74 protein-coding genes and 1 pseudogene are annotated in these 83,729 nt (G+C 66.6%); 22 read left to right on the top strand and 53 right to left on the bottom strand.

The genetic code is table 11. From position 1 onward, the window contains the following. The 10 genes and pseudogenes from AC1DFU_RS26045 to AC1DFU_RS26000 all read right to left on the bottom strand — a co-directional run. A pseudogene (locus tag AC1DFU_RS26045) lies at positions 1 to 831 on the bottom strand (hemagglutinin); the annotation flags it as partial. 213 nt (positions 832 to 1,044) lie between these two features. Then, on the bottom strand, positions 1,045 to 1,791 hold the full coding sequence (locus AC1DFU_RS26040; protein WP_092289323.1) for a hypothetical protein: 747 nt from the start codon (positions 1,789 to 1,791) through the stop codon (positions 1,045 to 1,047). Positions 1,792 to 1,861: 70 nt separating this feature from the next. Then, complete coding sequence (locus tag AC1DFU_RS26035; protein ID WP_441593602.1) at positions 1,862 to 2,689, bottom strand: M55 family metallopeptidase; 828 nt, start codon at positions 2,687 to 2,689, stop codon at positions 1,862 to 1,864. Between the two features lies 1 nt (position 2,690). Further along, entirely contained in the window at positions 2,691 to 3,719 is a 1,029-nt protein-coding gene (locus AC1DFU_RS26030) for a DmpA family aminopeptidase (RefSeq protein ID WP_092289327.1), read from the bottom strand. Positions 3,720 to 3,726: 7 nt separating this feature from the next. Beyond that, positions 3,727 to 4,632 carry a glutathione ABC transporter permease GsiD gene (gsiD, locus tag AC1DFU_RS26025; RefSeq protein ID WP_092289329.1) on the bottom strand — a complete coding sequence of 302 codons (906 nt, stop codon included), beginning with the start codon at positions 4,630 to 4,632 and terminating at the stop codon, positions 3,727 to 3,729. 9 nt (positions 4,633 to 4,641) lie between these two features. Next, the gene (gsiC, locus tag AC1DFU_RS26020) at positions 4,642 to 5,562 is read right to left on the bottom strand and encodes a glutathione ABC transporter permease GsiC (protein ID WP_092289330.1); all 921 of its coding nucleotides are present in this window, start codon (positions 5,560 to 5,562) and stop codon (positions 4,642 to 4,644) included. A gap of 193 nt (positions 5,563 to 5,755) precedes the next feature. Beyond that, entirely contained in the window at positions 5,756 to 7,312 is a 1,557-nt protein-coding gene (gene gsiB, locus AC1DFU_RS26015; RefSeq protein ID WP_092289332.1) for a glutathione ABC transporter substrate-binding protein GsiB, read from the bottom strand. Between the two features lie 66 nt (positions 7,313 to 7,378). Further along, a complete protein-coding gene (locus AC1DFU_RS26010) occupies positions 7,379 to 9,271 on the bottom strand; it encodes a dipeptide ABC transporter ATP-binding protein (protein ID WP_441593601.1) in 1,893 nt (630 codons plus the stop codon). Between the two features lie 89 nt (positions 9,272 to 9,360). Further along, entirely contained in the window at positions 9,361 to 10,335 is a 975-nt protein-coding gene (locus AC1DFU_RS26005; RefSeq protein WP_092289336.1) for an isoaspartyl peptidase/L-asparaginase family protein, read from the bottom strand. An 8-nt stretch (positions 10,336 to 10,343) separates the two neighbouring features. Continuing rightward, positions 10,344 to 11,258, bottom strand: a complete 915-nt coding sequence (locus tag AC1DFU_RS26000) for a MurR/RpiR family transcriptional regulator (RefSeq protein WP_441593600.1) — start codon at positions 11,256 to 11,258, stop codon at positions 10,344 to 10,346. 279 nt (positions 11,259 to 11,537) lie between these two features. On the opposite strand from AC1DFU_RS26000, the gene AC1DFU_RS25995 reads away from it, so the two are divergent. Both AC1DFU_RS25995 and AC1DFU_RS25990 read left to right on the top strand, forming a co-directional pair. Further along, positions 11,538 to 13,472 (top strand): ATP-binding cassette domain-containing protein, encoded by a 1,935-nt coding sequence (locus AC1DFU_RS25995; protein ID WP_092289339.1) that lies wholly within the window; start codon positions 11,538 to 11,540, stop codon positions 13,470 to 13,472. A gap of 151 nt (positions 13,473 to 13,623) precedes the next feature. Continuing rightward, entirely contained in the window at positions 13,624 to 13,983 is a 360-nt protein-coding gene (locus AC1DFU_RS25990) for a Rap1a/Tai family immunity protein (protein ID WP_441593599.1), read from the top strand. A 511-nt stretch (positions 13,984 to 14,494) separates the two neighbouring features. Here the strand turns inward: AC1DFU_RS25990 and AC1DFU_RS25985 are convergent. From AC1DFU_RS25985 to alr, 6 genes are all read right to left on the bottom strand, one after another. Beyond that, entirely contained in the window at positions 14,495 to 14,980 is a 486-nt protein-coding gene (locus AC1DFU_RS25985; protein ID WP_092289341.1) for a disulfide bond formation protein B, read from the bottom strand. A 129-nt stretch (positions 14,981 to 15,109) separates the two neighbouring features. After that, on the bottom strand, positions 15,110 to 16,405 hold the full coding sequence (gene oxlT, locus AC1DFU_RS25980) for an oxalate/formate MFS antiporter (RefSeq protein WP_441593598.1): 1,296 nt from the start codon (positions 16,403 to 16,405) through the stop codon (positions 15,110 to 15,112). Positions 16,406 to 16,508: 103 nt separating this feature from the next. Further along, the gene (locus AC1DFU_RS25975; RefSeq protein WP_441593605.1) at positions 16,509 to 18,077 is read right to left on the bottom strand and encodes a gamma-glutamyltransferase family protein; all 1,569 of its coding nucleotides are present in this window, start codon (positions 18,075 to 18,077) and stop codon (positions 16,509 to 16,511) included. 215 nt (positions 18,078 to 18,292) lie between these two features. Further along, positions 18,293 to 19,072 carry a GntR family transcriptional regulator gene (locus AC1DFU_RS25970; protein WP_092289345.1) on the bottom strand — a complete coding sequence of 260 codons (780 nt, stop codon included), beginning with the start codon at positions 19,070 to 19,072 and terminating at the stop codon, positions 18,293 to 18,295. A gap of 25 nt (positions 19,073 to 19,097) precedes the next feature. Continuing rightward, a complete protein-coding gene (gene radA / locus AC1DFU_RS25965) occupies positions 19,098 to 20,465 on the bottom strand; it encodes a DNA repair protein RadA (RefSeq protein WP_092289347.1) in 1,368 nt (455 codons plus the stop codon). A gap of 46 nt (positions 20,466 to 20,511) precedes the next feature. After that, a complete protein-coding gene (alr, locus tag AC1DFU_RS25960) occupies positions 20,512 to 21,621 on the bottom strand; it encodes an alanine racemase (protein ID WP_092289349.1) in 1,110 nt (369 codons plus the stop codon). Positions 21,622 to 22,106: 485 nt separating this feature from the next. Here alr and lplT point away from each other — a divergent pair, with 485 nt between their 5' ends. After that, positions 22,107 to 23,426, top strand: coding sequence for a lysophospholipid transporter LplT (gene lplT / locus AC1DFU_RS25955; protein ID WP_092289351.1), 1,320 nt, complete (start codon positions 22,107 to 22,109; stop codon positions 23,424 to 23,426). 60 nt (positions 23,427 to 23,486) lie between these two features. On the opposite strand, the gene AC1DFU_RS25950 is transcribed toward lplT, so the two are convergent. The 6 genes from AC1DFU_RS25950 to tsaB form a co-directional block, all read right to left on the bottom strand. Then, positions 23,487 to 26,411, bottom strand: coding sequence for a putative mucin/carbohydrate-binding domain-containing protein (locus tag AC1DFU_RS25950; RefSeq protein WP_477159822.1), 2,925 nt, complete (start codon positions 26,409 to 26,411; stop codon positions 23,487 to 23,489). A 69-nt stretch (positions 26,412 to 26,480) separates the two neighbouring features. Further along, complete coding sequence (locus AC1DFU_RS25945; protein ID WP_092289355.1) at positions 26,481 to 29,435, bottom strand: putative mucin/carbohydrate-binding domain-containing protein; 2,955 nt, start codon at positions 29,433 to 29,435, stop codon at positions 26,481 to 26,483. A gap of 91 nt (positions 29,436 to 29,526) precedes the next feature. Next, positions 29,527 to 30,660: a DUF1853 family protein gene (locus tag AC1DFU_RS25940; protein WP_441593596.1), complete on the bottom strand. Its 1,134-nt coding sequence runs from the start codon at positions 30,658 to 30,660 to the stop codon at positions 29,527 to 29,529. After that, positions 30,641 to 31,480, bottom strand: coding sequence for a uracil-DNA glycosylase (locus tag AC1DFU_RS25935; RefSeq protein ID WP_441593595.1), 840 nt, complete (start codon positions 31,478 to 31,480; stop codon positions 30,641 to 30,643). The genes AC1DFU_RS25940 and AC1DFU_RS25935 overlap by 20 nt, the downstream gene beginning before the upstream one ends. Beyond that, positions 31,477 to 32,013 (bottom strand): ribosomal protein S18-alanine N-acetyltransferase, encoded by a 537-nt coding sequence (gene rimI / locus AC1DFU_RS25930; RefSeq protein ID WP_441593594.1) that lies wholly within the window; start codon positions 32,011 to 32,013, stop codon positions 31,477 to 31,479. Before rimI ends, AC1DFU_RS25935 begins: the two co-directional genes overlap by 4 nt. Continuing rightward, entirely contained in the window at positions 32,010 to 32,789 is a 780-nt protein-coding gene (gene tsaB, locus AC1DFU_RS25925) for a tRNA (adenosine(37)-N6)-threonylcarbamoyltransferase complex dimerization subunit type 1 TsaB (protein ID WP_092289361.1), read from the bottom strand. Before tsaB ends, rimI begins: the two co-directional genes overlap by 4 nt. Before the next feature lie 175 nt (positions 32,790 to 32,964). On the opposite strand from tsaB, the gene AC1DFU_RS25920 reads away from it, so the two are divergent. Further along, complete coding sequence (locus AC1DFU_RS25920; RefSeq protein ID WP_092289362.1) at positions 32,965 to 33,234, top strand: acyl-CoA-binding protein; 270 nt, start codon at positions 32,965 to 32,967, stop codon at positions 33,232 to 33,234. Positions 33,235 to 33,241: 7 nt separating this feature from the next. On the opposite strand, the gene AC1DFU_RS25915 is transcribed toward AC1DFU_RS25920, so the two are convergent. Together AC1DFU_RS25915 and AC1DFU_RS25910 are read right to left on the bottom strand one after the other, a co-directional pair. After that, positions 33,242 to 34,699, bottom strand: coding sequence for a DHA2 family efflux MFS transporter permease subunit (locus AC1DFU_RS25915; protein ID WP_255370646.1), 1,458 nt, complete (start codon positions 34,697 to 34,699; stop codon positions 33,242 to 33,244). Next, positions 34,696 to 35,166 (bottom strand): SRPBCC family protein, encoded by a 471-nt coding sequence (locus tag AC1DFU_RS25910; RefSeq protein ID WP_092289366.1) that lies wholly within the window; start codon positions 35,164 to 35,166, stop codon positions 34,696 to 34,698. The genes AC1DFU_RS25915 and AC1DFU_RS25910 overlap by 4 nt, the downstream gene beginning before the upstream one ends. A 285-nt stretch (positions 35,167 to 35,451) precedes the next feature. On the opposite strand from AC1DFU_RS25910, the gene AC1DFU_RS25905 reads away from it, so the two are divergent. Next, the gene (locus AC1DFU_RS25905) at positions 35,452 to 35,862 is read left to right on the top strand and encodes a VOC family protein (RefSeq protein ID WP_092289367.1); all 411 of its coding nucleotides are present in this window, start codon (positions 35,452 to 35,454) and stop codon (positions 35,860 to 35,862) included. 73 nt (positions 35,863 to 35,935) lie between these two features. Here the strand turns inward: AC1DFU_RS25905 and aceB are convergent, their stop codons facing one another. Both aceB and AC1DFU_RS25895 read right to left on the bottom strand, forming a co-directional pair. Continuing rightward, positions 35,936 to 37,522: a malate synthase A gene (gene aceB, locus AC1DFU_RS25900; protein ID WP_092289369.1), complete on the bottom strand. Its 1,587-nt coding sequence runs from the start codon at positions 37,520 to 37,522 to the stop codon at positions 35,936 to 35,938. Positions 37,523 to 37,571: 49 nt separating this feature from the next. Next, positions 37,572 to 38,273 (bottom strand): haloacid dehalogenase type II, encoded by a 702-nt coding sequence (locus AC1DFU_RS25895; RefSeq protein WP_441593592.1) that lies wholly within the window; start codon positions 38,271 to 38,273, stop codon positions 37,572 to 37,574. 155 nt (positions 38,274 to 38,428) lie between these two features. On the opposite strand from AC1DFU_RS25895, the gene AC1DFU_RS25890 reads away from it, so the two are divergent. From AC1DFU_RS25890 to AC1DFU_RS25875, 4 genes are all read left to right on the top strand, one after another. Beyond that, complete coding sequence (locus tag AC1DFU_RS25890) at positions 38,429 to 39,385, top strand: LysR family transcriptional regulator (RefSeq protein ID WP_092289372.1); 957 nt, start codon at positions 38,429 to 38,431, stop codon at positions 39,383 to 39,385. Positions 39,386 to 39,521: 136 nt separating this feature from the next. Continuing rightward, positions 39,522 to 39,956, top strand: coding sequence for a universal stress protein (locus AC1DFU_RS25885; RefSeq protein ID WP_092289374.1), 435 nt, complete (start codon positions 39,522 to 39,524; stop codon positions 39,954 to 39,956). Between the two features lie 331 nt (positions 39,957 to 40,287). Then, on the top strand, positions 40,288 to 41,793 hold the full coding sequence (locus AC1DFU_RS25880; RefSeq protein ID WP_441593591.1) for a DUF3131 domain-containing protein: 1,506 nt from the start codon (positions 40,288 to 40,290) through the stop codon (positions 41,791 to 41,793). Between the two features lie 42 nt (positions 41,794 to 41,835). Beyond that, positions 41,836 to 42,519: a hypothetical protein gene (locus tag AC1DFU_RS25875; protein ID WP_441593590.1), complete on the top strand. Its 684-nt coding sequence runs from the start codon at positions 41,836 to 41,838 to the stop codon at positions 42,517 to 42,519. A 90-nt stretch (positions 42,520 to 42,609) separates the two neighbouring features. On the opposite strand, the gene aceA is transcribed toward AC1DFU_RS25875, so the two are convergent. The 16 genes from aceA to AC1DFU_RS25795 all read right to left on the bottom strand — a co-directional run bounded on the left by aceA (position 42,610) and on the right by AC1DFU_RS25795 (position 59,025). Beyond that, positions 42,610 to 43,905, bottom strand: coding sequence for an isocitrate lyase (gene aceA / locus AC1DFU_RS25870; RefSeq protein ID WP_092289378.1), 1,296 nt, complete (start codon positions 43,903 to 43,905; stop codon positions 42,610 to 42,612). 299 nt (positions 43,906 to 44,204) lie between these two features. Continuing rightward, complete coding sequence (locus AC1DFU_RS25865; protein ID WP_441593589.1) at positions 44,205 to 45,200, bottom strand: alpha/beta fold hydrolase; 996 nt, start codon at positions 45,198 to 45,200, stop codon at positions 44,205 to 44,207. A 120-nt stretch (positions 45,201 to 45,320) separates the two neighbouring features. Then, positions 45,321 to 45,737, bottom strand: a complete 417-nt coding sequence (locus AC1DFU_RS25860; RefSeq protein ID WP_092289381.1) for a gamma-glutamylcyclotransferase family protein — start codon at positions 45,735 to 45,737, stop codon at positions 45,321 to 45,323. Between the two features lie 80 nt (positions 45,738 to 45,817). Next, the gene (locus AC1DFU_RS25855; RefSeq protein ID WP_441593588.1) at positions 45,818 to 46,633 is read right to left on the bottom strand and encodes a LytR/AlgR family response regulator transcription factor; all 816 of its coding nucleotides are present in this window, start codon (positions 46,631 to 46,633) and stop codon (positions 45,818 to 45,820) included. Between the two features lie 29 nt (positions 46,634 to 46,662). Continuing rightward, positions 46,663 to 47,820 carry a sensor histidine kinase gene (locus AC1DFU_RS25850; RefSeq protein WP_092289385.1) on the bottom strand — a complete coding sequence of 386 codons (1,158 nt, stop codon included), beginning with the start codon at positions 47,818 to 47,820 and terminating at the stop codon, positions 46,663 to 46,665. 324 nt (positions 47,821 to 48,144) lie between these two features. After that, positions 48,145 to 49,092 (bottom strand): CysB family HTH-type transcriptional regulator, encoded by a 948-nt coding sequence (locus AC1DFU_RS25845; RefSeq protein WP_092289387.1) that lies wholly within the window; start codon positions 49,090 to 49,092, stop codon positions 48,145 to 48,147. A gap of 36 nt (positions 49,093 to 49,128) precedes the next feature. Continuing rightward, positions 49,129 to 50,211, bottom strand: coding sequence for a sulfate/molybdate ABC transporter ATP-binding protein (locus tag AC1DFU_RS25840; protein WP_092289389.1), 1,083 nt, complete (start codon positions 50,209 to 50,211; stop codon positions 49,129 to 49,131). Continuing rightward, positions 50,208 to 51,128, bottom strand: a complete 921-nt coding sequence (gene cysW / locus AC1DFU_RS25835; RefSeq protein WP_441593587.1) for a sulfate ABC transporter permease subunit CysW — start codon at positions 51,126 to 51,128, stop codon at positions 50,208 to 50,210. Before cysW ends, AC1DFU_RS25840 begins: the two co-directional genes overlap by 4 nt. 1 nt (position 51,129) lies before the next feature. Then, positions 51,130 to 52,062, bottom strand: a complete 933-nt coding sequence (gene cysT / locus AC1DFU_RS25830) for a sulfate ABC transporter permease subunit CysT (RefSeq protein ID WP_092289392.1) — start codon at positions 52,060 to 52,062, stop codon at positions 51,130 to 51,132. 107 nt (positions 52,063 to 52,169) lie between these two features. Continuing rightward, a complete protein-coding gene (locus AC1DFU_RS25825) occupies positions 52,170 to 52,859 on the bottom strand; it encodes an RBBP9/YdeN family alpha/beta hydrolase (protein ID WP_441593586.1) in 690 nt (229 codons plus the stop codon). After that, entirely contained in the window at positions 52,856 to 53,710 is an 855-nt protein-coding gene (locus tag AC1DFU_RS25820) for an EAL domain-containing protein (protein ID WP_092289396.1), read from the bottom strand. Before AC1DFU_RS25820 ends, AC1DFU_RS25825 begins: the two co-directional genes overlap by 4 nt. A gap of 43 nt (positions 53,711 to 53,753) precedes the next feature. Then, complete coding sequence (locus AC1DFU_RS25815; RefSeq protein WP_454757469.1) at positions 53,754 to 54,659, bottom strand: ATP-binding cassette domain-containing protein; 906 nt, start codon at positions 54,657 to 54,659, stop codon at positions 53,754 to 53,756. Positions 54,660 to 54,690: 31 nt separating this feature from the next. Beyond that, on the bottom strand, positions 54,691 to 55,485 hold the full coding sequence (gene ssuC / locus AC1DFU_RS25810) for an aliphatic sulfonate ABC transporter permease SsuC (protein ID WP_092289399.1): 795 nt from the start codon (positions 55,483 to 55,485) through the stop codon (positions 54,691 to 54,693). 19 nt (positions 55,486 to 55,504) lie between these two features. After that, complete coding sequence (gene ssuD / locus AC1DFU_RS25805) at positions 55,505 to 56,668, bottom strand: FMNH2-dependent alkanesulfonate monooxygenase (RefSeq protein ID WP_092289401.1); 1,164 nt, start codon at positions 56,666 to 56,668, stop codon at positions 55,505 to 55,507. Between the two features lie 39 nt (positions 56,669 to 56,707). Further along, positions 56,708 to 57,748, bottom strand: a complete 1,041-nt coding sequence (locus tag AC1DFU_RS25800) for a sulfonate ABC transporter substrate-binding protein (RefSeq protein ID WP_092289402.1) — start codon at positions 57,746 to 57,748, stop codon at positions 56,708 to 56,710. A gap of 272 nt (positions 57,749 to 58,020) precedes the next feature. Further along, entirely contained in the window at positions 58,021 to 59,025 is a 1,005-nt protein-coding gene (locus AC1DFU_RS25795; protein WP_092289404.1) for a sulfate ABC transporter substrate-binding protein, read from the bottom strand. A gap of 530 nt (positions 59,026 to 59,555) precedes the next feature. On the opposite strand from AC1DFU_RS25795, the gene AC1DFU_RS25790 reads away from it, so the two are divergent. From AC1DFU_RS25790 to AC1DFU_RS25760, 7 genes are all read left to right on the top strand, one after another. Continuing rightward, positions 59,556 to 61,331, top strand: coding sequence for a YadA family autotransporter adhesin (locus AC1DFU_RS25790; protein WP_477140895.1), 1,776 nt, complete (start codon positions 59,556 to 59,558; stop codon positions 61,329 to 61,331). Positions 61,332 to 61,484: 153 nt separating this feature from the next. Next, a complete protein-coding gene (locus tag AC1DFU_RS25785) occupies positions 61,485 to 62,405 on the top strand; it encodes a LysR family transcriptional regulator (RefSeq protein ID WP_441593584.1) in 921 nt (306 codons plus the stop codon). A gap of 82 nt (positions 62,406 to 62,487) precedes the next feature. Then, on the top strand, positions 62,488 to 63,465 hold the full coding sequence (locus AC1DFU_RS25780; RefSeq protein ID WP_092289410.1) for a Bug family tripartite tricarboxylate transporter substrate binding protein: 978 nt from the start codon (positions 62,488 to 62,490) through the stop codon (positions 63,463 to 63,465). Between the two features lie 68 nt (positions 63,466 to 63,533). Further along, positions 63,534 to 64,769 (top strand): CaiB/BaiF CoA transferase family protein, encoded by a 1,236-nt coding sequence (locus AC1DFU_RS25775; protein ID WP_092289412.1) that lies wholly within the window; start codon positions 63,534 to 63,536, stop codon positions 64,767 to 64,769. Next, positions 64,766 to 65,566: an enoyl-CoA hydratase/isomerase family protein gene (locus AC1DFU_RS25770; RefSeq protein ID WP_092289414.1), complete on the top strand. Its 801-nt coding sequence runs from the start codon at positions 64,766 to 64,768 to the stop codon at positions 65,564 to 65,566. The genes AC1DFU_RS25775 and AC1DFU_RS25770 overlap by 4 nt, the downstream gene beginning before the upstream one ends. 82 nt (positions 65,567 to 65,648) lie before the next feature. Beyond that, entirely contained in the window at positions 65,649 to 65,921 is a 273-nt protein-coding gene (locus AC1DFU_RS25765) for a type II toxin-antitoxin system Phd/YefM family antitoxin (RefSeq protein WP_092289416.1), read from the top strand. Further along, the gene (locus tag AC1DFU_RS25760) at positions 65,918 to 66,253 is read left to right on the top strand and encodes a type II toxin-antitoxin system RelE/ParE family toxin (RefSeq protein WP_441593583.1); all 336 of its coding nucleotides are present in this window, start codon (positions 65,918 to 65,920) and stop codon (positions 66,251 to 66,253) included. The genes AC1DFU_RS25765 and AC1DFU_RS25760 overlap by 4 nt, the downstream gene beginning before the upstream one ends. A gap of 69 nt (positions 66,254 to 66,322) precedes the next feature. Here the strand turns inward: AC1DFU_RS25760 and clpB are convergent, their stop codons facing one another. The 11 genes from clpB to AC1DFU_RS25705 form a co-directional block, all read right to left on the bottom strand. After that, positions 66,323 to 68,911, bottom strand: a complete 2,589-nt coding sequence (gene clpB, locus AC1DFU_RS25755; RefSeq protein ID WP_441593582.1) for an ATP-dependent chaperone ClpB — start codon at positions 68,909 to 68,911, stop codon at positions 66,323 to 66,325. A 96-nt stretch (positions 68,912 to 69,007) separates the two neighbouring features. Continuing rightward, positions 69,008 to 69,298 (bottom strand): hypothetical protein, encoded by a 291-nt coding sequence (locus AC1DFU_RS25750; RefSeq protein ID WP_441645731.1) that lies wholly within the window; start codon positions 69,296 to 69,298, stop codon positions 69,008 to 69,010. Between the two features lie 96 nt (positions 69,299 to 69,394). Then, positions 69,395 to 69,649, bottom strand: a complete 255-nt coding sequence (locus AC1DFU_RS25745; RefSeq protein ID WP_441593603.1) for a tlde1 domain-containing protein — start codon at positions 69,647 to 69,649, stop codon at positions 69,395 to 69,397. Between the two features lie 201 nt (positions 69,650 to 69,850). Further along, positions 69,851 to 72,007, bottom strand: coding sequence for a 3-hydroxybutyrate oligomer hydrolase family protein (locus AC1DFU_RS25740; protein WP_477105749.1), 2,157 nt, complete (start codon positions 72,005 to 72,007; stop codon positions 69,851 to 69,853). A 297-nt stretch (positions 72,008 to 72,304) separates the two neighbouring features. Beyond that, entirely contained in the window at positions 72,305 to 72,685 is a 381-nt protein-coding gene (gene crcB / locus AC1DFU_RS25735) for a fluoride efflux transporter CrcB (protein ID WP_092289424.1), read from the bottom strand. Beyond that, on the bottom strand, positions 72,686 to 73,189 hold the full coding sequence (locus AC1DFU_RS25730; RefSeq protein ID WP_441593581.1) for a molybdenum cofactor biosynthesis protein MoaE: 504 nt from the start codon (positions 73,187 to 73,189) through the stop codon (positions 72,686 to 72,688). It abuts the gene before it with no gap. A gap of 1 nt (position 73,190) precedes the next feature. Next, on the bottom strand, positions 73,191 to 73,448 hold the full coding sequence (gene moaD, locus AC1DFU_RS25725; RefSeq protein WP_092289428.1) for a molybdopterin converting factor subunit 1: 258 nt from the start codon (positions 73,446 to 73,448) through the stop codon (positions 73,191 to 73,193). An 18-nt stretch (positions 73,449 to 73,466) separates the two neighbouring features. Beyond that, complete coding sequence (locus AC1DFU_RS25720; protein ID WP_177219841.1) at positions 73,467 to 74,675, bottom strand: molybdopterin molybdotransferase MoeA; 1,209 nt, start codon at positions 74,673 to 74,675, stop codon at positions 73,467 to 73,469. Between the two features lie 173 nt (positions 74,676 to 74,848). Continuing rightward, positions 74,849 to 76,294 carry a threonine synthase gene (thrC, locus tag AC1DFU_RS25715; protein WP_092289432.1) on the bottom strand — a complete coding sequence of 482 codons (1,446 nt, stop codon included), beginning with the start codon at positions 76,292 to 76,294 and terminating at the stop codon, positions 74,849 to 74,851. A gap of 13 nt (positions 76,295 to 76,307) precedes the next feature. After that, entirely contained in the window at positions 76,308 to 77,618 is a 1,311-nt protein-coding gene (locus AC1DFU_RS25710; RefSeq protein ID WP_092289434.1) for a homoserine dehydrogenase, read from the bottom strand. Between the two features lie 54 nt (positions 77,619 to 77,672). Beyond that, on the bottom strand, positions 77,673 to 78,902 hold the full coding sequence (locus tag AC1DFU_RS25705; protein ID WP_092289436.1) for a pyridoxal phosphate-dependent aminotransferase: 1,230 nt from the start codon (positions 78,900 to 78,902) through the stop codon (positions 77,673 to 77,675). Positions 78,903 to 79,146: 244 nt separating this feature from the next. On the opposite strand from AC1DFU_RS25705, the gene AC1DFU_RS25700 reads away from it, so the two are divergent. The 6 genes from AC1DFU_RS25700 to AC1DFU_RS25675 all read left to right on the top strand — a co-directional run. Then, entirely contained in the window at positions 79,147 to 79,533 is a 387-nt protein-coding gene (locus tag AC1DFU_RS25700) for an Mth938-like domain-containing protein (protein WP_441593580.1), read from the top strand. A gap of 179 nt (positions 79,534 to 79,712) precedes the next feature. Beyond that, entirely contained in the window at positions 79,713 to 80,174 is a 462-nt protein-coding gene (locus AC1DFU_RS25695; protein ID WP_092289440.1) for a peroxiredoxin, read from the top strand. A gap of 276 nt (positions 80,175 to 80,450) precedes the next feature. Continuing rightward, positions 80,451 to 82,166 carry a PhoH family protein gene (locus AC1DFU_RS25690; RefSeq protein ID WP_441593579.1) on the top strand — a complete coding sequence of 572 codons (1,716 nt, stop codon included), beginning with the start codon at positions 80,451 to 80,453 and terminating at the stop codon, positions 82,164 to 82,166. Positions 82,167 to 82,341: 175 nt separating this feature from the next. Beyond that, positions 82,342 to 82,824 carry a hypothetical protein gene (locus tag AC1DFU_RS25685; protein ID WP_441593578.1) on the top strand — a complete coding sequence of 161 codons (483 nt, stop codon included), beginning with the start codon at positions 82,342 to 82,344 and terminating at the stop codon, positions 82,822 to 82,824. Positions 82,825 to 82,895: 71 nt separating this feature from the next. Beyond that, positions 82,896 to 83,543, top strand: a complete 648-nt coding sequence (locus AC1DFU_RS25680) for a C40 family peptidase (protein WP_092289444.1) — start codon at positions 82,896 to 82,898, stop codon at positions 83,541 to 83,543. An 82-nt stretch (positions 83,544 to 83,625) separates the two neighbouring features. Then, on the top strand, positions 83,626 to 83,729 hold a 104-nt coding region (locus AC1DFU_RS25675), incomplete at its 3' end, for a transposase (protein ID WP_477109024.1).

The raw sequence follows: 83,729 nt of genomic DNA, 5'->3' as shown, positions 1-83,729 counted from the left end.
GTGGATCGTGCCGGCGTCGATGTCCATGCGCATCGCCGACAGGAACCCGCCCGGCTGCACCACCGTGCCCGTCACCACATTCCAGCCGCCCTGCGCCTTGTACGCATTCGTGCCGATGTCCACCACGTTCGGGCTCAGGTCCAGGCTGCTCGCCTTCACCTGCAACAAGTCACCGGCCGTGATCTGACCGCTGTTGCGCAGTTGCCCGTCGATGTCCAGGCTGACGTTCTGCCCGCTGATCGTGCCGCCGTTGGGCGTCGCCAGCGCCTGGACGTAGCCGTCCGGCAGGTAGACCTGCGGCACCAGCGCGTTCACGCTGCCGCAGGCCGTGCTGGCCACCGTGCAGCGCGGGTCCGGGACGGCCTGCTCCACGTACCAGAGCATCGGCTTGTCCAGCGCGTGCATCTGTTCGTCGGTCAGCGCCGTGCCCAGCGCTATGCTGTGCTCTTTGGCGTAGTCCGCCGCGTTCTTGTACAGCGCCAGCTTCTCCTGGTCATCGACCGAGAGATTGTTCTGGCTGTCCCATGCCAGCCCGCTGACGAAGCTGTCCTGCCCGGTCTGCTGCAACGCGGCCTGATTCAACTTCTGCGATTCGGTGTACGGGTCGTAGTAGAACGTGACGTTGCCCGGCCGCAGTTCCGGCGGCAACTGGCCCAGCAGGCTATCCGGCGTCACGCCGGCCAGCACGCCCGTCGCCGGGTTCGGGTTGACGTATTGGGCACGGCCGCCGGTGTTCGTCGGCGCTGTCAGCGGCGTGCCGTCCGGCTTGGCGTTGAAGTGCCAGTCAACGGTGGCCGGCCCACCCGCCGTGGGCGCGGCAGGCGTCGCCACGATGACTGGGGTGAATTGCCACGGTTCGGTCGGGTCCGGTGTCGGCGTCGCAGGCGGCAGCGAGCCGGCCGGCACCGGCGGCGGGCCGAGTGAAATGACTTGAGTCGGCGCCGATGGCCGCCCGGCCGCCGCCGGTGGCTTGCACGCTGACGTTGCGGCCGCCGCTGATCAACGCGCCGTGGTTGTGGGATTTGCAGAGCCGCGCCTGCCCCCCTAGAACAACTCCCCCTCCCCACCCCCACTCGGCCAGGCCGACCGGAACGCATGGGGATGCATAACGACCCCTGCCGCGTCCAGCTGCGCCGTGGATAGCACGAGGTGGCGCGCCAGCCAGTCGTGGAGGCTGCGCAGGAAGCGGATGTTGTCGAGGTTGTTCGAGGCGGCGATCAGGCGTTCCAGCTTCACGTGGGCCGTGTAGACGTCGAGCAGGTTCAGCATGCGGAGCTTGGCTGGCGTGGCGGCGCTGCGTTCGATGGCCAGCACGCGCGTCACTTGCGCGTTGGAGAGCGCCCCGCCCTGGGCGATCTGCTGGTAGAGGTCTTCCAGCGCCGGGAAGCGCACCGTGGGCTGTACGCGCGGCACGGCGGCCACCTTCTCCATGCGTAGCACCACGTAGCGCGTGGCGGCGTTGCGGCGGGCGAGTTCCTGCTCGGCGGCGGTGGCCTTGCGGCTGCGGCGCGGGGGCGGGATGTCGGTGAAATCGGGGAGGCGCGGCACGGCGTCGCGCTCGGTGTAGTCGGGCACCTGTTCAAGCCAGGCCGGCTCGGGCAGCGCGGCGCGGGCACAGTCGGCGCCGAAGGGGTATTCGTGGCCATCCGGCCCGCGCAGGATATAGGCGTGGCCCTCGGGAAAGCCGTGGTGGCGGCCGCCCTTGGCGCCGCGCGCGTGGCAGCGGGTGTTGGCGGGATCGACGAAATCCTTGCGAACGGGTATCCAGCCGCCGGGCGGGGCCTGCTTCATGGTGACGAGGGGTAAATCCGGGGAACGGGCGCTATTGTCGCACCGCGCGCCCCGCCGCCACCATTTATCGTTACTTCAGCATGAAGGCCATGGCCGAGCAACAGTTCAGCATGCGCACGGCGGCCTGCACGGTGGGCGCCGTAAAGGCCAGCGTCACGCCGTCCACGCGCTCGAAGGTCGGCCACTGGCAGAACAGGTCGGCGTAGGCGGAGGACATGGTTTGCAGCCGGCAGTTGACCGGGCCGGCCAGTTCCAGGCAGCGGGCCTCGGGATGGGCGATGGCATTGCGCGTCACGGCCTCCGCCGCGTGGGCGATGGCATCGCGCGCAGTCGCCGGTGACAGCGTGGTGCCGCTGCCCTGCCCGCCGGCCGTCTTGGTCTGCACGTAGCGCACCCAGGGCATCAGCGGCTGGGTTTCGGCGATGAACACGTCGTCGCCGCTGGCCAGCAGCACGGGCACGTCGAACTCGCCGGCCAGTGCGGCATAGATGCCCGCCTCGCCCAGCTCCAGCCCGTTGAACCAGACCCGTGCGAAGGCGCTGCTGTTGATGGTGTGCGCCAGCACGCCCCGGCCCTGTGCGCGGCTGTGATAGCCGATCATGAACACGCCGTCGCAGTCGTGCTCCACGCCGGCCATCATGCTCAGGTAGCGCGGCTTGCCGAGCACCAGTTGCGCACGCGGGTCGATCTGTTCCGGCAGCAGGTTGCGGAAGCCGCCGTGCGAGTCGTTGACCAGCACCTCGGTGGCGCCGCCCGCGAAGGCGCCCTGCACCGCCGCGTTCGCCTCGGCCGTCATCCAGGCGCGGGCGCGCTCGTACTCGCCGTTGCCAGCGCGCGTCTGCTCGGTGTGGAATACGCCCGCCACGCCTTCGATATCGGCGGAAATCAGAATCTTCATATCAGGTCTCGGAGAGATCCGGCAGCAGCTCGCGCAGCGCCGCGCGGTGGTGGCCGTCGCGGCCGGTCACTGGCTCGGCATGCCAGAGGGCGTGGACGATGGCCTGCTCCACGCTGTCGGCGGCGGCCCGGAACAGCGGGTCGAGCCGCGATTCGTGGACCATCGGCACGGCAGGCATCGGCACATCGGCCAGATGGGGCACGGTGTAGGCCGTGGAAAAGGCCAGCGCGATGTCGCCGGAGCCATGGCCGAAGACCGACCCGGTACGCGCGAGGCCGGTGCCGGCGCGCAGCGCCAGGCGCCGAAGCTGCCGGGCGTCGAGCGGCGCATCGGTGGCCACGACCATGATGATCGAGCCCTTCTCCGTCTCGGTCTTGGCAGCCAGACGCTCGGCCAGCCTGGAACCCACGGCCTGGCCCGCATAGATCAGCGACTCGGCCGTGCCGAAGTTCGACAGCACCATCGCGCCGACGGTATACCCACCCGCCAGACGTGACGCCGTGCCGATGCCACCCTTCACCCCGAACGACGACATCCCACGCCCGGCGCCTACGGCGCCCTGCGCCACCTCGGCCCCGGCAGTCGCCAGCGCCCCGGCGTAGTCGGCTTCCTGCACCGCCATCGCCTGGATATCGTTCAGGTAGCCGTCATTGCATTCGAAAACCAGCGGATTGACCGTGGGCCAGCCGCGCCCGATCTCGGGGTTCTCCGCAATCGCCGCGCGGATCTGCGCCTGCGCCACGGTCCCCACGCTGAACGTGTTGGTCAGCGCGATGGGCGTCTCCAGCACGCCCAGTTCCTCCACCTGCACCAGCCCGATGCTCTTGCCGAAGCCATTGAGCACCACGGCCGCCGCCGGCACCTTGTGGGTGTAGACGTTGCCGGCGTGCGGGCGGATCACGGTCACGCCGGTCTGGCAGGCGCCGTCCGCCAGCGTGCGATGGCCGACGCTCACGCCCGGCACATCGGTGATCGCGTTGCGGGAGCCGGCCGGCAGGTTGCCGACCACGGGGGGCGCGTTGGCGGTCATGCGGGCATCACCGGCGGTCGATCTTCGGATCGAGGGCGTCGCGCAGCCCGTCGCCGAGCAGGTTGAACGCCAGCACGGTCAGGAAGATGGCCAGGCTCGGGAAGATGGCCACGTGCGGCGCGGTGACCATGTCGGCGCGCGCCTCGTTGAGCATCGCGCCCCATTCCGGGGTGGGCGGCTGGGCGCCGAGGCCCAGGAACGACAGCCCGGCGGCCGTGATAATCGACGTGCCGATCCGCATCGAGAAATACACCACGATGGACGACACCGTACCCGGCAGGATGTGCCGCATCAGGATGGTCCAGTCGGACGCCCCGATACTCCTGGCCGCCTCCACATAGGTCAGCCCCTTGAGCATCAGCGTGTTGCCGCGCACCAGCCGCGCGAACGCCGGCACGCTGAACACGGCCACGGCGAAGATCACGTTGGTCATGCCATTGCCGAGGATGGCCACGATGCCGATCGCAAGCAGGATGCCCGGGAACGCGAACAGCACGTCCGACAGGCGCGTCACGATGCGGTCCCACCAGCCCTCGTAGTAGCCCGCCATCAGGCCCAGCACGGTGCCGATGATGGCGCCGATGATGACCGAGAAGAAGCCGGCCGCCAGCGAGATACGCGTGCCGGCCAGGATGCGGCTGAAGATGTCGCGGCCGAGCGAGTCCACCCCCATCCAGTGGGCGGCGGACGGCCCGGCGTTCAGCGCGTCGTAGTCGAAGAAGTTCTCGGGGTCGTAGGGGACGATGTACGGCGCCAACACCGCAATCACCACCAGCATCAGCACGAAGGCGCCGGCCACCAGGGCCAGGTGCTGCTTGCGGAACTTGCGCCAGAACTCGGTCCAGGGCGTGCGGACGGCCTCCGGGGCGGTACTGGGGGATGCTGCCGCGGCGGGCGTGGAAAGCTCAGTCATGCCGGCCTCTTACTTGTAGCGGATGGTGGGATTGATCACGGTGTAGAGCATGTCCACCACCAGGTTGATCAGGATGAATTCGAGCGAGAACAGCAGCACCTCGGCCTGGATGACCGGGTAGTCGCGCATTTCCACGGCGTCCACCAGCAGGCGGCCCAGGCCGGGCCAGTTGAACACCTTCTCGACCAGGATGGAGCCGCCCAGCAGGAAGCCGAACTGCAGGCCCATCATCGTCACGACCGGGATCATCGCGTTGCGCAGCGTGTGCTTGATGACCACCACGGTCTCGCGCACGCCCTTGGCCCGGGCGGTACGCACGAAATCTTCCTGCAGCACCTCGATGAACGAGGCCCGCGTGAAGCGCGCCATCACGGCGGCCACGGCGGCGCCCAGCGTCAGCGAGGGCAGGATGTAGTGCTTCCAGCTATCGGCGCCAATCGACGGCAGCCAGCCCAGTTGCACCGAGAAGACCTCCATCAGCAGCATGCCGAGCGCGAAGGCCGGGAACGAGATGCCCGACACCGCCAGCGTCATGCCGAGCCGGTCCGGCCATTTGTTGCGCCACACCGCCGAGCCAATGCCGATGGCCATGCCGAAGATGACTGCCCAGACCATCGACGAGAGCGTCAGGTACAGCGTGGGCAGGAAGCGCTCGCCAATCTCCTCGGAGACCGGGCGCTTGGTGCGCAGCGAGGTGCCGAATTCCCCCTGCAGCGCGTTGGTGAAGAAGCGCACGAACTGCTCGGGCATCGGGCGATCCAGTCCCAGGTCCTTGCGCACCAGTTCGACGGTGGCCATGTCGGCTTCAGGGCCGGCGGCCAGCCGCGCCGGGTCACCGGGCAGCATGTGGACGAACAGGAACACCAGCACTGCCACGAGCAGCAGTGTCGGGATCACGCCCAGGAATCGTTTGAGGAAGTAATTCAGCATCTGGCTACCAGGAATTGAGACCGCGGGCCACCCGCCCATGCCCCCGCATCTCGGGCGGGCGGCCAACACGGCTTACTGCGTACGACTGTAAGGACGACTTACCGCGACTACAGCTACCACTTCGGCGGCGCTTGGTGGCGCCGTCTTTATATTTGCGCCCCTCCCCCGCAAGCGGGAGAGGGGCGCAAAACGCTTACTGCTTGATGTCGATCTCGTCGAAGTTGAACGAGCCGTCAGGCATCACGTAGGCGCCGCTCAGGCGCTTGGAACGCGCGAACAGCACCTTCTCCGTGATCAGGAACGCCCACGGGGCATCCTTCCAGATCCGTTCCTGGGCGTCCTTGTACAGCCTGGCCTTCTCGGCGCGGTCCGTCGTGCGCAGCGCGCCGGCGATGTCCGCATCGACCTGGTCGTTCTTGTAGTACGCCGTGTTCAGCAGCTTCGGCGGCATCGATTCCGAGGCCAGCAGCGGGCGCAGCGCCCAGTCCGACTCGCCCGTCGACGACGACCAGCCCACGTAGTACAGGCGCACGCCGGCGTCCTCAGGCTTCTGCACCGACTCCACGCGCTCCACGCGCTGGCCGGCTTCCAGGGCCTGCACCTGCGCCTTGATGCCCACCTGTTGCAGCTGCTGCTGCACGAACTGGATCACCTTCTGCGCCGTGGTGTGGTTGTAGGCCGACCACAGCGTGGTCTCGAAGCCGTTCGGGTAGCCGGCTTCCTTCAGCAGCTCGCGCGCCTTGGCCGGGTCATACGGCCACGGGCCCAGCTTCTCGGCGAAGTCCACGCCCGGCGGCACCACGCCCTGGGCCGGCACGGCGTAGCCGGCGAAGGCCACCTTGGCCAGCGCTTCCTTGTTGATGGCGTAGTTGATGGCCTGGCGCACCTTCGGGTCATTGAACGGCTTGACCTGGGTGTTGAACGACACATAGCGCTGGATGATCGACGGACCGTCGATCAGGTCCACCTTCGGGCTGGCCTTCAGCACGGCGGCCTGCTCGAACGGAATGCTGAACGCGAAGTCCGCCTCGCCCGTCTGCATCACGGCCGAGCGGGTGTTGTTGTCCACCACCGGCTTCCAGGTGATGGTGTCGATCTTCGGGTAGCCCGTCTTCCAGTAGCCGGCAAACTTCTTGCCCTTCAGGTAGTCGGTCTGCTTCCATTCGACGAACTCGAACGGACCGGTGCCCACCGGGTGGAAGGCGATTTCCTTGCCGTACTTCTTCAGCGCGGTCGGGCTGATCATCACGGCCGACGGGTGGGCCAGCACGTTGATGAACGGCGAGAACTGCTCCTTCAGCGTGATCTTGACCGTGGCCGGGTCCACCACCTCGGTCTTGGCCACGCGGTTGAACAGCGTGTAGCGCTTGAGCTTGTTGGCCGGATCGGTCACGCGGTCCAGGTTGGCCTTGACGGCGGTGGCGTCGAAGGTGGTGCCGTCGTGGAACTTGATGCCCTTCTTGAGCTTGATCGTGTAGACCAGGCCGTCCTTGGTCACGTCGTAGCTGTCAGCCAGCACGTTGACCAGCTTCAGGTCCTTGTCGAAGCCGAACAGGCCCTGGTAGAACGACTTCACGGCTGCCTGCGACAGCGTGTCGTTGGCATCGTACGGATCGAGCGTGGTGAACGTCGAGTACACGGCCATCACGGCGTCCTTGGCCGCGAACGCCGGGCTGGCGCCCAGCATGCCAATCGCGCTCATCGCCACGGCGCCGGCGATCAGGCGCGGCGAAACCATACGGGTAGACATATTTCTCTTCTCCTGTTGGAAAAAATCAGTACTGCGTGATGACTAGACTCAAGACTTGATAAAGGCTCAATACGCGCCGCCAACCGGGTGCCGGGCCACGAAGTGCCCGTGCGCGCCGCTGCCGGCCACCGCCACCAGTGGCTGCACCACCGGCTCGTCGCCCACTGCACGGATCGGGCTGGGGATTTCATCAGAAAGCGGCTCGCGCTTCACATGGCGGCGCGCCGGATCGGCAATCGGCACCGCCGACATCAGCTTCTTCGTATACGGGTGCTGCGGATTCTCGAAAATCGCGCGGCGCGGGCCGATCTCGACGATCTGGCCCAGATACATCACGGCCACGCGATGGCTCACGCGCTCCACCACGGCCATATCGTGGGAGATGAACAGGAAGGCGACGCCAAGCTCGCGCTGGAGGTCGAGCATCAGGTTCACGATTTGTGCCTGAATCGACACATCGAGGGCGGACACCGATTCGTCGGCCACCACCACCTTGGGGTTCAGCGCCAGCGCCCGTGCAATACAGATGCGCTGGCGTTGGCCGCCCGAGAACTCGTGCGGATAGCGCGAGGCGTGGGCGGGCGTCAGGCCCACCTTTTCGAGCAGCCACGCCACGCGGGCTTCGGCTTCGCGGCCGCTGGCCACCTTGTGCACCAGCAGCGGCTCCATGATCGAGTAACCCACCGGCACGCGCGGATCGAGCGAGGCGAACGGGTCCTGGAAGATGAACTGGATATTGCGGCGCAGCGCCTGCAGCGCCGGGCCCTGCATCTGGCTGATGTTCTGGCCGGCGAACTCGATCGTGCCGCTCTGGGCATCCACCAGACGCAGCAGCGAGCGGCCCGTGGTGGACTTGCCGCAGCCCGATTCGCCCACCAGCGCCAGCGTCTCGCCCGGGTACAGGTCGAAGCTGACCTGCTCCACCGCATGCACGCGGCGCGTGACCCGGCCGAACAGGCCGCCCGGGACGTCGAAGCGGGTGACCAGATCACGCACGCGCAGGATCGGCTCGGCGCCGGCGTGGACGGTGTCCTGCGGCACCTCGGCCTCGGGCGCGGCCACGTCGTTCACCTGCACCAGCGGGAACTTGGCCGGCAGATCCTTGCCGGACATCGCCCCGAGCTTCGGCACGGCGGAGAGCAGCGCGCGCGTGTACGGGTGGGCCGGCGCGTGGAAGACCTCGTCGGAGGTGCCTTCCTCGACCTTCTCGCCCCGATACATCACCAGCACGCGGTCGGCCACCTCGGCCACCACGCCCATGTCATGGGTGATGAAGACCACGCCCATGTCCATCTCGGCCTGGAGGTTGCGGATCAGCTGCAGGATTTCGGCCTGGATGGTCACGTCCAGCGCCGTGGTCGGCTCATCGGCAATCAGCAGCGCCGGCTTGCACGACAGCGCCATGGCGATCATCACGCGCTGGCGCATGCCGCCGGAAAGCTGGTGCGGGAAGCGGTCCAGCACGCGGCGCGCCTCAGGGATGCGTACGAGTTCGAGCATGCGCAGCGCCTCGGCGCGCGCGGCGGCCTTGTTCTTGCCCTGATGCAGCCGGATCGATTCGGCGATCTGCTCGCCCACCGGAAACACCGGGTTCAGCGAGGTCATCGGCTCCTGGAAGATCATCGCCACGTCCGAGCCGCGCACGGAACGCAGGGCGGCATCGGGCGCGCGAGCCAGGTCCAGCACCTCGCCGCCGCGCCGGCGCAGCAGCATGCTGCCGTTGGCGATCTTGCCGCCGCCATGCTCCACCAGCCGCATCAGCGCCAGCGACGTGACCGACTTGCCCGAGCCGGACTCGCCCACCACGGCCAGCGTCTCGCCGCGATCGACGTGGAAAGAGAGGTTGCGCACGGCCTCGACGGTCCGCTCCGAGGTGGCGAAGCGGACGGACAGGTTGTCCACCGCGACGACGCGTTCAGGGGGAAGTACGAGGTTTCGATGCGTAGAGGTGTTGGCCATGCGACTTGTCCGATGTGCTGCGATTGCTGCGTTCTACTGCGATTTGCTACGAAAGACTTCGAATTTGCGGGGCTGCGGGCTGACGACGATCAACCGTAGATCAGCACGCTGACAGGCTCGCCCACGCGCGCCACGCCGCGGTACATGCCCTCGGTGTTGAACGGCAGCGTGACGTTGCCCTGCCGATCCACGGCAATCAGGCCGCCCCGGCCCTGAATGGCGACCAGCTTCTCCATCACCACGCGGCGCGCCGATTCTTCCAGCGACAGCCCGGCGTAGCGCATCTGCGCGGACACATCGTGCGCGGCCACGGTGCGGATGAACATCTCGCCGGTGCCGGTGGCGGACACGGCCGCCACGTCATCGGCATAGCAGCCGGCGCCGAACACGGGCGTATCGCCCACGCGGCCCACCTGCTTGTTGGTCACGCCGCCGGTAGAGGTGGCGGCAGCCAGGTTGCCCTGGGCGTCGCAAGCCACCGCGCCCACCGTGCCGAACTTCTTGTCCGGATCGATCGGATCGGTGCCAGCTTGCGCCGCCTTCGCTGCCAGCGCCGCCGCGTCGTGGTCGAGCAAGGCCATGCCGGTGCTCGCCTGCGCGCGCTGCCACTGGTCGTGGCGGGCCTGCGTGAAGTAATAGTCGGGGGAGACGAGTTCGAGCCCCTGCGCCTCGGCAAACGCCTCGGCGCCGTCGGCGGCGAACAGCACGTGCTCGCTGTGCTCCAGCACGGCCCGCGCGGCCAGCACCGGGTTGCGCACGCGCGTCACGCAGGCCACGGCGCCAGCGTTGCGCGTGGCGCCGTCCATCACGGCGGCGTCCAGCTCGAACGTCCCGGCGTGGGTCAGCACGGCGCCCTTGCCGGCGTTGAACAGCGGGCAGTCCTCAAGCAGGCGCACCGCTTCGGTCACGGCGTCGAGCGCGCTGCCGCCCTCGGCCAGCACGCGTTGGCCGGCCAGCAGCACCTGCTCCAGCGCAGCGATGTATTCGCGTTCACGGTTGGCATCCATGGCGGCACGGGTAATCGTGCCGGCGCCGCCGTGGATGGCAATGACAGCCTGGGTCATGACAGCTTTCACTCAGTAGATTCGGAAGATTTCGAGGTGCCCCGCTCGCGCTGGCCCGCACCGGGTGCGTCGTAGAGCCAGGGGAGCAGGAATTCGGTCATCTCGGCCGCCGCCTTGACGGAGCGCGCCGAGCGATAGGCCACGGCACCGCACAGCGCTTCGATCAGCGCGAGCACCGTGGCATCGGAATTCGCGGAAAGACGATTGCCGGCGTTGGCATACAGCGCGATATCGGCCAGCGGTGCCAGCGGCGAGGTCGGGCCATCCGTCAGCGCCAGCAGCCTGCCGCGATGGGCCTTCACGCGCTTGGCCAGCACCATGCTGTCCGTCACATATCGGGGAAAGGCGATGGCGATGACCAGGTCTTGCGGCTGGAGCTTGAACAGTTGCCGCGCCGCGTGCGACGCGCCGCCCACCGTCGACACCGACGTCACCATGCGGCAGTGCATCTCCAGCCCGTGCTGGAGCAGGCCGGCCAGGAAGCCGCTCGCCCCGAAGCCCATCACATAGACGCGCTCGGCGGCGAGGATGGCATCGACGGCCCGCTCGCAGGCCTCGGCATCGAGCGCGCGGCGCGTGGCTTCGAGGTTGCGCGCGCCGTCGTCCAGCGCGGCGGCGAAGACCTCGGCCACCGTCGTCGGGCGGGCCAGTTCGTCGCGCAGGCGCTCCACCGGGGCCAGCGTGGCCTCGAAGCCGCGCACGAGTTCGGCGCGGAACTGCGGATAGCCTTCGAAGCCGAGCGCCCGGGCAAAGCGGTTGGCCGTGGCCACGGACACATCCACGGCCGTCGCGAATTCGTCGATGCGCATGGTCGCCGCGCGGAACAGGTTGTCCAGCACGTACTGCGCCATGCGCTGGTGCGCGGGCGTCAGCGTGGGCAGGCTGCGGGCGATGCGTTCGGAAATCGACTGGCCTTCGGGCATGTCTGGGGAAAGAACCGGTTCAGGGCGCCGCGCGCACCATCCCGGAAAGTCCTTTGATGAAAAGGCACTTTCCCGGTGCGGCGGTCTATGTAAATAAATTTACACGCAAACCCCGTACCAGGAGAACCTGGAAGTGACGAATTAGGGGAAATCCCTGAATACATGGATGCGGACATGGGGCCCGGGGCCGGCTGGCGCCCGCAAGACCGGCCACCGGGCGCGCTACAATGCCGGCCTGCCCGCCTCCTGGCGTGTTCTTCGCCTTATCTCCCAGTCCTCGTGATCCGAATCGACCAGCTAGTCCTCCAGCGCGGCACCAAGGTGCTGTTCGACCACACCAGCGTGACGCTCAACCCAGCCGAGCGCGTCGGCCTTGTCGGCGCCAACGGCAGCGGCAAGTCCACGCTGTTCGGCATGCTGCGGGGCGAGCTGCACCCGGATGGCGGCGATGTCTTCGTGCCCGCGCAGTGGCGTATCGCGCACGTGGCGCAGGAAACCCCGGCGGTTGACCGCTCCGCGGTGGACTATGTGATCGATGGCGACACCCGGCTGCGCGAGATCGAAGCGCGCATCGCCGCCGCCCAGGCCAGCGGCGACGGCAGCGCCGAGGGCGAGGCCCACGCCGCCTTCGCCGATGCCGACGGCTACACCGCGCCGGCCCGCGCCGAAGCGCTGCTGCTGGGCCTGGGCTTCACGTTGCCGCAGGTGACGCAGCCCGTGGCGTCGTTCTCGGGCGGCTGGCGCATGCGCCTGAACCTGGCCCAGGCGCTGATGTGCCCGTCCGACCTGCTGCTGCTCGACGAACCGACCAACCACCTGGATCTGGACGCCATCGTCTGGCTGGAAGACTGGCTGGCGCGCTACCCGGGCACGCTGGTGATGATTTCCCACGATCGCGAGTTCCTCGACGCGATCTGCAACGTCACGGTCCATATCGAGAACCAGCAGTTGCGCCGTTATGGCGGCAATTACACCCAGTTCGAGACCCTGCGGCTCCAGCAGATGGCGCTGCAGTCGTCAGCCTACGCGCGCCAGCAGAAAGAAATCGCGCATCTGGAATCGTTCATCAACCGCTTCAAGGCTAAGGCGACCAAAGCGCGCCAGGCGCAGAGCCGCGTCAAGGCGCTCGAGAAGATGGAGCGGCTGGCGCCGGTGCACGTGGCGGCCGGCTTTGCCTTCGAGTTCCGCGAGCCCGATTCGGCGCCGAACCCGATGATGGTGCTCGAGGGGGTGGATTGCGGGTACGCCGAGGCCGAGCCGCCCGTGACCATCCTGCACAACCTGGCGATGTCGATCCAGAACGGCCAGCGCATCGGCCTGCTTGGCGCCAACGGTCAAGGCAAGTCCACGCTGGTCAAGACGCTGGCCGGCACGCAGGCGCCGATGAACGGCACGCTGCGGCTGGGCAAGGGGCTGGTGATCGGCTATTTCGCCCAGCATCAGCTCGAAACCCTGCGCGACCACGATTCCCCGCTCCAGCATCTGGCGCGGCTGGCGCCGGACGTGCGCGAGCAGGAGCTGCGCGACTTCCTGGGCAGCTTCAACTTCCGGGGCGACATGGCGACCGCGCCGATCGAACCGTTCTCGGGTGGCGAAAAGGCCCGGCTGGCGCTGTCGCTGATCGTCTGGCAGAAGCCCAACTTCCTGCTGCTGGACGAGCCGACCAACCACCTGGACCTCGACACCCGCGAGGCCCTGACCATGGCGCTGGCCCAGTTCGAAGGCACCCTGATCCTGGTCTCCCACGACCGGCACCTGCTGCGCGCCACCTCGGACCAGTTCATGCTGGTGGCGGACGGCACCATCCGTCCATTCGATGGCGACCTGGACGACTACCGTGACTGGCTGCTCCAGCAAGCCGCCGCCAAGCGCAACGCCGCCACGGCCGCGCACGCCTCCGAAGCCGCGGCGGACGCCGGCGCCAACGTCAACCGCAAGGACCAGCGCCGCGCCGACGCCGACGAGCGCCAGCGTCTCTCCGTCCTGCGCAAGCCGCTGACCAAGGAACTCGAAAAAGTCGAAAAGCGCATGGCCGCGCTCCACACCGACAAGACCGCCATCGACGCCTTCATGGCCGACGAGACCAGCTACGCCGAAACCAACAAGGCCAGGCTGATGGAAATGCTGAAGCGCCAGGGCGAAGTCACCAGCGAACTGGAACAGCTGGAGGAGCGCTGGCTGGAACTGCAGGAACAGATCGAACAGATCGCGTGACGACTCGGAAATTGGCGAATCGAAGTGCCGTTTGACCGGCGTCAGCCGCGCTCATCGCCAATTGCCACACGCTTCCTCCTCCGCTTCTCATCGATTTGGGCGGCGGCTGCTCGATCCCACTTCGGGAGCGAGCACTGATGGAAGGAGAATCATGCGAACAATTGCTTTGATCGTAGGCCTGTCCTTTTCTGCCAGCGCATGTCTGGCGGCGGGCCCAGTCCCGCGCATGACCGGCGAAGAGCTGGTAGAGCGCTTTAACAAGAGTGCAGCCGCGCCCTGGACAGAGCGCAATAATGAGTTTCTCTCAGGCTACCTTGCCGGCGTGGCGGACGCTTCGGTCGGCAAAGACTGGTGCGACACCACCAGGGTCAAGACCATTGAAATCGACTCGGATGTTCTTGAACAGCTCCGGGGTCTGCGCCCCGAAAATCGGAGAACGAACGCCGCGCCTCTCGTTGTCAGCGCGCTTAAGAAGAAGTTCCCTTGCCCTCCAACGAGGAACGCAAGATGAGACCTTTGTTCTCGATTTTGAAGAGTCACTATCCAAGCGCAGAGACGGTTCCAAGGCACGCGCTCTACTCTGAGCTCGGCTGGGAAGATCTGATTTCAAAGCCCGAGTATGTAAATACTTGTGCCGTCAGAGTGAGTCTGGCGCTCATCAGGTGTGGCGTTTCCCTTCGAGGCAGATTTGCCATCAAAAAAGGCAAATACAAAGGGAAACTCATCGAACCCGGGCAAGCCACTCGCGAAAATGCTAGCGGAGCCCGGGTACCTCGGCTCCCCAGAGAAATTTGCCCGCGCTGACGCGGTCCAATCTATAGGAAGCCGGCGCGGGATTATCGCGTTTTGGAGTATTCCGGGCTATATGAACGACCGGGGTGGGCATATCGACCTCGTGGTCAGCGCACCACAGATATGCGGATCGGGTTGTTTCTGGAATGCATCAACAATATGGTTCTGGCCTCTGCCGTAACCTTCTCAGCAATGGCAACGGGCTGGCACCCGCCAGCCCTTCCCCAATCTCACCGGTAATTCTTCTCCCGCCGGATCAGCCCCACCGCCAGCGTCACCGTCAGAATCACCAGCCAGATCAGTGACCATGCCGGGATCGAGATGCCGAACAGGGGCGGCAGCGGCGCGGTGCACAGGCCGTCCGAGAAGAACACCTGGGGCAGCAGGCGCGCGGTGGGCAGTGCGTTGACCCAGTTTTCCAGCGGATCGATGCCGCACGAGGACTTCGGGTTCAGCAGCAGGGAGACGTGATACCCCGCCACCGCGATCCCGGCCACGCCCGACAGCATGCCCAGCCCCTGCCACAGCGTGCGCGTGTTCTGCGCCAGCGCGGCCAGCAGGGAGAACAGGCCGATGCCGACGAAGGCGAAGCGCTGCATGATGCAGAGCGGACACGGCTGGTAGCCCTCCACGAACTGGAAGTAGAGCGCGGCGCCGAGCATCGCGAACGAGAGCACGGCGATCAGCAGGAAGTAGGCACGGGAATTGGCTTGCATGGGGGTCCGGGACGGAAGAGGCGTCGAGCCGAATTATTACCCATTTTCCGTCCGCCGTTGCCAGCGGCCCCTTGATATCCCGCCATTGCGCTGTCAGTCCGCCGCGGCGGATTGACGCAGCGCCCGCGGTCAGGCTGCCGCGGCTGCCGAAGTGCCCGCCAGATAGCGCCGGCGCCACGGCTTGAGCACCGCGATGGCCAGCGCCGCCGTGACGATGTCCAGCGTGATGGCCACGCCGAACACCGGCATCCAGCTCCCCATGCGCTCATGCATCAGCGCCGCCAGCGGGCCGCCGAAAATCGAGCCGATCCCCTGCGAGATATAGAGCCAGCCGTAGTTGGTGGTGGCGAATTTGGTGCCGAAGGTATCGGTCAGCGTGGACGGGAACAGCGAGAAGATCTCGCCCCAGCCCAGGAACACCACGCCCGAGAGCAGCACGAACAGCACCGCGTTCTCGCGCGTGAGCAGCCACAGCGTCATCGCCACGGCCTCCAGCGCGAAGGCGAAGCACATCGTATTTTCACGACCCCAGCGGTCGGAAATCCAGCCGAACATCGGTCGCGTCAGCCCGTTGGTGAGCCGGTCGATGGTCAGCGCCAGCGGTAGCGCGGCCATGCCGAAGACCACCGCGTTGGACACCCCGAAGTCCTTGGCGAAGGCGGCCATCTGCGAGGTGACCATCAGCCCTGACGTGGACATCATCGTCATCATCAGGAACAGCAGCCAGAACAGCGGCATCTTGAGCATCTGACGGGTCGGCACGTCCACCACGTTGGACGGCGTGTACGACGCGCGCACCGGCAGCCGCTCGCCCGGCGCCGGGGCGCGCAGCCCCTGCGAAGCCAGGAAGCCGATCACCGCGAAAATCAGGCCGAACTGCCACAGCGTGGTCTCCAGCCCCTTGCCGGCCAGGGCCGAAGCAATCGGGAAGGTGGTGACGATGGCGCCCATGCCGTAGCCGGCCGCGACCATGCCGACGGCAAACCCGCGCCGGTCCGGGAACCAGCGCACCATCTGCCCCACCACGCCGATATAGACGATGCCCGTGCCCAGGCCGCCGACCACGCCATAGGTCAGGTACAGCATGCCCACGCTCTGGGCCGAGGCGGCCAGCACCCACGACAGCCCGGCCATCACCGTGCCGGCCGCGATCAGCCGGCGTGGCCCGAAGCGCTCGATCAGCGCGCCCTGGAACGGCGAAAAGAACGTCTGCAGCACGATCAGCAGCGAGAAGGTGACCTGCAACTCCGAGAGCGGCACCCCCAGCTTGGCCGCCAGCGGCTTGGTAAACAGGGTCCAGACATACTGCGGACTGGAAATCGCCATCATGCAGACGAGACCCAGCAACAGTTGCAGCCAGCGCGTGCGCGCCAGCGGCATGGCCTGCGGCACGCCGAGGGCCGCGTTATCAGCAACGGTACGCATTTGCACCACTCCTTGAGACAGGAACTTCGAGGAAGACACGCGGCCACGCATTCGTCATGGCGGGCTCGCGCAGGTTGGAACTCAGTAAATTGCGACCCCCGCCCTACCAGGCCGCCACGCCGCCATCGCTACGCGGATCGCTGCCGCCCTGGTAGAGGCCATCGGCCTGCAGCACGATGGCGCCGGCGTGGCCCATGGTTTCGTCGTATGGCCCCAGCACCTCCACGTCATGACCCAGGCGGTGCAGCGCCTGCTGCGTGGCATCGGGAAAGCGCGATTCGAGCTTGAGGGTGTCGCTGGTCTGGCCCCAGGTGCGGCCGAGCAGCCAGCGCGGTGCGTCGATGGCGGCCTGCGGGTTCATGCCGAAATGGACGATCCGCGAGAACACCGCGCTCTGCGACTGCGGCTGGCCGTCGCCGCCCATGTTTCCGTAGACCAGCGTGCGGCCGTCGTTCAGGCGCGCCATGGCCGGATTCAGCGTGTGGAATGGCTTGCGCCCCGGCATCAGCGGGTTGCGCGCAGTCGGATCGAGCGAAAAGCTGCAGCCCCGGTTCTGCCAGTTCACGCCGGTGCCCGGTAGCACGATGCCGCTGCCGAACTCGTGATAAATGCTCTGGATAAAGCTCACCGCCACGCCGCTACCATCGATCACGCCCATCCAGACCGTGTCCGCCGGCCCCATGCCCTGCCCCCACGGCAGCACCGCGTCCGGGCGGATGCGCGCGGCGGCGGCATCGAGCCACGGCGGCGCCAGCAGGTCCTGTGGATCGATCTCCATATAGGCGGGATCGGTGATATGCCGGTCGCGCACGTGGAACGCCTGCTTGGTGGCCTCCACGCAGGCATGGACGAAGTCCGGGCCGAGCGGGTCCATGCCGGGCGCCAGCAGGCGGTCCAACTGACCGAGGATCAGCAGCGACACCAGCCCCTGCGTGGGCGGCGGCATGTTGTAGACCGTGCCGCGTGAATGGGCCAGCGCCAGGGGCGCTTTCCAAGTGGCGCGGTGCGCGCGCAGGTCGGCCAGCGTCAGCGGACTGCCCGCGTTGCCGAGTTCCCGGGCCAGCATCTGTGCCAGATCGCCCTGATAGAAGTCATCGAGCCCGGCCTGCGCCAGTTGCTCCAGCGTGGCGCCCAGACGCGGATGGCGGAAGCGCGTGCCCGCCGCCGGAGCGCGTCCGTCGATCAGAAATGTCTCAGCGAAGCCCGGCACATCGGCCAGTTCTGCGGCCTTGGCGGCCACGCAGGCCGACTGGCTCTGCGTGACCGGCACGCCCACGCGGGCATAGTCGATGGCATCGGCCAGCAGCCGCGAGAGCGGCAGGCGCCCGCCCAGCGCGTCGTGCGACCACGCCAGCGCCGCCTGCCAGCCGGACACCGTGCCGGCGACGGTGTTCGCCGCCATGCCGCCGCGCGTGGGAATGGCCTGGAAGCCGGCCTCCCGATAGCGCGCGATGGTGGCATCGCCGGCCGCTGCGCCGCAGGCGTCCAGGGCGCGCGGCGCCTCGCCGGGGCGGGAGATCAGCCAGAAGCTGTCGCCGCCGATGCTATTCATATGGGGATAGACCACGGCGATGGTGGCGGCGGCGGCGACCATCGCCTCGACGGCGTTGCCGCCCTCGCGCAGCACGGCCAGCGCACTCTGCGACGCCAGCGCGTGCGGCGCCACGGCCATGCCCCGGCTACCCCGGATCGGATTGAGATGAAATGCCACGCTCCGCGACTCCTGCGATTTATGTATACATAAATTTCCTGTGCAGAAGGATCGCAATAGGCGTGCCACCACGTGCGCCCGGGCACGCTCGCCTAATAAGAAACGTCTCAAGCCCGCGTCAGCACGGGGCTGGCGGGTGGATGGTCACGTGGAAAGCGGAATGGGAAAGGCGGGAGTCAGCCGAAGCGCCTGCGCCGGACGGGTGCGTTCGGGGTCTGGGCCGGCGCGGGGCGCACAAGGCTGGTGCGGGCTTGCTCGAGCCGCTCGGTGGTCAGCCGGCTGACCTCGGCACGGCCATCTTCGATATGGGTGGAGAGCAGCGCCACGGCGCGGGCGCCATCGGCGGCTTCCAGGGCGTCGAGAATGGCCGAATGTTCGTCGTACGTCAGCGAAATCCGCGTGCCGAAGGCGAAGTCGAGCCGGCGGATGATGCGGATGCGGTCCGTCACCTGCTGGTGGACCGCCGCCGACTCGGGATTGCCGGCCGCATCGACGATGGCAAGGTGGAAGGCCTCGTCCAGTTGCGCCACGGCGTTGCCATCGGCCAGCCGCCGGGCGACGGGCACGCGCCAGATCGCGCCAAGCTGCCGCACCAGCGCCGCGAGGGCCGCCTGATGCGGGGCCTCGGGCCGGCACAGCCGCGTTACCGCGTGGGTCTCCAGCAGGGTGCGCAACTCGTAGAGCGCTTCGAAGCGGGCCAGATCCAGCGGCACCACTTCCCAGCCGTTGCGGTAGTAGCCGCGCACCAGCCCATCGCCCTGCAGGCGGTGCAGCGCCTCGCGCACGGGCGTGCGGGAGATGCCCAGCCGCTCCGCCACATCGTTCTCGGTGAACCGATCGCCGGGCAGGAGGCGGAAGGCGAAGATGTCGTCGCGCAGCGCCTGATAGGCGGCCTGGGAGCGCTTGGCCTTGGCCAGGCTGGCGCTGCCATCGAGGGTGTCTGCTGCGTCTGCCATGCTCGTTCCCCCCGGCCTTGGCCCGTCAGTCCAGGTGCCGCACGCGGTCGATGGCTTGTTCGAGGCGATCCACGGGAATCACCTCGATACCCTCGATCTTCTGCTTCGGCGCGTTGGCCTTCGGGATCACCGCCATCGTGAAGCCGAGCTTGGCGGCTTCCTTGAGCCGCTCCTGCCCGCGCGGGCTCGGGCGGATCTCGCCAGCCAGCCCCACTTCGCCGAACACGACCAGCCCGCGCGGCAGCGGCTTGTTGCGCATCGACGAATGGATCGACAGCAGCACCGCCAGATCGGCGGCCGGCTCGGTGATCTTGACTCCGCCCACGGCGTTCAGGAACACGTCCTGATCGAAGCAGGCAATGCCCGCGTGCCGGTGCAGCACGGCCAGCAGCATCGCCAGCCGGTTCTGCTCCAGCCCCACCGCCAGCCGGCGCGGATTGGGCACGTTGGCGGTATCGACCAGCGCCTGCACCTCTACCAGCAGCGGCCGGGTGCCCTCCTGCGTGACCAGCACGCACGAGCCCGCCACCGATTCCTCGTGCTGCGAGAGGAACAGCGCCGAAGGATTGCTGATGCCGCGCAGGCCGCGCTCGGTCATCGCAAAAACACCCAGTTCGTTGACCGCACCGAAGCGGTTCTTGAAGGCGCGGATCAGCCGGTGCGACGAATGGGTGTCCCCTTCGAAGTACAGCACCGTATCGACGATGTGCTCCAGCACGCGCGGCCCGGCCAGGCTGCCCTCCTTGGTCACATGGCCGACCAGGATGATGGTGATGCCGGTGCTTTTGGCGATGCGCGTCAGTTGCGCCGCGCACTCGCGCACCTGCGCCACCGAGCCGGGCGCCGAGGTCAGCGCCTCCGAATACAGGGTCTGGATCGAGTCGATCACGGCCACTTCGGGCTGCTCGGCCTCCAGCGTGGCCTGGATTTTCTCGAGCTGGATCTCGGGCAGCAGGCCCAGTGCGGGGGCATCCACGCCCAGCCGTTGGGCACGCAGGGCGATCTGGGCGCCGGACTCCTCGCCGCTCACATAGAGCACGCGCCGCTGGCCGGCCAGGTTGGCCAGCGTCTGGAGCAGCAGCGTGGACTTGCCGATGCCGGGGTCGCCGCCAATCAGCACCACGCCGCCCGAGACCAGCCCGCCGCCGAGCACGCGGTCGAACTCATCGATGCCGGTGGTGAAGCGCGGCACGTCAGCCGCGTCGATCTCGGACAGCTTGCGCACCACGGCCGAGTTGGCCAGCGGCTGGAAGCGCCGGGCGGCGCTGGACCCGGAATCCGCCACGGATTCCACGAGCGTGTTCCAGGCGTTGCACTGCGGGCACTGCCCGGCCCAGCGCGGCGTGGTGCCGCCGCACTCGGTGCAGGAATAGACAGTCTTGGTCTTGGCCAAACGGCGTCCTTGTTCTGGGAGAGGGTCAGCGGCGGTCAGGCGCGGGTCAGGCCGGGGCGTCGGCCGTGGTCAGCGTGGCCACCGTGCAGGGTACGCGCATCGCCAGCGCGCACATCAGCTCATAGCCGACGGTGCCGCTGGCCGCCGCCACCTCGTCGATCGGCAGGCCCTGGCCCCAGAGCGTGACCGATGTGCCGACACGGGCCTTCGGGCAGGGCGTGAGATCCACGCAGACCATGTCCATCGAGACCCGGCCGACCAGCGTGGTGCGCGTGCCATCGACCAGCACCGGCGCGGGGCGGTCGCCCCAGCCGGCCGCGTGGCGCGGGTAGCCATCGGCATAGCCGCAGGCCACGATGCCGATGCGCATCGCGCGGTCGGCCGTGAACATCGAGCCATAGCCGACCGTATCGCCCGGCTGCAGGTCCTGGACGGCGATCAGTTCGCTGTGCAGCGACATGGCCGGCTGCAGGCCGGTATCAGCGATATCCGCCGCCACGCCCGTGGGCGACGCGCCGTACAGGATCACCCCCGGCCGCACCCAGGCGCGGTGCGCCTGCGGGTGCCAGAGCACGGCGGCCGAGTTGGACAGGCTGGCTTCGCCCGGCAAATTGGCCGTGGTGGTGTCGAAGGCCTCGATCTGGTGCGCGATGCCCCGCGCGCTGTCGGCATCCGAGAAATGCGTCATGTGCACGATACTGCCCACACAGGAGAGTCCGCGCGCACGTTCCCAGGCGGTCCGATAGGCCTCCGGCCGGAAGCCGAGCCGGTTCATGCCGGTGTTGAGCTTGAGCTGGATCGCCAGCGGCCCCCGGGGCCGGGCCACCTCGAGCATGCGCAGTTGTTCCTCGCAATGAATGGCTGTCGTGAGGCGATATTGTTCCAACAGGGGAACATCCTGCGGTTGGAAGAATCCCTCTAGCAAGAGGATCGGCCCCTGCCACCCGAGTTCGCGGAGCAGCACGGCCTCGTTGAGGTCGAGGAGGCCGAAGCCGTCGGTGCCGCGCATGCCCGCAAAGGCGCGCCGGATACCGTGGCCGTAGGCGTTGGCCTTGACCACCGCCCAGATGTGGGATTGGGGCGCGTAGCGGCGCACCACGTCCAGGTTGTTGGCCAGCGCGGGCTGGTGGATGACTGCGTGTATGGGTCTTGGCATGGTCTGGCTAAGGGTGCAGGTTGCGTCCCGGCATGCACCGGATCAGGGAAGACCCGGACGGCAACCCGCTGCAATCGGGCGTTGATGTTGCATACACTGTGCCGGCACCGCCACGCGCATGACGCGAAAGTGCGCTGGAATACGGAGCGGCCGGCACATGCGGGGCAACATCGCGCAGGCGATATTTGAACACAACCGGCGCCCACCTCAGGGAATCCGGAAGGCGGGTTCCTGTCAAAACGCGGGTCCGCCGGAGTGCTGAAATGTCGTGGTTTCGTGATATAAAGCCGGACGCTCCGGCCATGTTTTAAAAGAGAAGCAATATGTCAATGACGGTCAGGCAAGCCGAAAGGCGCGCGAAAGTTGCGCAACCGCCCCACTTTGACAAGGCCGTCGCGCCAGGTTCCCTACAAGCCGCGATGTTGCCGGTCGGCGTGCCCCTGCCCGCCGCGCCGGGCGTCCGCGATGGAGACAAAGTCGAAGGTATGAAGAAGGGTTTCTACACGATCATGGCCGCGCAGTTCTTTTCGTCGCTGGCCGACAATGCGCTGCTCATCGCCGCCATCGCCCTTCTCACCGAATTGCATTCCCCGCAGTGGATGACCCCGCTGCTGAAGCTGTTCTTCGTGCTGTCCTATGTGGTGCTGGCGGCCTTCGTGGGGGCCTTCGCGGACTCCATGCCCAAGGGCAAGGTCATGCTGATCACCAACGCCATCAAGATCGTCGGCTGCGCGATCATGATGTTCGGGCTGCACCCGCTGCTGGCGTACGGCGTGGTGGGCTTCGGCGCCGCCGCGTACTCGCCGGCCAAGTACGGCATCCTGACCGAGCTGCTGCCGCCCGAGAAGCTGGTGATGGCCAACGGCTGGATCGAGGGGCTCACGGTGAGTTCGATCATCCTCGGCACCGTGGTGGGCGGCGCGCTGATCTCGGTCCATATCTCGGACATCCTGCTCCGCTTCGACATCCCCTACGTGGACACCGGCATCAACACCCCGGCCGAGGCGGCCATGGTGGTGATCATGTTCTTCTACGTCGTGGCGTCGGTGTTCAACGTGTTTATCCCGGAGACCGGCGCGCGCTACCCGCAACAGGAAAAGAACCCGGTGAAGCTGATTGCCGAGTTCGGCGACTGCTTCATCGCGCTGTGGCGCGACAAGCTGGGCCAGATCTCGCTGGCCGTGACCACGCTGTTCTGGGGCGTGGGCGCCACCTTGCAGTTCATCGTGCTCAAGTGGGCGGAGAAGTCGCTGGGGCTGAACCTGTCCCAGGGCGCCCTGCTCCAGGCCGTGGTGGCGGTGGGCGTGGCGGTCGGCGCGATCATGGCCGCCGCCCGGATCCCGCTGCGCCGCTCGCTGTCGGTGCTGCCGTTCGGCGTGGCGATGGGGATCACCGTCATGATCATGGCCTTCTACACCAAGGACGCCATGCCGGCCGTGATGCTGAACGTGCTGGGTTATCCCATGCCGCTCTACATGGCCATCGCCTATGTGTTCCTGATGATCGTCGGAGCCATGTCGGGCTACTTCGTGGTGCCGATGAACGCCCTGCTCCAGCATCGCGGGCACGTGCTGCTGTCCGCCGGGCACTCGATCGCCGTCCAGAACTTCAACGAAAATGTTTCAGTTCTGCTGATGCTGTGCCTCTACGCGCTGCTCATCAAGCTGAATGTGCCGATCGGCTTCGTGATCGTGGCGCTGGGCCTGTTCATCTCGGCCACCATGCTGCTGGTCATGCGCCTGCACAAGCACAACATCAAGATGCACAACTCGCTGGCGATGATCGGCGAGGACAAGCACCACTGACCCGCGCGCGGGCAGCGAAACAGGAAACGCCCCGCCCGGCCTGCGCCGGCGGGGCGTTTTTCATGCTGGCAGCGCCTTCAGGCCGCGCGCCATGGTCTGGTAGCGCGCGGTCTCGCCGACCACGGTCCGTGCATTGGTTTCCGTGTTGACCAACTGGGAACGGGTCGGATCGCTGTGGAACACCGTGACCGTATAGCCCTTCTGCAACGAGAAGGTGGAAGTCTCGGGGGCCACCGGCGCCCCGCCATGGACATCCAGGTCGTAGACCACCTGCTGATACTTATCCTCCACATGCACGCTGACGCGCAATCCCCCTTCGTGCGTCCCGGCGGAAACGGAAACCGTCAGCGTATTGAAGACCAGGCTGAGGTTCAGCGTCGCCACCGGATTGCCAGCACCGTCGAACAGCGACCACAGGAACATGTTCCCGCGCACGGTCGGCACCACCGCGATCTCGGATGCTGACGCATAGGTGAGGAGGCCATCGGCAAGCACCTCGGCCACCATGTTCTTTACCCCGGCCTTGACCTGCCCCTGCATCACGTTTTCGATCGGATAGCGGCCAATGTTCGCCTCCTCCTTGAACGAGTAATACCGCTCGCCGCCATAGGGGGACAACGGGAAGATCACGTTCATGGCGGTCGAATTCAATGTGCCGATACAGTCATATGAGAACAATTCATTGCCGGTGACGTCGGAGAAACTGACATAGCCGTAGGTATCTGAGAAGTAATAGTGCGGCTTCCCGCCAATGATCTGAAAGCGGATCTCCCGCGCCGCCAGGTCGATCGTCACGGTACAGAACTGGAAGTCGCTGATGCCCTTCATCTTGAGGGTGAAGAGGTTGCCAACGTAGGCATCCGGTTCGAAGTTGAAGGTGGACATCACGTCCATGTACTCGCGCCGCGCCGCGGTGCGGGCCGCCGGCGGCAGCGCCATGACCGCCAGGTAGAGGTCATCTTTCAACTGCGCGTAGGGCGCATGAGCCATCGGCAGGTGGTCGCGCACGATCGTCGCGCCAGCGGCGATGCGCGCCTGCAGGTCCGCTTCGGGATCGTTGCTGGCCGCCGCGTTCTGCAGACCCAGCGCCGTGATCGTCAGCAAGTGACTCTGCTGGTCCAGGAGCAAGCCGGGCGTGGGGGGCTCGACGGCCAGCAGGTTGGCATACGCCACGTGCACCTCAAGCTGATAGCCGATCTCGAAGGCCGCGGCGCGGTGAAACGGCGCCGCGGCCTGGCCGCTAATCTCGCATGCAAGGACGTAGGCTCCCACGCCGTTCTTCACCCCGATCGCGGCGTAGAACCCCGTGCCCAAGGCATCGAGCGGCTGGGCCTTGATATCGATGCGCACCTGCATGGTGGTGAAGTCGACGCGGATTGTCCCGCTTACATCGCGAGAGGAACCGAGCAGCACCAGCGTCTGGGAAATCGTGCCCGACCCCTGCTTGAAGGTGTATGTCAGCGACTGGCTGGCCGTCTGTTCCTTGACGACCAGATAGTCGGCATCCACCAGGTATTTGCGGTTCTTGCCCGTCGGTGGCCGGATCGTATAAGCGCCAATCGGCAGGTTGTCCAGGATCATTTCCGGCGCGCGGACCGGAACGTGGAGCACCTCCCGGGCGCCCTCCATCAGCACCAGCGGTTCGCCGTAGATCTGCTTGAATTCGTCGATCACGAACCGCAGGGAAAGGCTGCCCGTGACGCCGGTACCCTGCAGCTCCACGGTATCGACCAGGCGCAGCGGCGAGTCGAGATGCAGCGCGGATTGCACTGTCGGCAGCGTCTCCGCCGTGACCAGTTCGCTGAGCGGATAGACCGCGCGGGCGTGGCTGAAGGCGTTGAGCATGGCGCGCAGCGGCGTCACCGGCGCGCCGGCCAGCGCGAGAAATGGCGCAACATCCACATCGCAACGTTCGGCGCAGGCGGCAGCCATCTCATCGAACCCGGCCGGCCGCACCGCCGGCGAGGGCGACGTGTTCATATGGATCCGATCCTGCTGGTTCAGGCGGGTGATCGAGGCATCGCCAGCCTTGTACTTCAGCAGCATCACCAGATAGACCTGCGCCCGGACATCCCAGGACTCATACCGCGTGCCGCTGCGGAGCAGCGCCATCACGCTCGCGAAGAACGCCGGCGCCCCTTGGTAGAGCCAACCCTGGGTGTAGACGTTGGCGCCCATCACGAAGTCCTGCCAGGTGGCCGCAAAAACATTGCCCCATACGGAATCCGGATCGGCCACATTCTGCTCGGAAAAGCGGCGCTGATAGCCGCCAGCGATGACATTGGGCGCATTCCAGCTGGTCGGCAGGTTGTCGAGCCAGACCGGCGCGACCGACGCCGACGTCGTGGCGGCCACGCGTAGGCCATAGTAGGCAGGTTCGGCATCCGATGCGATGTCATCGGCCGCCAGGTAGTAGTGGTTCCTGACGTTGAGATCCGTGGGCCGCTGGGGTTGGAATGACACCCCCATCAGGGCATTGAAGGAGGTCAACATGTCCTGGTAGTACGCACCCAGCGCATTGAGACCGCCGGGATAGGCCCGCAGCACGGCCTTGTCGCGCGCCGGCACCAGCATGTACATATAGTCGCCCTCGATCAGGCCAAACTCGGCATCCTGCGCGTCCCAGGTGGCAAAGAATGGCGCCTCGGCATTGCCCGCCCGATAGATCGGCAGCATTTTGCTCGTCGAGGGGAAGGCAAACTCGATCAGAGGGGTGCCTGCCACATAGGGCGTCACGACAAACGGGACGCGCACCGCGTTCATGGTGACATTGACCCACGCATTACCCACTCCCACCCACTGCGCCGGGATCGTGCCGTCGCTGGCGCATGTCACCATTACCGACGAAGTGAAGTCGGGCGATACTTGCCGGAGCCGGAGCGTGGCACCAGTCGGCAGGATGATGCCGAGCGCCTGCTTGTCGTGATCAAGCCCTTTCCGCAACCCCGCCTTGCGAATCCATCCCGGATCCTGAAGCGTGTACACGGACTTGGTCTGTAGGATTTCCGCCATCTTGGATACCTCGTGAAGGATGCAATCGGAGGCGACGGCGCGTCACGCCACCGCCCGCAAGCCGCGCGGCATGGTCTGGTAGCGCGCCGTGGCCGCCACGGTGGTCCGCGCCGACGTCTCTGCGTTGATCAGTTGGGAGCGCGTGGGGTCCTGGTGGAAGACCGTGACCGTATAGCCCTTCTGCAGCGGGAAGAACTGGTTATCGGCGGACACCGCGGCATTCCCCGGCATGGCGATGTCATAGACGGGATCGCCGTAGCGGTTTGCCACGCCGATGCTGATATAGACCGCCGGCACGCCGGGATTCGGCACGGCAGCGTGTAGCGTCAGTCTCAGCACATTGATCACCAGGTCCAGTTCCAGCGTGGCGACCGGCTGATCCGCATTACCGAGCAGATTCCACGTGAACATGTTGCCCCGCACGGACGGCGTTTGAGAGATTTCCGATGCCGTGGCCGTCATCACCACGCCGTTGCCGGGCAGGTCCAGCATCGTATTGGCCAACCCGTTCCACGTGACGCCCTGCATCCTGTTCTCGATGGTGTAGCGCTGACCCAGTTCCTCCTTGAACGAGTAGAACTGCTCGCCACCGTAGCGGGACAGCGGAAACGTGCGGACCATGGCGGTCACGGTCAGGTCGCCGATGAAGTCATAGGAGAACAATTCCTGGCCGTCCGCGTCGCGAAAGCTGACGTAGCCGTAAGTACTCCCAAAATAGCTGTGCGGCTTGCCGCTGAAGGTCTGGAAGCGCACTTCGAGACGAACCAGGTCGAGCGTCATGGTGAAGAACGTCCAATTGCTGATGCCCTTCAGCGAGACGACGAAATTGTTTCCGATATTGGTGCCCGGCGCCGTGTTCTGCAGGGACATCACGTCGGCGTAGTCGGCCACCGCCTGGGCGCGCGCCGGCTCCGGCAGCGCCATCACGGCCAGGTAGATGTCATCCTTGACCGTGGCATAGGGCGCCGTGGCAATCGGCAGGCGCTCCCGCACCAGTGCCGCCGCTTCCGCAATGCGCAACGACAGGTCCGCCACCGGACTGTTCATCGCCTGCAGGTTCTCGAGCCCGTGCGCCGTGATCACGAAGTCGTTGGTCGCCTGCGGCCGAATCAGTCCGGGGGCGGCCGGCAGCACCCGCAGCCGCGATGGCTCCTCATGGCGCACCTCGATCCGATAGCCGACCTCGAACGGAATGTCGGCATGCTCCGGGGCTGGGTGGTTGCCGTGGAAGTCCCGCTGATAGACCGGATCGCCATCGGCCGTCCGGATCGTGACGCCGATGTAGACGGTATCCATGAACGCGGTATTGGGGTTGCTCAACAGGTCCACGATGATCTGGCGCGTGGGCGCGTCCACGCGGATCGTGCCGTACAGGCCGTTATCCGCCCCCAACAGCATGAAGGTCTGCGTGACGATGGCGGACGCCTGCTTGAAGAGATAGGCCAGCGCCTGCGTGCTGGTGCCCTCCTTCACAATCAGGTAGGCCGAGTCAATCGCATATTTACGATTCTTGCCGGTGGGTGGGCGCAACGTGTACACGCCAACCGGCAAATCGGCGAACGTCACCCCGGTGGCGATGATGCGTGCCGAGGACACCTCCCTCGGCCCTTCCATCACGAACAGCGGTTCGTCGTAGATCTGCACGAACTGGTCGATGGCAAACTGCAGCGTCACGCTGCCGCGCAGGCCAGTACGGCGCATCTCCGCCGGGTCCACCAGTTGCAGCGGCGACGCCGCATGGAGCGCCTCCTGCGCCGGGACCAGGCTGGCCGCGCTGACCAGCGCATAGAGCGGGTACACCGCGCGCGCGTCGCTGAACATATTGAGCACCGTCCGCACCGACGCCATCCTGGCGCCCACCATGCCGATGAATGGCGCCACATCCACCCCGGCCTCGGCGGCATAAACCTCGGCCATCATGTCGATCACGGGCGGCGCGATCGGCGGCAACGGCAGCGCGTTGGCATAGGTCCGGTATTGCCGGTTGAAGCTGGCAAACGCCGTGTTGCCAGCCTTGTACTTGAGCAGCATCAAAAAGTAGAGCTTCTCGCGCATGCTCCACTCCTGCAGCGGCGTACCACTCGTGATCCGGCCGATCACGCCGCTGAACAGGGCCACCTCGTCCTGATAGAGCCAGCCATCGGTGTGCACCGCGGCGCCCAGCGCGTTGTCCTGCCAGGTGGCGGCATACAGCTTGTTCCAGACCTCGAGAAAGCTGACCGAGCCAGCCGCCATGAAGGTGCCGAGGTAGGCGTGGCCCAGTGTTTCCAGCGGGGTCCAATTGGTGCGCAGGCCGGCGAACCAGTCCGCCGTCATGGACGCCGAGGTGGATGCGGCCCACGCGGGGCCGTAGTAGGCGCTGCCGCTGCCCTCCGCATCGGCCTTGATGAAGAACTGGTTGCGGATGTTGAGATCCGTCGCCCGTTCGGGATCGAACGCTATGCCACACAGCGCGTTGAAGGTGGAAACCACGTTGTCGTAGTACGCCGTCAGTGCGGCGAGGCCGCCCGGCAAGGTCCTGAGCATGGGCTTGTCGGCCTCGGGCACCAGCATCCGGACGTAGCGCGACTGGATCAGCGCGAATTCGGCCGCCTGCTGGTCCCACGTCGCAAAAAATGGGGATTCCGCACCGCCAGCTTCGAACACGGGGAGCGTCTTGCTGGTTGGCGAGCAGGTGTACCAGACCGTGGGCGGTGTGCCGCCGCCGAGGTACGGGGTCTCGATAAACGGCACCGAGGCGGTGTGCGCCGTGATCGTAAGTGGCATTTCGCCGAAACTGAACACGCGCTCGGTGCGGCCGTCGCTGTTGAGCAGGCGCAGTGTCAGCTCGCCCATGAAATCCATGTCGATCTGGCTGATCGTCAGCTCGCCGCCCGCCGCCAGGACCACGCCGAGATGCTGGCGGTCATGGCCGAGACCCTTGTCGAGTCCGGCCTTGTGGAACCACTCGGGGTCCGTGAGCCAGTGGAGCGTCTTGACCTTCTCGATGTCCGACATCTGCCATCCCCCTTCGTCGCGACGTCCGGATCGGACGTTTCGATGCAGCGTGAGGGGAAGTATCGCGGTGCGGTGCGGAGGCCGGAATGGATTAGCGAGAGGCGGGTGCGGGAGGGGATTTGTCGGCAGTGGCCCGCTCGGCGGCGCGCGCCTGCCACCCCGGCGGCACCACGAAGCCGCGCGAGCGTTCCTGCCAGATGCCGGGCTGCTCGGGCCCGGCGGGCGCCAGTTCGCAGACCATCACCGGGGCTTCACGCCGCCAGCTATGCGCCTGGTGCGGATCGGCAAAGCGTTGCGCCAGCGCGGTGTGCAACGCGGCGGCGGACTCCGTCTGCGACTCGGGCACCCGCGCGCCCGAGAGCCAGTCCGCGCGCGGCAGCCGGCACCAGCGCGTGGTGGCCGCCGCCGGGTGGGCCTGCGCCCGCGCGGCCCAGTCCTCCAGCGTGGACCACCAGCCGTGCAGGTGATCGGGCGCGATGCCCAGCGTATCGAGCCCGGCCGGCAGGCGGCCATCGCGATAGAACAGCCAGCCCAGCAGGTAGACCTCGCTGCGGTCGATGGGATGGGTGAGCACCGCCTGCGCTTCGGCCGCGCGGCCCAGCGGCAGCTGACGGCCGACGATATGGTCGAGCTTGTCCCCTAACCGATCGACGAGATTGGGGCCGACGAAGTTGCGGCGGTCGGGTGGCGTGCCCGGCTGTCCATCCACCATCAGGTAGAACTTGGCCGCCATCTCCCAGTGCACGGTCTGCGCGCTGGCGGGATCGCGCCAGATCACGTCCAGTTCGCCCAGCGTCTGGATGCCATGGCCGTTGGCGCGCCGGATCGGCACATTGGCGGCGACGAGTTCGATCCCATCGGCCCGATGCAACGCGAAGTGGAGCAGCCGCTCGGCATGGCGGCCCAGGCGCAGGCTGCGGCTACCCGTGGGGTCCGGGTGGCCGCTCAGTTCGGCGATGGTTTCGGGAAGTGTGGCGGGGTCGGCGCGCTCCAGCCAGCGCTGCCACGCGGCCTGCGCGCCGGGCGGCCAGTAGGCCAACGCGGCGCCGGCGCCGTAGCCAGCCGGCAGGTGCGAGAGCAGCGGCGGCGAGAGCGAGCACCACGCGAGATCGCGCACCCGCTGGGACGCGGCGGTGCGCCACAGGGGCGCCGGCCCGTCGGCGCCGGCTGCTACCGGCCCGCCCGGGCGGATGGCCTGCGCGGGATCAGGCTTCAGCTCCCGCACGGTCGTGTACCTCGCGGGCCAGACACAGGTCTTCCCATGCGCGCGCCTTGTCGGTCAGCGTGCGCAGCAGGTAAGCCGGATGATAGGTCACCACCACGGGAATCCCCTCGTACCGGTGCACGGTGCCGCGCAGCTTGCCGATGGGCGTCGTCGAGCGCAGCAGCGACTGCGCCGCGAAACGCCCCAGCACCACGATCACCTTCGGCCGGATCAGCGCGATCTGGCGGCGCAGGAACGGCTCGCAGTGCGCCACCTCCTCCGGCTCCGGATTGCGATTGCCGGGCGGGCGGCACTTCAGCACATTGGCGATAAAGACATTGCGGTCGCGCGCAAGGCCCAGCGCGCCGAGCATGTTGTCGAGCAGCTTGCCGGCCTGGCCGACGAACGGCTCGCCCTGGAGGTCTTCATTCTCGCCCGGGGCCTCGCCCACTAGCATCCATTCGGCGCGGCGGTCGCCCACGCCGAGGACCGTATTGGTGCGGGTGTCGCTCAGGCCGCAGGCGGTGCACTCGGCCACGGCGGCTTCCAGCGCCGCCCAGTCCATGGCGGCGATGGCGGCGTCCCGGGCCAGAGCGGCCTCATCCTGCACGGCGGGTTGCGGCGGCGGCGACAGGGCTTCGATCACCACGGGGCGCGGGGTGGCGGCCGGGGTGGTCATCACCACGTCGACTTCGGGTTCGATTTCGGCCACGGCTACCGTGGCGACCTCGATTTCGACCTCGACGTCGGCTTCGGCCTCTACAGGCGCCCCAGCCAACCGGCGCGGCACCCATTCCGACGGGATGCCGAGCACTTCGAGGAACTGCGCGCGGCGATTCATGCGGACTCCTTGCCTTCGTGCCAGGCCCGGCGCAGCACGAGCGCGTCTTCGCGCCCATTGGCCGTGGCCGGATAGTAGCCCTTGCGGCGGCCGATCTCGGCAAACCCGGCTTCCTCGTACAGCGTCAGCGCGCCCACATTGGACGGGCGCACTTCCAGCAGCATGGTGCCGAGGTTGTGGGCATGGGCGGTGGCCAGCGCCACGGCCAGCAGCAGCCGGCCATGGCCCTGCCGCTGCCGGCGCGGGTCCACGGTGATATTGAGCAGGTGCATTTCGTCGACCACCGGCATCAACACGGCATAGCCGACCAGCGTATTGGCTGGATCACGGAGCGTCAGGCCGATATGGCCCGATTTCAGGGAATTCTCAAAATTGCCGCGCGTCCAGGGATGGCTGTAGGCGCGCTGCTCGATATCGGCCACGGCGTGCAGGTCCAGCGCGCTCATGCGGCCGAGCGTCCAGCCATCGCCCAGCTCGGGCATGACCGGCACGGCCGGCCATTGGGGCGACTCGGGCAGCAGCGCGGCGCTCACGCGGCCTCCCCTGCGGCGGCCTTCGCGGCCTTGGCGGCTTTATCAGCTTTCTCGGCGGCAATCGCCTCGCGCTCCACGATGGTGTGGGCAACCTTGTTGCGCACATAGATCGGCATGGCGTCGGCAGCGTCGATGGTCTCGCCGCGCGCCAGCGCCCGCAGGCCGATGGCCACCGCGGCGCGGGCGTCCGGCATGGCTTCGGGCATTACGCGGCCGGCCTGCGCGGCCACCTGGAGCCGTTCGCCAAACACGGTCGAACCATTGCCGGCGAGCCAGAACGCGCCATCGGGCTGCGCCACGGCTTCGGGCGGTCCCACCTGCACCGGGCCCTCCATCGACCACTCCATTGCGGCGGCGTCCCAGCGGAACGTGGCGGCATAGGTCTCGTCCATGCGGGCGTCGAGCGCAACCAGCACGCGCGTGTCCGCCGGCAACGATGAAGTGCCGGATCGGACGCTTTCCGCGCACATCGTCAATACATTGATGGGAATTACCGGCAGATCAGCGCCGAAGGCGAGCCCTTGGGCCACGCCGCAGGCGGTACGCAGGCCAGTGAACGAGCCGGGGCCGGCGCCAAACGCGATGGCGGCACAGTCGGCCAGCGTGATGCCGGCCTCGGCCAGCACTTCGGCCACGGCCGGCAGCACGCGCGCAGACGACCGCGCGCCCGTATGCTCATGGCGGGAGAAACACTCGAGGGCGCCGTCAGTGGCGGCGCGCCCCAGTGCGACGGAGCACCACTCGGTGGAGGTCTCGACAGCAAGAATCCAGGACATGGCGCGATTGTATCCGGAGCGCGGCCAAAGCTGTATTGGCAGGCACGCCGGCACCGTGCGCGACAGACCGTGCCGCCGCGCGCGGACCGAAGGCTTCTTCGGTTTTTCCGCCGCAAACGGCGCGGCGCGGCGGCTATCATCGCACTTCTACGCCCACTCATTACCCGGAGACACCATGAGCGACCTGCAGGCCCGCTTCGACCAGGCCCTAATCGACGTCAAGACCCTGAGCGAGCGTCCCAACAATATGACGCTGCTGCGCCTCTACGCGCTTTACAAGCAGGGTGCCGAGGGCGACGCCCACGGCGACAAGCCCGGCATGACCGACTTCGTCGGCCGCTACAAGTTCGAAGCCTGGGAAGCCCTCAAGGGCACCAGCCAGGACGACGCCAAGCAGAAATACGTCGAACTGGTCGGCGAACTGCTGGCAGGCACCGCCAGCTAAGCCCCCGCTAGGCCCCTGCCCCGACCGGCATCGGCTTCGGCCGGATACGCCACGCGGCCAGGATCGCCGTGGCGATCACCACGCCCACGGCCAGGAAGGTCTCATCGAATGCCGCGATCCGGGCGACCGGATCGCCACCCGGCCCGAGCACCGCGCCGTGCTCCGCCAGCCGCCACTGCAGCCCCACCCCCGCCAGACTCACCCCGATCGCCCCGCCAAGCTGCCGCAGGAAATTGATGCAGCTCGAGCCTTGGGCGATCAGCGAGAAATCCACCCCGCGCATCGACCCGAGCGTCAGCGACGGCAGGATGGAGCCGAGCCCGATCCGCCCAATCACCGCATAGAGCACCAGCAGCAGGTAAGGCGTGGCCATCGACCCGGTGGCCATCAGCAGGAACGACGCCGCCAGCAGCGCCAGCCCGAACGACACCTGCCGGTGCGGCAAGATGTAGTTGGTCAGCCGCCCCGCCACCGCAATCGTCACCGCCAGCACAATGCCGGCCGGCATCAGCACGATGCCCGCCTGCGACGGCGTATAGGCCAGCGCCATCTGCATGTAGACCGGCAGCAGGTAGGTGGAACCGAACAGCCCGGCGCCATAGATAAACGCCACCACGGCCCCGGCCGAGAACTGGCGGTAGCTGTAGAGCCGCATATCCATCAGCGGCTCGGGCGCGCGCAGCTGCCAGACCACGAAGCCCGCCAGCAGCAAGACGCCCAGCCCGGCCAGCGCCAGTCCGGCCGGCACGTTCTCGCGCATTTCCACCAGCCCGTTGAGCAGCGTCACGGTGGCCACGCCGGCCAGCGCCAGCCCGCGCCAGTCGAGTGCCTTCCGCTCGCCGATCATCGCCGAGTCCACGGCCATATAGCGGCGCGCCATCCACAGGCCGATGAGGGTCAGCGGCACCACCACGAAGAAGATCGAGCGCCAGCCGAAGGTCTCCACGAGGAAGCCGCCCACGCTTGGGCCGATGGCTGGCGCCAGCACCACGCCGAAGCCGAACAGACTCAGCGCCTTGCCCTGCTCGCGTTCTTCGAACACGCGCAGGATGAAAATATTGGGCAGCGGCTGCATGATGCCGGCCGCGATGCCCTCGGCCACGCGCATGGCCAGCATCACGCCGAAGGTGGGCGAAAACCCGCCAATCAGCCCGCCCGCGCCCAGCAGCAACAGGCTGCCGACGAAGGTGCGGCGCAGCCCGAATCGGTTCAGCAGCCACGGCGTGAGCAGCATCGACAGCGTCATGGCGATCATGAAACTGGCCGCCACCCACTGCGCGCGCTCCTGGCCAAGGTGGAAATGCCGGCTCAGGTCCGGCACGGCCACGTTGACGATGGTCGAGGACACGATGGACGACATCGTGCCCAGCATCAGCGTGACCAGGATCAGCCAGCGCAGGCGCTCGCCATAGCGGGCGCGCAGCACGGCGCGTGTCGGCCCGCCGGCCGGCTGCGAGCCCGTCACCCGAGCCGCCCGGTGTGAGCGATCTCCCGGATCTTGCGCACCGTGTCGAGGTCCGCCTCGTGGTATGCCGACTTGACGATCTCCGCATAGCGGTCGTCGCCGCTGTCATCCGTGTCGGGCAGGGTCGTTTCATAGATGAAACGCACCAGCAGCGCGCCCGGCGCGGGGGTCTCGATGCTCATCGACAGCCTGCCGCCGGCATGCTCGGCCGTGGCCGCAGTCTCATAGCGCACCGCGCGCCGTGGCTCGAATACCACGCGGTCCTGTATCGACGTCTTTCCGAAATGCAGCACGCGGTCCAGCCAGCCATCGCCCCGCGCCAATACCTCGGCGCGCTCCAGCCCCAGGACGAACAACTCGGGCGACTCGGCCCGCAGCACCAGGCCCTGCCACAGCTGTTCAGCGGTCAGCGGCTCCAGCGTGGGATTGCCTGGGTCATTGATCTCCACCAGGTGTTCAAAACGCAACTTGACTCTCCAATCTCGTGAATGTCCATATTATGAAGGCTCCTTGCGCGCCGCGGCGGTCCGCGCTTTCCTTTTCAGAGTCATCTCATAGCCGCCATGCAGCGCATCGATGATCCTGTCCGGACTGGCATCACTCCTGACAGCTATTGTCAGGAGTGCCGGCGCACAATGCTGGCCCGGGCAAGGAAGGCGTCAGGAGCCGTCAGGAGCGGACAGAAGTGGAAAAGCACGAACCGACACTGGCCGCCGCCACGCCCGAGAACGCTCATGAAGCAGGAGGCTGGCATGGAGTTGCTGATCAATATCGACGTCGATGACCTCGAACACGGCATCGGCTTCTACGAAGCAGGACTGGGATTGCGGCTGGGCCGCCGGCTGTTCGACAACAGCGTGGCGGAAATGCACGGCGCCTGCGCGCCGATCTACCTGCTGGCCAAGGAGGCCGGCACGGTGGCCACGGCGCGGGCCGATGCGCGGCGCGACTACGCGCGGCACTGGACCCCCGTGCACCTGGACTTCGTGGTGGAAAACCTCGAAGCGGCCATCGAGCGCGCGCTGGGCGCCGGCGCCGAGATCGAGGACTGGCCGCAGGACTTCGACTGGGGCCGGCAGGCCCGCCTGTCCGACCCGTTCGGCCATGGCCTGTGCTTCATCGAATGGCGGGGCCGGGGCTACGGCGCCGTGGCGGGCCCCTGACCCACGAGCCAGCCACAAACAAAAAACCCCACGGCGCGAACCGTGGGGTTTTTCATTGCAAGCCTGAAGAAACTCAGACTTCCTCGTACAGCGGCAGCGTCAGGAATTCGGCGAAGTCTTCCGACGTCGACATTTCCTCGAAGATCTGCGCGGCGCGATCATAAGTGCTGGTATCGCCACCCACGAGTGCCTTCACCTTGGCCAGTTCTTCCGGAATCAGCGCGCGCACCAGCTCGGCGGTCACCTTGCGGCCGTCTTCCAGCTTGCCCTTCGGCGAGCGGATCCATTGCCAGACCTGCGAGCGCGAGATCTCGGCCGTGGCGGCATCTTCCATCAGGTTGTGGATCGGCACGCAGCCGTTGCCGGCCAGCCAGGCGCCCAGGTAATGGATGCCCACGTTGATGTTCATGCGCAGGCCGTGCTCGGTGATCGGGGCCTCGGGCTTGAAGTCGAGCAGGTCGGCGCCCTTCACGTTCACGTCCGGACGCTGCTTCTCGAACTGGTTCGGCTTGTCGCCGAGCACTTCCACAAATTCCTTCATCGCCGGCGCGACCAGACCCGGGTGGGCCACCCAGCCGCCGTCGTAGCCATCGGTAGCGTCACGGCGCTTGTCGCTGATGATGCCTTCCATGGCGATGGCGTTCTTTTCCGGATCGTTCTTGATCGGGATCAGGGCGCTCATGCCGCCAATCGCGGGCGCACCGCGCTTGTGGCAGGTCTTCAGCAGCAGCAGCGCGTAGGCGCGCATGAACGGCGCGGTCATCGTGACCTTGGCGCGGTCTGCCAGGCAGAAGTCCTTGTCCACCTTGAACTTCTTGATGCACGAGAAGATGTAGTCCCAGCGGCCGGCGTTCAGGCCAGCGCTGTGGTCGCGCAGTTCATAGAGGATTTCCTCCATCTCGAACGCGGCCAGGATGGTCTCGATCAGCACCGTGGCCTTGACCGTGCCCTGCGGCAGGCCAATCTCGTTCTGGGCCATCACGAAGATGTCGTTCCAGAGGCGGGCCTCCAGGTGGCTTTCCATCTTCGGCAGGTAGAAGAACGGGCCGGCGCCACGCGCGATCTGCTCGCGGGCGTTGTGGAACAGGAACAGTGCGAAGTCGAAGATGCCGCCCGAGATGCGCTTGCCGTCGATGGTGACGTGCTTCTCTTCCAGGTGCCAGCCGCGCGGGCGCACCTGCAGCGTGGCGATCTTGTCGTTGAGCTTGTAGTGCTTGCCGTTGGAGTCCAGCGTCAGCGTGCGGCGCACGGCGGCCTTCAGGTTCACCTGGCCCTGCATCTGGTTGTGCCAGTTCGGGGTGTTGGAGTCCTCGAAGTCCGTCATGTAGCTGTCAGCGCCCGAGTTGAAGGCGTTGATCACCATCTTGGCTTCCACCGGACCGGTGATTTCCACACGACGGCACTCCAGCGCCTGCGGCACCGGTGCCACCTTCCATTCGCCTTCGCGGACGCTCTTGGTCTCCGGCAGGAAGTCCGGGAGTTCGCCGGCATCCAGGCGCTTGGCGCGCGCCACGCGGGCGGCCAGCAGTTCCTGGCGGCGCGGCTCGAAGGCGCGATGCAGCTTGTCGACCAGGGCCAGGGCTTCCGGCGTGAGGATGTCTTCGTAGGCCGGCAGGATGTCGCCGGTAATCTTCATGCCCGCGGGCAGCGTGATAGCCATCAGTCTTCTCCTGTGTGTGCGATGGTGTGTTGTTGGGTGGACCCGTCCGTCAGACCGCGACGCCGGAGGCGGCGAGGAAGGCCAGCAGGTCGTTCATGTCGTGCCCGGTGCCGGTGGGCGCCACGTCCAGGCGCTCCGCCGGGTGGCCGGCACGGTTGATCCAGAAAGTCTTGTAGCCATACCAGGTGGCACCGCACGCGTCCCAGCCGTTCGAGGACACGAAGGCGATGTCCCCGGCGGGCAGGTCGAAGGCCTGCGGCCCCAGCGCGTAGGCGGCCGGCGCGGTCTTGTACTGGCGCACCGCATCGACCGACAGCACATGGTCGAACAACCCGTGCATGCCTGCGCTCTTGACCGAGATGTCGAGCATCTCGGGGTTGCCATTCGACAGGATGCCCAGCGGCAGCCCCGCGCGGCGCAGCCGCTTGAGCGCGCCGAGGTTCTCGGGGAAGGCCGAAAGGCAGGCGTACTCCTTGAGCAGTTGCGCCTCGGTGGCCTCGCCCAGCTTCAGCCCGAGGCGCTCCGCGGCGTAGCGCAGCGCATCCACGGTCAGCGCCCAGAATGGCTTGTACAGCGCGCCGTCCGGCGCGGCCATGGTGCGCAGCCGCGTGTAGTCGATCTGGCGTTCGCGCCACAACAGCGCCAGGGCCTCTCCCTTGCCGGGAAACAACTGCTCCGCGCGCGCCGTGACCGAATACACGTCGAACAGCGTGCCGTAGGCATCGAACACCACCGCGCGGATCTTGTTCATGGAGGGACTGAATGGGCCTGTACACCGTTGAATGCATCCGATTGTAGTCAGTCGTTGCAGTGCGGCAAAGTCGCACCGGGTCACTTGATCTTTTACTTTTGGGCAACTAATCTTGGCCGATCCGCACAAGACTGTGTATTAACCGGCGAGCTTTCGTGGATCATTTCAAGCAATTGGAGACTTTTGTATCGGTCGCGTCACGTGGCAGCCTCTCGGCTGCCGCCGCCGCCGAAGGCGTGGCGCCGGCGATCATCGGGCGTCGCATCGATGCGCTGGAAGAACGGCTCGGCGTGAAGCTGCTGGTGCGCACCACACGCAAGATCACGCTGACGTTCGAAGGCTCCGCCTTCCTCGAGGACTGCCAGCGCATCCTGAACGACCTGCACAACGCCGAGGCCAGCGTCTCGGCCGGCGGCGTCAAGGCCAGCGGCCACCTGCGGGTGACCGCCCCGGCTGGCTTCGGCCGCAAGCATGTGGCGCCGGTGGTGCCGCTGTTCATCGAATCGCACCCGGACGTGACGCTTACGCTCGACCTCTCCGATCGGGTGGTCGATCTCGTCAACGAAGGCTTTGACTGCGCCATCCGCCTCGGTGACCTGCCCGATTCCAGCCTCGTCTCGATCCGCCTGGCGGAAAACCGCCGCGTGGTGGTGGCCTCCCCCGGCTATCTGGCCCGCGCCGGCACGCCGAAGCTGCCGGAGGACCTGTCACGCCACAATTGCCTGGCTTTCGGCGCCAGTGCCAACGTGCAGCGCGGCTGGGTGTTCCAGCAGGATGGGCGCGCGGTCACGGTCAAGGTGGGCGGCAATATGGAATGCACCGACGGCGCCGTGCTGCACGCGTGGTGCCTCGAAGGCCATGGGCTGGCGTGGCGGTCCTGGTGGGAGGTGGGCCAGGAAATCGCCAGCGGCCGGCTTGTCACCGTGCTCGACGACTTCCAGGCGCCGCCCATCGGCATCCACGCGGTGTTCCCCCAGCGCAAGCACCTGCCGCTGCGCGTACGGCTGTTCATCGACCATCTGAAGCACACCTACGGCAACCCGGCCTACTGGCGCCGCGCCGAGCAGGCGCCGACCAGCGCCGCCGCCGAGGCGTCCGCCGCCGTGGCATAGGTGGTTTCACCCACTGTAAACATTGATATTCCGCAATGGCGACTGCTTCACACTGACTACAATCCAATCAGACAGGCGCCGTCTGGCCTGCCCCGCCTTATCGTGAAATCTTTAAATTCGTGAAAGGAGGTATGGCATGTTCAAGCACATCCTGTTGCCCACCGACGGGTCGGAACTCTCCAAAAAGGCCATCAATGGCGGCCTGGAGCTGGCCAAGGCGATTGGTGCCCGGGTCACCGCCTATGTCTGTCTGGAGGAATACCCCTACACGCCGTTTAGCGAGATTGTCGTCGAGGCCCCGCAAGCCTTCCGGGACCGGATCGAGAATCAGGCGCGGCTCTACCTGAAGGAGATCGAGACCGCCGCCGTGGCCGATGGCCTGCCGTTCGACGCCGATATGACCACCTTCGCGGTGCCCTACCTCGGCATCATCGACGCGGCCGAACGCCATGGCTGCGACGTGATCTTCATGGCTTCGCACGGCCGGCGCGGACTGTCCGGCCTGCTGCTCGGCAGCGAAACCCAGAAGGTCCTGACTCACACCGACATCCCGGTCATCGTTTATCGATGACACGCTGAACCAGCGGCATCCCGCCGCGTCAGTTCACATCAAGGCCGCGCACGGCAACATGCGCGGCCTTGTTGCTTCATATGTCATCGCCGCATCGCAATTCCGCCAGGATTGTGCCGATTGGCCCTAGGAATTGGACGAACTACGATTCTCTTGATCCCCGCCGTTGACGAGAATCCATCATCCATTTCCAACTGGGAAGAGCATGATGGCAATCGATCTTTACGTCCGCCCCTTGACCCGCCGAGCAATCTGTCTTGGCGTCAGTGCGCTGCTGGCCGCCTGCGGTGGGGGCGGCGACGATTCGGAACCGATTGGCACGGACATCTCCGTGACCCAACCCGAGGCGGGCCCGGCCCCGCTGCCGCCCAACGTCGAACCCGCGCCAACGCCCCCCACGCCGGAGCTACCCGCGCCTGCGCCCACGCCACCGGCCCCTGTTCCCGTCCCGCCCGAGCCGCAGCCGATCCCGCCCGTTCCCCACCCGGGACCGCCCACCGAGACAGAAGTGATCACGCGGGACTCGGTACTGAAAACGCAGGCTCGCGTATACGCCGAAGCCCTATGGAAGTCCGCCGAAACGCTGGACCCTGGCCGCGCGCTGCCGGTCAACAAGTCCTGCATGAACGCGCAAGGCGTGGCCAGCCCGGTGGGCTGGGTGTTCACCGGCAACCTCGGCCAGTTCATCTGGAACGTGACTGCCGCGCGTGATCTCGGCCTGCTGGACGCCGCCGAAGCCCAGCGGCGCGTGGCGCGCCATCTGGACTCCCTCGCCGTGCTGCAAGCAACAGCCCGGCAGAATGGCGCGCCCGGTGGCCTGTTCCATGGCACCACGGACAACCGGACAGCCGTACCCTCCGGCGATGTGGGTTCGATCGAGAATGCCTGGCTGGCGGTCAGCCTCGCCATGGCCAAACAGGCGTACCCCGAGCTCGCCGCGCAGGCTGGCGCCATCCTCGGCCAGATGCGCTTCGAGACCATGGTGCATCCGCAAAAACAGCAATACGAGATCTCCTTCAATCCCAAGACGCAGACATATTCGGGGATGACCTACGGCCTGCTCGGCGAGACACGGCTGCTGGCCTATGTCGGCATCGCCCTCGGAACCGTGCCGCGCAGCCAGTATTTCAACATCGGCCGCGTACCGACCTGGGCCGAGCGCTCGCAGGACCCGGCGAAGTTCCGCACCTACGAGGGCGTCCGGGTATATGAAGGCACCCGCTCCTATGACGGCCGGCATTTCATGCCGACCAACGGCGGCTCGGTGTTCGAATCGTTCGCGGTGCCCGTGGTGATTTCCGAATCCAAATGGGGCCCCAACAGCTGGGGGCGCTCGCATCCGAACATGGCCAAGACGCAGATCAAGTACGGCCTCGACACCTTTGGCTACTGGGGCTTTTCGCCCGCTTCCGTGCCGGCCAACGCCGGATACACCGAGTACGGCACGCCGCCGGCTTCGCTGGGCGGCTCCGGCTACAACCCGCGCGGGCAACACGTGGCGACCCGTGCCGGCCCGGTGGTGTCGCTCTACTCGGTCCTGCTGTTGATCGAGGAGGACCCCGAGGCGGTGATGGCCAACATGAAAAAGCTGCTCGACAACTTCCCCACGCTGAACCACCCGCAATACGGCCTGATGGACAGTGTCGACGTGGAAAACGGCACCGTTTCCAAGTGCCTGCTCGCCGGCAACGTCGGTTGGGCGCTGGGCGCCGTGACCAACTACCTGACCGATGGCAAGCTGCGCGGCTATGTGGACAAGGAATGGGGCCATGCACTGCAGCCCCTGCTGGAGATCGAGGAATTCAGCATCCCGGCGGAGCCTGCGCAGCAGGGCTAAAAATGGTGGCTGATCAGCCATGCGGCCATCGCGCTCGGCAATGTGCCGCGCAGCCAGTACTTCCACCTCGACCGCGTGCCGGAATGGGCCGAGCGCAGCATCGACCAGTCGAAGTACCGCACCTATGAAGGCGTGCGCGTCTACGAGGCCTCGCGCAGCTTCGGGGGGCAGTCCTTCATCCAGACCTGGGGCGGCTCCGTGTTCGAGACCTTTGCCGTACCGATCATGATCAACGAGCAGAAATGGGGCATCAACAGCTGGGCGCGCTCGCATCCGAACATGGCCAAGGCGCAGATCCAGTATGGGCTCGACCAGTTCGGCTACTGGGGCTTCTCGCCCGCCACCATTCCGGCCACGGGCGGGTACACCGAGTACGGCGCACCGCCGCTGTCCGTGGCTGGCGGCTACCGTCCGGTGGGGCAGCGCGAGTCCACCCGTGCCGGCCCGGTGGTATCGCCCGAAGCCGTGATCGACGCCATGCGCAAACTGACGGCCAACTTCCCCACCCTGAACCATCCGACATACGGCCTGATGGACAGTGTCGACGTGCAGACCGGCGTCGTATCCAACTGCGCGCTGTACCTCGACAACTCGCTGGCACTGGGCGCCGTGGCCAACTATCTAACCGATGGCAAGCTGCGTGGTTACGTCGACAAGGAATGGGGCCACATCCTCCAGCCGCTGCTGGAGATCGAGGAATTCAGCATCCCGGCGCAGCAGCCCTAGTCCGGCTGCCGTCCCCGGAATGAAAAACGCCGCGCCGTCCCCTACCGGACGGCGCGGCGTTTTGTCGCCTTATCGACGACTAGCCAGGTATCAGGCCACCTTCTTGTCGAAGAACTGCTCGTCTTCGGTCGAGCCCTTCAGCGCGGTCGTCGACGACTGGCCGCCTTCGATGGCCTGCGTCACGGCGTCGAAGTAACCGGTGCCCACTTCGCGCTGGTGCTTGACGGCGGTGAAGCCCTTCTCGGCCGCGGCGAACTCGTTCTCCTGCAGTTCCACGAACGCGCTCATCTGGTTGCGGGCGTAGCCGTGGGCCAGGTTGAACATCGAGTAGTTCAGCGAGTGGAAGCCAGCCAGCGTGATGAACTGGAACTTGTAGCCCATCGCGCCCAGTTCCTTCTGGAACTTGGCGATCGTGGCGTCGTCGAGGTTCTTCTTCCAGTTGAACGACGGCGAGCAATTGTAGGCCAGCATCTTGCCCGGGAACTTGGCGTGGACGGCCTCGGCAAACTTTTTGGCGAACTCCAGGTCCGGCTTGCCGGTTTCGCACCACACCAGGTCAGCCACTTCGGCGTAGGCCAGTGCACGGGCGATGGACTGCTCGATGCCCGGCTTGGTGCGATAGAAGCCTTCCACGGTGCGTTCGCCGGTCAGGAACGGCTGGTCGCGCTCGTCCACGTCCGAGGTCAGCAGGTCGGCGGCTTCGGCGTCGGTCCGGGCGATCACCAGCGTCGGGGTGCCCGAGACGTCGGCAGCCAGGCGCGCGGCCGTCAGCTTGGCCACGGCTTCACGCGTCGGCACGAGCACCTTGCCACCCATGTGGCCGCACTTCTTCACCGAGGCGAGCTGGTCTTCGAAGTGAACGCCGGCGGCGCCCGCGTCGATCATCGACTTCATCAGTTCGAACGCATTCAGCACACCACCGAAACCGGCTTCGGCATCGGCCACGATCGGGGCGAAGAAGTCGGTGTCACCCTTGCCTTCGCTCCACTGGATCTGGTCGGCGCGCTGGAACGTGTTGTTGATGCGCTTGACCACCATCGGCACCGAGTTGGCCGGGTACAGCGACTGGTCCGGGTACATCTCGCCGGCCAGGTTGGCGTCGCCGGCCACTTGCCAGCCGGACAGGTAGATGGCCTTCAGGCCGGCCTTCACCTGTTGCATGGCCTGGTTGCCGGTCAGCGCGCCGAGCGTGTTGACGAACGGCTCGGTGTTCAGCAGGTGCCAGAGCTTGTCGGCGCCGCGGCGGGCCAGCGTGTGCTCGATCTGGACCGAGCCGCGCAGGCGCACCACGTCTTCGGCGGTGTAGTGACGTTGAATGCCCTTCCAGCGGGGGTTGGTGTCCCAGTCTTTTTGCAGGGCGTCGATTTGTTGTTGGCGGGAAGTCATGTTCACTCTCCTGATGACAGATGGGTAGTTGGCGAAAATTCGGGTACTTGGCTTCGGATCTTGTGACACCCTGCGTCGCCGTGATTTTGGCGTCTCAGGTCATGTGTCTTATATAAGAGTGTAGGGAAGCTTCCCGCGTCGCAACAGCGCTCATTCATCGTCAGGCAGAGATTTTTAATCCTTAATAATCAGTATGTTGAAAAACAATTTTCACGATGCGGCACGCAATCTTTCATGATGAGAAATGCCCGTTGTGCCGCGCACCCATGTATTTTTGCGCACCAAAACAGCTTTCCACATCATGAAATATTGGCAGCCGAGGACGACACTCGGGCTTTTGCGAGGTCCGGCGACGCCGGTGCGCCTTCCAGATGGTCGACAAATTCGCTGACCATCGTCGCCATGCGCCGGGGCTGGGCCAGCGGCAGCCAGTGGTGGGCCTCCACCTGCCGGCGCCAGAGGTCCGCCACCCATTTGCCGTGGTTCTCGGTGAGTGCGGGACGCACGTAGCGGTCCAGCGTCGGCACGATGACCTGCACCGGCGCATGGGCCCGGCGCTCGCGCGGGGCGCGCAGCCGGGCGCGGAAGTTGGCGCGATAGAGCCGCAGGCCATGGATGCCATCGGCGGTCTGCGTGGGATTGGGCGGCGCGAACAGCCCCTCGGTATGGCGCAGCCAGTGTGTCCAGCCGCGCCCGAGCCAGAGGCGCCAGTGCCATTCGGGCAGCTTGGGAATATGGAAGAAGACGATGTACCACGAGGCCAGCGCCTGCCGCAGCGTGGCGCGCCGCTGCGCCCACGTGCGCCGCTCCGATGTGCGCAGCGCGCTGGCGGCATGGTCGAGGCACGGCCCCGAGCACGAGGTGAACGACGCGATGCGCCCGTAGAGGCGCGGGTCGGTCACGAATTCCCAGCCCTGGATCGATCCCCAGTCGTGGCCGACCAGATGCACGCGCCGATCTGGCGCCACGGCGTCGATGACCGCGATGAAATCATCGGCGAGCCGTTCCAGCCGGTAGTCATCCACGCGCGGCGGCACGTCCGAGGCCCCAGCGCCGCGCACGTCGTACGCAATCACATGGAAGCGGTCGGCCAGCGCCTCGGCCACGCCGTGCCAGACGTGGCTGTTGTCCGGGTAGCCGTGCACCAGCACCACCACTGGCTTGGCGGGATCGCCCCACGCCGTTGCCGCCAGCCGTACGGTGCCGGACTGGACGTGGAACTGGCAGGCCGGATAGGGATACGGCTGCGGCCCGTCTCGCTCTATATCTATATGCAGGGGATGGCTGGCAGGCATCGGCGGCAGGCTCCGGGGATGGCGCGATGACAGCCGGTGCTGTCATCGTCGATCCATGCTACGCCGAACGCCGCACCGCCGCGAGCCGCGCGACGGTGTTTGAAACGTGACAAGTCTGGATCAGGCCGCCACGCCGTCGCGGGCCTTGCGGTAGGCCACCCAGTCGCCGCTGTCGATACGGGCGAGCCCGGCCACGGCAGCATCGGCCACCGGATACAGCAGACATTCGATGGGCGCGCCGTTGCAGTCGACGATGCAGGATTCGCGCAGGAACAGCGTGGCCTGACCCGGGTAGACCTCCTCGATCTCGTCGAGCACGGGCAGCAGCGCGTCGGGGATGTCGTAGAGATCGCCGGTCACCGGCCCGGCCGCCGCGTCAGGCACAAGCCCCGGATAGGTGCCGAAGTCATACAGCCGGCCCGCCAGCACGCCCGTGCCGATCAGCGTCGGCGCGGCAATGCCATGGCGCGCAGCCGCGCGGTTCAGGTCGTTGACCTCGCCGGCACGCAGCGTACCGTAGACGAAAACGCGGGGCATCAGGACGTCTCCTCGGAAAATAGCCACTCGGGAAGCGGCCATGGTAGAGGAAATATGGCGGATTGAGGCGGCCTGCCGCCTTACATCTGCTTGAACAGGTGCGCGTACTGCCGCGCCACCGGCAGCACTTCCTCGCGGTCGCGCAGCCGCAGCGAGAGCCGGCCCAGCGACTGGGGGATCGCGCTGGCCACGCAGTCGATATTGACCACCGTGCCGCGATGGATCTGCCAGAAGCGGTCCGGGTCCAGCTGCTGCGCCAGTTCGCGCAGGCTGGTGCGGATCAGCGCCTCGCCGCTGGTGGAGACCACGTTCACGTACTTGTCGGTGGCTTCGAGGTAGACCACTTCGTCCACCGGGATGATGCGGACCTCCTGCCCCACCAGCGCCTTGATAAAGCGCAAATACTGCCCGGCGGAACGCGTCGGGGTCTGGTTCTCGAGCGACTCCAGCCGGTGCAGCAGTTGCGCGAGCTTGTCTGCATCGACCATCGCGCCCACGTCGTGGGTCTCGTGGCTGCTGTCCCGGGCCTCCATGCGCGCCTTGAGCCGGCAGACGGTGGCCTCCAGCCGCTCGCGCTGCACCGGCTTCAGCACGTAGTCCACGGCGGCGCGCTCGAAGGCTTCCAGCGCGAACTGGTCGTAGGCGGTGACGAAGACCACCAGCGGCGGGTCGTCGAACTCGATCAGTTCGCGCGCCACGTCCATGCCGCTCATGCCGGGCATGCGGATGTCGAGGAAGGCCACGTCGGGCCGATGTTCGCGCGCGGCATCGAGCGCCGCCACGCCGTCATGGACCACGGCGACGATATTCGCCTCGGGCCAGAGCCCGGCCAGTTCGGACGCCAGCACGCGGGCCAGCAGCAGTTCGTCGTCAGCGATCAGCAGGGTCGGACTCATGGGGTCGGACTCGGGGAGGCAGAAAGGAATCAGGAACTGGAAACGGCAGGCGCGGCCATGGCCGGCGCGCTACCTTGCGCGGGAGCGCGCACGGGGGCGAGCGTGGGATCGGTCCGCCGTACCAGCGGCAGCGTCACCCGCACCACCACGCCGCGCGGGGTGTTTTCTTCCATCTGCATGCTGGCTGTGGCGCCGAAGATCCGCGCCAGGCGCTCGCGCACATGGGTCAGACCCATGCCCGAGCCCTTGCTGTGGCCCTGGCAGAAGCCCACGCCGGTATCGGCGATGATGACCTGCACGCTGCCGTCGCCGGCTTCCCGGGCAGACAGCGTGATCTTGCCGCCCCGCATGCAAGGCTCGATGCCGTGCGTCACCGCGTTCTCCACCAGCGGCTGGATCAGCATCGGCGGAATCTCGGCCTCGGCCAGCGCCGGCGGCAGGTCGATCTGGAAGTCGAGCCGCGCGCCAAAGCGCATGCCCTGGATATCGAGATAGCTGCGCAGCAGCTCGAACTCCTGCTTCAGCGTGCACTGCTCCGCCCGCGTGTGTTGCAGCGACATGCGCAGGAAGCCGATCAGCCGCTGCAGCAGTTGCCGCGCCGCGCGCGGATCGGTGGCGATCAGCCCGTCGAGGTTGGCCAGCGAGTTGAACAGGAAATGGGGTTCGATCTGCGCCTGCAGCGCCATCAGCTGGGCGCGCACGAGCTGCTTCTCGGATTCTTCGCGCTGGAGCGCGTCCAGCGCGGCCTGCCGTTCCAGGTAGGCCAGCTTCTCGCGCGACCAGTAGAAATAGATCATGCTCGCCGAGGCCAGCATGCCCACCACCAGGCACATGCGCAGCATGTCGCCGGTCTCGGCCTGCGACTTGACCGGCAGCCCCAGCAGCGCGCGCGTGGCCCAGCTACCGAGCACCACGCCCAGCGGCACGGCCACCACGGCCAGGCACATGAACGGCCAGCGGCGCGGGCGGTCGTTCCACCAGATCAGCACGCGCGGCACGTCGATAAAGACCCAGATCGACAGGCCAATCAGCTGGCTATAGAGGAAGTTGTGCGCGAAGGTGCCACCCGTCTGGAAGCCGTAGTTCAGGCTGACGGCGATCACCGTGTTCATGCAAAGCACGAACAGCAGGTCGCGGCCAAGGATATTCAGCCGCGATGGCAGCGCGGTGGAGAGGCAGCGCTTCATAGGCGGACGTCCGCCAGGATGACGCACCCGTCCCCGGCGACATGGATTTGCCGCATGGTCTTCCCTCCTCGTTGATTCACGGCAATGGCCGCGTGGCATTCTGATGATGCACTGCAGCATGCATCCGCCTGTTATCGCAATTTGCTTAAAAGGCGGTCTGCGTGAGGGCACTTTACGCCGGACGCGGCGAGGAAGGAAGCATCGTGCGACGAAACGGCGGCACACGGCGCGAAGTGTGCGCCGGGCCGACCGGGAGGCAGGATTTTGGGGAGATCTGTTGTTGGCGACCCCGCGAACGGCCGTTTGAAAGCCGTTCGCGCAGGATCAGGCGGCCAGCGCCGGACGGTTGACGCTCTCGGCCAGCGCCGTGGACACCGTGTCGCGCGACAGATGCGGCGCGAACATATTGATGAACGCGTGCGCGTAGCCGCGCAGGTAGGCGCCTCGCCGCACGGCCACGCTGGTCGTGTTCGGCTCGAACAGATGGTCGGCGGAGATCCGCACCAGGCCGGCGTCCTTGCGGGCGTCGTAGGCCATCGAGGCGATGATCCCCACGCCCAGGTCCAGCTCGGCATAGGTCTTGATCACGTCGGCATCCATTGCCGTCAGCACGATTTCCGGCTGGAGACCGGCATCGGCAAACGCCCCGTCGATCTTGCGGCGCCCGGTGAAACCGGCGTCGTAGGTGATGATCGGGAAATTGGCGATGTCCTCCAGCGTCGGCTCGGGCAGCCGCGTCAGCGGATGCTCGGGCGAGACCACCAGCACGTGCTGCCAGCTATAGGCCTCGAACGAGGTCAGCCCGGCCTCGTTGGCCACGGCCTCCGTGGCGATGCCGATGTCGGCCTGCCCGGTCAGCAGCAATTCGACGATATGGGACGGCGACGCCTCCTGCAGCGCCAGCGTCACATGGGGATATTCGCGGCGGAAGCTCTGCACCACCTTCGGCAGCGCATAGCGCGCCTGCGTGTGGGTCGTGGCCACGGTCAGGCGGCCGGTATGGCGGCCCGCGAACTCATCGCCGGCCTGGCGCAGGTTCTCGGCCTCGAGCAATAGCCGTTCGACGATGCGGACGATCTCGCGGCCCGGCTCGGTCAGCCCGGTCAGCCGCTTGCCGTAGCGTTCGAAGATCTCCACGCCGAGTTCTTCCTCGAGTTCGCGGATCTGGCGCGACACGCCCGGTTGTGACGTATAGAGCGCATTGGCCACTTCCGTCAGGTTGAACTGACGGCGCACCGCCTCGCGGATCGATCTCAGTTGCTGGAAGTTCATGGGGGCGCTCCTGGGTGCTCTGTTTATAGGGGGCGATCAGTTACGGGTGCCGGCCGTGAAGACGCGCAACTGGCGCGGACGCACCGCCAGCAACTCGCCTTCCCGGAAGCCCGCATGGCGGAAGCGTTCGAGCGGCAGCGCCACCTCGATCACGTCCTGGTTGTCCTCGCGTTCCAGTTCGAGCTGGGCCACCGGGCCCAGCGTCAGCGCGCGGCGCAGCGTGACGGCGATGCCATCGGTGCCCGGCGCGTAGCGCTCCACGTCCAGGTCATGCGGGCGGACGTAGGCCACCGCGTCGCCGGCGGTCTCGTGGCCGCTGCCCACCACGGGCAGCACCGAATCGCCCGTGTGCAGCAGCCCGCCGGTATCGCCCACCTCCAGCCGGCCATGGAACAGGTTCACATTGCCGAGAAAGCCGAACACGAACGGCGTGGCCGGATGGTTGTAGACCGCCTCGGGCGTGCCGAACTGCTCCACGCGGCCGTGGTTCATCAGCACCACCTGGTCGGCCACTTCCAGCGCCTCTTCCTGGTCGTGCGTGACGAAGACGCTGGTCACGTGCAGTTCATCGTGCAGGCGGCGCAGCCAGCGGCGCAGTTCCTTGCGCACCTTGGCATCCAGCGCGCCGAACGGCTCGTCGAGCAGCAGCACGCGCGGCTCCACGGCCAGCGCGCGGGCCAGCGCAATCCGCTGACGCTGCCCGCCCGAGAGTTGCGCCGGGTAGCGGTCGGCCAGCCAGTCGAGCTGCACCAGTTCCAGCAGCGACTTCACCTTCTCGCGGATCTTCGCCTCCGAAGGCCGCTCGGCGCGCGGCTTCACGCGCAGGCCGAAGGCCACGTTCTCGAACACGCTCATGTGCTTGAACAGCGCGTAATGCTGGAAGACGAAGCCGACGTTGCGCTGGCGCACGTGCTGCGCCGAGGCGTCCTGCCCGCCCAGCACCACCTGGCCCGCATCGGCGCGCTCCAGCCCGGCGATGATGCGCAGCAGCGTGGTCTTGCCGCAGCCCGAGGGCCCCAGCAGCGCGGTCAGCTCGCCTTCGTCGAAATCGAGCGAGACGTTGTCCAGCGCGACGAAATCGCCGAAATGCTTCTGTACGTTCCTGACCTGAATGCTCATGATGGCTGCCCTTGCAGTGTCGGCGCGGGGCGGCTCGCGCCCTCGTCCTGATGTTCCTTGCTGGCGCGGAGTTCCACCAGCGTCTTGATGCCCAGCGTGACCAGCGCCAGCAGCGTCAGCAGCGACGCCACCGCGAACGCGGCCGCGAAGTTGTACTCGTTGTAAAGAATTTCCACGTGCAGCGGCATGGTGTTGGTCAGGCCGCGGATATGGCCCGAGACCACCGACACCGCGCCGAACTCGCCCATCGCCCGCGCATTGCACAGGATCACGCCATACAGCAGCCCCCAGCGGATGTTCGGCAGCGTGATATGGCGGAAGGTCTGCCAGCCGGAGGCGCCCAGCACGATGGCGGCCTCCTCTTCCTCGCTGCCCTGGGCCTGCATCAGCGGAATCAGCTCGCGCGCCACGAACGGGAAGGTGACGAAGATCGTCGCCAGCACGATGCCCGGCACCGCGAACATGATCTTGATATCGTGCGCCTCCAGCCACGGGCCGAACCAGCCCTGCGCGCCGAACATCAGCACGTAGATCAGGCCCGAGATAACCGGCGAGACCGAGAACGGCAGGTCGATCAGCGTGGTCAGCAGCTGCTTGCCCCGGAATTCGAACTTGGCGATGGCCCAGGCGGCGGCCACGCCGAACACCACGTTCAGCGGCACGGCGATGACGGCCACCAGCAGCGTGAGCTGGATCGCCGAAACGGCGTCCGGCTCCACGAGCGCGGCGAAGTAGGTATCGACGCCCTTCTTCAGCGCCTCGTAGAACACCGAAGCCAGCGGGATGAACAGGAACAGGCCGAGGAACAGCACCGCCACTGTGATCAGGGTGTAGCGCACCCACGGGGCTTCGCCGGTGGCGTCGTGGCGGTGCGGGGCGCCGGTGTTGGCGCCGAGTCGGGAAATTGCGCCGGCCATGTCAGTTCGCCTCCGGATTGCCGTCAGGCAGCGCAGCAGCGCGGCGGCCCGACTGGGAACGGCGCGTCCACGCCTGCAACAGGTTGATCAACAGCAGCAGCCCGAACGAGATCACCAGCATCACCACCGCCACGGCGGTGGCGCCGGCGTAGTCGTACTGCTCCAGCTTCGAATAAATCATCAGCGGGGCAATCTCGGACACCATCGGCATGTTGCCGGAGATGAACACCACCGAGCCGTACTCGCCCGTGGCCCGGGCGAACGACAGCGCGAAGCCGGTCAGCAGCGCCGGCAGGATGGCCGGCAGGATCACGCGCCAGAAGGTCTGGAGCCGGGAGGCGCCCAGGCTGGCAGCGGCTTCCTCAAGCTCACGCTCCACGTCTTCCAGCACCGGCTGCACCGTGCGCACGACGAACGGCAGGCCGATGAAGGTCAGCGCCACCACCACACCAAGTGGCGTAAACGCCACCTTGATGCCGAGGGGCTCCAGATACTTGCCGATCCAGCCATTGCCCGCGAACAGCGCCGTCAGCGCGATACCGGCCACGGCGGTGGGCAGTGCGAACGGCAGGTCCACCAGCGCGTCGATCAGGCGCTTGCCCGGAAAGCGGTAGCGCACCAGCACCCACGCCACCACCAGTCCGAACACGGTATTGATGATGGCCGCCACCAGCGAGGCGCCAAAGCTCAACTGATAGGACGCCACCACGCGCGGCGCGGTCACCGTGGTCCAGAACGCGTCCCACGTCATCGTGAACGTCTTCAGGAACGTGGCCGACAGCGGGATCAGGACGATCAGCGTCAGATAGAAGATGGTGAAACCCAGGGACAGGCCGAAGCCGGGCAGCACGGTAAACCGTTGCGTGCCGGAGCGGGCCGGCCGACGCGGCGCGTCGGTGGGCGCGGGGGCCGCCAGGGTGATCGATGGGGGCATGTCGTCTCGTCTTATGAAGCCGGCGCATAAGGCGCCGGTGTACGAGACAAATTTTGCAGATGCGCCCTTATAAACAGAACGAATCTTTACGAATTTCTTTAATCGTTTTAAATATAAGGGACGGTCGGACTGACCTCGGCGGAGGCCTCCCAGGTGTCTGACCCGTCACCTGAAGCCGAAATTCGTCCATCGGACTCAATTCTTTGCAGCAAAGTGGCGAGTAAGGCCTGCCCTTCTGGCCACTCGTCCAACCCCGAATCGGCATTGATATGACCGAGATGACCGGCATCGACCAGCTCGCTGCCCCACAGCGTGCCCCAGCAGAAGGCGGTGCGCTGGTGCATCCATGGATCGTTGCGGCTGGCGACGAGAATCGTCGGAAACGGCAGCCGGGAGGTCGGTAGCAGCGAGGCCACGCCGAATTTGTCCGGGTCGGCCGGGGCCACCAGCAGCACGCCCGCCACGCCGGCCGGGTCCAGCACCGCCTGGCGCAGCGTGGCCAGGCACCCGAAACTGTGCGCGACGAGTACCGCCCCGCGCGGCGCCACGCGCTGGGCGCGCGAGATGCCTTCCGAGACCCGTTCCGCCCAGAGCGGCAGGCTGGGGCGCCCCCAATCATGCTGATCGATGCGCTGCCAATCCGGAAACTTCGCTTCCCAACGGCTCTGCCAGTGGGCCGGCCCGCTGCCGTGGAGCCCGGGCACGGTCAGGATCTGCAAGCCGCGCGGCACCGCCAGGCGCGGCGCGGCCTTGCTATCCGGCAACAACGCAGACAACGAAGCGATCGATGCAGTCATGCGGGCTCCCTTGGCGCGGCAGTCGATGAATGTTCCGTTGCATGCAAGTGACGTGCCGACACCGGCTCCCCGGCCACAGCCACGCCCTGCCCCAGCGCGATGCCCGCGTCCTGCAGCCGCGCCACGGCCACGTCGTCCTGCAGCCGGCGGCCGATCAGCGTCACGCCGGCGGTATCGGCGCTCGCACGGAGGCCGGATAGCTGGCGGTCGGTCCAGGTGCGGCGCATGTCGAGCTTGAGCCAGTCCGGCAGCGCGTGCGCCATCAGCGCACCGGCCTCGGCCGGGTCCGATGCCTGCAGGCTCACCTTGAAGCCGTTGCGCCGGTAGTTGCCCACCACGTGCAGCAGCAGCGGCAGGTCGTCATTGGCGCTAGCCGGCACCTGGATCACGAAACGGTCGATCGGCAGCCCCAAGGACTCCAGCGCGCGCCGGAACGCCGCGCCGTGGTCGTCCGCCACGGCGGCCAGCAGCCGATTGTGAACATTCAAGACAAGCTGATGGGAACCATCGGCCGCGAAGTAGTTGATGGCGTGCACCAGCCGCGACAGGCGGTCCAGCGAGACCAGCGAGGCGTCGTCCGCCGCCATCGCGAACAGCTTCCACGCCGCCAGCCCCACGCCGTCCTCGGCATAGGTGCGGATGGAGCCCTCATGGGCCACCACCTCGCGCGCCGCCAGCGTCACCAGCGGCTCGAACGCGCTGGTCAGCGAGCAGTTGAAGTACTGGCCCTGCACCTGCCCGCGCGCATCGCGCCACAGCTCGCGCCCCGGCACCGGCTCACGCGGCAGGGTGTCGAGATAGGTGGCCAGCGGGCTGGCCGACGAAGACAGGGCTTGCGTCGAAAGGGTCATGGCAGCTCCGCCGGCAACGCCGGTGTGTGGATGGCCTGATGGATCATGATAGAAGCTCCTCCGCCAACGGGGCATGAAGATTCTGCGAGGTTTGTGGGTCGGCGGGCGTGTCCGCGGCCGGCTCTGCCTTCCGCATCACGCGGTCGAGCACCGCCGCCTCCAGTTCCGCAAACGCCGCCGCGCCGCGTTGGCGGGGCCGGGGCAGGTCCACGCGCTGGTCCAGCGCGATGCGGCCGTCCTCGATCAGCACCACGCGGTCGGCCAGCGCAATCGCCTCGGACACATCGTGCGTAACCAGCAGTGCCGTGAAGCCGAGCCGGCGCCACAGCGATTCGATCAGCCCCTGCATCTCGATGCGCGTCAGCGCGTCCAGCGCGCCGAGCGGCTCATCGAGCAACAGCAGGCGCGGATGGTGGACCAGCGCCCGCGCCAGTGCCACGCGCTGCCGCTGGCCGCCGGAGAGCCGCGCGGGCCATTCGCCGGCACGCTCGGCCAGCCCCACCTGGGCCAGCACGTTGGCCGCGTCGTCGCGGCGCGTGCGCGGCAGGCCCAGCGCCACGTTGTCCAGCACGCGCTTCCACGGCAGCAGGCGCGCGTCCTGGAACATCACGCGGATGTCCTCGCGCACCGCCTTGCCTGCCTTGGCTTCGCTGGTGTCGATGGTGACGGCGCCGCCATCGGCCGCCTCCAGCCCCGCCACCAGCCGCAGCAGCGTGCTCTTGCCGCAGCCGCTACGTCCGACGATGGCCACGAACTCGCCCGGCTGCACCTGCAGGTCGATGCCGTGCAGCACCTCCCGCCCGTTGTAGCGCTTGACCACCTGCTCCACGCGCAGGGACACCCCCCCTGAAGGTCGGGTATCGCGCGTCACCGGCCGCGTCGGGGCGCGGGCGGCCAGCCCTGCGTCGAGGTAGGCCAGCGCCGCTTGTTCCACCGGATGGGTATGCATCGTCGACTCCTTGTTCGTTGTCATGCCGCGTTCAGGCGGACTGGTAGCCCGGATGCCAGCGCAGCCAGAAGCGCTCCAGCGCGCGCGACAGCACGTCCGCCAGCTTGCCAAGCAGCGCGTAGAGCAGGATGCCCACCAGCACCACATCGGTCTGCAGGAACTCGCGCGCGTTCATCGTCATATAGCCGATACCTGACTGCGCAGAGATCGTCTCGGCAACGATCAGAATCACCCACATCAGGCCGAGCGAGAACCGCACGCCCACCAGGATGTTCGGCAGCGCGCCGGGCAGGATCACCTCGCGGTACAGCCGCCAGCCGGACAAGCCGTAGCTGCGCGCCATCTCCACCAGCCCCGGGTCCACCGCGCGAATGCCGTGGTAGGTATTCAGGTAGACCGGGAAGAACACACCCAGCGCCACCAGGAACAGCTTGGCGGTCTCGTCGATGCCAAACCAGAGGATCACCAGCGGAATCAGCGCCAGCGTGGGGATGTTGCGCACCATCTGGAGCGTGCTGTCGAGCAGCGTGGCGGCGGTGCGGAAGGTGCCGGTCAGCAGCCCGAGCACGAGGCCCAGCCCGCCACCCACCGCCAGCCCGACCACCGCGCGCCAGGTGCTGACCCAGACATGGCGCCACAGCTCACCGGAGGCGGCCAGCGACCACGCGGCCTCCACCACGGCCAGCGGCGCCGGCAGCACGCGGTTGGACAGCCACCCCAGTTGCGAGGACGCCTGCCACACGCCAATCAGCAGCACCGGCACGATCCACGGGGCGATGGCCTGCGCGTTGAGGGTCGGCACGGAAATGCGTTTCGATTGAGACATCTTGAGACCCTCCCCCGCGCTAGCTCTGCGACGCACGCGGCACGATGCCGGTGGCCATCACTTCGCCGAACGGCCCGGACAGCACCTGTCCCGGCAGCTTCTCCCGCACGGTGCGCGGCAGCAGCGGGAAAACCAGCTCGGCGAAGCGGTACGCTTCTTCGAGGTGCGGGTAGCCGGACAGCACGAAGGTGTCGATGCCCAGCGCCGCGTATTCCTCGATACGCGCCGCCACGGTCTGCGGATCGCCGACCAGCGCCGTGCCGGCACCGCCGCGCACCAGCCCCACGCCGGCCCACAGGTTAGGACTGATCTCAAGCGCCTCGCGGGTGCGCTTGGCCCCGCCCGCGTGGAGCGCGGCCATGCGGCGCTGCCCTTCCGAATCCATCTTGGCGAAGACAGCCTGCGCGCGCGCCACGGTCTCATCGTCGAGCCGGCTGATCAGGTCCTCGGCGGCGGCCCAGGCGGCATCGTCGGTCTCGCGCACGATCACATGCAGGCGGATGCCGAACTTGACCGTGCGGCCATGCTTCGCCGCGCGGGCGCGCACATCGGCCAGCTTCTTCGCCACGTCTGCCGGCGGCTCACCCCAGGTCAGGTAGGTATCGACCTGCTCGCCCGCCAGTTCGTGCGCGGCCTCGGACGACCCGCCGAAGTACACCGGCGGATGCGGGCGCTGCACCGGCGGGTACAGCACCCGGGCGCCCTTCACGGTCAGATGCTTGCCGCTGAAGTCGATCTGCCCGCTGTCATGGCTGGCGGCCAGCACGTCGCGCCAGATGCGGATGAACTCCGCCGAGGCTTCGTAGCGCGCCGCATGGTCGAGGAACACACCATCGCCTTCCAGCTCCGCCACATCACCGCCGGTGACCAGATTCACGAGCAGCCGCCCGCCAGAAAGTCGGTCGAACGTGGCCGCCATGCGCGCGGCCAGCGTCGGCGTCATCAGGCCAGGCCGCACGGCCACCAGGAACTTGAGCTGGCGCGTCACGGCGGACAACGCCGACGCCGCCACCCACGGGTCTTCGCACGAGCGGCCGGTGGGAATCAGCACGCCTTCGTAACCGAGCGTATCGGCGGCGACGGCAATCTGCTTCAGATAGTCGAAGCTGACCTCGCGCGCGCCTTCGGACGTGCCCAGGTAGCGGCTGTCGCCATGGGTGGGGATGAACCAGAACAGTTGCATGTCGGGCCTCGTGATTTATCTAGATAGGGGGACCAGGGATCAGCGTTGTGCCTGCTGGGTCGACGCCTTGCCGGCCGGCGGCGTCCAGGCGGCATCGGCCACCTGGATCGGCTTGGGAATCAGCTTGAGCGTGTGGAAGGCATCGGCAATGCGCTGCTGCTCGGCCAGCACAGCGGGCGTGACCGGCTTCGCGCCATAGGAAAATCGGGAAACGGCGAGGTCTAGCACGGTGGCGTCGAGGCCGGTTTCCTTCACCAGCACCGCGCTGGCGTCCTTCGGATGCTTCTCGGCCCACTGGCCCAGTTGCGCGAGTTCGTCGAGGATGGTGCTCACCACGTCCGGCTTGGCCTGCGCGTAGGGGCGCGAGGCCAGGTAGAACTGGTGATTGCTGACCACGTTCTTGCCATCCGCGCTGCGTCCGTCGATCAGCACGCGCGCGCCCAGCTGCTTCTCGGCGGCGGCCAGGAACGGGTCCCAGATCACCCAGGCGTCCACGGCGCCGCGCTCGAAGGCAGCCCGGGCATCGGCGGGCGGCAGGTAGACCGGCTGGATCTCGCTGTAGGCCACGCCGGCCGCCTCCAACTGCTTCACCAGCAGGTAGTGCACGTTCGAGCCCTTGTTCAGCGCCACGCGCTTGCCGCGCAGGTCCGCCACGGACTTCAGCGCGGAGCCCTTCGGCACCACGATGGCCTCGGCGGTCGGCGCGGGCGGCTCATTGCCGATGTAGGCCAGTTGCGCGCCGGCGGCCTGGGCAAAGATCGGCGGGGCTTCGCCCACGGTGCCGAAATCGACGGCGCCCACGTTGAGCCCCTCCAGCAGCTGCGGGCCAGCCGGGAACTCGGTCCACTTGACCGTAATGCCCTGCGGCGCAAGACGTTTCTCAAGCGTGCCGCGCGCCTTGAGCAGCGTCAGCGTGCCGTACTTCTGGTAGCCGATGCGCAGCAGCTTCGGGTTCACAGTCTGCGACTGGGCCTGTACCGGGGCGGCCAGCAGCCCGTAGGCCAGGCCGGTGGCGAGTACCAGCGCGCCCGTCAGCAGGCGGCGGCGTTTGAAAAGGGAGCGAGCGATGGGCGATGTCATGCGAGTTGTCCTAAATCTGTCTGAAAGTGGAATCGGATAGCAACCGGCGACAGGCCTCCCTGCCGGCTGTCGAACAGCGGCATCGGGCACGTGGTCTTCCGGGAATGCGGCGCGCGTCAGGCGCGGCGCGGGGGATTCAGGTCAGGCGGGACATCGCCGGCGGGCGATGCGGAACAGGCTGGCGGACATCGGGCGCTCCTTGTTGGGTCTTCCTGATGGGTCTTCCGGATGGGCCGGGGCGGCGCACGCGATGGCGCCACCCCGTGACGGATTTACTTCCGGCCCGGCTGGTAGACCTGGTCGAACGACCCGCCATCGGCGAAGTGCGTCTTCTGGGCCTTCTGCCAGCCGCCAAATACCTCGTCGATCGTGAACAGCTTCACCTTCGGGAAGTTGGCCGCGTACTTGGCCGCCACCTTCTCGGAAATCGGCCGGTAGTAGTTCTTGGCGGCGATTTCCTGGCCCTCGTCGGTGTAGAGGAACTGGAGGTAGGCTTCGGCCGCCTTGCGGGTGCCCTTCTTGTCCACCACCTTGTCCACCACCGCCACGGGCGGCTCGGCCAGGATCGAGACCGACGGGGCGACGATATCGAACTTGTCCGGACCCAGTTCCTTGATGGCCAGGATGGCCTCGTTCTCCCAGGCGATCAGCACGTCGCCCAGGCCGCGTTCCACGAAGGTGGTGGTGGCACCGCGCGCGCCGGAATCGAGCACCGGCACGTTCTTGAGCAGCGCCGAGACGAAATCGCGGGCCTTGGCGTCATTGCCGCCCGGCTGGCGCAGCGCATAGCCCCACGCGGCCAGGTAGTTCCAGCGCGCGCCGCCCGAGGTCTTCGGGTTCGGGGTGATCACCTGCACGCCCGGCTTGATCAGATCGCCCCAGTCCTTGATCTGCTTGGGATTGCCCTTGCGGACCAGGAACACGATGGTCGAGGTGTACGGCGAGGCGTTGTGGGGGAGGCGCTTCTGCCAGTCCGGCTTGATCCAGCCCTTTTCGGCGATGGCGTCGATGTCGTAGCCGAGCGCCAGCGTGACCACGTCGGCGTCCAGCCCGTCGATCACGGAGCGGGCCTGCTTGCCCGAACCGCCGTGCGACTGGCGAATCGTCACGGCATCGCCACCCTGCGCCTTCCAGGCCTTGGCGAAGGCCGCGTTCACATCCACGTACAGCTCGCGCGTGGGGTCATACGATACGTTCAGCAGATTGGTGGCCGAGGCGGTCTGGGCGGCGCCGAGCGCGGAAAGTACGGCGAGGCCGATGGCCAGCTTGCGAATCATCTTGTCTTGCTCCCGTCTAGTGTCGTGAATGGCGTGGAAACCGGCCCGGATGGCTTCCGGGCTTCTGTCAGGGTTAGAGACTACCGACGGGGTCTTCTGAACGGAACGAATGGTTTCGCCGATCCAAGCACGAAATCCGCATAAGAACGGGCAGCAATATGCACATTCCACACCCGTACTGCCGGGGCGGCGCCCAAAAAAGAAAGCCCGCGAAGCCGGAGAAGCATCGCGGGCCAAGTTTCCATTTCCGGAAACGGGTAGACAAGTCATGAAGAGCGCCCCCGCATCTCCATGACGGATGCCATCGTAACGACCGAGCCCTCGAATCACCTTGACTCAGATCAAGCGTCGGCAAAGCCGACGGCGCTGCCCGACTTCGCCCGGTCGTCCGTACCGTCGTTTTCAAAGATCTGGCTATTCAGGACCAAGCCCCCAACCTCCATTATTGGTGACATGCGGGAAGCCTTGGACGCCTAGCAAAAGTCTGAAGACTGCTCAGCCTCATTTGACTACGGTAGGAAGCGAAGATTATGAAAACGTCACGGAAAAGCACCAATAACATCAAGTCCACCACGGCATTGCTGGCGATCAGCGCGTCCATCCTGAGCGCCGAAGATTCACGGGCCGGCTCGCTGGATGGCGGCAGGGCGACCGGCTCCAATGGCGCAATTGCTATTGGCAACCAGGCCCATGCCTCCGGCACGAGCGCCGTTGCGCTCGGCAATGGCGCCACGGCCTCCCACCACTCCGCCACAGCGATTGGCGTAGACGCCAAGGCTACCGCCCTCATGAGCACAGCCCTGGGCCCCAAAGCCCATGCCGCCGGTGTCTTCTCCACCGCGCTTGGCTTGAACTCCATCGCCAGCGGCATGAACTCCGTCGCGCTCGGTGCCGGGTCCACCGCTACGGATCTCAATACGGTAGCCGTCGGCAGTGCAACTACCCGTCGCACGATCACCCACATGGCGGCTGGCCGAGGGGATACCGACGCCGCCAACGTGGGCCAATTGCGCGGGATTGCGGCGGGTCTGGGCGGTGGCGCCTCGGTCAGCGCCGATGGCACCGTCTCCGCGCCGACCTATACCGTCGGCGGCACCACCGTCAACAGCGTGGGCAACGCCATTACCAGTCTCGATGGCCACATCGCCACGGTCGATGGCCGCGTCAGCACGGTCGATAACCGGGTCACCACCGTCGATGGGCGCGTCAGCACGGTCGATGGCCGGGTCACCACCGTCAATGACCGCGTCACCACGGTCGATAACCGGGTTGCCGCAGTCGATGGCCGCGTCAGCACGCTCGATGACCGGGTCACCGCAGTCGATGGCCGGGTCAGCACCGTCAATGACCGCGTCAGCACCGTCAATGACCGCGTCACCACGGTCGATAACCGGGTTGCCGCAGTCGATGGCCGCGTCACGACGGTCGATAACCGTGTGACCAACGTCGAAGGCTCGGTGGCCCAGGTCACCAACCGGATCAACCGGGGCGCAGTCGGGCTGGTCAGGCAGGACGGCGCGGCGGGCGACGTCAACGTGGCCGCCACCCAAGGCGGCACGGTGATGAACGTGGCCGGCACGGACGGCGCGCGCCTGCTCACCGGCGTGGCCGACGGTGTGATTGGCGCGGGCAGCACGGATGCCATCAACGGCAGCCAGATCCACAGCCTGGCGGAGCGGCTGGCGAAGACCGGAGGCGTTGGCGTGTACTTCCAGGCGGTGGGCCGGTACGGCGGCAGCGCCGAGGCCGCCAGCGTCCGGCCGGATAGCGGCGGCATGGCAGCCGGCAGCGCCGCCGAGGCCAGCGGCGACGGCGCCGTGGCCCTGGGCGCCGACGCCCGGGCCCTCGGCGACAACAGCGTGGCACTGGGCGCCGGCTCGGTTGCGGACCGTGCGGACACCGTCTCGGTGGGCGCCGCCGATGCCGAACGCCAGATCGCGAACGTGGCGGCCGGCACCGAGGACACCGACGCGGTCAACCTCGGCCAGATGCGCAACCACACGGGCCAGAGCAACAGCCAGACGTTGATCCAGGCCAATACCTACGCCAGCCGGCTGGTCGGCGCGGTGCGCCGCGACGCCCACGCCGGCACCGCGTCGGCCATGGCGATGGCAGGCCTGCCGCAGTCGGTCCGGCCGGGCAAAGGCATGGCGTCGATGGGTGCCTCCGGGTACAGCGGGGAATCCGCGATCGCGCTGGGCGTCTCCAAGATGTCGAGCAGCGGGAAGTGGGTCTATAAGGCCATCGTGTCCTCCAACACGCGCGGCAACTATGGCTCGACGGTCTCCGCCGGCTTCCACTGGTAAGCCACGACAGCGGGCGCCACGCCAGCAAAGCCCGTCTCCTCCCGGAGGCGGGCTTTTTTCATGCGCCCCGGCACGGGAAAACCGCAGTGGCCGGCGCCCCCGGATCGGCGGACAATCGATGGCTCCCCATCGCCAGTCCCCACGCCGCCCATCGTGACGTCCCCCCTGCCCTTGCGCAGCCCCCGGCTGCATTTCGATCTCACGACGGTCCAGCTTTTCATCGCCGTGGCCGAACTCGGCGGCATCACGCGCGGCGCGGAGCGCCTGCACCTGGCCCCGGCCGCGGCCTCGCGCCGCGTGCTCGAACTGGAGGCCCAACTGGGCGTGGCCCTGTTCGAACGCCTGCCTCACGGCATGGCGCTGACCGAAGCCGGCCGCGCGCTGCTGGCCCACGCGCGCGGCATCACCCACACCGTGCAGCGCATGCAGGACGACGCCGCCTCCTTTATCGGCGGCGACCTGGGCGTGGTGCGCATTGCCGCGCCGAAGTCCGCCGTGATCCAGTTCCTGCCGTTCGATATCCAGCGCTGCGCCTCGGCTTGCCCCGGCGTGCGCATCGACCTCCAGGAAATGAACAGCCTCGAGGTGCAGCAGTCCCTGCGGCGCGGCACCGTGGACATCGGCATCTACGAAGGCAGCCTGGGTATGATCGATCTGCCGACCGCACCCTACCGCCATGACCGGCTGGTGCTGGTGGTGGCGCGCGACCATGCGCTGGCCGGGCACGCCCAGGTGACCTCGGACGATGTGCTCGACTGCGACCTGATCGTGCTGGGCGAAGGCTCGGCCATCTCGGTCGGACTGGAACGGCTTGCCGAGGAAGCCGGCCGGGTGCTGCGCATGCGCATGCGCGTGGGCGGCTTCGACAGCATCGCCGCGCTGGTGGCGCAGAACCTGGGCTGCGGCGTGATGCCGGAGGCCGTCGCGGCCGAGGTGGCGGGCGGCAGCCGCTTCGTGCGCCTGCCCATCGACGCCCCCTGGGCGGAGCGGCAGTTCGTGCTGTGCCATCGCCCGGCGGACGCGCTGTCCTCGGCGGCGCTGGGCGTGCTCAAGGTGCTTGCGCAAAACGCGTAACCAGAATCCCCCAAATAGCGATAGCCCGCGCCGGGCGCATTGCGGATGATGGCTCCATAACGATTAAGGATGGAGACAGACAATGCAGCGCAGACAATTCCTACTTGGAGCCGTGGCCGGACTGGCCGTGCCGGGCCTGATGCCCAGCCTGGCGCGGGCGGCCGATGTGGCCGGCCCGGTGCGCATCGTCGTGGGCTTCGCCCCGGGCGGCGGTACCGACGTGCTGGCGCGGGTCATCGGCCAGAAGCTGGGGATGATGTGGAACACCACCGTGCTGGTGGAGAACAAACCCGGCGCCACCGGGGCCATTGCCGCTGCATATGTGGCGAAACAGCCACCTGACGGCACCACGTTGCTGATGGCGCACGTCAACAGCCATGCCATCGCCCCGGCGCTGCTCGACGTCAAGTACGACCCGCGCGCCGACTTCACGCCGATTTCTATGGTCGGCGTCACCCCCAACATGCTGACCTGCCGGCCCGAGCAGAAGGTGCGCACGGTGAAGGATATCGTCGCGCTGTGCCGGCAGAAGCCGGGCCAGATCTCGTTCGGCTCGTCCGGCATCGGTTCGGCCCAGCATCTGGCGCTGGAAATGTTCCGGCTGCAGGCCAAGCTCGATGTGGTGCATGTGCCCTACAAAGGCTCCGGCCCGCTCGTGGCGGACCTGATCGGCGGCCAGATCGACTACGCGTTCGACACCATGACCGCCGCCACGCCCTTCATCCAGCAGGGCAAGGTCATCGCCATCGCCCAGACCCGGCTCAAGCGCGCGGCCAGCCATCCCAATGTGCCGACGCTGGCGGAGTCCGGCTTTCCCGGGCTGGACGCGGCGTCTTGGTACGGCCTGGTCGGGCCGAAGGGGATGTCCCCGGCGCTGGTGCAGCGCATGAACGACGACGTCAACCGCGTGCTGCTCATGCCCGACGTGGCCGAGCGGCTCAAGAGCTTCGGCGCCGAAGATTCCGGCGGCTCGAGCCAGCAGTTCGGCGCCTTTATCGCGTCCGAGTCCACCAAGTGGGCCAAGGTCGTGAAGGACGCCGGCGTGAAAGCCGAAAGCTGATGGCTGCGAGACGGCGCGCCCGCGCGCGCCACCCTCGCCCCCCTCTCCACGAATTCAGGATTCACCCGATGACAGATCTCAGCCAATCCGGCGCCCCGGCGCCTGCCACCCCCCTGCCGCTGGCCGGCGTGCGTGTGCTCGACGTGAGCCAGGTCATGGCCGGCCCCTACGCCTGCATGCTGCTGGCCGATCTCGGCGCCGACGTGATCAAGATCGAGCCGCCCGACGGCGGCGACCAGACGCGCGGCGCCATGGGTTTCAAGATGAAGGGGCCGGACAGCATGGGCTTCCTTAACATGAACCGGAACAAGCGCAGCGTCACGCTGGACCTCAAGACCGATTCCGGCCGCGAGGTGCTCTACCGGCTGGCGGAAACCGCCGACATCCTGGTCGAGAACTACCGGCCCGGCGTGATGAAGCGGCTTGGCATCGACTATGAGACGCTGGCCAAGATCAATCCGAAGCTGGTGTACGTGAGCATTTCGGGCTTCGGCCAGAGCGGGCCGTGGGCCAACCGGCCCGGCTTCGACCTGATGGCGCAGGCCATGTCGGGCGTGATGAGCGTGACCGGCTACCCCGGCGGCGCGCCCGTGAAGGCTGGCGTGCCGGTCGCCGATATCGGCTGTGCGCTGTTCGCCACTTACGGCATGCTCGCGGCCTATATCGGCGCCAAGCAGACGGGCAAGGGGCAGTACGTGGATGCGTCGCTGTTCGACTCCGCGCTGGCGTTCTCGGTGTGGGACACCTGCGAGTACTGGGGCACGGGGCGCGAGCCCGAGCCGCTGGGCACGGCCAACCGCATGAGCGCGCCCTACCAGGCCATGAAGGCCGCCGACGGCTACTTCGTGATGGGCGCCACCAACCAGAAGCTGTGGCAGTTGCTGTGCCAGACGCTGGATCGGCATGACCTGCTCAAGGACGAGCGCTTCGCCAGCGTGTCGCTGCGGCTGGCCAACCGGCCGGCGCTGATCGCCGAGCTGGAGCAGAGCTTCGCCAAGGCGAGTTGCGATGAATGGATCGAGCGGCTGCTCGCCGTGGGCATCCCGGCCGGGCCGATCCTGACCTACCCGCAGGCGTTCGACAGCGAGCACGGCAAGCATCGCCAGATGCGCATCGAGATCGACCATCCGATCGAGGGCAAGGTGCCCAATATCGGCTTCGCGGTAAAGATGGGCGGCACGCCCCAGCAGGTGCGGCGCCCGCCGCCGCTGCTGGGCCAGCACACCAAGGAAATCCTGGCCGAACTGGGCCTCTCGCAGGACGAACAGCAGTCGCTGGCGACGGCCGGCGCGTTCGGATCATGAGCGCCCCGCTGCCGTCCCCGGACGGGCAGGTCACGCTGACGATGGCAGGCGGCATCGCCACGCTCACCTTCGACCGCCCCGCCGCGCGCAACGCGATGACCTGGGCGATGTACGAGCAACTGGCCGGGCATTGCCGCACGCTGGCCGCGCAAGGCACGGCCGGCGCGCGCGTGGTGGTGATGCGCGGCGCGGGCGGCGAGGCCTTCGTGGCCGGCACCGACATCGCCCAGTTCCAGCAGTTTTCCAGTGGCGACGATGGCGTGGATTACGAGTCACGCATCGACGAAGGCATCCAGCTGGTCGAGCAGCTGCCGATGCCTACCGTGGCAGTTGTCGAAGGCTGGGCGGTAGGCGGCGGGCTCGCCATCGCCACGGCTTGCGACTTCCGCCTCGGCACGCCCAAGGCCCGCTTCGGCGTGCCGATCGCCCGCACGCTGGGCAACACGCTGTCGGCACTGAACCTCACCCGGCTGCGCGCCGCGTGGGGCCTGCAACCGGTGCGCCGCATGCTGCTGCTGGCCCAGATCCTCGACGCGGACGCCGCCTTGGCCTGCGGCTTCCTCGAAGGCGTGCACGCGCCCGACGCCCTGGAGGCCGAAGTCGCCGCCCTCTGCGACCGCCTCGGCGCCCTGGCCCCGGTCACCCAGACCGTGGTCAAGGAAGCCCTCCGCCGCCAGACCGTAGCCGCCGTGGCGGACACCGACGACCTCGTCCGGCAATGCTATGGCAGCGAGGACTTCCGGGAAGGGGTGGATGCGTTCGTGGCCAAGCGGTCGCCGGTGTGGCGGGGAAGCTGACTCCAGGCGGGAAGACTTGCGGACAAGACCATATTTGGTCTATATTTGGACCCCATCCACCATGGACCGAGGGAGCCAAGCCGTGAAATTCTCCACCCAGGTCAAACCCATCAGTTACCTCAAAAGCCACGCCGCCGAGATCGTCAAGGACATCTCGGCGTCGCGCGAGCCGATGCTGATCACCCAAAACGGCGAGGCCAAGCTCGTGGTCATGGATGTGCGCACGTTCGAGGAACAGGAAGAAACCCTCGCCCTGCTGAAGCTGCTGGCGATGGGCGCCCGCGACATCGAGCGCGGGCGTTTTCGTGATGTGGAGGACGTCTTCGCCGACCTAGATAAGGACGACGACGCGTGAGGGCCGTCTTCCTTGCAGCGGCAGAAGAGGATTTGCACGAACTGCGCCGCCACATCGTCCGGCGCTTCGGCAAGGCAAGTTGGCAGGAAACCTTGCAGGGCACCAAGGACTCGGTGCGCACGGTCCAGGCCTTTCCGGAAGGCGGTGCCATCCCCGACGAACTGGCAGACCTCGGCCTCCGGCAGTACCGACAGGTCATCTCGGGCATGAACCGGATCCTCTACGAGGTCAGGGCTGACGGCCTGTACATCCACATCGTCTGCGACACGCGCCGCGACATGCGCACCCTCCTTTCCCGCAGGCTCCTGCGAGCGATTCCAGAAGGCAACTAGATGCGAAAAACGGCCCGGAGGGTATCCCCCTCCGGGCCGTTTTCTTGTACCGGCAGATTTGCCAGCCGCTCAGTCCACCATCTTCCCAAACGTGAACGCGCCGTCTTCGTAGTCCACCGGGATCACGTCCTTGGCGGCGAACTTGCCTTCGAGGATGGCGCGGGCCACCGGGTTCTCGATCTGCTGCTGGATCGCGCGCTTCAGCGGCCGGGCGCCGAACACCGGGTCGTAGCCTGCGCTGGCAATCTTCTCCAGCGCCGCCTCGGTCACGTCCAGCGTCATGTCCATGCGTGCCAGACGCGCCTGCAGCCGTTGCAGCTGGATGCGGGCGATGGACTCGATGTGCTGCTGGTCCAGCGAGTGGAACACCACCACCTCGTCGATCCGGTTCAGGAACTCGGGGCGGAAATGCGTGCGCACCTCCTGCCAGACTGCGCCCTTCACCACGTCCTGCGGCTCGCCGGACATCGACTGGATCAGGTGCGAGCCCAGGTTGCTGGTCATCACGATCACCGTGTTCTTGAAATCGACCGTGCGGCCCTGGCCATCGGTCAGGCGGCCATCGTCCAGCACCTGCAGCAGCACGTTGAACACGTCCGGGTGCGCCTTCTCGACTTCATCGAGCAGGATCACCGCATACGGCTTGCGTCGCACCGCCTCGGTCAGGTAGCCGCCTTCCTCGTAGCCCACGTAGCCCGGGGGCGCGCCGATCAGCCGGCTAACGCTGTGCTTCTCCATGAACTCGCTCATGTCGATGCGGATCAGGTGGTCTTCCGAGTCGAACAGGAACTCGGCCAGCGCCTTGCACAGCTCGGTCTTGCCGACGCCGGTCGGCCCCAGGAACAGGAACGAGCCATAGGGCTTGTTCTCGTCCGCCAGGCCGGCACGCGAGCGGCGGATGGCGTCGGACACCAGCCGCACGGCCTCGTCCTGGCCCACCACGCGTGCGTGGAGGCGGTCTTCCATCTTCAGCAGCTTGTCGCGCTCGCCCTGCATCATCTTGGCGACCGGAATCCCGGTGGCACGGCTGACTACCTCGGCGATTTCCTCGGCACCCACCTGCGTGCGCAGCAGCTTGTTCGGCTGCTTCTGCTCGCTGGCCTCGGCCTTGGTCGCCGCCTGCAGCTTGCCTTCCAGTTCCGGCAGCTTGCCGTACTGAAGCTCCGCCACCTTGTCCAGCTTGCCCTCGCGCTGCAGCCGGGTGATCTCGAGCTTGATCTTCTCGATCTCTTCCTTCAGCGCAGCCGCGCCCTGGGCAGCGCCCTTCTCGGCGCGCCAGATCTCGTCCAGGTCGGCATATTCCTTCCCAAGCCGCTCGATTTCCTGCTCGATCAGCTCCAGCCGCTTGCGCGACGCCTCGTCGCTCTCCTTCTTCACGGCCTCGCGCTCGATCTTGAGCTGGATCGTGCGGCGCTCGAGCTTGTCCATCGCCTCCGGCTTGGAGTCGATTTCCATCTTGATGCGCGCGCCGGCCTCGTCGATCAGGTCGATGGCCTTGTCCGGCAGGAAGCGGTCCGTGATGTAGCGGTGCGACAGTTCCGCCGCCGCGACGATGGCCGGGTCGGTGATCTCCACGCCGTGGTGCAGTTCGTACTTCTCCTGCAGGCCGCGCAGGATGGCGATGGTCGCCTCCACACTCGGCTCTTCCACCAGCACCTTCTGGAAGCGGCGCTCCAGCGCGGCGTCCTTCTCGATGTACTTGCGGTACTCATTGAGCGTGGTCGCGCCAATGCAGTGCAGCTCGCCGCGCGCCAGCGCCGGCTTGAGCATGTTGCCGGCGTCGATGGCGCCCTCGGCCTTGCCCGCGCCGACCATGGTGTGGATTTCGTCGATGAAGACGATGGTCTGGCCTTCATCCTTGGCCACGTCGTTCAGCACAGCCTTGAGCCGTTCCTCGAACTCGCCGCGATACTTGGCGCCAGCCAGCAGGCCGGCCATGTCGAGCACCAGCACGCGCTTGTTCTTGAGCGTCTCGGGCACCTCGCCGTTGACGATGCGCTGGGCCAGCCCTTCGACAATGGCGGTCTTGCCCACGCCCGGCTCGCCGATCAGCACCGGATTGTTCTTGGTACGGCGCTGCAGGATCTGGATGGAGCGGCGGATTTCGTCGTCACGGCCGATCACCGGGTCGAGCTTGCCCGCACGGGCGCGCTCGGTCAGGTCGACGGTGTATTTCTTGAGCGCCTCGCGCTGGGATTCGGCATCGGCACTCTGCACGGTGTCGCCACCCCGCACGGTCTGGATGGCCGCCTCGAGCGACTTGCGCGACAGCCCATGCTCGCGCGCAATACGGCCGCCCTCGCCTTTGTCGTCAGCCACGGCGAGCAGGAACAGCTCGCTGGCAATGAACTGGTCATTGCGCTTGATGGCTTCCTTCTCGGTGGCGTTGAGCAGGTTGTTGAGGTCACGGCCCACCTGGACCTCGTTGGTGCCCTGCACCTGCGGCAGCCGCTTGATGGCGGCGTCCAACGTGGTCTGCAGCCCACTGACGTTCACACCGGCGCGCGCCAGCAACGTGCGCGCGGCGCCATCGTTCTGCGCCAGCAGCGCGCGCAGCAGGTGCACCGGTTCGATGTACTGGTTGTCGTGACCCAGCGCCAGGCTCTGCGCATCAGCAAGCGCCTCCTGGAACCGGGTGGTGAATTTATCAAGTCGCATTCGGATCCCTCTCTCTCTAGGAAAGTGTGTCCTGTTGCGCGGGGTGGCCCGGCCCGGACACGTTACTTCGGAAAGATAGGGCTTTGACTTGACATTTCAAGGCTGACGGGCGGATTTCGAGCGGCGGCGCCAAAGCCATATGGCGACCGCAGTGACCACCAGCGTCGTCAGAAACGAGGGAAGCCAATACAACAACGCTTCGAAGTTGTATCCGTCCTCAGCGGGATCGAAACGCCGGTAATGGTCGAACAACCACTGTCCGAGCCACGGAGGAATAGAAATGACCTCCGAGTAATCCAGCCACTTGGCAGTCAGGTACAGAGGAAAAAGCACAAGCCACGCGGCCAGCAACACGACTTTGACAAGTGCCTTTAAGACCGCCGTCACGGCGTAGACCTCTTGACCGTGAGTCTGCCGTAGCAGGCAACATCCGTGTTGGGAATCCGGCCGACAGTCGATGCTTTGAGCAAAGCCCTCAGGCGGTCAAAGTCGGTGCAAGACATCGTCCACTCTTCCATCCGCGGCGAAGAGGGCGAACCACCTGCGCCTGTCGGTCGAAAACGGATTTTGCTCCCGAAACCATCTCAAACGCCCGCCGGAGGGCCGGTCTAACACGTAATAAGTGCCAGGCGTGATCGGACCGGAGTTCTTGCGACAGGCGGCAAGATAACTATTGATGTCCCCATCTCGTCCCGAGAATGCCGGCACATCGAGTACGCCGGCCCGAAGCCGACTCATGGGCCGGTCGTTGAGATAAAACGTCAAATCGATCATGACTCGATGCTCCTTCGTGAAACGAGCATCGAGATTGGCTTAGGGGCGCGCCAGGCCCAATAGGAATTGTTCGAAAGCGGTCATCAAACTGACTGGGGTCAGAACGCTCCCGTCGAGATGTGGGGTCTCTCGACGGGAAACGTGGCGTTTAACGCACCTACCCGACTAGTTCGGCACGTTCACCGTCGATCCACTCACCGAAATCACATCGCCCGCCGCCGGGGTGGCGGCGATCGGGGGGACGTTCGAGGGCAGGATCTGCGGTGCCGGGGCGGCGGTGCCTCCGCGTGACGTGGTGCGCACCACTTGGGACGGCGGCAGGGCCGTGCCGCTGCGCAGGTTGGCGTACACGGCGTCAAGCGCCCGGTTCAGGTACACGTGCAGCGGGATGAAGGTGTTGGCGTAGCCAGGCAGTACGTCGATGAAGGCGTCGAAATGCTGGCCGTTGGTCACCTCTATATAAGAGAGTTTGCTGCTGGTGCCCTCGGCCACCTTGTTCAGCCCCAGGTAAGGCCGCGACGTGTGGTTGACCGGCAGCAGGCCGTCGCTGCGGCCATGGACGATCATCGCCGGCTTGCCGCGCAGATTGCCCGTGCGCAAGGTCTGGCCGATGCCCGCCTGGAGTGCTGCGCTGTTGGTCAGCAGGTCGCGCAGGCAATTGGCGCCGGGCAGGTTGGCGTCCTGGGTGCCGTCAGCATTGATCGAGACGAAGTCGCGGATCGCGCCACCTTGGGCACTCTCGTTCATGAGCGTCACCCCCGTGCTGGGTGGCACGCCGTTGCCGGTGGAGAAGGTCAGGGCCAATGTGTTTGGCGGGATGGTCACGGGCTTGTTGTCAGCCGCGCCGGGCGAGGCGAATGTGTAACCGCACAGTTTGTCGGTGACGCTGGCACGGGAATACGAGTTGGCGTACGTCACTGAGATCGAACTGGCCACTTCGAATGTTGAAAGCGAAGCATGGAGCACATCTGACTCTGGCTCCCAGCCGGCCGCGTGCAAATGGTCCAAGGCATCGTCGGCCCGCGCGATGAGATCAGCGCCCGCCAATTGGCCACCACCTACCAGCGACGCACATCGGTTGCCACCCTGTAGCGCCGGACTGGGCGTAAACGGTGCAGGTAGCACCTTCTGCCCCGCGCAAAGCGAGAACAGGTTCGCCGTGGTCGTGTAGTCATACAGATGCCGCCCCGATGACCCCACCGTCACCCCGCCCCGCTTCACCGTGATGGCCGGCACGGCGGGCATGTTCACGTTCGGCTCGCCCACAGCCACGCCGTCGATCAGGCCGTTCGTATCCTGCTCCGCCGCCGCGATGGCCGCGCCGCCGCCGTTGGAGACGGCCGAGGCGATCACCAGGATCTTGTCCTTGCCGATGGAGGCCTGCCGCACCCCGTCGGACCCCACGGTGCCGAATTTATCGTTGATCGCCCACATGGCGAACTCGATGGCCTGGAGCGTGTTCAGCCCCCAGTTGGCCTCGGGATTCTGCTTCGAGTGGGCATGCTTGTAGGCCAGCCGGTGCGGATTGGCAGTGGTGAAGTCCGCCAGCGACTGCGCGCCCGGCTGCGCCGCGAACTGGGCCAGCTTGCCGGCGCCGGTGCGAGCCTGGCGAGTGCCGTTGATCAGCGGCACGGTGTCCGAGTCGAGGTCGTGCGGCCCCGCGCCCGTGCCCTTGTCGGTATAGGCCACGGCACAGCCGCGCTTGAGCCCCCATTCGCCGACCGAAATCCCGCCATAAATGCCGCGCGAGCCCGACGAGGTCGCCGAGATCAGGCAAGGATTGGCGGGATCGAAGTTGGTCGGGATCTGCGCCATGATCGTCACGTTCTGCTGGCCGGTGCCGTCGTCGGCAAAGGCGATGTACTCGGTACCGGGCACCTTGCCCTGGCTGGCGGTGACGTTACCCTGGGGATCGACGTTCGGCCCGTACAGCGAGCCGTACCCGCCCAGCGGATTGGTATCGACGATGGCGCGGTAGTTATTGAAGATGGCGATGCGGCGCAGCTCGGCCGCCGTGGGCGCGGCGGGATCGGCGGGAACCGGCGCGGTAGCCGTGGCGATCAGACCGTCCTTGCCGAGCCCGGCGGTCAGCAGGTCGTCGGTCGTGCCGTCGTAGTTCTGCACGCCGATGGTGCCCACCACGAAGGTCGGCCGGTTGTTCGGGTTCTGCGTGACCGGGCCGCCACCGCCCCCACCGCTGTTGTTGTTGTCCCCGCCGCCGCAGGCGCCAATCAGCAGCACCGCCACGGCGGCGGCAATGGCGGTGTGGCATCGTGGATCGACTAGGAATTTTCCTGCGCGCGTTGCAAGGCTATGCGTCATGGGGTGTCTCCTGTTATGTATGCCGGCGGGGCCGGATCGGTAAAACAGAAACAAGACCTACGAACCGCAAACTGCAAACCGCAAATGCAAACCAACGGGGGCGACGGGGGCGATGGGGAGCACGCCCGGCGGAGCGTCGTATTCGTCCCTCCCGGGACATAGTAGACGGTTCAGGCGTTTGGATGCGAGCAGGCAGTCAGTCGAATGCCAGCTATAGCGCCGATGCCGGAACCTGTATGTGCGACCCGATACATAGGCATCGGGCCAGCCAAGTGTTTGACGGAAAAGGGAAAATACTTAGGCGAGCGCGCGCCAGGTCCAGATGCCGAAGGCCGTGAGCACCAGCGAGCCACCCAGGTGCACCACCACGTGGGCGAGCGCCCAGCGATAGTCGCCCGCCATCAGGTTGCCGACCACCTCGCTGGAGAACGTCGAGAACGTGGTCAGGCCGCCGAGAAAGCCGGTGACGGCCAGCAGCCGCCATTCGGGCGAGAGGCCCGGGTGCGACTGGAAGAACGCCACGGCGATCCCGACCAGATAGCCGCCCACGAGGTTGGCGGCCAGCGTGCCGTACGGCAGCGCCGGGTTGGCCGCGTTCCACAGCACGGAAAATCCCCAGCGCAGCCAGGCGCCCGCGGCGGCGCCGACGCCCACCGCCACAAACCCGAGCGGACCCATTCAACCTTCCTTATTGTTGTTCGATGTGTCCGATGATTCGGCGTTGAACGATTCGATGCCCCAGCGGCGCAGCGCCGCGTCGTCCGAGACCCGCGCATCGACCCAGCGCGCGCCCTCGGGCGTTTCTTCCTTCTTCCAGAACGGCGCCTCGGACTTCAGGTAGTCCATGATGAACTCGCACGCCGCGAAGGCATCGCCCCGGTGCGCGGACGCCACGGCGACCAGCACGATCTGGTCCAGCGGCTGCAACAGCCCCACGCGATGGACAATGGTCACGCCGAGCAACGCCCAGCGCTCGCGCGCGGCGGCCTCGATGCGTTCCAGCGACTTCTCGGTCATGCCCGGATAGTGCTCGAGTTCCATCGTCCGGACCGCCGTGCCGTGCGTGACATCGCGCACGGTGCCGATGAAGCTGGCCACGGCGCCCACGCCGGGATTGCCGGCCCGCAGCGCCGCCACTTCGGCGCCGAGGTCGAAATCATCGTGCTGCACGCGTGCGCTCATCTCAGCCTCCGGTCACGGGCGGGAAGAACGCCACCTCGCAGCCCTCGGCCAGCGGCGTGTCGGCGCGGGCCACGGCGTGGTCCACGGCCATGCGCAGCGCGCGGCCCTCGGCCAGCGCCTCGGCCCACTGGCCGCCGCGCTCGCGCAGCCAGCCGCGCAGGTCGCCCACGGTGCGTACGCTGGCGGGCACCTCGGCGCGCTCGGCGCCCTGCCCCACCTGCTCGCGCACGCTGGCGAAGTATCGGAGTTCGATTTGCATGATGTTCGGGTCCGCGCGTCAGCCCAGCAGGCCGTCGAACGGGATGAATTGCACGGTGTCGCCGCGACGAATGGTCTGGTTCGGCGGGTTGTCGATCAGCCCGTCGCCCCAGACCGTAGACGTCAGCACGCCCGAACTCTGGTTCGGGAACAGGTCGAGGCCGCCCGCGTCGTTGAGGCGCGCGCGCAGGAATTCGTTGCGGCGGTCGCCACGCTCCAGATCGAAATCGGCACGCAGCGGCAGGCGGCGCGGCGTCACATCGGCCACGCCTTGCAGACGCAGGATGAACGGCCGCACGAACAGCAGGAAGGTGACGAAGCTCGACACGGGGTTGCCCGGCAGGCCGAGGAAGTGCGCTGGACTGTCCGAGCCGTTCGCCACCTGGCCGAAGGCCAGCGGCTTACCGGGCTTGATGGCGATCTGCCAGAGGTCCAGCCGCCCTTCGGCCTGCACGGCCGGCCGGATATGGTCTTCCTCACCCACCGAGACGCCACCCGAGGTGATGATCAAATCACACCCTTCGGCGGCGCGGCGCAGGGTGTCACGCGTGGCGGCCAGCGTGTCCGGCACGATGCCGAAGTCGGACACTTCGCAGCCCAGGTTTTCGAGCAGGCCGCGCAGCGTGAAGCGGTTGGAGTTATAGATGGCGCCCGGCTTGAGCGGCTCGCCGGGCATGGCCAGCTCGTCGCCCGTGAAGAACACGGCCACGCGCACGCGGCGCACCACATCCAGCTTCGCCTGCCCGACCGAAGCCGCCAGTCCCAGCGCCTGCGGCGTCAGCCGCGTGCCGGCCGGCAGGATCTCGGCGCCGGTTTCGATGTCCTCGCCCGCGCGGCGAATCCATTCGCCCGAAGCCGGCACATGATTGACGATGACCGCGTCGCCATCGGCCACGCACTGCTCCTGCATGACCACGGCATCGGCGCCGGGCGGGATCAGGCCGCCCGTGAAGATGCGCGCGGCGGTGCCGGCGGCCAGCGCCGTGCCCACGTGGCCGGCCGGAATCCGCTGCGAGACCGGCAGGCGCGTACCCGGCGCGGGGACGTCGGCGGCGCGCATCACGTAGCCATCCATCGAGGTATTGTCGGCGGGCGGCACGCGCAGCGTGCTGGTCACGGGCGCGGCCAGCACGCGGCCGTTGGCGTCGAGCGTGTCGACGGTCTCGGTGGCCGTCAGCGGACGCACGCCGGCCATCAGGGCCGCGAGGGCCTCGGCCATGGTCAGCATCGGCGGACGGTTGGCGGCAGCAGTTGGAGTGGGGGCTTGGGTCATGTGAGCGTGGCTGGAATCAGGTTGGCCCATGAAAAACAGCCCCCGGCGCGAAGCCTGGGGGCCGTGGCAGCGGGCCCGGCAAACCCGATTGTAACGAGTTGGGCGCCGGTCGGTCGCTGGACAGTCGCTTACAGTCCGGTGTGCCGGGCGATGTACGCCTTGACCTGCGCGGCATCCGCCGGCATCACCTCGAAACGCTGCGGCAGCGCCTCGATCCCATCGAACGCGGCGGGCCGCTCGGGCTCGTGCCCCAGTGCCTCGCGGATCGTGTCGGCGAACTTGGCCGGCAGTGCCGTTTCCAGCACTACCATCGGCACGCCCGGCGTCAGGTACTCGCGCGCCACCTTCACGCCATCGGCGGTATGGGTGTCGATGGTGACGCCGTAACGCGCGTGCACGTCGCGGATGGTGGCCAGGCGGTCGTCATGCGTGCTGCGGCCCGAAACGAAGCCGAACTGGCGGATGCGGTCGAATTCCGGCGTGCCGGAGAGATCGAAGCCCCCCTTGGCATCCACGTCGCGGAACAGCGCGGCCAGCTTGTCGCCGTCCTGGCCGAGCAGGTCGAACACGAAGCGCTCGAAGTTCGAGGCCTTGGAGATATCCATGCTCGGGCTCGACGTGTGGTACGTCTGCGCCGAGGTCCGCACGCGGTAGGTGCCGGTGCGAAAGAACTCGTCGAGCACGTCGTTCTCGTTGGTGGCCACCACGAGCTTGTCGATCGGCAGGCCCATCATGCGCGCGATATGGCCGGCGCAGACGTTGCCGAAGTTACCCGACGGCACGCAGAACGACACCTTCTGGCCAGGGCCATCGGTGGCCAGCAGCCAGCCCTTGAAGTAGTAGACCACCTGGGCCACCACGCGCGCCCAGTTGATCGAATTGACGGTGCCGATGCACTGGCGCGCCTTGAAGGCGTGGTCGTTCGACACCGCCTTGACGATGTCCTGGGCGTCGTCGAACACGCCTTCGATGGCCAGGTTGAAGATGTTCGGGTCCTGCAGGCTGAACATCTGCGCGGTCTGGAACGCGCTCATCTTGCGGTGCGGGCTCAGCATGAACACGCGGATGCCGTCCTTGCCGCGCATCGCGTACTCGGCGGCGCTGCCGGTGTCGCCGGACGTCGCCCCGAGGATGTTCAGCTTCAGGCCGGCCCGGCGCAGTGCGTACTCGAACAGGTTGCCGAGCAGCTGCATCGCCATGTCCTTGAAGGCCAGCGTCGGGCCGTTCGACAGGCCCAGCAGTTGCAGCGGCGTGCCGCCTTCCTCGCCCAGCGTGCGCAGCGGGGTGATGTCCGCCGTGTTATCGCCCGGACGTGCGTTGCAGTACACCTCGGCGGTGTAGGTCTGGCGCGTCAGCGCGCGCAGGTCGTCGGCGGGGATGTCGTCGCAGAAGCGCGAGAGCACCTCGAACGCCAGGTCGGCATAGGACAGCTTGCGCCAGGCTTCCAGTTCGTCGGCCGTGATCTGCGGGTACTGCTTCGGCAGGTAGAGCCCGCCGTCCGGCGCCAGGCCGCCCAGCAGGATCTCGGAGAACGATTGCGGCATGTCATGGCCGCGCGTCGATTGGTATTGCATGAGCGGAGGCGTCTTAGTTCAGTTCTTCCATGCGCAGGCGCGTCACGGCGGACAGCACCGTCGGCAGCGACTCGATGCCGCGGATGGCGGCGTTCACGTGCTTCTCGCGCGTGAGGTGCGTCAGGATGATGATGTCGGTCTGCGGCTCGCCCTGGCGCGACTCCTTCTGGAGCATTGCGTCGATGCTGATGCCGCCCTCGGCCAGGATGCGCGTGATCTCGGCCAGCACGCCGGTCTCGTCGGACACGCGCATGCGCAGGTAGTAGGAGCTGGTGACTTCCTCGATCGGCAGCACCGGCACGCTGGACAGCTCGTCCGGCTGGAACGCCAGGTGCGGCACGCGATGGTTCGGATCGGCCGTATGCAGGCGCGTCACGTCCACCAGATCGGCGATCACGGCCGAGGCGGTCGGCTCAGCGCCGGCGCCCTTGCCGTAGTACAGCGTGGTGCCCACGGCGTCGGCCTGCACCAGCACGGCGTTCATCGCGCCTTCCACATTGGCGATCAGGCGGGATGCCGGCACCAGCGTGGGATGCACGCGCAGCTCCACACCCTCCTCGCGGCGGCGCGTGATGCCGAGCAGCTTGATGCGGTAGCCCAGTTCCTCGGCGTACTTGATGTCGATGGCGGACAGGTTGGTGATGCCTTCCACGTGCGCCTTGTCGAACTGCACCGGCATGCCGAAGGCGATGGCGCTCATCAGCGTGACCTTGTGGGCGGCGTCGATGCCCTCGATGTCGAAGGTCGGGTCAGCCTCGGCATAGCCCAGCTGCTGGGCTTCCTTGAGCACCACGTCGAAGTCCAGGCCCTTGTCGCGCATTTCGGACAGGATGAAGTTCGTCGTGCCGTTGATGATGCCGGCGATCCACTGGATGCGGTTCGCGGTCAGGCCCTCGCGCAGCGCCTTGATGATGGGGATGCCCCCAGCCACGGCGGCCTCGAACGCCACGATCACGCCCTTGCGTCGCGCAGCTTCGAAGATCTCGTTGCCATGCACGGCCAGCAGCGCCTTGTTGGCGGTGACCACGTGCTTGCCGTTCTCGATGGCCTTCAGGACCAGCTCGCGGGCGATGCCGTAGCCGCCGATCAGCTCCACCACGATGTCGATTTCCGGGCGGGTGACCACCTCGTTGGCATCGCTGACGACTTCCACCTCGCCGCCGGTCAGCTCCCGGGCGCGCTCGGTGTTGAGGTCGGCCACCATCGCAATCTCGATGCCGCGGCCTGCACGGCGACGAATTTCTTCCTGATTGCGCTTGAGCACGTTGAACGTGCCGCTACCAACGGTACCGATGCCGAGAAGGCCGACTTTAATGGGTTGCATGGACGTCTGACTCTGGGTTGCTTGATGCGGGATGAACGGGGGCGCCGCGGCGGCTCAGGCCGTGCCGTGACGTTTTCGATAGGTTTCGAGGAAGCGGCCGACGCGCGTCACGGCCTCGCGCAGGTCTTCCTCGTGCGGCAGGAACACGATCCGGAAGTGATCCGGCGCGCCCCAGTTGAAGCCGGTGCCCTGCACCAGCAGCACCTTCGATTCCTGCAGCAGTTCGTAGATGAATTCCTGGTCGTCCTGGATCGGGTACATCGACAGGTCGAGCTTGGGGAACAGGTACAGCGCGGCCTTGGGCTTGACGCAGCTCACACCGGGGATCTGGGTGATCAGCTCATAGGCCAGGTCGCGCTGGCGGCGCAGCCGGCCGCCCTCGCCCACCAGGTCGTTGATGCTCTGGTAGCCGCCCAGCGCGGTCTGGATGGCCCACTGGGCCGGCACGTTGGCGCACAGCCGCATCGAGGACAGCATGTTCAGGCCCTCGATATAGTCCAGCGCCGGGCGCTTGTCGCCCGACACCACCATCCAGCCAGCGCGGTAGCCGCACGAGCGGTAGTTCTTCGACAGGCCGTTGAAGGTCACTGTCAGCACGTCCGTGGACAGCGCGGCGATCGAGGTGTGCGAATGGCCGTCGTACAGCACCTTGTCGTAGATCTCGTCGGCAAAGATGATCAGGCCGTGCTCGCGCGCGATGGCCACGATCTCCTGCAGCAATTCGTCCGAGTACAGCGCCCCAGTGGGGTTGTTCGGGTTGATGACGACGATCGCCTTGGTGTTCGGGGTGATCTTCTTGCGGATGTCGTCGAGGTCCGGCATCCAGTCGTCGGCCTCGTCGCAGATATAGTGCACCGGAGTGCCGCCGGACAGGCTCACGGCGGCGGTCCACAGCGGGTAGTCCGGCGCCGGCACCAACACCTCGTCGCCGCTGTTGAGCAGCGCGTTCATCGACATCACGATCAGCTCGGAGGCGCCGTTGCCCACGTAGATGTCGTCCAGCCCCACGCCCTGGATCTTCTTCTCCTGGGTGTAGTGCATGATGGCCTTGCGCGCCGCGAAGATGCCCTTGGAGTCCGAGTAACCTGCCGAATTGGGCAGGTTGCGCATCATGTCCTGCTGGATCTCCTCCGGGGCATCGAAACCGAACACGGCCAGGTTGCCGATGTTCAGCTTGATGATCTTGTGCCCTTCCTCCTCCATCTGCCGGGCCTTTTCCAGCACCGGGCCGCGGATGTCATAGCAAACGTTCTGGAGCTTGTTCGATTTCTGGATGGGTTTCACGGCGGTGTTGGCGATGTCAGGGCAGGCTGCCGGTCTCCGTGGCAGCGGATTTTCGGAATCTTCTGGAATGTCCTGGCAAGTCTGGGCGGACGGCGGCGCATCCGCGGTGATGTGCCCGGCGCGTGGCAGACAGGGAGGCAAAAGCTATAATTTATCGGATTATGACAGACTTCGGCATGGATTCTTGCATTGCAGCGACGCTTTCCCGCGCCGGGCGCACGATCCTGCCACCGCGAGCCCCCTCTTGAAACTCCACGCTGACAAACCCAACAATCTCAATACCGTGACCAGCTACGGTCCCGGGTATATCGAAATCAACCTGGTCCGCCACAACCAGTCCGTGCTCGTCATGCCGGAAGGCCCGGTCGAGCCGTGGCCGGTTGCCCGTTTCGAGGACCTGGAACCCGCCCATTTCGACGTCCTGCTCGATAAACAGGCAGAAGTCGTCCTGCTGGGTACCGGCAACAAGCTGCGTTTTCCCCACCCGCGCCTGACCGCCGCGCTGGCTCGCCGCCATATCGGCGTGGACGCCATGGATCTCCAGGCCGCATGCCGCACCTACAATATCCTGATGGCCGAGGGCCGCAAGGTGGCGGCGATCCTGCTGGTGGAGCCGATCGACGAAGCTTGAGCGGCGGGCCCCCTGGTGCGAATATCGGCTGGCAACCTGCCGAGGTTGAGCACACGCCACGCTTGAAGTCTGGCCGACTGCCCCAAACTGCACCCGCCATGGCACAAGCCCGGATCACCCCCCACAACAAACGGGCCGCCATCACCGATGATGCACCGCCATCCAGGAGAGCCACCAGCATGACAGTCAGTCTCAACCAGGCCGTTCCGGACTTCCGCGCCCCCGCTACCGGCGGGGAGTTCCATCTTGCCGGCCAGCGCGGCAAGACCGTGGTCCTGTACTTCTACCCGAAGGACAACACGCCGGGCTGCACCACCGAAGCGATGAACTTCCGCGACCAGTACGCCGAGGTCGAGGCGGCCGGCGCCGTGGTGTTCGGCATCTCGCGCGACAGCATGAAGTCTCACGAGAACTTCAAGGCCAAGCTTGAGCTGCCCTTCGCGCTGATCTCGGACGCCGACGAGGCGCTCTGCAGCCTGTTCGATGTCATCAAGATGAAAAAGATGTATGGCAAGGAAGTGCGCGGGATCGAGCGCAGCACTTTCATCCTCGACGGCAAGGGCATCCTGCGGCACGAGATGCGCGGCATCAAGGTGCCGAACCACGTGGACGAAGTCCTCGAACTCATCCGCAAGATCTAGTCCGCCAGGCGCCACTGCCACGGGCGCAACACCGCGCAACACTCCGTCCGCAGGGTCATTGCCAAACCGAAAACGTTCGGATACATTGGCCCGTAATGCGTTCAGATCCCAGTTGCCACGCTGTTGTACCGTTCCGGCCCAGGAGAGAAAGTCCCCGGGCTGGTAGCGGACCTGCCGTGTCCGGGGTCCGCGAAGAAGCCGCCACACCTGTTCATCAGGCATGGCGGCTTTTTTGTTTGCCTGCCCTTTTCCGCCCCCCTGAAAGGATGTCCAAGCATGCCGCTGCCTACCATGCCCGCCAAGCCTGCCCAATTGCTGGACCCGAGCGAATTCGCACCGGTCTCACTGCCCAAGGCCAAAGCCGCGCAGGGTAAGAAACCTGTGCCGACGCTCGAGCGCGATGCATTGCTCGATTCAGGCCCGACCGGTGACACGGGCGACCTCCAGGCGCCCGCCACGCGCGGCCGCGCCGGCAGCCCCACGCGCGCCCGCACCCCGGACGCCCCGGCGCCAGCCACGACCGCCCCGTCCGCGCCGGCCGTGAGCCTGGTCAAGCCGGCGGCCGGCCCCACGCGCCGCGCCCGCAAGGCCGAGGGGCCCAGCAAGCTGTTCGTGCTGGACACCAACGTGCTAATGCACGACCCGAGCTCGCTGTTCCGCTTCGAAGAGCACGACATCTATCTGCCGATGATGACGCTCGAGGAGCTGGACAACCACAAGAAGGGCATGAGCGAAGTCGCTCGCAACGCGCGGATGGTCAGCCGCACGCTCGACTCGCTGGTCGGCGCCACCGACGGCGTGCTCGACGACGGCCTGCCGCTGGCCACGCTCGGCAACCGCGATGCGCAGGGCAAGCTGTTCTTCCAGACCCGCCTGAACGAGATCAAGCTGCCCGAAGGCCTGCCGCAGGGCAAGGCCGACAACCAGATCCTGGGCGTGGTCAGTGCGCTCCAGCAGCAGTTCCCGGAGCGCCAGGTCGTGCTGGTGTCGAAAGACATCAACATGCGCATCAAGGCGCGTGCGCTGGGGCTGCCGGCCGAGGACTACTTCAACGACCAGGTCCTGGAAGACAAGGACCTGCTCTACGCGGGCGTGATGCAGTTGCCCAACGACTTCTGGGCCAAGCACGGCAAGGGCGTGGAAAGCTGGCAGGACCCGAAGTCCGGCGCCATGTTCTATCGCCTGACCGGGCCGCTGGTGCCGTCGTTCCTGGTCAACCAGTTCGTCTACCTGGAGCCGATGGACGGCAGCCTGCCGCTGTACGCGCAGGTCAAGGAAATCAACGGCAAGACCGCCCTGCTCCAGACCCTGAAGGACTACACCCACAACAAGAACAACGTGTGGAGCGTGGTGGCCCGCAATCGCGAGCAGAACTTCGCGCTGAACCTGCTGATGAGCCCGGACATCGACTTCGTCACGCTGCTGGGCCAGGCCGGTACCGGCAAGACGCTGCTGGCGCTGGCGTCCGGCCTGGAGCAGGTGCTGGACCAGAAGCTCTACAACGAGATCATCGTCACCCGCGCCACCGTGCCCGTGGGCGAGGACATCGGCTTCCTGCCGGGTACCGAGGAAGAGAAGATGCAGCCCTGGATGGGCGCGTTCGACGACAACCTCGAAGTCCTGCAGAAGAGCGATGACAGCGCCGGTGACTGGGGCCGAGCGGCCACGCAGGAGCTGATCCGCTCGCGCATCAAGGTCAAGAGCATGAATTTCATGCGCGGGCGCACGTTCGTGAACAAGTTCGTCATCATCGACGAGGCCCAGAACCTGACGCCGAAGCAGATGAAGACGCTGGTCACGCGGGCCGGCCCCGGTACCAAGATCGTCTGCCTGGGCAATATCGCGCAGATCGACACGCCGTACCTGACCGAGGGCTCGTCGGGCCTGACCTATGTGGTAGACCGCTTCAAGGGCTGGAGCCACAGCGGCCACGTCACGCTGGCGCGCGGCGAACGCTCGCGCCTGGCCGACCACGCGGCGGACGTTCTTTAAGTACCGCCCGCCCGGCATTGTCCGCCGGGTGGCGTTCGTCTCCCTTTTTACCCGGATCCGGGCGTCCGCGTGGATGCCCGTCCATGTCGTCACGTCGCGTCGGGCTTTGGCTGACAGCCAAAGCGCGGCAGTGGCGCTATGATCGTCCGGTGTTCATGTCGATACGGAGGCGTCGATGGACAAGCCACAATCGTTCAATCCCTACCTGTCCGGCAATCCACGGACCCTGTTTTCCCGCCATTCGCGCACCACGCGGCGGCGCCGCATCCTGGCGGCCACGCTGATCGGCACGTCGCTGGTCATCGCCGCCACCTGGCGTCCGGCCCGGGCGGCCGAGGAAATGGTCATCCGCACGATGGGCCCCGTCAGCTATGTCTGCGGCGGCGTGGCGGAGGATGAGCGCGCCAAACTGACCGAGCAGGAGAAGAACTTCAACATGGGCATCCTGTTCACACAGGGCCCGAATGGCGAATTTTTGTCGGAAGTTGACGTCAATCTGACACGCGACGGCCAGCCGGTGGCCAATTTCAAGGCTGGCGGCCCCCGCTGCCTCATACGTGCGCCCGAAGGCAGCTACAATATCGAAGCGACCTATAAGGGTCAGGCCAAGTCCATGAAGATCAGCACCGGCACGCGCAACGCCCAGCTTCGCTGGTGATGCATTAACAATGCGCTAACCGCGCTGCACCGCGGACGGACGCGTGACCCGGCAACCGAACAAAAAGAAGGATGCCGCAGCGCCCGCTTCGCCTTTTCTCTCTCAATGCCTCCCGCACCGCCGCCCTCGCGGTGAGTGCCGCCGCGCTGCTACTGGCCGCCTGCGCCGGCGGGCCGCCGCCCCGGCAGGGTTCGTCCGTGCCCCGGGCACCCGGCAAACCGATGATCGACCCGAGCGCCGGACTTGAGGAAATCTCGATCCAGGCGATGTCGCTGGTCGGCACCCCCTACCGCTACGGCGGCAACACCCCCGATTCCGGTTTCGATTGCAGCGGCCTGGTTCGCTACGTGGTGCAGCGCGCCGCCAACGTGAACCTGCCCCGCACGACCGAGCAGATGGGCCAGCGCGGTTCGTCGCTGGACCGCAGCCAGGTGGCCTCCGGCGACCTCGTGTTCTTCAACACCACGGGACGCGCCAATTCCCACGTAGGCATCTATGTCGGCCAGAACCGCTTCGTCCATGCGCCCGCCACCGGTGGCACGGTGCGGCTCGAGGACATGGGCAAGTCTTATTGGGCCTCCCGCTACAACGGCGCCCGCCGCGTGGTGGCAGCTAGTAATTTGCCGATGACGCCGGCGCCCGCCCCAGAAGCCCCCCCGCCCGCCCCTGCGCCCACCCAGGAAGACGACGACCCCATCGCCGCCTTCGCCCGGCAATAGTCGTCTAGTAAAAGGCGTAAAAAAAAGCCAGGCGCGATGAACTGCACCCCAAAAGTTGGACACCAACTTTTGGGGTGTTTTCATGTATCGGTACTCGGAGCAGTTCAGGCTGACAGTTATCCAGAGCTACCTGGACGGTCAGGCAGGCTATGGTGAGATCGCCAAACGCCATGAAATAGACAGCGG

The sequence above is a fragment of the Cupriavidus sp. 10L45 genome (genome assembly GCF_056395225.1).
Note: the sequence above shows the minus strand (reverse complement) of the source record. Positions and strands in the feature narration are given on the sequence as shown.

Excerpts from the sequence above, each read along its gene's own strand:
- AC1DFU_RS25855 (WP_441593588.1), bottom strand. The coding sequence starts at position 46,633 with ATGAGTCCGACCCTGCTGATCGCTGACGACGAACTGCTGCTGGCCCGC.
- AC1DFU_RS25920 (WP_092289362.1), top strand. The coding sequence starts at position 32,965 with ATGAGCGACCTGCAGGCCCGCTTCGACCAGGCCCTAATCGACGTCAAG.
- AC1DFU_RS25745 (WP_441593603.1), bottom strand. The coding sequence starts at position 69,649 with ATGAGTCGGCTTCGGGCCGGCGTACTCGATGTGCCGGCATTCTCGGGA.
- AC1DFU_RS25990 (WP_441593599.1), top strand. The coding sequence starts at position 13,624 with ATGCGAACAATTGCTTTGATCGTAGGCCTGTCCTTTTCTGCCAGCGCA.
- AC1DFU_RS26035 (WP_441593602.1), bottom strand. The coding sequence starts at position 2,689 with ATGAAGATTCTGATTTCCGCCGATATCGAAGGCGTGGCGGGCGTATTC.
- AC1DFU_RS25780 (WP_092289410.1), top strand. The coding sequence starts at position 62,488 with ATGCAGCGCAGACAATTCCTACTTGGAGCCGTGGCCGGACTGGCCGTG.
- cysT (WP_092289392.1), bottom strand. The coding sequence starts at position 52,062 with ATGCCCCCATCGATCACCCTGGCGGCCCCCGCGCCCACCGACGCGCCG.
- alr (WP_092289349.1), bottom strand. The coding sequence starts at position 21,621 with ATGCCAAGACCCATACACGCAGTCATCCACCAGCCCGCGCTGGCCAAC.
- AC1DFU_RS25945 (WP_092289355.1), bottom strand. The coding sequence starts at position 29,435 with ATGTCGGACATCGAGAAGGTCAAGACGCTCCACTGGCTCACGGACCCC.
- clpB (WP_441593582.1), bottom strand. The coding sequence starts at position 68,911 with ATGCGACTTGATAAATTCACCACCCGGTTCCAGGAGGCGCTTGCTGAT.
- AC1DFU_RS26030 (WP_092289327.1), bottom strand. The coding sequence starts at position 3,719 with ATGACCGCCAACGCGCCCCCCGTGGTCGGCAACCTGCCGGCCGGCTCC.
- AC1DFU_RS25770 (WP_092289414.1), top strand. The coding sequence starts at position 64,766 with ATGAGCGCCCCGCTGCCGTCCCCGGACGGGCAGGTCACGCTGACGATG.
- AC1DFU_RS25795 (WP_092289404.1), bottom strand. The coding sequence starts at position 59,025 with ATGATTCGCAAGCTGGCCATCGGCCTCGCCGTACTTTCCGCGCTCGGC.
- aceA (WP_092289378.1), bottom strand. The coding sequence starts at position 43,905 with ATGACTTCCCGCCAACAACAAATCGACGCCCTGCAAAAAGACTGGGAC.
- AC1DFU_RS25885 (WP_092289374.1), top strand. The coding sequence starts at position 39,522 with ATGTTCAAGCACATCCTGTTGCCCACCGACGGGTCGGAACTCTCCAAA.
- AC1DFU_RS25680 (WP_092289444.1), top strand. The coding sequence starts at position 82,896 with ATGCCGCAGCGCCCGCTTCGCCTTTTCTCTCTCAATGCCTCCCGCACC.
- AC1DFU_RS25685 (WP_441593578.1), top strand. The coding sequence starts at position 82,342 with ATGGACAAGCCACAATCGTTCAATCCCTACCTGTCCGGCAATCCACGG.
- aceB (WP_092289369.1), bottom strand. The coding sequence starts at position 37,522 with ATGGCTATCACGCTGCCCGCGGGCATGAAGATTACCGGCGACATCCTG.
- AC1DFU_RS25775 (WP_092289412.1), top strand. The coding sequence starts at position 63,534 with ATGACAGATCTCAGCCAATCCGGCGCCCCGGCGCCTGCCACCCCCCTG.
- lplT (WP_092289351.1), top strand. The coding sequence starts at position 22,107 with ATGAAGAAGGGTTTCTACACGATCATGGCCGCGCAGTTCTTTTCGTCG.
- AC1DFU_RS25840 (WP_092289389.1), bottom strand. The coding sequence starts at position 50,211 with ATGAGCATTCAGGTCAGGAACGTACAGAAGCATTTCGGCGATTTCGTC.
- AC1DFU_RS25860 (WP_092289381.1), bottom strand. The coding sequence starts at position 45,737 with ATGCCCCGCGTTTTCGTCTACGGTACGCTGCGTGCCGGCGAGGTCAAC.
- crcB (WP_092289424.1), bottom strand. The coding sequence starts at position 72,685 with ATGGGTCCGCTCGGGTTTGTGGCGGTGGGCGTCGGCGCCGCCGCGGGC.
- AC1DFU_RS25935 (WP_441593595.1), bottom strand. The coding sequence starts at position 31,480 with ATGAATCGCCGCGCGCAGTTCCTCGAAGTGCTCGGCATCCCGTCGGAA.
- AC1DFU_RS25740 (WP_477105749.1), bottom strand. The coding sequence starts at position 72,007 with ATGACGCATAGCCTTGCAACGCGCGCAGGAAAATTCCTAGTCGATCCA.
- AC1DFU_RS25815 (WP_454757469.1), bottom strand. The coding sequence starts at position 54,659 with ATGCATACCCATCCGGTGGAACAAGCGGCGCTGGCCTACCTCGACGCA.
- AC1DFU_RS25865 (WP_441593589.1), bottom strand. The coding sequence starts at position 45,200 with ATGCCTGCCAGCCATCCCCTGCATATAGATATAGAGCGAGACGGGCCG.
- AC1DFU_RS25720 (WP_177219841.1), bottom strand. The coding sequence starts at position 74,675 with ATGCTGACCATGGCCGAGGCCCTCGCGGCCCTGATGGCCGGCGTGCGT.
- oxlT (WP_441593598.1), bottom strand. The coding sequence starts at position 16,405 with ATGCGTACCGTTGCTGATAACGCGGCCCTCGGCGTGCCGCAGGCCATG.
- gsiB (WP_092289332.1), bottom strand. The coding sequence starts at position 7,312 with ATGTCTACCCGTATGGTTTCGCCGCGCCTGATCGCCGGCGCCGTGGCG.
- tsaB (WP_092289361.1), bottom strand. The coding sequence starts at position 32,789 with ATGTCCTGGATTCTTGCTGTCGAGACCTCCACCGAGTGGTGCTCCGTC.
- AC1DFU_RS25730 (WP_441593581.1), bottom strand. The coding sequence starts at position 73,189 with ATGAGCGCACGCGTGCAGCACGATGATTTCGACCTCGGCGCCGAAGTG.
- AC1DFU_RS25895 (WP_441593592.1), bottom strand. The coding sequence starts at position 38,273 with ATGAACAAGATCCGCGCGGTGGTGTTCGATGCCTACGGCACGCTGTTC.
- AC1DFU_RS25975 (WP_441593605.1), bottom strand. The coding sequence starts at position 18,077 with ATGGCCGTGGCGCCGCACGCGCTGGCGTCGCAGAGTGCGCTGGCCGTG.
- AC1DFU_RS26040 (WP_092289323.1), bottom strand. The coding sequence starts at position 1,791 with ATGAAGCAGGCCCCGCCCGGCGGCTGGATACCCGTTCGCAAGGATTTC.
- AC1DFU_RS25695 (WP_092289440.1), top strand. The coding sequence starts at position 79,713 with ATGACAGTCAGTCTCAACCAGGCCGTTCCGGACTTCCGCGCCCCCGCT.
- AC1DFU_RS25820 (WP_092289396.1), bottom strand. The coding sequence starts at position 53,710 with ATGACCCTTTCGACGCAAGCCCTGTCTTCGTCGGCCAGCCCGCTGGCC.
- AC1DFU_RS25905 (WP_092289367.1), top strand. The coding sequence starts at position 35,452 with ATGGAGTTGCTGATCAATATCGACGTCGATGACCTCGAACACGGCATC.
- ssuC (WP_092289399.1), bottom strand. The coding sequence starts at position 55,485 with ATGTCTCAATCGAAACGCATTTCCGTGCCGACCCTCAACGCGCAGGCC.
- moaD (WP_092289428.1), bottom strand. The coding sequence starts at position 73,448 with ATGCAAATCGAACTCCGATACTTCGCCAGCGTGCGCGAGCAGGTGGGG.
- AC1DFU_RS26000 (WP_441593600.1), bottom strand. The coding sequence starts at position 11,258 with ATGCCCGAAGGCCAGTCGATTTCCGAACGCATCGCCCGCAGCCTGCCC.
- AC1DFU_RS25690 (WP_441593579.1), top strand. The coding sequence starts at position 80,451 with ATGCCGCTGCCTACCATGCCCGCCAAGCCTGCCCAATTGCTGGACCCG.
- AC1DFU_RS25790 (WP_477140895.1), top strand. The coding sequence starts at position 59,556 with ATGAAAACGTCACGGAAAAGCACCAATAACATCAAGTCCACCACGGCA.
- gsiD (WP_092289329.1), bottom strand. The coding sequence starts at position 4,632 with ATGACTGAGCTTTCCACGCCCGCCGCGGCAGCATCCCCCAGTACCGCC.
- thrC (WP_092289432.1), bottom strand. The coding sequence starts at position 76,294 with ATGCAATACCAATCGACGCGCGGCCATGACATGCCGCAATCGTTCTCC.
- AC1DFU_RS25970 (WP_092289345.1), bottom strand. The coding sequence starts at position 19,072 with ATGGCAGACGCAGCAGACACCCTCGATGGCAGCGCCAGCCTGGCCAAG.
- AC1DFU_RS25710 (WP_092289434.1), bottom strand. The coding sequence starts at position 77,618 with ATGCAACCCATTAAAGTCGGCCTTCTCGGCATCGGTACCGTTGGTAGC.
- AC1DFU_RS25800 (WP_092289402.1), bottom strand. The coding sequence starts at position 57,748 with ATGACATCGCCCATCGCTCGCTCCCTTTTCAAACGCCGCCGCCTGCTG.
- AC1DFU_RS25850 (WP_092289385.1), bottom strand. The coding sequence starts at position 47,820 with ATGAAGCGCTGCCTCTCCACCGCGCTGCCATCGCGGCTGAATATCCTT.
- AC1DFU_RS25825 (WP_441593586.1), bottom strand. The coding sequence starts at position 52,859 with ATGACTGCATCGATCGCTTCGTTGTCTGCGTTGTTGCCGGATAGCAAG.
- AC1DFU_RS25845 (WP_092289387.1), bottom strand. The coding sequence starts at position 49,092 with ATGAACTTCCAGCAACTGAGATCGATCCGCGAGGCGGTGCGCCGTCAG.
- AC1DFU_RS25985 (WP_092289341.1), bottom strand. The coding sequence starts at position 14,980 with ATGCAAGCCAATTCCCGTGCCTACTTCCTGCTGATCGCCGTGCTCTCG.
- AC1DFU_RS26005 (WP_092289336.1), bottom strand. The coding sequence starts at position 10,335 with ATGACCCAGGCTGTCATTGCCATCCACGGCGGCGCCGGCACGATTACC.
- ssuD (WP_092289401.1), bottom strand. The coding sequence starts at position 56,668 with ATGCAACTGTTCTGGTTCATCCCCACCCATGGCGACAGCCGCTACCTG.
- gsiC (WP_092289330.1), bottom strand. The coding sequence starts at position 5,562 with ATGCTGAATTACTTCCTCAAACGATTCCTGGGCGTGATCCCGACACTG.
- cysW (WP_441593587.1), bottom strand. The coding sequence starts at position 51,128 with ATGGCCGGCGCAATTTCCCGACTCGGCGCCAACACCGGCGCCCCGCAC.
- AC1DFU_RS26010 (WP_441593601.1), bottom strand. The coding sequence starts at position 9,271 with ATGGCCAACACCTCTACGCATCGAAACCTCGTACTTCCCCCTGAACGC.